Source organism: Cryomorphaceae bacterium 1068, assembly GCA_027214385.1.
Lineage (GTDB): Bacteria > Bacteroidota > Bacteroidia > Flavobacteriales_D > Cryomorphaceae > JAKVAV01.
On sequence record JAPVXR010000006.1, the window covers coordinates 57,672 to 173,014 of the forward strand.

Annotated in this window: 84 protein-coding genes (2 of these 84 cut by a window edge); 41 read left to right on the forward strand and 43 right to left on the reverse strand. The window is 43.9% G+C overall.

Features of this window, described 5'->3' with window-relative positions:
- From thrA to O3Q51_09555, 5 genes are all read left to right on the forward strand, one after another.
- On the forward strand, nt 1–1,742 hold the 3' portion of the coding sequence (thrA, locus tag O3Q51_09535) for a bifunctional aspartate kinase/homoserine dehydrogenase I (GenBank protein MCZ4409050.1). 691 nt of this gene lie to the left of the window's left edge; 1,742 of the gene's 2,433 nt are visible here — the last part of the coding sequence; the start codon falls outside the window, past its left edge; the stop codon is at nt 1,740–1,742.
- 2 nt (nt 1,743–1,744) lie between these two features.
- Nucleotides 1,745–2,683 carry a homoserine kinase gene (locus O3Q51_09540; GenBank protein ID MCZ4409051.1) on the forward strand — a complete coding sequence of 313 codons (939 nt, stop codon included), beginning with the start codon at nt 1,745–1,747 and terminating at the stop codon, nt 2,681–2,683.
- A complete protein-coding gene (gene thrC / locus O3Q51_09545) occupies nt 2,680–3,966 on the forward strand; it encodes a threonine synthase (protein ID MCZ4409052.1) in 1,287 nt (428 codons plus the stop codon). Before O3Q51_09540 ends, thrC begins: the two co-directional genes overlap by 4 nt.
- A gap of 145 nt (nt 3,967–4,111) precedes the next feature.
- Nucleotides 4,112–4,564 carry a hypothetical protein gene (locus O3Q51_09550; GenBank protein ID MCZ4409053.1) on the forward strand — a complete coding sequence of 151 codons (453 nt, stop codon included), beginning with the start codon at nt 4,112–4,114 and terminating at the stop codon, nt 4,562–4,564.
- A 159-nt stretch (nt 4,565–4,723) separates the two neighbouring features.
- Complete coding sequence (locus O3Q51_09555; GenBank protein MCZ4409054.1) at nt 4,724–5,323, forward strand: hypothetical protein; 600 nt, start codon at nt 4,724–4,726, stop codon at nt 5,321–5,323.
- A gap of 41 nt (nt 5,324–5,364) precedes the next feature.
- Here O3Q51_09555 and dinB read toward each other — a convergent pair whose 3' ends face one another.
- The gene (dinB, locus tag O3Q51_09560) at nt 5,365–6,456 is read right to left on the reverse strand and encodes a DNA polymerase IV (GenBank protein MCZ4409055.1); all 1,092 of its coding nucleotides are present in this window, start codon (nt 6,454–6,456) and stop codon (nt 5,365–5,367) included.
- Between the two features lie 346 nt (nt 6,457–6,802).
- On the opposite strand from dinB, the gene O3Q51_09565 reads away from it, so the two are divergent.
- The 12 genes from O3Q51_09565 to O3Q51_09620 all read left to right on the forward strand — a co-directional run bounded on the left by O3Q51_09565 (nt 6,803) and on the right by O3Q51_09620 (nt 24,138).
- Nucleotides 6,803–10,963, forward strand: a complete 4,161-nt coding sequence (locus tag O3Q51_09565) for an ATP-binding protein (protein ID MCZ4409056.1) — start codon at nt 6,803–6,805, stop codon at nt 10,961–10,963.
- 166 nt (nt 10,964–11,129) lie between these two features.
- Nucleotides 11,130–13,400: a T9SS type A sorting domain-containing protein gene (locus O3Q51_09570; GenBank protein ID MCZ4409057.1), complete on the forward strand. Its 2,271-nt coding sequence runs from the start codon at nt 11,130–11,132 to the stop codon at nt 13,398–13,400.
- A gap of 381 nt (nt 13,401–13,781) precedes the next feature.
- Nucleotides 13,782–15,014, forward strand: a complete 1,233-nt coding sequence (locus O3Q51_09575) for a hypothetical protein (protein MCZ4409058.1) — start codon at nt 13,782–13,784, stop codon at nt 15,012–15,014.
- A 5-nt stretch (nt 15,015–15,019) separates the two neighbouring features.
- On the forward strand, nt 15,020–15,877 hold the full coding sequence (locus O3Q51_09580) for a pepsin/retropepsin-like aspartic protease family protein (GenBank protein MCZ4409059.1): 858 nt from the start codon (nt 15,020–15,022) through the stop codon (nt 15,875–15,877).
- A gap of 120 nt (nt 15,878–15,997) precedes the next feature.
- Complete coding sequence (locus tag O3Q51_09585) at nt 15,998–16,837, forward strand: penicillin-binding transpeptidase domain-containing protein (GenBank protein ID MCZ4409060.1); 840 nt, start codon at nt 15,998–16,000, stop codon at nt 16,835–16,837.
- A gap of 104 nt (nt 16,838–16,941) precedes the next feature.
- Nucleotides 16,942–17,868, forward strand: coding sequence for a PIG-L family deacetylase (locus O3Q51_09590; GenBank protein ID MCZ4409061.1), 927 nt, complete (start codon nt 16,942–16,944; stop codon nt 17,866–17,868).
- 33 nt (nt 17,869–17,901) lie between these two features.
- Nucleotides 17,902–18,054: a hypothetical protein gene (locus O3Q51_09595; protein MCZ4409062.1), complete on the forward strand. Its 153-nt coding sequence runs from the start codon at nt 17,902–17,904 to the stop codon at nt 18,052–18,054.
- A gap of 157 nt (nt 18,055–18,211) precedes the next feature.
- Nucleotides 18,212–18,865, forward strand: coding sequence for a DinB family protein (locus O3Q51_09600; protein MCZ4409063.1), 654 nt, complete (start codon nt 18,212–18,214; stop codon nt 18,863–18,865).
- A gap of 116 nt (nt 18,866–18,981) precedes the next feature.
- Nucleotides 18,982–21,144, forward strand: coding sequence for a CotH kinase family protein (locus tag O3Q51_09605; protein ID MCZ4409064.1), 2,163 nt, complete (start codon nt 18,982–18,984; stop codon nt 21,142–21,144).
- A 30-nt stretch (nt 21,145–21,174) separates the two neighbouring features.
- The gene (locus O3Q51_09610) at nt 21,175–21,711 is read left to right on the forward strand and encodes a GNAT family N-acetyltransferase (GenBank protein MCZ4409065.1); all 537 of its coding nucleotides are present in this window, start codon (nt 21,175–21,177) and stop codon (nt 21,709–21,711) included.
- Nucleotides 21,712–21,864: 153 nt separating this feature from the next.
- Nucleotides 21,865–22,983 carry a DUF1214 domain-containing protein gene (locus O3Q51_09615; GenBank protein MCZ4409066.1) on the forward strand — a complete coding sequence of 373 codons (1,119 nt, stop codon included), beginning with the start codon at nt 21,865–21,867 and terminating at the stop codon, nt 22,981–22,983.
- Between the two features lie 267 nt (nt 22,984–23,250).
- A complete protein-coding gene (locus O3Q51_09620; GenBank protein MCZ4409067.1) occupies nt 23,251–24,138 on the forward strand; it encodes a dienelactone hydrolase family protein in 888 nt (295 codons plus the stop codon).
- Between the two features lie 153 nt (nt 24,139–24,291).
- Here O3Q51_09620 and O3Q51_09625 read toward each other — a convergent pair whose 3' ends face one another.
- The 3 genes from O3Q51_09625 to ald form a co-directional block, all read right to left on the reverse strand.
- Nucleotides 24,292–24,846, reverse strand: coding sequence for a hypothetical protein (locus tag O3Q51_09625; protein MCZ4409068.1), 555 nt, complete (start codon nt 24,844–24,846; stop codon nt 24,292–24,294).
- 252 nt (nt 24,847–25,098) lie between these two features.
- A complete protein-coding gene (locus O3Q51_09630; protein MCZ4409069.1) occupies nt 25,099–26,664 on the reverse strand; it encodes a T9SS type A sorting domain-containing protein in 1,566 nt (521 codons plus the stop codon).
- Between the two features lie 317 nt (nt 26,665–26,981).
- Complete coding sequence (gene ald, locus O3Q51_09635; protein MCZ4409070.1) at nt 26,982–28,112, reverse strand: alanine dehydrogenase; 1,131 nt, start codon at nt 28,110–28,112, stop codon at nt 26,982–26,984.
- A gap of 371 nt (nt 28,113–28,483) precedes the next feature.
- Between ald and O3Q51_09640 the strand changes: the two genes are divergently transcribed.
- Together O3Q51_09640 and O3Q51_09645 are read left to right on the forward strand one after the other, a co-directional pair.
- The gene (locus tag O3Q51_09640) at nt 28,484–30,880 is read left to right on the forward strand and encodes a PAS domain S-box protein (GenBank protein ID MCZ4409071.1); all 2,397 of its coding nucleotides are present in this window, start codon (nt 28,484–28,486) and stop codon (nt 30,878–30,880) included.
- Nucleotides 30,881–31,056: 176 nt separating this feature from the next.
- Nucleotides 31,057–32,328 carry a DUF2130 domain-containing protein gene (locus O3Q51_09645; protein ID MCZ4409072.1) on the forward strand — a complete coding sequence of 424 codons (1,272 nt, stop codon included), beginning with the start codon at nt 31,057–31,059 and terminating at the stop codon, nt 32,326–32,328.
- 50 nt (nt 32,329–32,378) lie between these two features.
- Here the strand turns inward: O3Q51_09645 and O3Q51_09650 are convergent, their stop codons facing one another.
- Nucleotides 32,379–32,876: a mechanosensitive ion channel family protein gene (locus tag O3Q51_09650; protein MCZ4409073.1), complete on the reverse strand. Its 498-nt coding sequence runs from the start codon at nt 32,874–32,876 to the stop codon at nt 32,379–32,381.
- 192 nt (nt 32,877–33,068) lie between these two features.
- Between O3Q51_09650 and O3Q51_09655 the strand changes: the two genes are divergently transcribed.
- From O3Q51_09655 to O3Q51_09665, 3 genes are all read left to right on the forward strand, one after another.
- Entirely contained in the window at nt 33,069–33,740 is a 672-nt protein-coding gene (locus O3Q51_09655; protein MCZ4409074.1) for a hypothetical protein, read from the forward strand.
- Between the two features lie 333 nt (nt 33,741–34,073).
- Nucleotides 34,074–34,481, forward strand: a complete 408-nt coding sequence (locus O3Q51_09660) for a DUF2721 domain-containing protein (protein MCZ4409075.1) — start codon at nt 34,074–34,076, stop codon at nt 34,479–34,481.
- A 43-nt stretch (nt 34,482–34,524) separates the two neighbouring features.
- On the forward strand, nt 34,525–35,238 hold the full coding sequence (locus O3Q51_09665; GenBank protein MCZ4409076.1) for a CPBP family intramembrane metalloprotease: 714 nt from the start codon (nt 34,525–34,527) through the stop codon (nt 35,236–35,238).
- Between the two features lie 70 nt (nt 35,239–35,308).
- On the opposite strand, the gene O3Q51_09670 is transcribed toward O3Q51_09665, so the two are convergent.
- The 5 genes from O3Q51_09670 to O3Q51_09690 all read right to left on the reverse strand — a co-directional run bounded on the left by O3Q51_09670 (nt 35,309) and on the right by O3Q51_09690 (nt 52,107).
- Nucleotides 35,309–41,848 carry an FG-GAP-like repeat-containing protein gene (locus O3Q51_09670; GenBank protein ID MCZ4409077.1) on the reverse strand — a complete coding sequence of 2,180 codons (6,540 nt, stop codon included), beginning with the start codon at nt 41,846–41,848 and terminating at the stop codon, nt 35,309–35,311.
- A 255-nt stretch (nt 41,849–42,103) separates the two neighbouring features.
- Nucleotides 42,104–43,879, reverse strand: coding sequence for an FG-GAP-like repeat-containing protein (locus O3Q51_09675; GenBank protein MCZ4409078.1), 1,776 nt, complete (start codon nt 43,877–43,879; stop codon nt 42,104–42,106).
- Between the two features lie 324 nt (nt 43,880–44,203).
- On the reverse strand, nt 44,204–45,409 hold the full coding sequence (locus tag O3Q51_09680) for a T9SS type A sorting domain-containing protein (GenBank protein MCZ4409079.1): 1,206 nt from the start codon (nt 45,407–45,409) through the stop codon (nt 44,204–44,206).
- 109 nt (nt 45,410–45,518) lie between these two features.
- On the reverse strand, nt 45,519–47,870 hold the full coding sequence (locus tag O3Q51_09685) for a hypothetical protein (protein MCZ4409080.1): 2,352 nt from the start codon (nt 47,868–47,870) through the stop codon (nt 45,519–45,521).
- Nucleotides 47,871–48,030: 160 nt separating this feature from the next.
- On the reverse strand, nt 48,031–52,107 hold the full coding sequence (locus O3Q51_09690; protein ID MCZ4409081.1) for an ATP-binding protein: 4,077 nt from the start codon (nt 52,105–52,107) through the stop codon (nt 48,031–48,033).
- Between the two features lie 280 nt (nt 52,108–52,387).
- Between O3Q51_09690 and O3Q51_09695 the strand changes: the two genes are divergently transcribed.
- A complete protein-coding gene (locus tag O3Q51_09695; protein ID MCZ4409082.1) occupies nt 52,388–53,275 on the forward strand; it encodes an SDR family oxidoreductase in 888 nt (295 codons plus the stop codon).
- Between the two features lie 328 nt (nt 53,276–53,603).
- Nucleotides 53,604–54,023, forward strand: coding sequence for a CBS domain-containing protein (locus tag O3Q51_09700; protein ID MCZ4409083.1), 420 nt, complete (start codon nt 53,604–53,606; stop codon nt 54,021–54,023).
- A gap of 259 nt (nt 54,024–54,282) precedes the next feature.
- On the opposite strand, the gene O3Q51_09705 is transcribed toward O3Q51_09700, so the two are convergent.
- Together O3Q51_09705 and O3Q51_09710 are read right to left on the reverse strand one after the other, a co-directional pair.
- Nucleotides 54,283–55,443, reverse strand: a complete 1,161-nt coding sequence (locus O3Q51_09705; GenBank protein MCZ4409084.1) for an acyloxyacyl hydrolase — start codon at nt 55,441–55,443, stop codon at nt 54,283–54,285.
- Nucleotides 55,444–55,720: 277 nt separating this feature from the next.
- On the reverse strand, nt 55,721–56,626 hold the full coding sequence (locus O3Q51_09710; protein ID MCZ4409085.1) for a DNRLRE domain-containing protein: 906 nt from the start codon (nt 56,624–56,626) through the stop codon (nt 55,721–55,723).
- Between the two features lie 476 nt (nt 56,627–57,102).
- On the opposite strand from O3Q51_09710, the gene O3Q51_09715 reads away from it, so the two are divergent.
- Nucleotides 57,103–57,780 carry a DUF2461 domain-containing protein gene (locus O3Q51_09715; GenBank protein MCZ4409086.1) on the forward strand — a complete coding sequence of 226 codons (678 nt, stop codon included), beginning with the start codon at nt 57,103–57,105 and terminating at the stop codon, nt 57,778–57,780.
- A gap of 61 nt (nt 57,781–57,841) precedes the next feature.
- Here O3Q51_09715 and O3Q51_09720 read toward each other — a convergent pair whose 3' ends face one another.
- On the reverse strand, nt 57,842–58,279 hold the full coding sequence (locus tag O3Q51_09720; protein ID MCZ4409087.1) for a hypothetical protein: 438 nt from the start codon (nt 58,277–58,279) through the stop codon (nt 57,842–57,844).
- A gap of 681 nt (nt 58,280–58,960) precedes the next feature.
- On the opposite strand from O3Q51_09720, the gene O3Q51_09725 reads away from it, so the two are divergent.
- Nucleotides 58,961–59,953 carry an endonuclease/exonuclease/phosphatase family protein gene (locus O3Q51_09725; GenBank protein ID MCZ4409088.1) on the forward strand — a complete coding sequence of 331 codons (993 nt, stop codon included), beginning with the start codon at nt 58,961–58,963 and terminating at the stop codon, nt 59,951–59,953.
- Between the two features lie 55 nt (nt 59,954–60,008).
- Here O3Q51_09725 and O3Q51_09730 read toward each other — a convergent pair whose 3' ends face one another.
- From O3Q51_09730 to O3Q51_09745, 4 genes are all read right to left on the reverse strand, one after another.
- The gene (locus tag O3Q51_09730; GenBank protein MCZ4409089.1) at nt 60,009–61,382 is read right to left on the reverse strand and encodes a T9SS type A sorting domain-containing protein; all 1,374 of its coding nucleotides are present in this window, start codon (nt 61,380–61,382) and stop codon (nt 60,009–60,011) included.
- Between the two features lie 411 nt (nt 61,383–61,793).
- Entirely contained in the window at nt 61,794–64,814 is a 3,021-nt protein-coding gene (locus tag O3Q51_09735; protein MCZ4409090.1) for a T9SS type A sorting domain-containing protein, read from the reverse strand.
- A 600-nt stretch (nt 64,815–65,414) separates the two neighbouring features.
- Nucleotides 65,415–66,023 (reverse strand): Crp/Fnr family transcriptional regulator, encoded by a 609-nt coding sequence (locus O3Q51_09740; protein MCZ4409091.1) that lies wholly within the window; start codon nt 66,021–66,023, stop codon nt 65,415–65,417.
- A gap of 109 nt (nt 66,024–66,132) precedes the next feature.
- On the reverse strand, nt 66,133–66,348 hold the full coding sequence (locus tag O3Q51_09745) for a DUF2892 domain-containing protein (GenBank protein ID MCZ4409092.1): 216 nt from the start codon (nt 66,346–66,348) through the stop codon (nt 66,133–66,135).
- 852 nt (nt 66,349–67,200) lie between these two features.
- On the opposite strand from O3Q51_09745, the gene O3Q51_09750 reads away from it, so the two are divergent.
- The 4 genes from O3Q51_09750 to O3Q51_09765 are packed head-to-tail and all read left to right on the forward strand — an operon-like array spanning nt 67,201 to nt 71,914.
- Complete coding sequence (locus O3Q51_09750; GenBank protein MCZ4409093.1) at nt 67,201–68,985, forward strand: DEAD/DEAH box helicase family protein; 1,785 nt, start codon at nt 67,201–67,203, stop codon at nt 68,983–68,985.
- Between the two features lie 7 nt (nt 68,986–68,992).
- Nucleotides 68,993–69,223 (forward strand): hypothetical protein, encoded by a 231-nt coding sequence (locus tag O3Q51_09755; GenBank protein ID MCZ4409094.1) that lies wholly within the window; start codon nt 68,993–68,995, stop codon nt 69,221–69,223.
- The gene (locus O3Q51_09760; protein ID MCZ4409095.1) at nt 69,220–71,391 is read left to right on the forward strand and encodes an AAA family ATPase; all 2,172 of its coding nucleotides are present in this window, start codon (nt 69,220–69,222) and stop codon (nt 71,389–71,391) included. Before O3Q51_09755 ends, O3Q51_09760 begins: the two co-directional genes overlap by 4 nt.
- Before the next feature lies 1 nt (nt 71,392).
- Nucleotides 71,393–71,914: a hypothetical protein gene (locus tag O3Q51_09765; protein ID MCZ4409096.1), complete on the forward strand. Its 522-nt coding sequence runs from the start codon at nt 71,393–71,395 to the stop codon at nt 71,912–71,914.
- Nucleotides 71,915–72,154: 240 nt separating this feature from the next.
- Here the strand turns inward: O3Q51_09765 and O3Q51_09770 are convergent, their stop codons facing one another.
- The 6 genes from O3Q51_09770 to O3Q51_09795 form a co-directional block, all read right to left on the reverse strand.
- On the reverse strand, nt 72,155–72,754 hold the full coding sequence (locus tag O3Q51_09770; protein MCZ4409097.1) for a hypothetical protein: 600 nt from the start codon (nt 72,752–72,754) through the stop codon (nt 72,155–72,157).
- The gene (locus tag O3Q51_09775; GenBank protein MCZ4409098.1) at nt 72,711–73,106 is read right to left on the reverse strand and encodes a hypothetical protein; all 396 of its coding nucleotides are present in this window, start codon (nt 73,104–73,106) and stop codon (nt 72,711–72,713) included. Before O3Q51_09775 ends, O3Q51_09770 begins: the two co-directional genes overlap by 44 nt.
- 3 nt (nt 73,107–73,109) lie before the next feature.
- Nucleotides 73,110–74,249, reverse strand: a complete 1,140-nt coding sequence (locus O3Q51_09780) for a phosphoadenosine phosphosulfate reductase family protein (protein ID MCZ4409099.1) — start codon at nt 74,247–74,249, stop codon at nt 73,110–73,112.
- 4 nt (nt 74,250–74,253) lie between these two features.
- Complete coding sequence (locus O3Q51_09785) at nt 74,254–77,409, reverse strand: hypothetical protein (protein ID MCZ4409100.1); 3,156 nt, start codon at nt 77,407–77,409, stop codon at nt 74,254–74,256.
- Nucleotides 77,399–78,274: a DUF4007 family protein gene (locus O3Q51_09790; protein MCZ4409101.1), complete on the reverse strand. Its 876-nt coding sequence runs from the start codon at nt 78,272–78,274 to the stop codon at nt 77,399–77,401. Before O3Q51_09790 ends, O3Q51_09785 begins: the two co-directional genes overlap by 11 nt.
- A gap of 266 nt (nt 78,275–78,540) precedes the next feature.
- Nucleotides 78,541–78,969 carry a hypothetical protein gene (locus tag O3Q51_09795; GenBank protein MCZ4409102.1) on the reverse strand — a complete coding sequence of 143 codons (429 nt, stop codon included), beginning with the start codon at nt 78,967–78,969 and terminating at the stop codon, nt 78,541–78,543.
- A 1,685-nt stretch (nt 78,970–80,654) separates the two neighbouring features.
- Here O3Q51_09795 and O3Q51_09800 point away from each other — a divergent pair.
- Nucleotides 80,655–81,275 carry a fibronectin type III domain-containing protein gene (locus tag O3Q51_09800; GenBank protein MCZ4409103.1) on the forward strand — a complete coding sequence of 207 codons (621 nt, stop codon included), beginning with the start codon at nt 80,655–80,657 and terminating at the stop codon, nt 81,273–81,275.
- A 641-nt stretch (nt 81,276–81,916) separates the two neighbouring features.
- Here the strand turns inward: O3Q51_09800 and O3Q51_09805 are convergent.
- Nucleotides 81,917–82,249: a YegP family protein gene (locus tag O3Q51_09805; protein MCZ4409104.1), complete on the reverse strand. Its 333-nt coding sequence runs from the start codon at nt 82,247–82,249 to the stop codon at nt 81,917–81,919.
- Between the two features lie 305 nt (nt 82,250–82,554).
- Between O3Q51_09805 and O3Q51_09810 the strand changes: the two genes are divergently transcribed.
- Entirely contained in the window at nt 82,555–82,815 is a 261-nt protein-coding gene (locus O3Q51_09810; protein ID MCZ4409105.1) for a hypothetical protein, read from the forward strand.
- Nucleotides 82,816–82,865: 50 nt separating this feature from the next.
- On the opposite strand, the gene O3Q51_09815 is transcribed toward O3Q51_09810, so the two are convergent.
- The gene (locus O3Q51_09815; protein MCZ4409106.1) at nt 82,866–83,651 is read right to left on the reverse strand and encodes a GldM family protein; all 786 of its coding nucleotides are present in this window, start codon (nt 83,649–83,651) and stop codon (nt 82,866–82,868) included.
- A gap of 360 nt (nt 83,652–84,011) precedes the next feature.
- Here O3Q51_09815 and O3Q51_09820 point away from each other — a divergent pair, with 360 nt between their 5' ends.
- Nucleotides 84,012–87,548 carry a prolyl oligopeptidase family serine peptidase gene (locus O3Q51_09820; protein MCZ4409107.1) on the forward strand — a complete coding sequence of 1,179 codons (3,537 nt, stop codon included), beginning with the start codon at nt 84,012–84,014 and terminating at the stop codon, nt 87,546–87,548.
- 177 nt (nt 87,549–87,725) lie between these two features.
- Here the strand turns inward: O3Q51_09820 and O3Q51_09825 are convergent, their stop codons facing one another.
- The 4 genes from O3Q51_09825 to O3Q51_09840 all read right to left on the reverse strand — a co-directional run bounded on the left by O3Q51_09825 (nt 87,726) and on the right by O3Q51_09840 (nt 94,873).
- On the reverse strand, nt 87,726–88,085 hold the full coding sequence (locus O3Q51_09825) for a hypothetical protein (GenBank protein MCZ4409108.1): 360 nt from the start codon (nt 88,083–88,085) through the stop codon (nt 87,726–87,728).
- Between the two features lie 425 nt (nt 88,086–88,510).
- Nucleotides 88,511–92,752: a hypothetical protein gene (locus O3Q51_09830; GenBank protein ID MCZ4409109.1), complete on the reverse strand. Its 4,242-nt coding sequence runs from the start codon at nt 92,750–92,752 to the stop codon at nt 88,511–88,513.
- A 53-nt stretch (nt 92,753–92,805) separates the two neighbouring features.
- On the reverse strand, nt 92,806–93,903 hold the full coding sequence (locus O3Q51_09835) for a patatin-like phospholipase family protein (protein ID MCZ4409110.1): 1,098 nt from the start codon (nt 93,901–93,903) through the stop codon (nt 92,806–92,808).
- A 4-nt stretch (nt 93,904–93,907) separates the two neighbouring features.
- Nucleotides 93,908–94,873: a ChbG/HpnK family deacetylase gene (locus O3Q51_09840; protein ID MCZ4409111.1), complete on the reverse strand. Its 966-nt coding sequence runs from the start codon at nt 94,871–94,873 to the stop codon at nt 93,908–93,910.
- Nucleotides 94,874–95,236: 363 nt separating this feature from the next.
- On the opposite strand from O3Q51_09840, the gene O3Q51_09845 reads away from it, so the two are divergent.
- From O3Q51_09845 to O3Q51_09865, 5 genes are all read left to right on the forward strand, one after another.
- Complete coding sequence (locus O3Q51_09845; protein MCZ4409112.1) at nt 95,237–95,605, forward strand: hypothetical protein; 369 nt, start codon at nt 95,237–95,239, stop codon at nt 95,603–95,605.
- A gap of 88 nt (nt 95,606–95,693) precedes the next feature.
- Nucleotides 95,694–96,368 (forward strand): hypothetical protein, encoded by a 675-nt coding sequence (locus tag O3Q51_09850; protein MCZ4409113.1) that lies wholly within the window; start codon nt 95,694–95,696, stop codon nt 96,366–96,368.
- 41 nt (nt 96,369–96,409) lie between these two features.
- On the forward strand, nt 96,410–97,045 hold the full coding sequence (locus tag O3Q51_09855; protein ID MCZ4409114.1) for a hypothetical protein: 636 nt from the start codon (nt 96,410–96,412) through the stop codon (nt 97,043–97,045).
- A 351-nt stretch (nt 97,046–97,396) separates the two neighbouring features.
- Nucleotides 97,397–98,236 carry a sensor histidine kinase gene (locus O3Q51_09860; GenBank protein ID MCZ4409115.1) on the forward strand — a complete coding sequence of 280 codons (840 nt, stop codon included), beginning with the start codon at nt 97,397–97,399 and terminating at the stop codon, nt 98,234–98,236.
- A complete protein-coding gene (locus O3Q51_09865; protein MCZ4409116.1) occupies nt 98,223–98,876 on the forward strand; it encodes a response regulator transcription factor in 654 nt (217 codons plus the stop codon). The genes O3Q51_09860 and O3Q51_09865 overlap by 14 nt, the downstream gene beginning before the upstream one ends.
- A gap of 106 nt (nt 98,877–98,982) precedes the next feature.
- Here the strand turns inward: O3Q51_09865 and O3Q51_09870 are convergent, their stop codons facing one another.
- Both O3Q51_09870 and O3Q51_09875 read right to left on the reverse strand, forming a co-directional pair.
- Nucleotides 98,983–99,360, reverse strand: coding sequence for a GtrA family protein (locus tag O3Q51_09870; protein ID MCZ4409117.1), 378 nt, complete (start codon nt 99,358–99,360; stop codon nt 98,983–98,985).
- A 10-nt stretch (nt 99,361–99,370) separates the two neighbouring features.
- Complete coding sequence (locus O3Q51_09875) at nt 99,371–100,717, reverse strand: dihydroorotase (protein ID MCZ4409118.1); 1,347 nt, start codon at nt 100,715–100,717, stop codon at nt 99,371–99,373.
- A 136-nt stretch (nt 100,718–100,853) separates the two neighbouring features.
- On the opposite strand from O3Q51_09875, the gene O3Q51_09880 reads away from it, so the two are divergent.
- Nucleotides 100,854–101,756 (forward strand): T9SS type A sorting domain-containing protein, encoded by a 903-nt coding sequence (locus O3Q51_09880; GenBank protein ID MCZ4409119.1) that lies wholly within the window; start codon nt 100,854–100,856, stop codon nt 101,754–101,756.
- A gap of 1 nt (nt 101,757) precedes the next feature.
- Here the strand turns inward: O3Q51_09880 and O3Q51_09885 are convergent, their stop codons facing one another.
- From O3Q51_09885 to O3Q51_09930, 10 genes are all read right to left on the reverse strand, one after another.
- Nucleotides 101,758–102,513, reverse strand: coding sequence for a carboxypeptidase-like regulatory domain-containing protein (locus O3Q51_09885; GenBank protein MCZ4409120.1), 756 nt, complete (start codon nt 102,511–102,513; stop codon nt 101,758–101,760).
- Between the two features lie 135 nt (nt 102,514–102,648).
- On the reverse strand, nt 102,649–102,999 hold the full coding sequence (locus O3Q51_09890; protein MCZ4409121.1) for a DUF1801 domain-containing protein: 351 nt from the start codon (nt 102,997–102,999) through the stop codon (nt 102,649–102,651).
- A gap of 117 nt (nt 103,000–103,116) precedes the next feature.
- Nucleotides 103,117–105,177 (reverse strand): T9SS type A sorting domain-containing protein, encoded by a 2,061-nt coding sequence (locus O3Q51_09895; protein MCZ4409122.1) that lies wholly within the window; start codon nt 105,175–105,177, stop codon nt 103,117–103,119.
- A 172-nt stretch (nt 105,178–105,349) separates the two neighbouring features.
- Nucleotides 105,350–105,631, reverse strand: a complete 282-nt coding sequence (locus tag O3Q51_09900; protein ID MCZ4409123.1) for a GNAT family N-acetyltransferase — start codon at nt 105,629–105,631, stop codon at nt 105,350–105,352.
- Nucleotides 105,631–105,939, reverse strand: coding sequence for a phosphoribosylpyrophosphate synthetase (locus O3Q51_09905; protein MCZ4409124.1), 309 nt, complete (start codon nt 105,937–105,939; stop codon nt 105,631–105,633). Before O3Q51_09905 ends, O3Q51_09900 begins: the two co-directional genes overlap by 1 nt.
- 75 nt (nt 105,940–106,014) lie before the next feature.
- Nucleotides 106,015–106,452, reverse strand: a complete 438-nt coding sequence (locus O3Q51_09910) for a DUF1801 domain-containing protein (protein MCZ4409125.1) — start codon at nt 106,450–106,452, stop codon at nt 106,015–106,017.
- Nucleotides 106,453–106,485: 33 nt separating this feature from the next.
- Nucleotides 106,486–108,090, reverse strand: a complete 1,605-nt coding sequence (locus O3Q51_09915) for a glutamate synthase-related protein (protein ID MCZ4409126.1) — start codon at nt 108,088–108,090, stop codon at nt 106,486–106,488.
- Between the two features lie 141 nt (nt 108,091–108,231).
- Entirely contained in the window at nt 108,232–110,334 is a 2,103-nt protein-coding gene (locus tag O3Q51_09920) for a hypothetical protein (protein ID MCZ4409127.1), read from the reverse strand.
- Nucleotides 110,331–110,978 carry a hypothetical protein gene (locus tag O3Q51_09925; protein ID MCZ4409128.1) on the reverse strand — a complete coding sequence of 216 codons (648 nt, stop codon included), beginning with the start codon at nt 110,976–110,978 and terminating at the stop codon, nt 110,331–110,333. The genes O3Q51_09920 and O3Q51_09925 overlap by 4 nt, the downstream gene beginning before the upstream one ends.
- Nucleotides 110,975–111,463, reverse strand: coding sequence for a T9SS type A sorting domain-containing protein (locus O3Q51_09930; protein MCZ4409129.1), 489 nt, complete (start codon nt 111,461–111,463; stop codon nt 110,975–110,977). Before O3Q51_09930 ends, O3Q51_09925 begins: the two co-directional genes overlap by 4 nt.
- 513 nt (nt 111,464–111,976) lie before the next feature.
- On the opposite strand from O3Q51_09930, the gene O3Q51_09935 reads away from it, so the two are divergent.
- Nucleotides 111,977–113,068 carry a T9SS type A sorting domain-containing protein gene (locus O3Q51_09935; GenBank protein MCZ4409130.1) on the forward strand — a complete coding sequence of 364 codons (1,092 nt, stop codon included), beginning with the start codon at nt 111,977–111,979 and terminating at the stop codon, nt 113,066–113,068.
- Nucleotides 113,069–113,181: 113 nt separating this feature from the next.
- On the opposite strand, the gene O3Q51_09940 is transcribed toward O3Q51_09935, so the two are convergent.
- Nucleotides 113,182–114,000 carry a CDP-alcohol phosphatidyltransferase family protein gene (locus O3Q51_09940; protein MCZ4409131.1) on the reverse strand — a complete coding sequence of 273 codons (819 nt, stop codon included), beginning with the start codon at nt 113,998–114,000 and terminating at the stop codon, nt 113,182–113,184.
- Between the two features lie 207 nt (nt 114,001–114,207).
- Nucleotides 114,208–114,732 carry a hypothetical protein gene (locus O3Q51_09945; GenBank protein ID MCZ4409132.1) on the reverse strand — a complete coding sequence of 175 codons (525 nt, stop codon included), beginning with the start codon at nt 114,730–114,732 and terminating at the stop codon, nt 114,208–114,210.
- A 214-nt stretch (nt 114,733–114,946) separates the two neighbouring features.
- Here O3Q51_09945 and O3Q51_09950 point away from each other — a divergent pair, with 214 nt between their 5' ends.
- Nucleotides 114,947–115,343, forward strand: the 5' end (the start) of a protein-coding gene (locus O3Q51_09950; protein ID MCZ4409133.1) for a DNRLRE domain-containing protein. 491 nt of this gene lie beyond the right edge of the window; only the first 397 of its 888 coding nucleotides appear in the window; it begins with the start codon at nt 114,947–114,949; its stop codon lies beyond the right edge, outside the window.

A 115,343-nucleotide genomic window follows, 5' to 3' on the forward strand; every position in this document is an offset into this window, starting at 1 on the left:
TCGTTGGTAACACTGTTTCTATAAAGAAGATCAGCTACGAAGAAGCGTTTGAAATGGCCTACTTCGGCGCTAAGGTATTGTACCCGTCCTCCATCCTACCCTTGATCAAAAAGGACATTCCGCTCTACTTGAAAAACACCCTCTCGCCAGAGGATGAAGGGACATTTATCAGCAATGAAAATAAGTCGGTCGAGCATAAAATCCACGGACTATCTTCTTTGGATCATATTGCTATGATCACCATTTCGGGTATCGGCTTAGCCAAAAAGAAAGGTAGCGCAAGAAGGGTTTTTCAAGCTTTGGAAGAAGTGCAAGTGAACATTGTCTTGATCACCCAAAGTTGCTCAGAACAAAGCATCGGGATGGGCATCGATCAAAAGAACATGGAGAAGGCCGAAGCGGCTATTAATCAAGAATTCAGTTACGAGATTGAAAAAGGATTGATCAATCCGGTCAGTAGCCAAACCGACAAATGTATTATCGCCCTGATCGGCGATAATATGCGTCACAAAGTCGGACTTTGTGGAAAAGTATTCGGTGCCATCGGCGAGAACGGCATCAACATCACGGCCATTGCCCAAGGTGCTTCCGAAAGAAACATTTCCATCGTGATCGATCGAAAAGACGAAGCAAAAGCCCTGAACGTGATTCACGAAAAGTTCTTCAGCAATGTGGTGAAAGACGTTCACCTCTTCATCGCGGGAGTAGGAAATGTGGGGAGCGAGTTTTTGAAGATCATCGCTGACCAGAAAGAAACACTCATCGAAGAATACGGCATTAATCTCAAGGTCGTTGGCGTGGCCAATAGCACCAGAATGCTCCTGATCGATGGAGATGAATTGAATCATGAAGACATATTAAGCATAAAAGAAAAAGGAAAGGAATACGGCACCCTGTCCAATTACCTCGACGAAATTATTGCCTTGAATTTGCGGAACAGTATTTTCATAGACAATACGGCCTCGGAAGTGGTGAGCAGTGGGTACGCGCAACTATTGGAGAATAGCATCTCAGTGGTGACGTGTAACAAAATCGCGTGTAGTAGCGAGTATGAATTGTATGCCCGATTGAAAAGTTTGGCCAAAGAACACAATTGCTCTTTCAAGTATGAAACCTCTGTAGGTGCTGCCCTCCCGATTATAAAAACTATTCACGACCTAAATATCAGTGGAGACAAAATTCACAAAATTGAAGCAGTGATTTCAGGGAGCTTAAACTTCATCTTCAACGAGTACAATGGCGAAAATAAATTTGCCGACGTGGTACTCAAGGCAAAAGAAGATGGCTACACTGAGCCCAACCCCCTGATTGACTTGAGTGGATTGGATGTAATGCGAAAGATCCTAATTCTGTCGAGAGAATCAGGATTAAACCGCGAATTATCAGACATTACTTTTAATGATTTTTTACCCAAAGAATGCTCCGACTCTGCAGATGTCCCAAGCTTCTTTAATAATTTGGAAAAGCACGAAGCACATTTCAAGGAGTTATATTCCAAAGCAACTTCCAATGAAAACAAATTGAAGGTCTTGGCTACGCTGGAAAATGGAAAGCTATCCGTTGCCTTGAATGAAATATCTTCTGACAGTCCTTTTTATAACTTAGAAGGAAAAGACAATGTGGTAGCCATCAATACCAATCGATATGCAGTAGAACCACTGGTGATTAAAGGAGCCGGTGCAGGAGCCAACATAACGGCGAGCGGCGTCTTTTCTGATTTAATGCAAATCATCAATAATTGAGCATGAAAAGTATAACCGCCTTCGCCCCCGCCACACTTGCCAACTTCAATGTGGGCTATGATATTCTGGGACTTTCTTTGAATAACATTGGCGATGAAGTAGAGCTGACCTTTAACAATACGGGGACAAATAAAATCATCGAAATCATCAACGGTGACGGCCTTCCTTATGAGGTCGAAAAAAATTGCTGTTCAGTTGTGATCCGAAAAATGCAGGAAGCACAAAACGACTTTCGCGGAGTTGATATTCGACTGAAGAAAGGATTTGCCGCAGGGAGCGGACTGGGCTCGAGTAGCGCCAGCAGCGCTGCAGCCGCCTATGGTTACAACCACCTGATTGACTCACCCTATACCAGTAAAGAATTGGTAGCTTTCGCTGCCGAGGGGGAAAGAGTGGCTTGTGGTACTGATCACGTTGACAATGTGGCTCCATCTCTCCTGGGAGGCATCATCTTGGCCAAGGGAAAGAATCCCGACGACCTGATCAAACTTCCTTTGATCGACAATCTTTATATCGTCACACTCTATCCCAACATTACCGTAAATACAGCTGATTCCCGAAAGCTCTTGGAAGACCAAGTTCCTCTAGACACGTATATCAAACAAGTGGCGTATATGGGAACATTTGTGGCAGGTCTTTATGAAAAAAACCTTCGTTTGGTTGCGGACTCTCTGCGCGATTTGGTCGTAGAACCCGCACGAAGTTTTCTCATTCCGCACTTTAAAGAAATGAAATCTATGGCTATGACCAATGACGCTATGTCTTTTGGTATTTCGGGATCAGGTCCGTCCATATTTGCACTTGCCGAAGGCGAAGAAAATGCCAAGCGCATTGAAGCGGCTCTGTTAAAAATATACGAAGATGGAAACATCGCAACTCAAACCTTTATCAACGCGTTGGTCGAAAACAGCGGCGCACGAATTCTAAACCCGAAGCCATGAAGTACATCAGCACTAGAAAAAATGAGGAGAAGGCCTCATTCGAAGAGGCGGTCATCAACGGGCTCAGCCAAAACGGCGGTTTGTATTTTCCGGAAAGCATTCCTCAGCTTCCCGTTTCTTTTTTTGATCAAATTGAAAATCACGAAGACCACGAAATTGCTTTCCGAGTTCTTAAACCATTTGTGGAAGAATCCCTAACGGATGAACAACTCAGGCAAGTCATTGCGACCACTATTACCTTTCCAACTCCCGTCGTTGAGGTAGAAAAGGACATCTACTCACTGGAACTGTTTCATGGACCCACACAGGCCTTCAAGGATGTCGGCGCTCGATTTATGTCGCGCTGCTTGTCGCATTTTTACAAGGATAAAAAAGAAGACGTCACCATTCTCGTGGCTACTTCCGGGGATACGGGAAGTGCAGTCGCTCATGGTTTTTTTGATCTGCCGGGCGTTGCCGTAACCATACTTTTCCCGAAAGGAAAAGTGAGTCCTTACCAAGAGTTTCAAATGACGAGCTTGGGAAAAAATATCCTTGTCGCCGAAGTAGAAGGGACTTTCGATGATTGCCAAAAACTGGTCAAAGAGGCTTTCAACGATAAGGAATTACGAAAGGAAATGACACTGAGCAGTGCCAACTCCATCAATATCGCACGCTTGCTTCCGCAAATGCTGTATTACTTTTTTGCCTACAAGCAGCTCAAGTCAAAGCTCGGCGATAAAAGACTCGTGGTATCCGTTCCTTCGGGAAACTTAGGTAATCTTACGGCGGGCTTATTGGCCAAAAAGATCGGGTTGCCCATCGATCAGTTCATTTCAGCGCACAATGCCAACGATACTTTTTACCAATACCTCTCCACAGGTGAATTTGTAAAGAAAGCTTCCGTGCTCACTTATTCTAACGCTATGGACGTGGGCAATCCGAGCAATTTTGAACGGATAGAGCACCTCTACAAAGGCAACATCACTCGAATGAAAGCCGATGTCAGTGCCAATCGATTCAGCGATTCTTCCACCGTTGAAGAAGTGGAGAAGTGCTATCGAGAAACCGAGTATATTTTAGATCCACACGGCGCAGTTGGGAAATTGGCCTTATCCGAGCAACTCCATGAAAATGAGATCGGGGTGTTTTTGGAAACGGCTCATCCACAAAAGTTCTCGAAGATCATCGTCAAAGCCATTCCCGACTATCGATCTGAGAAAGTGAACCTGGAAGGCTGCAGCAAAGTCAGTATGAAAAATGACTACTCCGATTTGAGAAAGCTTTTGATGAAGCGGAATTGAAGAAGTCGAACATCTCGATTCCTATTTGAATAGGGAGAATTCGATCTTGAATCTACCTCATTACCCAAAGTGTTCAATTCCATTCGAACCTCACAATCATCACCATCAATTCAAAACCAATGCCAAACCTCAATTTGAATAGACTGTGATCAAGCGATTCTTCAAATGGACATTCAGACTTATATTGGGATTAATTCTGCTGATTGTAGTAGCATATGGAGGTTTTCATCTGGCAGAATACGCCACGGGCGGGAAGTACCTCGACTATCTTATGGCAAATAGTGAGAGCGTGACTACCGAATCAAGTTTCACCTTCGAACTAATGGGTACCGATATCGAGAATAGTAAACTCATCCTTGTCGGAGAGATTCACGGATTTAAAACTCCACAACAGTTCGATCTCAACTTCTTTAAATACTTACATAGCGATCATGGCGTAAGCACTTATATAGCCGAGCTCGTCTTTGTTCAGGCTGAACTTATGAACGGATATATGGAGTCGGGAAGCGAAGATGAACTCTACCGATTTCTCGAAAACTGGGCTGTGGTTCAGGGGCAGAGAAACATAGACTATTACGATAAGTACCGGAAGCTTTAGGAGTACTACCAGTCGCTCCCTCCTGACGAGCGCTTCCAATTTATCGGTATCGATCAAATTCAGGATGAAGCGCTTTTTGCTGATTTTGTAAATAACTTAGTCCCCGATAGCCTTCTTCCTGAGTTTTCGACCATCAGTGATGCGACCCTTTCGGGGAAATTGAACCTGCTCAAAACAGCTTTTGCCAATAGCGCTGATACCTTAACCATGCTTGATCACCTTCAAGCAAACTTGGAATATGAAAAGATCGGCAGGGAAGAAATCCTCTTTCGAAATTTTCATGCGCTGTACGAGCAACATAATCTTAGAGCCGAAAAAGTATACGGATATTTCGAGCTGTTTCATGTATTCCAATACCGCGTCAATGGCAAACATCCATTGGCTTCGAAAATTAGAGAATCTGATTTAGGACTTTTAGAGAAAATTCTCTCCGTCAACTTTATGATGAATGAAAGCTATATGGTTATGCCTAGCCGAGGTTTGCCTGAGTTTATGCGCACGGGGTCGGTCAATAGCAAGATGCCTATTTCTGCGGACAACATGCTCTTCATGCACATCTATGGTGTGAAGGACTTTAAGCGCACGACTCCCGAAAACCACAAGTCGCTTATCAAGCTCGACGTTGAAGCTAGCCCCTACGAATGTTCGAGTCGGATGAATAGCACGATTCAAATACTTCCTGTGGCAGATAAAATGGAAATGACCGACGAGGGGGAGCCTTATGTTCAGTACACTGTATTCATTAGGAACTCAGATTGAGCAGAGCCGATGGATCAATAGATTTTTGGCTTAGAACCAAATTAAAAATCCAACGTCAACTGCCCTCCTTTACTTGGAGGCTCCGTATCGAGATTGCTCACCGAGATGCCAAAGAGTCGAAAGGACTGCTCACGTGGATGGGCTTCTAGTAGCTCCAAGGCGATGCTGTATATCTCCTCCTCGCGATCAGTAAAATGATCGATGGAACGGCTCCGCGTATGTGTGGTAAAATCGCTGTAGCGCAATTTGAGGGTGATCGTTTTGCCTCTGTACTTACCTTGTTTCATGCGTTGGCTTACCTCTTCGGATATGGGTTGTAACGCCGCTATTTGCTCCGTCAAATCTGAAATATCTTCGCTGTAAGTGCGCTCCGCTCCCACCGATTTGCGGATGCGATCGGGCCGCACGGGTCGCTCATCTAGTCCCCGGCAAATGTGAAAATAGTAGCTACCACTCTTACCAAAGAGCTGAACCAATTCAGGGCGAGTGTACTTCCGCAAGTCTGCACCGGTGTGAATACCCATCCCATTCAGTTTTTCGGCTGTGACCTTCCCGATACCGAAGAAGCGCTTGATCTCCAAATTGGCGGTAAACTCATCGATCTGTGTGGGATGAATCAATTTTTGCCCGTTGGGCTTGTTGATGTCCGAGGCTACTTTAGCCAGAAATTTATTGACCGAGATACCGGCACTGGCGGTAAGTTGGGTTTCATCCAAAATGCGTTGACGTATCTCGCGGGCTATTTCGGTAGCGCGGTTCATCCCGCGCTTGTTTTCGGTTACATCCAGAAAGGCCTCATCGAGCGAAAGTGGTTCCACCAAGTCGGTGTAGTCGTGAAAAATTTCGCGAATCTGTTGCGACACTTCTTTGTAGACTTCGAATCGCGATCTGGTAAATATCAACTCGGGACACTTTCGGGCGGCGATGGAGGAAGGCATCGCAGACCTAACGCCAAACTTTCGCGCTTCGTAACTTGCCGCAGCTACTACACCGCGTTCGCGGGAGCCGCCAACAGCTACGGGCTTCCCTCGCAATTCGGGATTATCGCGTTGCTCAACGGATGCAAAGAAGGCATCCATATCGATGTGCAGGATTTTGCGCAGTGTACTGGTTTTTCTAATTGCTAACTGCAAAAGTAGCAGACTTAGGGGTTGAAATACAATCAAAGCCCTCCTCCGTCATGCCTCTACTGCGTCGTGGCCTGCCAGCTCCTCCGAAGGAGCATAAAATCACGCCAATCAATTTTAACTGTTCTTACTCTACACTCTGTGCTGACCAAATAAAAAAAGGATAGCTCTGAAAACGTGTCCTCCGCTAGCGGAGTTGGATTGCGCAATCTGGCGGTACCACAAACCCGTTTTCTCATCGATCTCTTTCACCTTTTACCTCATCGAACTATATTCGCTTGAGCATTCTCCTTTAGAGAAAACTTACTGAATACATCGTCAAGTTACACGGTGCAAAACATGGAGGCATTAATTGAACTTAAAGGGAAGATACAAGCCGTCAGTACTATGGAGTAAGGCAAAGGCCTTTGCTACGCTTGCTTGTTTGGTCTTTGGTCTATCCGGTTTCGCCCAATCTCAAGCAATCGATCTCACCCTGCGTGAAGTCTCTACTTATGACTTGTCATCGGGGTTTTCAACCAACTGTTTCGAGAAATCATTCCAAGACCCGACTGGTCTTCTCTGGTTAAAATCTTGTCCATTCGTAGGATGGGAATACAACCACCATTTCACAACATTTGATGGGCACACACCCAGAATCCCTGATTTTGAAGGCGATGAATTCCCAAACGGGCTAATTGTTCAAGCTTTGGACATGACCCCTGAGGGCATAATATATGGCACCTATTCTGATGAAGTCCGAAAAAAAAATGGTCTCTTCTTCCTGAATACAATCGATAGAACGCTTCGGATTCGAGAAAGCAAAGTATTGGGCTCGGAAAGTCTCCCATTGGTTTCTTGTCAGCTAGACGGTGAATCGCTCATCCTTCTCTTTGCTGATACTACGGGATTTGACATTCGTAGGATGAACATGGCCGATGAAGTCACTGAATTGGTCCTGCGTAAGCGCTATGATTTCAACCCTAGACTGCGCCCTGAGAATAGACACAATCCCTTCATCGGTCGATTTGTTGACGCCTCGTACATTTATCACTATCAAGACAATTATTGGGTCCTTACCGGCGGTTTGCCCTTTTTCCGGTACGACGCACTCAAAGATTCATTGACTACCATTGGCGCAGAGCATTTGGGCAATGCCTATGAAGAATATCTCAGCAATCTCGACCAGCCTCCCATCTTCATACCACAAACAGATGGCCGTTTTATTTTGGCCCTGCCGAATACAGAAGCCGGGGTATTCCAATACGATGTTGAAAAAGATACTTACACCCCCTTCCCCGCACTTTTTGGAATGACGCAAAACGATCGTGCGGGAATTACTAAAAGTGCCAGCGCCCAACCGAACAAAGCAATCAGGTATCTGAAGAACGATCCCATTGAATATGAGAACGTGCTATTGAATAGCGATGGATCGGTGACCAAAGTTTTACTGCCCTCGGCTGTGCGCGAAGTGTTCTATTACCAGAAATCATCTTCGGGCCATATTCTGGTATGTACGGATGCAGGATTAATGGTCACGCAGAGCAAGGACAATACTCCGGCGCAGGCATTTTTAAACGAATTTCCTATGCGGAGCTTATTGCCCTTAAACGACTCCGTGGTTTTGATCAATGCGCGCGCCATAGGCAAACCTATCAGCACCTTCAATGTTTTGAATCCAAATGCGGAACTCAAGCCATTTTCCGACTATTTCCAAGGAAACGACGGCGGTCAATTGGTGCAAAGAACCGATGGAAAAATCTGGGTGCCTTCAGGAATTGAGGTTGCACTTATCGATGTCACGGCAAATCGCGTTTCTACATTCCCGAACCGTTTTGCAAATTTTGAACGATTCGACCTGATTGATGACACGACTTTGGCCGTTTTTTACGAAGGTGAGCTCTTTGAATGGAATCCCGTTACAGATGCTTACAAACTGCTGTTCAGCCATCCTGAGCTGATCGAACAATCCGGTTATTTACATGCCTTGCACATCCATTCCGATGGCGACTTCTATATTGCTATGAACAATGGCTTAATTCGCATTTCCAAGGATTTCAACAAACACGAAATTTTTGGAATTTCTTCTAAAGATCAACTATTGAAAATCCTTTCTATTACGGAAGATTCTGAAGGTCGGCTCTGGCTGGGCACTTATGCCCATGGCATTCAGGTTTTCAATCCGGAAGATGAATCTTTTCAACCCATTGACATTTCGAATGGATTGCTGAGCAATACGGTAGCCTCCATTGAGGCGGGTATCGATGGTATTATGTGGGCGGGGACGTTTAATGGTGTGTCCATTATCGATGCAAATACTTTCGAAGTAGTGACTACCCTCACCGAAGATGATGGCTTGGCAAACAATGAATCCAACCGATTTTCGTCAGGGAAGTTCTCAGATGGGCGCATCCTGATCGGTTCCATCACCGGGTTTTCGGTGATATCACCACATACTGTGGCTAAGGCGATGGAGCACCATACATTGCCGGAGATTTTTCTATCTGCTGCATCCTGGAAAGATGCCGATACGGGCGAAGAAAGGATAGCTTATACAAGCAGCGATGAAATCATTGAACTTCCGGCCAATAAACGCGACCTCACATTGGAACTTGCTTTGAATGTATATGGAGAGCCAAACACGCATAAATTCAAATACAAAATTGGAGAAGGCGCATGGCAATTCGCAGGTTCCAGTCAAAGGTTGTACCTAAATAGCTTGCCGACAGGCTCCTACTCCATTCAGGTAAAAGGTATCGATCATCTCGGTAACGAATCAGTCAATACTGCTGTGATCCCAATCAATGTATTGCCCTTTTTCTACCAGCAATGGTGGTTCTATTTGCTCTGTGCATTGCCTTTCTTGGTTTTTGGATTTGCGTGGGTACGTCGTCAGAAAAAAATCAAAAAGGAATTGATTACTGAGGTAGACTTGGCCACATCTAAGCTAAAAGAGGACAAGGTATTGATCGAAAGTCAAGCCAGGAAACTTCAAGAATTGGATGAACTTAAATCGCGGTTTTTCACCAATATCTCTCACGAGTTCCGAACGCCCCTTTCTGTGATATTGGGCATTGCCAATAGGCTGGAAAAGCATCCGGATGAAGGGGTAAACACAAATGTGGGGCTCATTCAGAAGAACACAAACATTCTGCTCAACCTCATCAATCAAATTCTAGACCTGGTAAAACTCGAAGCGGGTGAGCTGCAGATAGATTATGTGCAAGCCAATATGATTGCCTTCATTCATCGGATAGTAGATGGTATAAAACCACTTGCCGATAGTAAAGGTGTGAGTGTGCAATTGCACTGCACTCCCGAAGAATTGGTGATGGATCTTGACCAAAACAAAACCTTTAGGATTCTGGCAAACTTGCTGAGCAATGCGATTAAGTTCACTCCGGAAAATGGTGAAGTCAAGATCAATACCTTGGTTGAAAATGGAAAGCTCAAACTAACCGTTTCCGATACGGGGCGTGGTATACCTGCCGATAATCTGCCGTTGATATTCGACCGTTTTTACCAAGTAGATTCCTCAACCATTCGTGAAGGTGAGGGAACGGGTATCGGTCTGAACTTCACCAAAGAGCTGATAGAACTCCTTTCGGGAACCATCGAAGTACAAAGTACTGTGGGCCGAGGAACTACTTTTACCGTTTGGCTTCCCATAAAGCACAATGCTGCACTCACGAAGATCCAAGATTTGGAATCGACCGAGAGCATAATGATGCTGCCCGCGAGCGAGGAAATGACTGCAACGGAATTACCTCCTGATGATTTTCCCCTCCTATTGATCATTGAGGACAATGCCGACGTGGCAAAAGTGCTAAGGCTCATCTTGCAACCGACTTATCGTTTGAGCATAGCGGAGAATGGGCAAATTGGGATTGATCAGGCCAAAGCGCTGGTGCCCGATATGGTGCTCTCGGACGTGATGATGCCTGTGAAAGATGGTGTGCAAGTATTGAATGAATTGAAAAACGACCCCATTACTTCGCATATCCCGGTCATATTGCTCACTGCCAAAGCAGATATGAAATCGCGCCTGGAAGGGCTGCGCAGAGGTGCCGACGATTATTTGAGCAAGCCTTTTCACGAGGAAGAGCTCAAACTCAGAATTAAAAACAATCTGGAAGCCAAGCAACGCTTGCAGGCGCGCTACCAAAATGGAGCACCAACCAATCCGAGTAACCATCCGGAGGTTGAGCTGGAAGATGCGTTCATTCTGAGTTTACAAAAAATCCTCGAAGCGCATTTGGACAACAGTGAATTTGGTATCAAAGATTTTTGTGCCGAACTAGGCGTGAGCCGCATGCAACTCCACAACAAACTCAAAGCCCTTACAGGACTTTCTACTTCCAATTACATTCGATCCTTGCGCCTGAAAAAGGCCAAAGAATTGATGAAAAATGCTGAGTTAACCGTTTCAGAAATCGGATACATGGTAGGATTTGCATCCCATGCTTATTTCAGCAGAAGTTTCAGCGAACAATTTGGCCAATCGCCTTCCGAATACAGGGAAAAGCTGTCTTAGGCACCGCAGCTAAGCATGCGATAAGGAGCAAAAAACAGCTCCGTAAACCACTGTTTAACAGGATGATTTACAATAGTGCATAATGCAAATACAATGTTGCAAAGCGATGCTTGCATTGTGTCTCATATTTGGATTGAACAAAATGTGAACTGATAACACAAACACCATGAAACACTTCTACAAGTTTCTTTTTTTAGCGGCCATTTTACAAGCTCAATTTGTACATGCCCAAGATTTCACCACAACTTTTTTCGCTCCGAACATTGCAGACTGGAATGAAGTTGCACCAGAATCCGTCTCCGTTACATTCTCGTCTAATAATGTAGCATTGGGATGCACACCCGAAATGGTCATGGGTCAATCAATCCCTTTTTCTTGGTATCAAAACATACTAAACCAAGAGTACAAATGGAATACTGTAGCTCCCAATACGGCGGTCGAAATCACCATTGAATTTGAATTTGAAACTGGCGAAATATTTGAACCAGCTCTCTTTCCTTTTCACAACGAAATAAGTGTCGATTACAACGGAATTTCCCAAACAATTGCGCTAGAGGTAGACGATAATTTCGTGTCACCTTCCATGTCCTGTACCTTCACAATCGATACCGGCGACCCTATCTTTGAAGAACCATACAGCCGTGGGCTAGACATCGTATTCTGGGATCGCAACAATATTTTTGACGATGCCTTTACGATGGCTACTCAGTTTTTTATTCCGGGTGACCGAATGATAAACAATCCGCTATGGACGACTACTGCTCCATCTACCCCACAGCTCATTTTGCGCGACCCGCCCGGTGATGGTAGTTTTACAGAAATCATTCAAGGCGATGAGACCTGTCACGGACACGCCGTGTCGGTGGCGACTGATGAATCTACCGAAGTCTGGGCATCTGTTAAACTCGGTGTGAGTGGCGAAGTGGGACTCCTTTATTCATCAACTGTGGACACTTATTTGGAAGTATCCGGGGGGCTTGAAATGGGCTTGGTTCACACGACCGTGGACGAATCAAAAATGTGTATTAGTGTTGAAAATAATTATTCTACAAGTATCGAAGACCCAATTTTCGAAGCAAACAGTGGCGATCTGTACATCGGTTCGGCCATCACATACGCCTACGGGGTATTTGAATCAGTGTATCTCGAAAGCTGCAATTTATACCAGGATAGACAACTCGCTTTTCTACCCGTCAGTTCAAGCGATTTTTTCATCTACCCGGAGAGTTATATTCTCAATACCATCATTCCAGATTTAGAAGCAAACTTGGCTACCCTTACGCCGGATACGGATCCTTACATTCAGTCAGAAGACAATTTGGAAGTTTGGGAACAATACATCCAACTCAACGCAGAAATAAAAGCGGAAGCCTTTGCCAACCAAACACCCGTACCCAAATCTTGGACAGCACAATCTGCCGAAACAGAAACAGTGAGTACCCTGACATCTGAAATGCGGGAAGTGGAATATAATATGTACATCGACCAAAATGTGGCAATTGAGGTAGGAATATACGCCGGAAACAATGGCGGAAGTGCAGGTGCCCGCATTCGCTCCAAAACGAGTAAAGGCAGTACGAACTCCTCTTCAAACCAGCACGAAACAACCATCAGCTATACCTTTGCAGATGACGATGTGATTTCATCAGAAAATCTAGATTCCGATGTATTCTCGGTAGACATCTATAAAGATCCCACTTTTGGCACGCCCATTTTCAAACTCAATGAAGAAAACACTGCCACTAGCTGTCCTTACGAAGGCGGTTACCAAATGCACAATCCGGAAATCACCTTCGAATCCAACAATTCAGATGACTTGACCATCTCAGATATTCCCAATGGAGATTCGTATACATTCGAGGTAGATATTTGCAATGACAGTGATTTTGCTCGAGAGTACTTCATCAAGGTACCATTGGAGAGTAATTTGAATGGATTACAAGTATCACTTGCCGGTACTCCGATTAATGTAAGCGATGGGATTACGACCAATATAATTCCAGCAAATACCTGCCTGGAAGATGCAGATGTGACAATAACACAAACCAATGGCAGTGAAGTATTGGACTATGAAGACATTCAAATTGTGATGTTTACGCCATGTCAACCGAGCTTTACCCCTACCACTTCTATCGTCACATTTGATGCTTATTTCACTAACAATACTACCGGACTCAATGAGTTGGAAGACAAGAACAATCTGCTCTCAGTATTTCCAAATCCAAACAAGGGGCAGTTCTCAGTAAAAGCGGAAGATCTTAAAGAAGTTAGCACTTTAGAAGTGAGAGACATTACGGGTAGAATGATCTATGAAACTCAAGTACTGCCAAATACCGAAAATCTCAACATCAACTTAGATAATGCTTCGAAAGGAATCTATATTCTCACCGTTTTCAATAGCGAAGTGCGTATGACGCAGAAAGTGGTCGTTGACTAAGCTTTGTATGAATCAGTTCGCGAGAAACCCTATTCCGATTGTCTTTCGGGATGGGGGTTTTTTGATTGTGGGAAAAGGTTGATACACTGTCTACAACTCCTCTTGCAATCTCAAAAACAATAGATTGGAAAGTCTAAGGTTTTAATAATGACATGCTCATCAAAACGAAATCTATGAAAAACTTCAGTCATTCGCGGATTCAGAGATATACCCAGCTGACACCTATTTGTGGACTCTAAAGCGTGGCTTCACAAATTGGAGGTCCTGATATTTCCTCGCGGTAAGAGAAGAAGGCATGGCCGAGAAGGCAAACCAATCTCGATTGATATATTTACCTCTTTAAGAAAATCATTTAACACACGGATATTCCAACCAAAAGCCATGATAAAACGATTTTTTAAGTGGACAGCTAAAATTATTCTTGGATTGATCTTGCTCATCGCCTTGGCCTACGGAGGCTTTCACCTAATAGAATACGCTACTGGTGGAAAATACGTGGAGTACCTTTCGGCAAATAGCGAGACCATTGGCACAGAAGAGGCTTTCACATTTGACCTTATGAGTGCTGATATCGAGAACAGTAAACTCATCCTTGCGGGAGAAATTCACGGCTTTAAAACGCCGCAACAGTTCGATCTCAACTTCTTTAAATACCTACACCGAGATCACGGAGTGCGCACATATGTGGCCGAGCTCGACTTTGTTCAGGCCGAGCTTATGAATCGATACATGAAATCAGGTAGCGAAGAAGAACTCTACCGAATTCTCGAAAACTGGACCGTGGTGCAAGGACGCAGAAACATGGACTACTACGATAAGTACCGCAAGCTTCAGGTTTATTACGACTCCCTTCCGTCAGAAGAGCGTTTCCAATTTATCGGCATTGATCAAATTCAGGATGAAACACTCTTTGCCGAATTTGTCAATGACCTGGTACCCGATAGCCTTCTTTCTGAAGTCTCGACCATCAGTGACACCACACTTTCGGGGAAGATCAATTGGCTTGAAACGGCTTTCGCCAATAGCGCTGACACCTTGGCCATGCTGGCTCATATTCAAGCAAACTTGGACTACGGAAAGATCGGAAGGGAAGAAATCCTCTTTCAAAATTTTCACGCATTGTACCAACAGCATAATCTTGGCGAAGAAAAAGTATATGGATATTTTGGTCTGTTTCATGTATTTCAATACCGCGTCAATGGCAATCATCCACTGGCGTCAAAAATCAGAGAATCCGATTTGGGACTGGAAGGAAACATTCTCTCCATCAATTTTATGATGAACGAAAGCTATATGGTAATGCCCAGCAATGGCCTGCCTGAGTTTATGCGCACCGGGCCCGTGAATAGTAAGATGCCCATTTCGGCGGACAACATGCTCTTCATGTACATCTACGGCGTAAAGGATTTTAAGCGCATGACTCCCGAAAACAGCAAATCGTTGATCAAGCTAGATGGAGAAGGAAGTCCTTACGAAAACTCATCGCGAATGAACACGACCATTCAGATACTTCCTGTGGCAGATAAAATGGAAATGACCGACGAGGGTAAGCCTTATGTTCAATACACGGTATTCGTGAGAAACTCTGATTGGGCAGAGCCAATGGAAGAATAGAGAACATGAGAATCCCTTGGCCTATTTGTTTCCTCCTCTTCGTTTGTTTTGGCTGTACGGCCAATAAGCAACTAACAAAAGGAAGCGTCGAACCAAAGGAGTTTAATGCTAAAGTATCCTTTACCACAGCCAAGTCATTGGTCCTGATCCCTTGCGAAATAGAAGGAAATACCAAGAATTTTATTTTCGATACAGGCGCGCAAGTCACCACTATCCAACGGGATTCAATCTTTGGCGAGATCATTACGGTTAGAGGTGGCTCAAATCGAACCGTGGAAAATGGCAGCGAAACGGTAGCCTCCTTAAAAATTGGAGAAGTAGATTTCATCAACACTTTCGCCACCAATGAAAATGAGGTGGAGTTGAGCAAAAGAATCCCTAATTATGGCGGCATCCTTGGAAGAACGGTGATTGACAAAGCCAATTGGCTGATCAACTACCCTGAGAAAACAATCGAGCTATCGAATGAGAACATCTGCACGGATGGCTTTACGGACATTCCTCTGCTCGAATCATCGACCACCCCTTACACCTTCGTGGAAATAGATGGCGTGTCTTATCAAGCCATTCTCGATTTGGGATCGACTTCCGTTTTCAACGTACCGGAAGACACCGAGCTCGCCAAATTACTCTTGAGTAAATACAATTTTGAGAAAAACACCAGAGAAAGGTATACTGTGGGTGGCACACAGAATGTGACGGAACTCATCGGTTCCGTTCCTGCCATGTCTATTGGCGACCTCACGTTTACGGACGTGCGCGTCAACATCAACCAATCCAGTCAGATCAGGCTCGGGATGCCATTCTTCGCAGCCTACGAGATTTGCATTGACAATGAAAACCATCGGTACCGCATTCGGTAAGGTTTGGCTCGAACCTCCTATCATTTGAAACTTTAACACCTCGCCTTGAGTCTCCTATATGATAGGTTCCATATCTTGGCATATAGCACGCGAAGCTTGCGACAAATCATGAAACTCGATATGAAAAACATTTGTCCTCTCATCTTCATACTTCTTTTTAACTCTTGCGACTGGAACAGATCAAGTGAGATAAGCGAAACTACCGCAATCCCGCCACAAGAAATCCTTGTCCCCGCCTTTCAAGCACTGATTGATTCAGCGGATGTAGAAGGAGCCATTCTGATCTACGATTTGGAGAAAGATCAATACCATTCCAATGACTTTGGATGGTCGCGAAAAGGTCAATTGCCCGCCTCCACATTCAAAATCACCAATTCAATGATTGCGCTGGAAACCGGTGTAATCGAAGACGACAGTACCCTTATCAAATGGGACGGAGAAGACAGGAGAATGAAAGTTTGGGAACAGGATCTGGTTTTTAGAGATGCCTTCCACTTTTCTTGCGTTCCGTGCTATCAGGAAATCGCTAGAGAAATCGGAGTGGAAAGAATGAACGGTTTTTTAAGTAAACTCAACTATGGCTCCATGGTGGTCGACTCAGCATCGATCGATCTCTTTTGGCTAGTGGGTGATTCCAAGATCACTCCTTTTGAACAGATCCATTTCCTAGAGCGGTTTTACCACTCCGAAATGCCCATCTCCGAACAAACGGAAACGACCATGAAAAGACTCATGATTATTGAGGAGACGGAAGCTTATACAATCAGTGGGAAGACCGGGTGGTCTATTCGAAACGGAAAAGACAATGGATGGTTTGTCGGATATCTCGAAGTACCCGAAAACACCTATTTCTTTGCCACAAATGTAGAACCTAAGGCAAATTTTGAAATGGATAGATTTCAGATGATCAGAAAGGACCTCTCGTATAAAGCTTTCAAAGAAATGAGGCTTATTGAATGAGCCTGAGTTTCGTCTCATCACATCACTATATTCAGTGATAGAGCACAATAAGCAACTGCATCTTGCTGTTTACTAATTACCTGCTCATTAAAAAATTGAAATGAATGAAATCAATCTTGCTCGGACTACTGGTCTTGACTATGGCTGCGTGCAGTCATAAACCTACCGTAAAGGAACTTAAAGCATTTGCCGCAATCGAATCCTACCCCTTCGACACTTACTTGGATACCGTTTCCAATAAAAAAGCATTAATTATAGTAGCACACGATGACGATGACTGTGCTATGTCGGGAACGATAGCCGGCTTAACACAAAAAGGATGGACCATCAAACAATTGAGTTTGGTGAGCCACATCAACCCCGAAACAAGTACGAATTCAGCCCACATCATCTGTGATGGCAATGAATTGATCTTAGACGATGGCCTCTATCGCTTGGGGCTGGACACCTCGACTAGCCCATATGTGCCGATACCACACGAAGCATTTGATCGTTTATTTCTTCGAGAAAAAGTTGCCGCGGCTTTGGTCGAAAAGATCAATGCTTTCAATCCCTCGGTGCTCTTTACATTGGACAATGAAAAAGGTGGATACGGCCACCCCGACCATGTCTTCATCAGTCAGTTGGTAGTTGATTTATTAAGCGAGAATAAAATAAATGCGCAAAGAATTTATCAATCCGTCTACACCGATCACATGGAAGAAGTAATCGTAGATACCTGGCTCAAGGCCAAAATGGAAGAATGGGGATATCCACATGCGAGCACTATAGCCAATGAAATGTATGGAATCGACGGAATGCCAGAACCCGACGTGCAAGTCGACATATTCCCTTATGCCGAAACGAAAATGAACTACCTGCGAGACTATCCTGAAAGTGCGAAAAGAAATCTACGGAAGTTCATCCCGTACTACGAAGAGTTTGACGCCAAGACGTACTTTGCCATTTTTAATCGAGAGTTTTTTAGAGTGGTTGGAAGTGAATCCTTTTCCCTCTCGCCCGTCAGGAAAGCGCAAGTGCACACGAACTAGAATCCTCACATGCGAAATAAATAAAGGCAACAAATGGACCATATTGAAGAAGTATTTATCCGATCGAAATTCACCTTGAAGTATCCCGAATGTTGGACTCCGCTTGACTGGAACGACGAGATCAAATACCTCTCCATGGTGGAAATTGAAAGCAAGGTGATTTTTCATGAGCCCGAGCGTCAATAAGTGGCACTTATTCCATTTCATTTAATTAAATATAGAACTGTATCTTTCAGGGCAATTCCTTTGGGTAAGTGATTTTACCATCCCAAACCCAAAGGTCCAAAACAATTACACACTGCCAGCTTCAAGTAACGAGCTACTAGCGACCAAAAACAAGAAAATGGAAATCGACCGTAAAGGCTTTATTAAAAAATCTTCACTTTTAACCTTAGGCGCAGGAAGCCTAATTGCCATGCCCATTACCACAGTAGCGGCTCCCCATCTGATGCAAAAAGAAGAGGGTATCAACATCATTGGTCCCAAAAAGGGATACTCATCGCAAATCGGTACACTTGTATCGATGATGGATTGGATGAGAATGATCATTCTCAATCCCGTAAAAGATATGAGCGTTGAAGATCTTGATTACCTCGTAGATGAAAATGCCAACTCCATCGGCGCTATGCTTTGGCACTTGGCGGCTACAGAACGCTTTTACCAGCTCCACACCTTTGAAGGCTACAAGTGGGGCGAGTGGCCTGAATCAGAAAACGAGGAATGGGGTACAGCCTCCGGACTGGGTGATGAAGCCCGCGAGAAAATAAAAGGAAACGATCTCGATTTCTATTTAGAAAAACTCGAAGATGTGCGCAGCGCTACTTTGAAAGAATTCAAAAAACGGGACGACGATTGGCTCATGTCGGTTGACGAAGATTGGTTCTGGGGCCCCACTAATAATTACTGCAAATGGTTCCACGTGTGCGAGCACGAATCCAACCACAACGGTCAGTTTAAGTTTATCAAAAGTCGACTGCCTTCGGCGAAGAAGGACTAGCTGCAGTCAGAGTAGTTCCGGGCTGTTATAAGAATGATCGTCGAGCAGACTCCTTCTGATCAACATACATCTCATTAACAGAAAAATACTTTCATCTCATCTTCGTATTTTTGCGCATGACCGAGACAAACAGGCTCTGCATCTTATTCAGCTTACTCTTTGCTTGCTTTGGTTCCTATGGTCAAACTGAAATTGACCATTGGGAGACCGCCGTATATTCTGATGATGTTTGGTCATTTCGCTTGGGTACTTCGGCGCCGCCACAGGATTGGATGATGCCCGACTTTGACGACAGTTCTTGGCTATCGGGACAAGGAGGAATTGGTTATGGCGATGGCGATGACAATACCGAAATTGACCCCGTCCATTCACTCTTTTTAAGAATAGACTTCGATCTGATCGATACTTCCTTGATCACCATGGCTATCTTTCATGCCGATTACGACGATGCCTTCGTAGCTTATCTCAACGGAACCGAAATAGGGAGGGGAAACATCGGCGACCCAACCGCAATTTTGGAATACAACGAATCACCTCCAACAGATCAAGAGGCAGTTTTATACACGGGAGGCCTGCCCGAAGCGTTTCCACTTTATCCATTTACATTTGATCAACTCGTTCAGGAAGGGCAAAATACCTTGGCCATTCAAGTCAATAATTTCCTGATCACCTCTTCTGATCTTTCAGGCAATTTCTTCTTTTCCCTGGGAATAACCGATTCCTCTTTTAATTATGGCCCCACTCCCGAATGGTTTTTTGAACCCTTCTTAGCGACAGAGCTACCGCTGATTCAAATCTTGACTAATGGACAGGAAATTCTAAACGATCCCAGAATCGTGGCCCAAATGAAAATAATCGATAACGGACCTGGCGAATTGAATTACATCGATAATCATCCAACTGACTACGACGGGCAAGTCGCAATTGAAATAAGAGGCGAATCTTCTCAATTTTTTGAGAAGAAGAATTACGCCTTTGAAACTCAAACAGAAGACGGTGAGAACAGCAATGTTTCCCTATTGGGAATGCCCTCAGAAAACGACTGGATTCTTCACGGACCCTATTCTGACAAGAGCTTGATCAGAAATGCGCTCACTTTCGAAATGGGGAATGACATCATGGAGTATGCCTCCAGAACCCGCTTTTGCGAACTGATCATCAACGATGATTACCGCGGAGTTTACCTGCTTATGGAGAAGATCAAGCAGGACGATTCGAGGGTGGATATCGCTACCCTCCTACCCGAAGACATCGAAGGTGATGAGCTGACAGGCGGATATATTTTGGAGATCGACAGGGACAATTTCGAAATAGAAGAGGACGGCTTTTACTCCTCCTTTCCATTGTATGCCTTTTATACTTTTCACGATCCTGACTTCGATCAATTAATGCCCGAGCAGAAAGCATACATCCAAGAATGGATTTACGATTTCGAATTGGCCTTGTACCTATCCGGTTACGAATCGACTTATCAAAACTACCTCGATATTGAATCGTTCATAGACTACTTTCTGATCAATGAATTGACAAAGCAGATTGATGCGTTCAAGCTTAGCTTTTACATGTATAAGCAAAAAGACAGCAATGGAGGGAAGCTTCACATGGGGCCTATTTGGGATTTCAATCTAGGGTATAGCAATTTCGATTTTGCCTGCGACCCCAATCCCGAAGGTTGGATTTACCCCTGCACGGCGTGGCCGTTTTGGGTAGAGAGGTTAATGACTATTGACGAGGTGCAGGATCAAATGTATTGCCGCTGGCAGCAATTGAGAGAAGATAAATTGGAAACTGCATTTTTGATGAATCGAATTGATTCGCTGGTCAATCACATTGGCCCTGCCGCCGATCGAAATTTCGAGCGATACGATGTGCTCGGAAACTATGTTTGGCCCAATGTCTTTATCGGTGAGACCTATGATGAAGAGGTAGAGTATATGCGCGATTGGCTCCTCCAAAGACTCCTTTGGATGGATCAAAACATGTTTGGTAGTACGAGCGCAAACTGCAGCGAAATTCTCAGCTTGAATGTGGAACAATCCAATACACCTTTGAAGGTTTACCCCAATCCTTTTACCGACAAGGTGACATTCTCTTTCAGTGATGAAGCGAATACGAGAGGTGAAGTCTTGATCTATACGGTCACGGGAGAAGTAGTCTTAAGGTTCAGTCCTTCAGAAGGTCTATCCGACGGATTCTCTCAACTCAACAGTGGCATCTATTTTTTTGAATATCGAATAGAAAATCAACCCGTTCAACAGGGTAAACTTGTGAAACAATAGTGCTTAGAGCCAACACTTGACTTAATTCCCTTGAAAATCATCGCAGAAACCAAGCGTTTAACCTTACGCGAACTGACCGTCGAAGATGCCGCGGACTTTTACCGTCTCAATGAGAGTCTCGAAGTCTTGAAATACACTGGCGATTCTCCTTTCGCCTCTCTTAGGGAGGCAGAAAGTTTTCTTGAAAACTACTCCGACTACGAGCAAAATGGTTTTGGTCGCTGGGCAGTGCTCGAAAAGGACAGCGGCAGATTCTTAGGCTGGTGCGGCTTGAAGATCAACGAGGAAAACCAAGTCGATTTGGGCTTTCGATTTTTTGAAGAATATTGGGGAAAGGGCTATGCCACCGAAGCAGCCCGGGCTTGCTTGAAGGTAGGCTTTGAGCGCTTCAATCTTGAAGAAATCATCGGAAGAGCCAACAAGGAGAATACCGCTTCCATCCGAGTTCTTGAGAAAATTGGTATGCATTTTTGGAAAGTTGCCGAGGCCCATGGGATCGACTGTGCGTTTTACTATCGGTTGAATCAGGAGAGCTGGAGTCACCTTAAGAGGTCACCTTCACTATAGTCCTTCAGCCATTCATAAATAAAAAGCTCAAATCCGAACCTAAATCCAGCCTTTGGATTGACTAATGTATATTGCACCACTTTCACGGATATAGCCCTCTCCTGTACAAATAATAAACTGAGAATTACCTATCCAACAAATCAATCTTAAACCATGAAAAAGCCAATTTTCGCAGTAGCATTGCTTATTGCAATAGCCAGCTGTAACTCACCCAATCCTGAAGAAACAAAAACAGAGGAATCAGGAACAGCAGAACAGGCCGTTACCAAAGCCGTTTCTACAGAAGCCGACTTCTTTGCTGCCGACGGAATTATTGTGACCCCCGAAATGTATCCCACTTTTGAAACATCACGCCAAATTTTGAAAAGCCAAGACTTGGTGGGAGTGAACAAGTTTAACCACAAGCCACAGCTCACGCCTACAGATCAACAACCGGTAGTGCGTATGAATAGAGATACCTACTATTCAATGGCAGTTGTTGATGTTTCTGAAGGCGCGACAATTACGATGCCCGAAATCCCCGAGGGGAAATACATGTCGATTCAGCCGGTTACCCAAGATCACCGAATTCAAGCCATGCAATATGGTCCCGGCACGTATGATTTAACGACTCATTTTGGCACGCACCTTTACGTTGTTGTTCGTCTTGATGCCACTTTCACCGAAGCTGAGGCGAAAGAAATTCACGATAAAATGAGCATCGATGCAAAATCAGCCAACACTTTTACCGCAATGCCGGTGAACGAGGAGTCATTCACGGAAGTTGAAGACGCCTTAAAAGCTAAAATGCCTTCTGTCATACGACGTGATGGTGTCGATGCCTTAAAGGGAATGTTCACCGACCCGCGCGATGATTCGAATCAATTGTTCACCGAAGAGAAATACGAATTAGGTGCAGCGCTCGGCTGGGGTGGAGCCCAAATGGTAGATAATATTTATGAATTATCAGGCAATTACTCCACGGACAGTTGCTACCAAATGACTTTTGAAGATCCCATGAACCTGGCTTTCTGGTCTATTACCGTTTACAACAAGAAGGGTTTTATGTTTAACGACCTGGCCAATTACAGTTCCAACACAGCCACGGCCAATGAAGATGGAACGTACACGGTAAGTTTTGGCTGCGGAATGGATGCCCCTAACAATATGGAGATTGACAACCCGTCAGGCGTATTTAACATTGCCGTGCGTCACTACCAACCGTCCAAAAGAGTCCTTGAGGATGATTACCGTTTGGTACCGTTGATGAAAACAGTCTCTGTCGCAAAGTGAGAGCTGACTTCATCAGTTGACAGCGGAAAAGTCAAATCGATTAAAAGAAAGACGCTCCCTTTGAGGGTGCGTCTTTTTATTGACGCCAAGCGACTCATAGCGAGGAAATGCAGCCATTCCCCTCATGGACTTTTCAACAATTCTCCACAACCGCTTTTACCCAAGGCGGCTTCTTATTTTGACGATCGATTGGCGAGAGTAGGATGTGTCTAGATAAGTCTTAGAAATGACTTGAGCAAGGTGGATAGAATTGCCTAATTTCAGAACATGAAAAAACTAAAGAAAGAAGACATTAATCAGGAGGTTTTCGACTTATACGATGATTACGCTCACAACAAAATCGATAGAAAAGTATTCGTCGAAAAACTGGGACTGTATGCAGTAGGTGGTATAACCGTTTCATCGCTACTCAGCTTCATCGTACCTGATTACATTAATTCAGTTTTGATCAAGCAGGATGACCCAAGACTAGATTCTACCTCTATTACCTACTCCTCTCTAAAAGGAGGTGGAGATATTCGTGGTCTGCTTTCGAAACCAAAAAAGGAAAAGAAGAAGTTGCCGGGTATTATCGTTGTTCATGAAAACCGAGGTCTCAATCCCTATATTGAAGATGTAGGACGAAGAGCTGCACTGGCAGGGTTTATCACTTTAGCGCCCGATGCGCTTACACCGCTTGGTGGCTATCCGGGCAATGACGATGACGGAAGAGCTTTGCAAAAACAGCGCGACCGCAATGATATGCTCGAAGACTTTATTGCAGCCTATGAGTACCTTAAGGCTCATAATGATTGCAACGGTAAAGTAGGTGTAGTTGGTTTTTGTTTTGGAGGCTGGGCATCTAACATGATGGCGGTTAAAGTTCCTACCCTATCGGCTGCTGTGCCTTATTACGGAGGTCAACCCTCTGACGAAGAAGCGGCCCAGATCAATGCGCCGCTGATGCTTCACTTTGCAGGATTGGACACAAGAGTCAATGAAGGTTGGCCCGATTATGAAAAAGCGCTAAAGGCGAACGACAAAGATTACGAAGCGTTTATGTATCCCGAAGTCAACCACGGATTTCACAACAACACTACCCCCCGATACGACGAAGAAGCTGCCTTGCTATCGTGGAACCGCACCCTCGCTTTTTTCAAAGACAAGCTGGTTTAGGACAATCTATTCCGGGACATAGCGCAAAGCGGAATGGAATGAGAAAGGGGTAAAAACTTTCTTAAAATGATGTTGAGTTATTGAACCGCTGAGGCTATGCGAATAATCACTCCGAGCTTTACTAGCATATGTAGCCATTTCATTTCCAGCCTATCAGTCCATGATCTTTCTTAATTCCAATGTATCAGAATTCAGTCTCACGGTCAGCACTACTTCTACTGGAGCATACCCCTCTTCTTTCTTATAAGACTCCCGAACAAAAGTTCCATCAAACGCATAGTTCCATATTATCTTTTCGCTGAATCGTCTACCCATAAGATCTGATAAAATCCTTAACTCATCAACCTTCTTGAAGTTATCCGAAGCTTGGATGTCATTGATAATCCTTTCTATGTCCTCAGAAGATAAGAGAAAGCGCGTTGTTTGGTGGTAATCTGCTACCCCTACGATGTCATTTTCCAGAATCTCAAAATCATCTGCCAACTCAAATCCCAAAGTGGCCAGATCCTCTTTGGCATCTAATTTCATATATAGTTGAGACTCAAAAAGCAATGAAAATGAGGGTAATAGAACCACCATGTATAATATTGCGGCCACTACGATTCCCGACTTTTTGTATCCCGCTTTATTAAGCAGATAGTATGCAAAAGGTGCCAGAATGAGCAGAATCAAACCAATCAAGCATAAGACAATAATGCCAACTCCCATCTTCTAATAGTTAATAAATAGTCATGAAAGTACGCCATCTCTTCAAGCATTTAAAAAATGATCCTTTGCCCTGATTTCTTCTCTCACTGGTTGAGCCTTTCTTATTCGGCAAGTTAAAATCATTCTTTTTGAAAAATACTTTCCGATAAAAACGGATATAAAAAAGAGCTTATGCAAAAAGCGGGGAGTTAGAAATCTAAATCCCCGCTTCTATTCACTAATAGTAAAGAAGCTAACTTACTGATATTTCGACTACAACTTTATCAGCTTTCCGCTGGCCCTATAAACGTTGCCATTTGGCTGACCTTTTCCAAGTACTTCAATGATGTACGTTCCTGAATCCAGGTAGTCAAGATTCATCTGGATTTGACTCTTTCCTGCAGCACCCTGAATATTTTTATTCATTATCATTTTTCCTTGCAAAGTGAATACTCTTATATCCAATTCTCCGGGTGAACGAAGTGTGTAGCTAACCGTCACCATACTAGTAAAAGGGTTGGGATAAAAAGATAGATCATCCGTAAAGCCTTCCGTGTCGGTGACACTCAATGTACCGGTATTGATCTGTTCCACATGAACGTAGAAAAGCGAATCCGGCCCATACGGTTCAACACCGGACACACGCGAAACTCGAATAAACTCAAGGTCCACTCCTTGATCAGAAAATTGATCCGTGACGGGTAAAACGCCCGGAGCCTCGCTTCTATCCATGTATATCGGTTCGCCCCATGTAGAGCCATAGTCCTCGCTAGCGTAGAGCACGACCGTATCCGTATTCACCGGATAAACCAATAGATCGAGAATACCATCATCGGTGATGTGAATCTTTGCAGATTGAATGGTGTCTACCACACTTAAATCAGCACCTACTTCGAATGATTCTTCGAAATCGGTGTACATGTTTATATGAGGAGTCGGTTCATTGCTGTAATGGATCAGATACATCTCCTCATCAGAGCTGATGGAGATATCCCACGATGCATGATTGATCATATCCATAGTTAATACTGCAGGAGCAGACCAAACACCTTCCGAGTAACTCATGTAAGCCAATTCGGTCATTCCACTTGAATTATACGGACGCGTATAAATCAAGTCGCGTTCGCCGGAGTCTTTTAATAAGACTCTGCTCACTTCGGTAGCATGATCTACAGGCGTATCACTGAAAGTGTGAATTATGGAAGCTTCAGACCATCCTCCAGCGACATCTCGGGTATACTCCAAAAACTCCCCTCCATAGGTGTACCAACCGTAACGCGAAGCGATCAATACCATTTGACCCTCCATATCTTGATACAGTTCATTCACTCGGTAACCATAATTACCTTGGAATCCTGTAGTTAAGGTACTGTTGAATACCTCTTCTTCTACCCAATTACCTTGATCTTTGTAGTAATAGTAGACACTGTACCGAAATTCATCTCCATAACTAACCCCGGTCGGATTTCCAAAATCAAAGTAGGGATTCACCGTTACGGCGATGTATGGATCCCCATTAGCATCTGCATAGATTACAGCTTCTTTAAAATCGCCATCGTAGAGGCTCGATATCTGTTCGGTAGTCCAATTCAAACCATCATCAGAATAGCAGTAATAAAGCTGATAATTTGACAAAAACGCCACGTGTAAGCCTCCGTTTTCATCTTTAAAGAAACTTCGGTTGGTATACACAGAGTACCATGTAAAATAGTCGGTATACCAAGTATCTCCCAGCGTGACAAACGTACTGGTAACGTTTACGGAATCTATTCCTTGCGCTTCTACTTTATGCGTCGAAACGAATAGAAAAACGAAAATTATAAATGCAAGTTTTCTCATGTTTATAGGTTTAGAGTGGTTGTTAAATCTTCACTAAAAAGGTACGAATCACAAGACCTAAAATCAGTGACTTTCGTCACGTCGAGACTGACTAAATCAAGAAAAATTCTACTTATCTTCGGATGAACAGATCACTCCGTTTTACGAGCTTTCAACTGCACGTCAAAAGGTACTGACAGGAGGAATATATTGACATTACTGAATCACCGACCCGACTCTATAAAAGTTCAAATCAGATCTGCTTAATTGGAATAAACGAGGCCTCGGGAAGGTGGGCTGTCTCCTGCGCTTGTTTCGGGATTAATTTGGCCTTTATCTTAAACCAAAACCCCTTCAGACAAAATCTCTTCTACAGGAGTAAACGGAAGGTCAAATGCATTTGAAACACCTGCGTAAACAACTTTCCCATGTACCACATTCAGTCCTTTCTTCAACTCTTCGCTATGGGCGCAAGCCTTCTTCCAGCCCTTGTCGGCCAGTTGAAGCGCATAGGGCAAGGTAGAGTTGGTAAGTGCAATGGTAGATGTACACGGAACTGCGCCCGGCATATTGGCTACGCAGTAGTGCACCACATCATCTACAATGAAAGCGGGGTTTTCGTGTGAGGTCGGCTTACAGGTCTCCACACATCCTCCTTGGTCTACTGCTACATCTACGATTACCGTTCCGGGCCGCATCAGCTTTAGCATATCTCGGGTGATCAACTTGGGGGCTTTTGCTCCGGGGATAAGAATGGCACCGATGATCAAATCGTGGGTTTGAATGAGTTTACGGATGTTGTACTCACTGCTGAATTCCGTGACTACATGATGGGGCATAATGTCATTGATGTAGCGCAGTCGCTGAAGATTTACATCCAGTATAGTGACATGCGCACCAAGCCCTGCAGCCATCTTAGCCGCCTGAACTCCTACTATTCCACCTCCCAAGATCAACACTTTACCAGGTGCTACGCCCGGCACTCCACCAAGCAGTACACCTCTCCCCTTGTCGGGTTTTTGGAGGTATCGCGCCCCTTCTTGAACAGCCATTCTTCCCGCCACTTCAGACATCGGCACCAAAAGTGGCAGCGAACGATCTACTTGCTCCACCGTTTCGTAGGCCAAGCATACGGCTCCACTTTGGATCATGGCATGAGTCAGAGGTTCGCTCGAGGCAAAATGAAAATAGGTAAAGACCAATTGTCCTTCGCGGCATCTGGAATACTCTTCTTGAACAGGCTCCTTCACCTTCATGATCATTTCGGCTGTAGCCCAAACTTCTTCGGCTGTAGCCAAAACAGTAGCACCGATGGCTCGATAATCTTCATCAGGGAAACCGCTTCCGTCACCTGCCATGGTTTCAATAACCACTTCATGGCCCCTTCTGATAAATTCGTGCGCACCCGAAGGTGTCAAAGCCACTCGACTTTCGTTATTCTTTATTTCTCTTGGGACCCCTATTATCATTCTGACCTAATCTAGTTATTTTCTCTTTTATTTAACCTAACACCCCCATTTTCATAGGGGTCATATACAAATAAAGCAATTTTTTATATGAACCACCCCAATTTTTTAGGGGTATTTCTTTTTTTTATCTTTTCACCATGTTCGCATCAATAGATCTTCGAGAAACCTTCCGGAACATTGACATTTGTTCAAATCAGTGTCTGTAGACATGATTTCATTGATCTATCTGTAGGTTAACCTATCAATCCATTTTAGGCAGCGCTTAATCAAAATCGAATGCGAAAAAATCCTATATTGTAATAGGGCTCTGCTAATCTCAAAAAGAGGCAACGGAGAAGCAGACATACCGTGAATAGAAGAAGTGAATCGACATGGAAAAGGAAGGGGATACTCGGTCAGATTTTTTGAAGAATGCCTTTGACTCTATTGGTGCCCCTCTATTTGTCAAAGACCAACAAAGCCGATTGATTTATATCAATGACGCATTTTGTGATCTTTTCGCGCTCTCGCGTGAAGAAATAATCGGTAAGACCCTAGCCGAAGATGTATCACCAAAAGAAATGGAAATCTTCCTCAAAATAGATCAGCAAGTACTGACTACGGGGGTAGAAAACATTAATGAGGAAACACTAACCGTTCGCGGAGGAGAAGTGCTTCACATTTCCACCCGGAAAACACGGCTCACAGATGCGGATGGAAATCGATTTCTGGTAGGACTCATTCATGACATTACCAAGCGATTCAAAGCAGAACAAGAGCTGAAAAAGGCCTATGAACAGTCAGAAGGTTATCAAGAGCGATTTAGGTTACTGACACTCAACATGGATGCGGGCGTGGTTATCCACTCACCGGATACTTCGATTGTCCAAAACAATTTGAGAGCCTCGGAAATACTTGGCTTGAGCGACGACCAGATGAGGGGAAAGACAGCCATCGATCCCGATTGGAAATTTGTATACCCTGATAAGTCACCTCTCCCTTTTGAAGACTACCCTGTAAATCAAATTGTAGCGGGAAAGACTTCAATAAAGGATCTACAAGTAGGGATATACAAGCCTGGTCAAGATGATATTTCATGGCTCACCGTGAATGGATTTGCCGTGCTAAACGGTACAGGAGATCTAACGGAGATAGTAACTGTTTTCGTAGATATAACAGAGCAGAAAAAGCAGGAAGAAGAAAAGCTTGCCAACCAATTGAAGTTGGAAAAAACAAAAAAAGAACTGAACCAAGCGCAGAAGCTGGCACATGTGGGAAATTGGATTTTCAATCCGGGCATGGCCAAACCTGATTGGTCTGAAGAAATGTTTCGCATTTGGGGCTTTGACCCAAAAGAAGCTGCTCCTGATTATGACCCTGATATAATCAGTCGAGTCCACCCCGATGACCAACAACTATTTAATAGTGCATTTAGGAAGGCTGTAAACCCCGGTACTCCTTACGACATAGAATTCAGGATATGTATTCCCGGTAAGGAGGAAAAAATAGTACGCTCCATTTTTGAACCGGCTCAAGACGAAAATGGAGAGAAGATAATATCCGGCACGAATCAAGACATCACCGAGCAGAAAAAGTTTGAAAAGGATCAAGTGAGGCACCAAAGGCTTAAAGCCATTGGTGAGATGTCTTCTTCCATTGCACACGATTTCAACAATGCCTTGCAAGAAATGATGGGCAATCTGGAAGTGATCAATTTGGAAAGCGGCTTATCCAAAAATGCCCTCGAGCGATTGAATACTGTTAAGGCCATCATTAATGACACTGCAGGCAGGGTAAGTGCACTTCAAAAATTTGGTGATCCGAAAAGTGATGAGAACAATTCCAGACACATCAATCTCAACACACTCATCCAAGAAAGCTTAAATCAGTCCCGACCACTTTGGAAAGACGAAATGGAGAAAAAAGGACAACGGATAAAAGTGAAAACAAATTTTCAAGAAATTCCAAAAATCTACTGCCCCGAAGGAGAGTTAAAGACAGTGGTTTTTAACTTGATTAAAAATGGAATAGAGGCTATGCCCGATGGTGGTGAAATAATTATTGAAACCGGCACGAGAAATGATTTGGTCTACACCACGTTTACAGATACGGGCGTGGGTATGGATGCTGAGGCTAAAATGAAATTGTTTGAGCCGTTCTTTACCACCAAAGGTTTCAACCCGGGGAGAGGTTTGGGAATGAGCGGTGCTTACAGTATAGTTAAGAATTGCAATGGTGATATAGAGGTTAGTCACTCTGAGATAGGCAAAGGAACAACTATTGAGATGACCATACCCATAAGCCAACAGGCTGAGCTAAAAGTATTAAAAGAAAAAGTGTCGAAAGAAAAAGTGTCGAAAGAAAAAGTATCGAAAGAAAAAATATCGAAAGCTCATGAATCCTATCGCGCATTATGGGTAGATGATGATTTTATTATCACGAAATCTTCAAGTAAAATGCTGGAGTCGCTCGGTCATACTTGCGCTACGGCAAATAGCGGAAAGAAGGCCTTAAACTACATGGAGCAAAACCCTTGTGACATTGTATTTACCGACATTGGAATGCCAAAAATGAATGGTTGGGAATTGGCAGAAGCCATTCGAGAAAGGTACGGAGACAACATAAAGATCATCGCCGTGACCGGATGGAATATGAGAGAAAAAGTGGAAGAAGAAAGTACCATTGATCACTTTCTACAAAAACCATTTACCCTCAACGACCTCAAAATAATGCTTGGAAAAATTGTGCAGGATTTTGAAGCCACAAAAACCTCCCTGAGGCAAATTTAATTGAGAAGCTCCCTAAAGTTGCAGTTACGATTCTGCAATTTTAATAGAATAGGCTAATTCGAACTCCCTACTTATATTTGAAGAAGACCAAAACCACCGTGACCGTATCACCAATATTTAGAGAGAGTACTCCGGAACATTCTTAGGCTACCATTACCAATTAAAACAGAAGAACCATGAACGAGATCATTTGTCCCAATTGCAAAAAAGCCTTCAAAGTGGATGAGGCGGGCTTTGCCGACATCCTAAAGCAAGTCAGAGACCACCAATTCGAGGAGGAATTGCAAAACCGATTGGATCTGGCTGAACGAGAAAAAGTCAATGCAGTACAACTGGCTGAGGCCAATCTAAAAAATGCCTTGAAAGACGACCTCGCTAAAAAAGACAGTGAGATCAGTGAACTCCGCGCGAAGAATGATCGCGCTATGGCAGATTTATTGGCACAGAAGGAAGCTGAGATTGCCAAGATGCAAGCGGAAATTCAAAATGCCGAAATGAAAGAAAAACTCACCGTTTCGGAGGCCATCAAAGCCATCGAAAAGGAGCGCGACACACTGGCGAGTGACTTGAGACAAAAAGAAACCGAAAAAGAATTGCTCGAAAAATCACTGAAGGAAGAGTTTTCTACCAAGCTCAAAACCAAGGATGATTTCATTAAGATAAAAGACGAGGAGATTGCCTTCTACAAAGACATGAAGCAAAAACTATCTACCAAGATGTTGGGAGAAACGCTGGAACAGCATTGTGAAGCTGAATTCAACAAGCTGCGGGCAACGGGATTTCAGAATGCCTATTTCGAAAAGGACAACGATTCTCGAGGAGGTAGTAAAGGCGACTTCATCTACCGCGAGACCGATGAAGCGGGAAATGAAGTCATCTCCATCATGTTTGAAATGAAGAATGAAGGCGATGAAACGGCCACTAAAAAGAAAAATGAGGATTTCTTTAAGGAATTGGACAAGGACCGCAACGAGAAGAAATGTGAATACGCCGTTCTGGTAACCTTACTAGAAGCTGACAGCGAACTATATAACGCGGGAATAGTCGACGTCTCTCACAAGTATTCCAAAATGTACGTTGTTCGCCCACAGTTTTTTATTCCCATTATTACACTGCTGCGAAATGCGGCTTTGAACTCGATGAAATACAAAGCAGAGCTCAGTCTAATGAGAAACCAAAACGTGGACATCACCAATTTTGAGGAGAAAATAAATAAATTCAGGGAAGGCTTTGCTTACAATTACGACCTCGCCAGCCGCAAATTCAAGACTGCTATTGACGAAATTGACAAGACCATCAGCCACCTTCAAAAAACCAAAGCTGCTCTGTTGTCATCAGAGAACAATCTGCGCTTGGCTAACAACAAAGCCGATGACCTTACCATCAAAAAACTAACGCATGGAAATCCTACGATGAAGGCGAAGTTTGATGAGCTGAGGGAGGATTAGAGCGTATTTCAGAGAAAAAGTCGAGAGAGAAGAAGGGTCTTAGAATTCCTTTAGCCATTGGGCTTATGCCTGATCATCTTCTGTATAAACACATTATTAGGGACAGAGACCTTTTCTCCATTCTCTGTTTTTAAAATCACGAAAAAGAGGCCGATATCACTTACCCGTCCTTCTACATTGAAATCCTTATCGATGATGGCAATGGTATCATCCAGCTTAACGGAATGATTAAAAAAGAGGATGATGCCCGCAGTGATATTTGACAAGATCGACCATTGAGCGAATAGTGCTATCCCGATTACCGTGAGAACCGAGCCGATAAAGATCGCCAATTCGCCCTGATCAACCCCCCAGAGGATAGAAACAATGGTAAATAAAAGGAGGAGCAAGACCAGATTGACAGCCTTCTTCACTATTTTTCCTCTGGTCTTTTGCATTGACCCTGTGGCTACCGTTTTATCGATAAACTTAGCAGCTACAGCGCGCAGTATGACATAGACCACTAAGGTAACTACAGTTCCAATGATTTGTATTTCGGGTAGATCCATTTATATCCAATAATCATTGCAAGGTACGTTTTCCGCCAGTTGCAATACGAAAAGTACTAAGATTTGAAATGGTTACGGAAGGATACAAGCAGTTAAAGCCGCCATTGAAGAATTAAAACAGATGGCTATATTTGGAGGAGGTCGTATTATGAAAAGACTGATCGTTTTTCAAAAACTAAAAACACTTTACCTATGAAACATCTGATTCTATTGTTTTCTTTTTGCCTGACACTTTCAAGCTTTGCACAAGAAGCTCCTTATGACTTCTTCTCAAAGACTGCTGAGGGATCCAATGTAAAGACCATAACTCAATTTCAGCATTCAGAGGAATCCTCAGAAAAAGTAAAGACTTCCGAATTGAAGTTAAACGAAGAGGGACAATTGGTTTCTGTAGAAGATTACCAATACCCTGTAGGGTCTGACAAACCGATCATATTAAGACAAGAAATGAAGTACGATCAAGAAGGAAGAAGGGTAGCTACTTATGTTGAAGTGGTAAACTTGGGAACATTCATTGACTCTATGATCTACAATGACCAAAACGAATTGATCAAAAAACAAATCATTGAAGATGGAGAAGTTCTACAAACTCTGGACTATAGCGAGAAACTTGAGAAAAAAGAATTTGACGAAAACGGCAATCTGGTAAAATTCACCAATAAAAATAGGGACTACACCACTTATACCTACAACTCGGATGACCAACTTACCGAGGAGTTTCATTTCAAAGACGGTAAAGAGTTGATGAAACACAGTTATCGTTACGATGAAAAGGGATTTTTGGCTAGCATGGAGACTCTTCTCTATAATGAAAAAGCGACGAAGGACCTCTTCACTTATTCTTTCGCGTATGAGGAGTTTTAATAGCAGAACGTTGTGGTTCGAGATTCTCAGTTAGTCCGTGATCATAGTCATTACATTTGTGGCTGAGCTAGAGAGTCCATTAGCAAGGCGCAGGCAGTTTTAAAAACCAAGGAATTGACCAATGTCAATGACTGTTTTTAAAACAAGTGTAACGCAGATAATAGGCTATTTAGACTGATCATATTCAGAGTCAGTAAATTTGTCTGTGGCTGAGCTAAAGAGTCCATTAGCAAGGCGCAGGCAGTTTTAGAAACCAAGGAATTGACCAATGTCAATGACTGCTTTTAAAACAAGTGTAACGCAGATAATGGGCTATATAGACAGCCACAGACAATGGAAGAACTCACACTAACAACCCCGGCCCTACTCTTCTCCGCCATCTCCCTGATCATGTTGGCTTACACCAATCGATTTTTGGCCTACGCTGCCGTGATCAGAAACTTGCACGATAAGTACCTGGACAATAAGGACAAGAACCTCATCGAACAGATCAAAAACTTAAAGTTGCGACTCAACCTCACGCGGTACATGCAAATCTTTGGCATTACCAGTCTACTACTTTGCGTGCTTACGATGTTCTTAATCTATATCGACTACCACGTCTTAGCGGTGTGGGTATTTGGAACAGCCTTGCTTTTACTCATCCTTTCCTTGGCACTTTTGATTCGCGAAATCCAAATATCCATTTACGCCTTGAGCCTTCACATAAGCGATATTGAGGAGCACTTGAAGAAAAAGTAACAAAACCATTGGCCAATCGTCGTTTCGGTAATAAGGAAAAGACATGATTACCACCACCAACCCCAGCAAAGCCAAAACTATTTTCATTTTTTGTGCTACCATCATTCTGGGATATGCACTCTTTATAATTCCAGATGTTTTTTTCGGTGTTACCAAAAACAACGGCGGGAAGGCAGGAATTAACCTGCTCTTTATCGGCTTGTTTCAGTTCTTCTCCATTACCGCTCTGCTTTATGGCTCGCTCAAAATCCTGAAGAAGGACTTTGCCTTTATCGGATTGCGTTTTGAGCACCTTAAAGGAGATGTACTGTTGGGCATTCTTTTCGGAGCAATTTGGACATTACTGCAATTCTTAGTTCTCATTCCCAACACAGGCGGATTAAACCGCCTCGACATACAAGGTATGGTTGAGCTCTACGACGGCACTTTTATAGGGACAATTTCTTTTATTGCACTGGGCGTAATAGGAGGAGGAATAACTGAAGAGCTCTTCAATCGAGGCTACTTTATCAATGTGCTTACAGACGTATTCAAAAATCCAAAAATAGGTCTATGGTTTTCCGTTGTATTGTCCATTCTGCTCTTCGCACTCGGTCATATGCCTAGTACAGCTCTTGACTGGTTCGATATCTTAGTACCCACCTTAATGTACACTATTCTATTTATCGGAACGAAACGATTGACTGCTTCCATCGTGGCGCACGGAATCTACAATATGTCGGCAATCATCTGGGTGTACATGCTCTACTACCAATAGAATGAACCAAAAAAGCCGCCCGCATATCGCAGACGGCTTTTTAAGATTTGATTATTCGAAAATTAACACCTTACCGCGCTATCATAAATTTCTCATTTATTATTTCGCGTGGTGTCGACAAACGGTAAATGTAAATTCCATTTGGAAGTGCCGAACCATCGAAAGTGAAACGGTAATCGCTGTTAGCTTGTGCAACTCCATTGAAGAGGGCATCTACCATTCGACCACTCAGATCGAAGACCTCAAGCGTGGTGAGTCCTTCTTCTGCCACAGTGAAAGTAACATTGGACTGACCTTCCGTAGGATTAGGACTGGAAGCCAAAGCTGCACCACCTGGTGTAGAGAACGGTTGCCAAGAACTAAATGGCCCTGCAATAAGTGGAGTTTGCGAACAACCGCAACGAACTCGCCACTCATAGTCAGTTCCCGGTTGCAAAGCACCGAATGGAATATTGAACGTATAGGCATCATCTCCACCTATAATTTTTGCACCCAAAATGGAGCCTCCTGCTTCCCTAACCTGAATCTGACATCCGATTTGACCGGGAACGGGATCCCAAAGGGTGGTGAAAACGTTACTATATTGAATAGTCAAGAGACTCTCTTCATCAACAGCTGGAAACGGATTCTCGCATGGCTCAGGGGCAGAACAACCGAAGTATGATACTGCTTTGGCAAAAGCATCTTGACCGATTATGATACCATTCTTCCTCCCGGGAATGTCATCACATGGTGGGTGAATACCTCCCCAGATTCGCGATAAACCCGATTCATCTGCAGCATCCTGATAAGTGGCCCATTGTAGTTCAATGGTTACACTAGGTCCATCTTCGAATACCAAGAATTCGTCTTGCTCGGCAGTAAATGTTCCTATCCCTCCGGGGAAATAGGCATCTCCCGTCAATGACGTCATAACTTCTGCAGCTGCTCTGGAGAATGTCGAGTGCCCTGAAATATACCCGGCAAAAGGAGGCGTAACAAAGGAAGGTCTTTGGTATGGTTCCCACTCTGATGCATGAATCCAACCTACTCCGGCTTCATCCACATCTACATTGTTTATGGCGCTATGCCCTTTCCAAGCTTTTACTTTTATATCTCCAACAAATTCATCACTGTCACCTGCAAGAGGATCTCCTACTTCTATCACTTCTATATAGTCCGGAATCAACGGAACACCCGCAGGGTGATACGAAGGACCTCCGGGGTTGGTGCTCTGACCCTTGCCTGCCATTGCTCTGATCGCAGAAATCGGTCTCAAGTAATCATGCCACCCTTTTATTCCCCAAGTAGATACAGCAGCATCATGCATTGCTCCACCCATCATGAGGTAAGACTTTACATCCCATTCAAGATCATCAAGTTCCGGACCTTCTCCCATGAATTTCTTTTCTAACTCAGGATGGTCAGATACATAATTGAGCAAAGTGAACCAATGACCCGGAGGTGTTTCGCTATCAGGACCATCTGCCCAGAATTCTGCCAGCACACGCGCATAATCAGCTCTTGGGACCATGTTAGGGGCGTACGGCAATCCTGTAGCAGGATTGATGGCATGACCGGGACTTGTCGTTCCACCATCCATTTGATTGTAGAAACCAGGATAGTCGGCAACTGTGGCCGGCAGCACATCTCTTTTACCAATTGAAGCCGGTGAAATATCCCACATCACCCCATCGGTTGGATCCAGATGTGAACTCCATAGCATCGTGGTCATAAATCCCCAACGGTAATCTTCCGAATCGAGCACTCCCGTAGTGTCCATCAAAGGTGGTGTTCCCGGATCGTGATAAATTTCATAATCAAAGTCATCTCGATTGAAGGTCACTTTATCTGCATCATCCAAGGCAAATGGACTTACTTGGCCCCACTCCGGGCTCAAGAATTCAGGCGTACTTCCCGGTATTTGATTACCACTCTGGTCAATAAAAAGATCCAAGGACAGCGGCTGCCATCTGTTCCAGTCCGCGAGCTGACTATTGCCGGGCACCTTCACAATCATCGGAGGATTTACGGGTTCATACCTCTGATTCACATATCCATTCTGCTCATTGGATCCATCTTGGAGTCCAAAGTTGATAATACATTGAGCTATATAATTACCCATAGCAGCCGGGTCTCCGTTGCTATAATCTTGAGAGGTCATATTGATGTCATAGCCGAGTGTGACCATATGTGCGTCATAGGCCATTTGCAGTAGTGCGCTATTGGTCGAAGCGGCAAATCTATGAGAGAGTAATCTGTAGGCCATATAGCTAAGTGCCTCATCACGTGCCGCAGGAATATCGGTTGGCAAGGGGACAATAGGATCATAAGCACACGAAAATCCATCTACTGTTTTTCCTAGTAAATACGTGCAAGCATCTTGATCATACACAGCCCAGGCATCCCACATTCCTACTGATGTGTGGAAGAGGTTTCTTGCGTGAACGGTAGGTCGAGCAAAATCCTTTCGAATGGACTCAAGCAGGAGCTCATTCCACTGTCTGGCAACAGAACCATCTGTGCTAACGGTAGGAAAATCCACATCAGGCTCACAATTGGGATCAGGATTCGTAGGACAGGCATCACATGCATCCGCTAATCCGTCCAAGTCGAAATCTGCTGAACTCGTCACGAGGGCGCAGTTATCACTCATGAAAACATTGTATCCCGCGCAGCCTCCTGTTATGATGTCTTGAAGGCCGTCACCATTGATATCGGCAAATCCAAGATCATAGCTGTTCACTTCCCATTCCAATACATCCATTGTATGATGATCCACAAAGATGCCACCCTGATTTTCTAAAAGCGCGAGTTTGCGCTCTGAATCACATGGAGGGACATCTACCACAACATCTGATACAGCGATATCTAAATCACCATCTAAATCTAAATCCACAGCGTGTACATTTCCTCCGAAACCGGAGAGCCCGTTCACCACATTCGTAGTCGTGAAATTGAGACTGTTGTCAGCTACAACCGAGTTGACGGTCACCAAATAGTCTGCTCCATCATCTACTACGAAAACATCTAAGAGTCCATCCGCATTGAAGTCAGCAACCTCGAAAGTATATGGTGCTCCCGGTGCTAGATTCTGCCAATTTGCAAATGTACCCGCACCCTCATTGAAGAGTACGAAGAGCCCCACATCTCCCCATGGAAGTATGGGGAATAATGTCGATACTTTCAGAATATCCTCATCGCCATCATTGTCCATATCATGAATCTGAACAGTTGTACCAAAGGCCGAATTTCTGAGATTACCCAATCGGGAATCACTTTGATCCGTGAATACTCCGTTTCCATCATTTATGAGAAGATAGTCTTGAGCGACTCCCTGACCGGAAGTCTGCTTATAGCTGACAAAGTAGATGTCTTGATCGTTATCCCCATCAATGTCTCCTCCGGTTACTCCACAAATCCTGAGAATGTCTGCTCCCGTAAGGGTTGGGAATCTTGTGGAACTTTCGTCAATCAGCCCTAACCATGTTCCGTTTCCATCATCTCCTTGGTTGGCATAGTAGCGGGGTTGTTGACCAAACGTATTTGCTACGATAACATCTTTCCAGCCATCGCCATCAAAGTCACCTATGTACAGGTCTCTCGCGAATGTTTCAGAAGTAATAAATTCAGGTGCATAGAGTGTAGTTCTATCGGTAAGTACCCCATCTTCATTCATCAAGAGCAGATCGGATTTAGCTCCTTCTGAAGTAAGAGAGAATGGCTCTTTACGACAAACAATCACGTCATCAAAGCCGTCATTATCAAGGTCAGCTACAGCAATATCTTTTTCTTCATCATCACTATTGGCTACCGAAGTAAGGGCCAGTCTTGATGGAGTTGCATCACTAAACTCAAGCCATAAATTACCGGGGTATGAAGTGATGAGTGTCACCTCGAGGGGACCAACCCATGCACTAAATCCTCCCAATCCACAATCTGATCTTACATATATATCAAATGACTCGCCTGCTGAACCTGTCAATGCGAAAGAAGCAGCGCTAACCGAATTCGTTGGTACTCCTGAAGGTGTGAATCCCGCACTTCCAATCTCCAGATCCCAGTTCGAAGCCGTTCCATTTTCGGTCCAAGTGATGTCAGCACCAGTACTTGTATAGTTCGAACCTTGCAGCTCGCTCGGCTCTGCACAGATGAAGGCCGGTGTAAATGTCACGGTAAAATCGGAAGCGTTTGGAGTCCATCCATCCCCCCACATAATGTAGTAATCGGTGCCGGCGGTAACTTCGAATTCAACTTCAGATTCGTATGGAGAAGAACCGGTGAAATCATCGTCACAAGCTATTTCCGTCAGGGACCCACAGGTTCCGACCCCAACTGATACTTCCGTATCTACTCCACCTATGCCTACTGATGAAATATTTAAGGTTCCCGGCACAGTAGCCGAATAAACAAACCAGTTCGCATTCTGAGGATTGCTACCCATACACGACTCAAAGTCTTCATAAATTCCATCAATAAAGCCGGTATTGAAAGTCCCTCCTACACTTACATCTATGGCTACATCGCAAAAGCTTACCGGTAAAGGAATGGTGAATCTGAACGGTCCTGCCCAGTCGCTTTCGCCTATTCCTCCGGAAGCAGCGCAATTTGACCGGACAAAAAAGTCATAAACCGTTCCCTGAGTACCCGAAAAAGCATAAGGAATGGTAACGCCCGCGTTAGTCGGAGTTCCTGTAGGTGTAAAGTCAGCCAATCCAATTTCCAAGTCCCAGCTCGTTGCCGAGCCATTTTCGGTCCATGAAAGATCAGCGCCCGTTATGGACAAATTAGAAGCTATCCCATCCGTTGGAATCGGACAGAACTCTGATTCTTGCCAGTAGGATACACCATCCTGAAATCCTGATCCCGTATAAGCATATTCGAAACCAAGCGGCACGAAATCTCCCGTACCCCAGATGCCTTTGGCTACCGCCACAAACTCACTTCCATTTCCTCCGCTGCCCCATTGGGTAAAGTCTAACATGACGGCAGGATTACCCAAATTACCTGTCGGTAGAAAAAGACTCATGTCAGCACCGGCAATCGTAAATCCTGAACCGGTAGTCCAAGCTACGGTAACCTGCTCACCTGTTCCCAGGTTAAAGTCACCATTTACAATGGTCAAGTCGCTAAGGTTGCTTGTGCACGAAAACTCTGAGCAGAGTCTGTAGGCACTAATATCTGCAGGCTCTCCACCAAAATTTTTGATGGTTACCTCTTGAGAATAAGGGTTGACCTCGGTCAATCTGATCACCGCAGGCAGAAGGCCTTCTAAAATGCTAATGCGCGTATTTATAGCTGGTGAGACAACCACGTCTACCTGACCCGAAGGCCACCGAACGATAACGCTGTCTACCTCAGTATCGGTTCCTAATCCAAAGAACAAATCAAGAGAACTCATGGGCTTGAAGTTTTCTCCTGAACGGCTCTCTCGGATTTGCATTCCTAAATCACTGTAGCACTCTACTCTGGCACCTATTCCGTCAAGATTGGAATTCGTACCCGTTAGATCTACCTTCAAGTAATTATTGCTTCCTCCGTCGTTCATCCAGAGAGTACCACCGGTAAATACATCGATATAACCGTCGTTGTTGAGGTCTCCAAGGCCTCCCTTGTCAAAGGGAAGAGAACCACCGGTGAAGGTAAAATCACCATCGTTGTGCCAGTATTCCAAGTCCGCGGCAGAAGAAGCCTCCATTAGCATATCTACATACCCGTCGTTATCGAAATCCGCTCCAATTAATGCCCATGCACCAATATCAGAGAGATCCAGACCACTACCTGAACTTACATCGGTATAATTTCCTGTACCGTCATTCGCTCTCAAGTAATTTTGATTGGTATGGTTCACCGTGTAGGTATCCATATCCCCGTCATTGTCAAAATCTTCGAATATGGTCACCCATGATTGCTCATTGTCAAAGAGGCCGTAGTCTGCTATGACATTTCCAGAGTAGTTGTTGTTCCCGTCATTCACATACAAAGCATTCTCTCTTTCCACGTCTCCGGGAGAAGAGCCCAGTCTGCATTTTGCAATGTACAGATCTATGTCTCCGTCATTATCAAAGTCCGTCCATACACTGGCGTAGTTTCCGGCAAGTGGAACCGTAGCAATCAAACTCTGGTCTTCCGTCATGAAGCCTGTACCATCATTGCGGTAAGGATGACTCAGATCAACATCGTGACAAGCAAAGGCATCCAGATCACCATCATTGTCGATATCTACGATGTTGGTTCGCTGACTGAAAATGTAATCATCAATGAACTGCTCAGTAAATGCTGTGCCCGTGGAATTGGAAAGATAAAAGGACACTCTCGAGCCTCCCCCGAACATAAGGTCCAAATAACCATCTGAATTAAGGTCTCCCGCCGCGATGCTCCATGAAGGACTGTTTTGGGCGTTCACGTCGTAAATCACTTGGTCAAACGTGCCGTCAGCCTGTTGGTAGTCTATAGAAATATCATTACCTGATAAGGTGACTACATCGTCAAGGCCATCACCATCCATATCGGCTACACACGGAGAACCGCCTCCCGTGTTATTCAATAGGCTGGTCATATTTGTGAAAGACTGTCCGATGAGACAGTTCGAGAGTAGGATCGTGCAGAGCACGAGAAATCTGGTTTTCATATGATTGGGTTAGTGTTCCTGCGCGAAGCACGGAAAGTAGTAAGCAAGTTGGAAAAGTAGGTAATTAATTGAATAGAATCAATTTAACTTAAGCAGTAAATTGATTTCCAGGGGATCATGTTTTAAACAAAAAACAAATCGTCTCACATCATTGAGCGGAAGCTTGTCTGGAAGCATGCGTCTCGTTCAACTAAAAAAAGCCGTCGCGCAGGGCGCGACGGCTTCTCGTCAATTGGTTATTCAAAACTTGACAGCTTATCGCGCTATCATGAATTTCTCATTTATGATTTCTCTTTCTGTTGTTAAGCGATAAATGTAGACGCCATTAGGAAGTGAAGAGCCATCAAACATGAAACGGTAATCGTTATTTGGCATGGCAATCCCATTGAAGAGACCATCGATCAGGCGTCCGCTCAAATCAAAGACCTCTAGAGTGGTGGTTCCTTCTTCTACCACGGTGAAAGTAACGTTTGATGGACCCGCTGTTGGGTTGGGACTAGAAGCAATAGCTGCTCCAGCTGGAGTCGTAAAAACCTGCCAAGTGCTAAATGGACCAGCAATGAGTGGATCAACAGAACAACCGCAACGAACCCTCCACGCGTAGGTGGTACCATACTCCAAGAGAGAACCTGGTATAACTGCACTGCTCACACTGTTTTCAAAAAAAGTAATTATTTTGATCTGCTCTCCGTTAATATTTAACAACTGTCCTTGGCAAGCAATTTGACCTGGTACAGGATCCCATTCGACCAAGTAAGAATTGCCTTGAAAGGTAGTGCTCAAGCTAGACTCGTAAACTGCAGGGAAGAGGGAGTCACATTGACCAGTGATATTTAGGTAGAGCTTAGCAGTGCGGTAACCGTTATATACAAATCCCGTAATCAGCACATCCTCATCACCGTCTTCATCCACATCGGAAAAGGCGATGGAGCCGCTATATACGCCTGAAAAAGGCGTGTCTTCCACCAAAGTGAAATTGCCTCCACCATCATTGGCGTAGAGATTGGAAATAACGGAGGGATTGGAAATAATACCTGCTGTACTGTTCCCTGTAATGAGCACATCTTCATCTCCGTCTCCGTCTACATCGGAGAAGGCAATAGAACTCCAAAATACTCCGATAAAAGGCGTGTCTTCCAATAAGGTGAAATTGCCTCCACCATCATTGGCGTAGAGATTTGAAGTAGGTTGAGCCAATGTATTCACCCCCGTAATCAACACATCTTCATCACCGTCTCCATCCACATCAGAAAAAGCAATGGAGCTCTCCACAACATCTTCGAATGGCGTATCTTCCACTAAGGTGAAATTTCCCCCATCATTGGTGTAGAGATTTGAAATACGGTCTAATGACGAATTTTGCCCCGTAATCAGAACATCTTCATCGCCATCTCCATCTACATCGGAGAAGGCAATGGAACTATTCCGAACTTCATCAAAAGGAGTGTCTTCCACTAAGGTGAAAGTGCCGCCATCATTGGTGTAGAGATTAGCACTCGGGTCTAAAAACGCATTTTGCCCCGTAATCAGCACATCTTCATCCCCATCTCCATCCACATCCGAGAAGGCAGTGGAACTGTAGCGTACACCTTCGAAAGGCGTATCTTCTACCAAAGTAAAGTTGCCCCCGTCATTGGCGTAGAGATTGGAATAAATGAAAAATGGGTTACCACTATTCCGCCCTGTAATCAGCACATCCTCATCCCCGTCACCATCCACATCCGAGAAGGCAATAGAGCCAACATTTACTCCTGTAAAAGGGGTATCTTCAACCAAGGTGAAATTGCCTCCATCATTGGTGTAGAGATTAGAAATAGGGGTGCCGGACGAATTTAGCCCTGTAATCAGGACATCTTCATCCCCATCTCCGTCCACATCGGAGAAAGCAATGGAGCTAGCACCCACTCCTTCATAATTAGCGTCTAGTACTTCTATAAATGAAATTTGGCTGTTGGCATTGAGCCCGAGGCCTACTATCAAGATTCCGCTTAACAGAAAGCGGCGGATTGCAATTGTTTTTAAGGGTTTCATACGGTTGTTTTTAATTGAGTGAGTAGATCGTTTGCGGCAGTCAGCCATAGGGGTGCCATCACCAAAAAAGAACCAGGTTGGAACTACACCTCTAAGCCGGAAAGCCAGCACTCTGAAGTTAACCATTCTAAGAACAAGAATGGCCATTTTAAAGACATATTTTGAGGGTTGTTCTTTGGCCCATTCACCTGATAAGGATGAGCTGCCGGCAGATGGGCTCGTGACAAATAAGTAGCATCACTATCGAAGTCGTCGCAATAGCAAAAAAAGCCGTCTACAAAATGCAGATGGCTTCTTATCAATTCTTATTCAAAACCCGATAGTTTATCGCGCAATCATAAACTTCTCATTGATAATCTCGCTTTCCGTCGTTAGGCGATAAATGTACACTCCATTAGGAAGTGAAGAGCCATCAAACATGAAACGGTAATCGCTATTTGGCATGGCAATCCCATTGAAGAGACCATCGATCAGGCGTCCGCTCAAATCAAAGACCTCAAGGGTGGTGTAGCTTTCCTCTGCCAGAGTGAACGTCACATTCGACTGTCCCGATGTAGGGTTGGGGTTGGAAGCCAAAGCTGCACTGCTCGGAGTGGAGAATGGCTGCCAAGAACTAAAGGATCCGGCTACCAATGGGGATTGCGAACAACCACATCTTACCCTCCACTCGTAGTCCGTGCCGGGTTGAAGAACATTCAAAGGAATGTTGAAGCCATCAGCGCTCGCACCACCAACGATCTGAGCTCCAAGGATAGACCCTCCCGCAAATCTAACCTGGACCTGACATCCGATTTGACCAGAAACGGGTGCCCATCCCGTAGCAAAGGCATTGCCAAGTTGGGTTGTAGAAAGACTGGCTTCACTTACGGCAGGAAAGGGGTTTTCGCAACCACCTGAACAAGTCAAGCTGACTACAAATGGCGACTCAGCAAAATAGCTGATCACCCTCACGTAGTAAAAACCTGCCGCAGCGGCATCAAGCGTGATGGACTCTCCTGTAAAAGTTGGGCCGAAGTTTTCGTCCGCACAAGCTACTTCTGTCAAATTTCCACAAGTACCCGAATAGATAAAGAGCACCGCGTCCATCAGCGAGGCGGAAGTCGCCGAATTGGTATCGATGGTTATCGTGTAATCTGTGGCTCCATCAGCTTGGAAGAAATACCAAACATCGTTGGGTGAGGCAGAATTGAATGTAGCGCACTCGGCGCTTAGTCCTGCAGTCTGCGTAGCACTAACCGTGGTGCCTTCAATCTCTGAACCACATTCCAGAAAGTAGTCTGCCGACTCAGCTGAGATGGGCAAACAGTTATCGTTTGCAGGCGTTTCGCCAAAGTACTCAAAAGGTATTTGAACACCTTGGATAAGATTTTCTCCGCCGACGTCTTCGACGGCGGTATAGCTCACCTGTCCTACGGAGAAACTAGCCGAGCCTTGGCCCGTAGCCTCTCCGCCGGCGGTGTTGATCGATTGCTGGGCAAAAGAGCCGAGCGATGCGATCAGAGCCGATAATAGAAAGATTAGGTTTTTCATAATCTGTGAGATTTATCTGTGAGAAAAATTGTTGATTTCACCATATCCATATCGCCGTGCGTAATCATTCGGTGGCTGAGGCCAAGATGGAATCGATAATAGCAAACAATCATTCTTCAGGTGCTACTATTTTCTCCTGAGCTACATATGGAGCATTAGAATTACGAAGGCATTCCATGAAATAGTCTGCCTGAAAATGTTTTGCTATAAGTGGATCATTCACGTCCATACCTCGGTCAATACATATCGCTCTCGCTTGGTCCAATATTTCTAATAAGAAGTCCTGATTATTTAAAACAACTTTCTCTATTTCAAGGAAATCAATTTTCTGAGAAGACTCCTTAACCATCTTTCGCGGAGCGGTACTCACACTCCAGTCCGTTCTAACGTTATTGGGTTCTCCCACAATTGAAGTTGACATCTCAAAACTCGGGTCTTGTTGTGAGATATACCTTTCGATCTTGGAAACTGACGCTTTCAACGCTGCTATTTCTTCTTGCTGTGCTTTCAAGCTTGCCACCAGGTCATTGGTACTTAAACCTACGGCAGTATTAATCAGGCTAACTCCTGTCTCCCTTATACTTGATGACCATGCTACTCCAACCACATTATCATAATCATCCAAGGTCATTTGATCCCTTGATTTTGCTATAGCCATACCATCATTCAATCCAGTCGCCAAAATAAAATCTCCCTCTAGTACTTTCCCTATTACCTTTACAGGAACTTGCCCCATAAATGCAATTTTCTCGAACAAATGCTCCTTGCCTTCTTCGGGCATGTTACCCAAAACCAGAGGAGCCATCGACACAACCATCACTTCACGCGCATCCGCAGTATTTAGGGATACTTTCCCTCCTGCTACACCAACAACAGTTCCCGGTGCCAAATCTTGAACCCCCGATTCACGCTCCAACCATTCTGCATAATCAGCTGATCCAGACTGAAAGACTACTCCAGCACTCGTTTGCATATAATTCGTCCATTCAGCCCACTCAGCAACAGCAGTAGCTCCTGCTGCAGCCATGACTGCGACTTCTCCTAAATCAAGTTGAGGACCACACGCAATTCCTTCAGCAACAGCCCAAGCCGTATTGAGCGTATTCATTGATACGTACCACTCAAATCGAAAACTGCTCGTTACATCATCTAAGGTCTGGGCTCCAATGCTGCCGCGAGTTCCGCCATTGTCTCTGAAATACATATAGTTGCTTTCTCCTTCTTCAGCCTCGGTTTCATCAAGTCTGATGGCGATTCCTTGTGCTGCACCCGTTACATACAAAGGATATGACAGAGCGCTGTTTTGTGCTCCACCACTTGCAGGACCGGTAATCCTTACATTTCCTGTACCGACATCGAAACGAGCATCTCCATCAACATGTAACTTTGTCAGGGGGTCAGAAGTGCCTACACCTAAACTTCCATTGCCACTTATGCGTAGCGTTTCATCAAAGTCAGTTCCGTCCCAAGTTCCAAATTGCAAAGCACTTCCCGGCTGATATGCTATATCTTCTGATCCACCTTCCATGAAAATGGTAGGAAGTACACCGGCTGGTGCTTTCAAATGAAGCAATCCTTCAGGGGCTTCTTCTCCAATACCTATTCGGCCGTTATCAGCCATAGTTATTCGAGTCACTCCGTCGTCTGTTCTAAACTTGATGCCTTCTCCATCAAAAGCCCTAATAGTATTCCGAACTCTAAGCGCCCCATCCACATTCAATTTGGCTAATGAACTTGTTGGTCCACCGATCCCTACTCTTCGATTAAAAATAGTAATGTCAGGATCTTCAGAAGTTACATCCGAAATAGTCAAGCTTCCGTTGCTTTCAAGTGATAATTTATATTCAGTATTCTCGTGTTTTATATCAATCGAAGCCGGATAAGGCTTCGGTGATCCCGGACCGCTGCCAAACGGCGTCAAACCAGTAGTCTCAACCTTTAGCGAAACTTCTTCATCATCAGCTTTAACGTGCAAGGCTGAATTCGGTGAATCGGTGCCTATTCCCACCCATTTATCGGTAGAAAGGGTATCGGCAGAAATAGTCCAACTTCCATCTCCACCAGCATTGGCCGCATACAGCGCATATGGAACCGACAGCAACTCCGTGGTTCCGGATAAGGTATAATTTGTACCACCGGAAGGGTCGGTTTCACTTGTTATGTAGTAAGGACCGTTGCCCCAATCAACTCCATCTAAAGTTCCGTTGATCGGAATTCCTCCGCCGATTTCCAAAGAAGCCAATCCGTTAGTATTGGTTGTAGGTGCGTGGGTTTCTACAAATACGGCCGTTCCCGCGGGAGAGCCTTGTAAAATCGATATTTGAATTCCTACTGCTGTTTCGGTTACGAGTTCATTTGATGCATCTCGAATAACGGATTGATAGCTCATCTTCTGGGGAGCTTGGGCTAAAGAGATTTGTACAATGGCAAGGCCAAGTATAAGTCCGAATAACTTTTTCATGGGTTTTAAAAATTTGGTTAGAGTTTGTTTTCGTTATAGAGCACTTCCTTTTGAGTGATCTATGCCACCAAAACTATTCTACCCTCTAACATTTGACTTGGACTCTACTTGCAAATCCTAGGACTCAGCTTGCAATGCTTCTGAACACTCTAAAAAACAACTATTTATACTGACTCGGAGCAACATCAAATTTTTCCTTGAAGGCTCGTGTGAAGTAGCTGGGGTCGCTAAATCCTACCGTGTAGGCCAACTCAGAAATGATGAGTTCCCCCTTGCGAATAAGCTTGGATGCTTCTGTAAGGCGAAGGTCGCGCACCACCAAAGTCGGACTCATTCCCGTAAGGGCCTTTAGCTTTCGGTAGAGCTGCATCTTGCTCAACTTCATAGCTTTTTCGAGGTCTTCTACCTTGAATTCTGAATTGTCTAAATTCTCCAAAACGGCTTGCTTCACCTCAAACAAAAATCTGTTTTCCAGCTCATCCCCTTTTTCATCGGACTCTTCCAGACCCTTGAATTTGCTAATCAGCAAATTCCTCAACTCAATCAGTTTTCGCAGTCTGATCTGCAATTCCCCTTTGTCGAAAGGCTTGTGCAGATAAGCGTCGGCACCTTTCTCGAGACCGATATTGCGATCTTCTTGGGTCGATTTAGCCGTAAGTAAAATGATGGGAATATGGCTGGTGCGGATGTCGTTCTTGAGTGTCTCGGTTACTTCGTAGCCATTCTTCATCGGCATCATCACATCGCTGATGATGATATCGGGAATATTCGAAACGGCCACTTCGATTCCTATCGCTCCATTCTCGGCATGTACAATACTATAACTGTCGTCAAGGAGCAATTCTATAAATCTGACAATCTCATAATTGTCTTCGATCAGCAGCAGAAGTGGCTTCTCGGCAGTTTCCTTTTCCTTCGAGTTATTGGGGATCTCCCTGTCAGCGGGTTCGGGAATGGTTTGTAGAAATGGCTCGTAATCGCCCTGTGCATGCTCGGTGTGAATGGGAAGAGAGAAACTAAAAGTGCTGCCTACACCTTCTTCTGATTCTACTCCCATTTGCCCATCGAGCAGCTTTACCAGCTCGTAGCAAAGCGAAAGCCCGATGCCCGTTCCTTCAGCGGCTCTGGTCGATGAATCATCGGCCTGATAGAAGCGGTTGAAAATATGAGGAAGCTTACCCTTAGCGATACCGATCCCTGTGTCGCGGATCGTCACATAGAGTTTTTGGTCATCTGTCTGGCGAAGCGAAATATCAATCCGATCTCCCGCATTGGTGAATTTTAAGGCATTGGAAAGTAAGTTGTAAATAATGTGACGGATTTTGGCCTCATCGTAATCCATATTGATCTCCTCGGGATCTGAATGGAACACCAGCTTTTTCTCTTGTTGAATGGCAGTGCCACTGAGCGATTCGGTTAAGTACCTGATATACTCGACCAGGTTTCCGTACTTGTAACGTATCTCCAACTTATTGGCCTCAAGCTTCGACAAGTCGAGGATTTGATTGACCATCTGCAAGAGGTTGTCCGCATTCTTTCGGATGGTTTGGGTATACTCAGGCTGATCTTCAATCATGCTAGCCATGCCTGAAATCACGGTGATGGGCGTGCGAAACTCATGGGTAATGTTGGTGAAGAGTCTGGACTTAAACGTATCGAGTTCCAGCAGTCGTTGTGCTTCGCGTCTTTCGTTTGCGCTCTTTAGCTGAAAAAGATAGATGAAAACGACTATCGCAATTAGAAGAATGACGTAGAGCGAATAAGCCCACCACGTTTGCCACCAGGGTGCCAGAACAAACAGCCGAAGCTCCCTGACCTTATCACTCCATTTGCCCGATCGATTGGTCGATCTTATTTTAAGGGTATAATCTCCGTATGGAAGACTCGTAAAAGTGATGGTACGTTCGTTACCTATCGTATTCCAAGATTCATCGAAGTTGGCAAGTTGGTATTGGTAGTTTGTTCTTTCGGGAAAACTCATGTCCATTCCTGAAACGGAAAAGGAGACCATCTTCACATCGGGACCGAGGGTGATCTCTTGAGCTGATTCAATGGGTTCGGTGAGAAAGTCAGAATCGGGATCGAAACGAACCGGTTCGTTGTTGATTTTTACTGCCGTGATAGCTGTGGCCGGATGGTACTCCGACTCAAAAAGTCTATCGGGATAGAATCGATTGATTCCATAAATGCCGCCAAATAGCAGCTCGCCGTCGGGAGCTTGGTAAAATGATCGAGTATTGAACTCATTGTCTTGCAAGCCATCACTCGTGGTGAAAGTTTGGAAGGTTTCATCGTCAAGATCAAAAGAGCAGAGCCCCTTGTTGGTGCTTATCCATAGTTCATTATCTCCATTTGTAAGGATGCCGTATACCGTTTCGTCGGGAAGACCATCCTCTGTGGTATAATGAAAAAACTCTCCCGTTTTCGTGTCAAACCTATCGAGGCCATCTCCGAATGTCCCGACCCAGATCACACTTCCTTCAGAAGGATCAGGTGTTAAGCACTTGATGCTACTTGATGACAGGGAATTGCTATCGTCGGGATCGTGGTAGAAATACTCAAAGCTTCCCGTGGCATCGTCATAGCGAATCAATCCATTGATGGTTCCAATCCAAAAGGTGTTTGTGTCAGTTTGGATGACTCGGTTGGTTACTCGATTATCATCGTAGGTTTTGAAATCGACCTCGAAAGGTTTGCCCTCAAAAATCCCCGTTTCGGGATGGAACTTGCCAAACTCGCCCGCGGTGACAATCCATATTTGTCCGGAGGAATCGGCAATAAGATCGTAAACTCCCAACAGAAAATCGTTGTCGCCGTTTCGGCTCTTTTGGTCGATCTTATAAAACTCATGCTTCACCAGGTTGAGGCCATCTTTCCGAATTCGATGGAGTCCGTCGTAGTTCCCCAACCACATACCGCCTTCGCCATCACCTTTGATAAACTTCGCCGAGAAATTGAAGTTTTTGGGATCATTCCTTTTAAAATTATAGCCCGCAAGAGAAAAACTAAGTTGCTGCGAAGCATTCATACCATTGGGTATCAATTCAATATCGGTCAAGTCACTAAACCAGACATTCCCTTCTTCATCTTTGTATATCGGGTAGACGGTTCTTGTAGGTATTCTCTGGGATACAGGCGGACTATTAAATATTTGCTCGTGAGGAATAGCTTTATAAAGCCCGTTTCCGTTGGTGCCTAGCCACATCACGCCGTTTTCGGCTTGGGTTACCCGCATTACCCCAGCGGTGATAATATCAAATATGGACTTATTGCCATCCAGTACCGTGCACTTATTTAAGTCAATAGCCATATGAGCTCCGGCTGCCGAAGTGTGCATCCATAGCACATTTGACTTATCAACAAACCCCTTGTATCTAGTCTTGGCGTTATCGAATTGATCACCGTTTTTTAAGGTGCGGATGTCCATCGAGGTTACCTTATCTCCTGCTACAATGGTAAGGAACCACTCATCGTATATAAAAACACGGCCACCATCGTCCATAAACATTCCCTGAGCCAGACGGTCGCCGCTGAACAGTTCGGGGCGTAGGGCATCTGCCAACGAAAGAGTCTCTTTTTGTTTAAAAAGATCCCATTCTACAAATTGCACTAGCGGACTGCCTGATTCAAAACTCACCAAGGCCATGAAAATACCCGCATTCACCCATAATCGATCCTGAGCGTCCACAGCAATGGAGCGAACGATATCGTCTTTCTTGTTATTGTTTGGAAGCAGATCGCGGTATGACTTAACGTCAAAAGCAGAGCCTTCGCCGTAAGTGATGCGGTGGATCGTTCGCTTTCCATCCACCACCCATACCTCGTTGCCATTTCCATGAACCAAGTTCCGCACCGATGCTTCATACCCGAGCGGGACAGGAATAAAATGATTGGATTGAATATCGTAAACCTGCAACCCCTTAGCATGACCTACCCAAAGCGCTCCCCTTTTGTCTATGATCAACTTATGCGTGCTGTCATCTCCGAGGCTTAACGAATCCTTGGGATCGTTTTTGAACACCCTGTAGCCGTATCCGTCAAAGCGATTTAATCCACTTGGCGTAGCCACCCAGATGAAACCCGTAGAATCTTCTGCAATATCGCTGATAAAGTTTTGCGATAAGCCGAGTTCGGTAGGAACAGATTCAAACTTCAGGTTTTGGCCGTAAACGCAAAAGATGCACGAAAGAAAATAAAGGCATAGAAGAAGCGACCTTGACGCCTGCCATTTGGCCATGATTTTGCTCAAATCGCAATGAGGAACTCCCATACTTTTCTATGCAGCGAGGTTGTCGACTGTTTGGTTTTGTGATAGCCGTACGGTAAGTATATTGAATAAATCTCAGAGAGTAAAGGGAATAGATAGATTGGGTAGTGGGTATTGGTTATTCAGAGTGTGGTTTTACGACAATGGGTCAGAGCAACGACAATGGGATACCGGCTCTTTCCGGTACACCAACTTTTCTCATTAATAATGCCCACCTTTAGAAGAAATATTTCAATCTAAAACTATAACAATGAAGAAAATATTAATTACCGGCTGCAGTTCCGGTTTCGGACTCAATGCGGCCAAATACCTGTCTCAGCAAGGTCACCATGTGTATGCGTCGATGCGAAATGCCTCGGGAAAAAACGCCGACAAAGCAGCGGAGCTGAACGACTTTGCCAAATCCAATGATTTGCACATTGATGTGGTCGAGCTGGACGTGACTTCCGACGAGAGCGTAAAGACGGCAGCGTCAAAATTGCCTGCCATCGATGTCTTGATAAACAATGCGGGCAGTGGATACGGCGGAGCCGTGGAGGCTTATACCGCAGACGAATGTTTGTCGCAGTTGGACTTAAACATCGTGGGACCTTTGCGGGTAGCCAAAGCCGTCTTGCCCGGTATGCGAAAGCAGAAATCGGGATTAATCATTCAAGTGAGTTCAACGGCAGGCAGAGCCGCCTTCCCTGGCTTTGGTATTTATCACGCCAGCAAGTGGGGTCTCGAAGGCATGAGCGAAGCCATGCGCTACGAATTAGCGCCCCTGGGCATTGATGTGGTATTGGTTGAGCCCGGTCCCTTTGCTACCAACTTCTTTGGAAATATGGTGAATCCGAAAGATCCTGAAATAGCCGCCGACTACAGCCACGTTGGTGAATTCTTCGAAGGATTTGAAAACCAAGTAAAAGGTCTCTTTGAAGACGAAAATGCACCGACCGATCCCATGGTGGTGGTGCATATTTTTGATAAACTGATCAATACTCCTCCGGGCCAGCGCCCGTTGCGCACCATCGCCGGGCTGGACTTTGGCTTCCAAGCCCTCAACGATGCTACCGAGCCCATCCGCAAGGCAGGCCTCGAAGGAATGGGAATCGGCGAATGGGACGGACCAAAACCAAAAGAACCGGCAATGAACTAGTGAATCGCTTGGTCATGATATTACAAAAGCCCGCAATTGCGGGCTTTATTTTTTAAATCGGTCTTCGCTCTACTCGCTCGCTTTATGTCTGATTGTGCTCGCGCTACAGATCATCAAAACTTCCATTTCAACCACCTTATTCTTACTATGAAGAAAATGCTAAAAGCCGGCAGCAGCGGCTGGCCGCCGACAGCTCACATTTTTCCCCTCAAAAAACAACAAAACCTCACCACTCGAGCCCCATTATTTCGTACCTTACAGTGGCGACCTAACAAGCCAAATAACTCTACTCAAAAGTGGGTCAACTCAACTTTTTAAACCACAACTCATGAATATCAAAGTCAAAGATCTGATGGTAGAATCCGTCGTAACCACCATGCCGCACAAATCAATCGGACATGTGCAATCCATCATGACGAAAAACAAGATCAAATCCGTTCCCGTCGTGAACGGCGACATGGAAATCAAAGGAATCGTCACCTCAACCGACCTTTTGGACGACCACTCTGAAGCCTCTCCCGTCAGCACGGTTATGAGCACCCGGGTCTACACCATCCCTTCTTATTCTGACGTTACGATTGCCGCGCGAATGATGCGCAATCACGGGATCAATCACCTCGTGGTTTCCGACGAGCACAAAATCGTTGGCGTATTGAGCGCACACGATCTCCTCAAACTGGTAGAAGATCACCGCTTTGTGATGAAGAATCCGCCTACGCCTTCGAAGAAGGCGAATAAGCGGGATTGATTTGAAAACAAATTTCGATCTCAACTGATCTGTCAAAAAGAAACGGATCCCTGTCCTCCGCCTCAGGCGGAAGGGGGTGGATTCTGTGAGGAATGAGCAGAAGACGGGGGTGGGCTTCCGCGAAAAAGTTCAAACTCCTGGCTTCCTCTTCTTCGTAGAAAAGAAATGACCATATGGGATGTAATCTGTAATGAATCGGGAAGTGTATTTTTCTTTGAATCGACTATCGTTCAGCATCCTTTTTGATGGTGCGGATGACCTACCTCAAGCTCATCGCGTTGGGATTTCTCCCAAACGTGTAGCCCAAAGTCCATTCAAAGATATCAGCCGCTCCTCCATGAGCCTTAATGGTTCCCCCGAAAAAGATATTGTTGTCAAAACGGTAGCGCATTCCCGCTCGGAGGTAATACGGAGCTTTATCGCCATTCGCTTCGTTGCGGTGCAAATAGACGCCCACCGCAAGGGGAACATAGAGATTCTTGTTCAGCATCCACTCCCATGATCCGTTTACGGCAAAGGCGGTAGACTTCGATAAAGCCGAGGCATCGGAAGAATCTCGGGCTTCATACCCATCGGCATAATAAATGTCGATACCTGCACCCAAGCGGTATTTATAATGAACCTCATACAAGTAATTGATCCCGACTCCTCCTTTGAAATAGTTTCTTCCGCCGATATCGTAGTTCTTCGAACCCATAATAAAGCCAACGTTCAAAATGCCGAATTTCTGATGTTGAGGAATCTCCAGTTTCCTATTGTAAACCTCTTCATCCTTATCGCCTAGTTTGTATTGTAAACCAACGGTAACAGGCGTTAGATTAATTCCTGCATTGGGTAAACTAAAAGCCCCGTTCGAAAAATGCTTGAAACCAACACCTCCTTCGAGCAAAAACCGCTTGCTTAAATGAAACTGCGCCGTGAATTCCGCATGGAAGTAAAAATTGCGGTAAGAACCAATGAAAATATTGGTTGGGTTATCCACCTCATCAAAGGGACTGAAATTGTACGAAAATCCGAAGGCTCCGCCATAGGTGAAGTTCCATCTGCTATTTTCTCGAAATGAGTAAGGCATCTTGAAAAAATAATAGAGAGCATTTGGGTTTCCTACATCCTCATTATGAAAAGTAGAAGCATACCAACCCAGACCCATAATCGGTCTTCTGTATAAATTGCTGTATACGGAATAAGCATTTGTATTCTGAAATCCCAATCTTACATCTACCGCATTGTAGTAACTGCTGTTCACAATCTCATCCCCAAAATCAGTTCCGTTGCTGAGCATTGCTCCGTTTTCGAGCCGCAATTCCAAATACTTGATGTACTTCTTGGACGGAACAGGAATATCGAGGCTTTCCTGAGCAAAGCTTGGTGAAGAGATGCAACAACAAATGATCAAAACCAAAATCCAACGAGAACGCATGGCCACACTTTTTTGGGCGTCTAAACTAACGAATCATCAAATAAGTATTTTCATAAAATCCGAGATTCTATTTGCTGATTTCTCCCTGTTCTATGCAGCGGAGGGTATCCAACCAACTCAATTTTGGTGTAGAGTAGACTGTACAAACAGTGAATAATAAATGAACGCGATCCCTGTCCTCCGCCTTAGGCGGAAGGGGGTGCCGACGAAGGAGGCGGGGGTGGAATTTCGTGCAACGCTTCCACCTCCGCCTTTTTCTCATCTCTGCGAAATCCTTCTATTCTCCTTTGATCACTTTTACGGTGTGAGTCTCACTTCCTTTCTCCAAGTGCAATATGTACAATCCCGTACTTAACTGATCGGTATGAAATCCTCCCAAACCTTCATCGTAAGTCACGTCGACCACTTTACCGTACAAATCCGTCAAGTAATAACGATCGAATTCGGCTGCGTCAAAAATCAATTGATCCTTAAACGGATTGGGGTACACGGTCACCGCATCCCTTTCTGCAGCATCGTTTACACCCGTCGGTCCACCATAGTAGATTTTCAAATAAGGTCTGAAGGTTTCCTCAGCTTCATCAGAACTGTATACGCTGAAGGTCACAGCGGCATTGTTGCAGCCCACCGTGGGCGAATAGGTCACAAAACCAAAGTTGTTTCCCTCGGGCGACTTCCAGTAGTTGTACGCATCGGTAATGTTGTATTCCCTGTTTCCAAAGTCATTTGGAAAAGTGATATTAATCGGTCCGTAAAACGGTGTCGGATCTTCCGATGGCAAGTTGGATTGAATCAAGGCCATCTCATCCCAAGGCTCGGTGAGATGATAGAAGTAAAAGTCGGCGTCGCAGTTGGCGTAGCAATACGTGGTATGTGGTAAATGCGTAACTCCGAAAAACACAGAATCCACCTCATCAGGTAAACTGAAAACATCAAAGCGGAAGTACGACTTGTAGTCCGATGTATTGCAATTGCTTCTTGGCGAAGACGCTGAGGCGTAAGAATCTCCGTAATTGTCTCCCGGTGCAAATCGGTTTACCCATGTGTCCTTACCGGCATCGGGTGTACCATTGTCCGTTCCATCATTCAAGCCGGGACCCGGTTGTATAATTAATACATTTTGCTGGCCGTTTGATAGTTGGAATGCAAAGAATAAGGCGAGTAATAATGTGAGCTTCTTCATGGTTTTTTTCTTAAAATTAGTGCCGTCCTCGGACGAGTTCCATGACTTCAGTCACACTAAAAAAGGCTACTTCGGATTAACTTTAGAAGTTCTTTTGTGCCATCATTTCAGCCTTACCCGCCGTAGGCAGGGGGTGTACTTTCGTGTACAACCTCCACCTCTAAGGGAAGAATATTCCTCGCATCCCTTGTTCCCAATCTCATCAAGATTCAAAAGTGTGTGGGCCCGAATCGAAAAGCTGGCCAGCGAAGGCCGTAATTGAAAGATTTGGTAAAAATCCATTGAAGGGGCTTGTCCTGTTGACTCCACTTTTTATCAACCGAGGGCCCGCAGGGAACGAGCTCACGAATTCCGCTGAGAGTTAACATAGGATGATTAACAGAAAGTGGAATATTATTCTCTCCTCACCGAAAGGTGCCGCCAACTTGCCACACCCATAAAAAACCCTGAAATTCGCTTCCTTCTAAAAAAATCGAATGACGCACCTCGACCCTTCCGTTTTTGCCTTCCTCAAGAAGCTGGAGAAAAACAACAACCGTGACTGGTTTGCCGAAAACAAGTCAGAATATGTCGCCGCTCACGAAAACTTCAAGGCCTTTGCCGAAACACTCAATCAGGCCATGCAGAAGCAAGACCACATCGAGAAGATGAAGCTCTTCCGCATTTACCGCGACGTGCGCTTCTCCAAAAACAAGGCTCCTTACAAGAATAGTTTCTCGGGAGGCTTTAGCCGGGCTACGAAGGCACTACGCGGAGGATATTACTTTCATTTGGAACCCGGTGGACGATCAATGGTGGGCGCTGGATTTTGGCAACCCGAGTCGGCCGACCTCAAGCGCATTCGCGAAGAGATAGCAGCCGATGCCACCCCCTTGCGCAAAATCATCAATTCCGCCTCGTTTAAAAAACACTTCGGAACCTTAGAAGGTGCCCAAGTCAAGACCGCCCCAAAAGGATACCCCAAAGACCATCCCGATATTGACCTTTTGCGGTACAAGTCTTTTATCGTCTCCCACCACTTCACCGACAAGGAAGTTACTACGCCCGGCTTTGCCAACGAAATCTTGAAATACTTCAAAGCCACTCGCCCCTTCTTCGACTATATGAGCGAAGTATTGACAACGGATGTCAATGGAGTGTCGCTAATAGACTAATTTTTCCATCCCAAGCCTCAGAAAAACGAACAACGGCTGCAGCGAGTGAAGCGCCATAAGCTCAGGCCGAAATTCGTTCTCGGATTGGATCACAGTCGGAGTGCTCTTCCAATGGAGCTCGTGCTTCCAGGTATACCTGATTGATCTCTTCCCACAATTCCAGAAGCTCGGTGACGAATACAGCGCGCTCAGCAGTACTCAACCGGGTAATCCCGTAAGCCATGGCGATCGAATCGTCTGTGGAAAGCCGCAAGGTAGTATCGCCCGATAGGTCGGTATATTTTGTTGAAGCCACATACCAATCAAAACTAAAGTCCTCCGGACAACCTATCCCAAACTGAACATAGTCGATGGTACTCTCAATAGCGTCCTGCACAGCTTCCAGGGCACTGTGCCAATACAGCAAGTTTTCAAAAGCCATGCCTTTCGGTAAATCAACAGCCTCAGGTTCCTTTAAGATGTCTTTGATCAGCAATGCTAAACCTTTATGATTTTCCATACTGGTTTCGTTTGATTTGATTCAAAATTAAGGAGTATGTGTGTTGTGTATCCTACGCAGGAGTTATGGTTCCATTAGGGGATGGTTGGCCTGTATTAATACGACAATCGGTAAGGGGTAAAAACAAACAAACCCGTTCTCGTTTGAAAGGGTTTGTTTCCATTTTAACCAATATTCTTATAAAGATGCCTTCAATGAAAGATGTCAGAGCAACAATGCATCCTATTCCTACCTTGATTGCAATGCAAAAGTAGAACGATACATGCGGCCTCCAACGCTGCAGGAGAACCTTAACTTAATGATAGCCATAAGGACTGACTGACCTAAGAATAAGGAAACACAGTGGAAACATACGTTTCTTCATGCCCTATCTCATCAAGCTCCAAGAGTGAGTAACAGACACCCCACTGATTGCCCTCAAGCCAAACTGAAGATGCTCGTCGCCTCGCCACACCCTTTATCCCTAAAGGGAGCTACCCACACAAAAGACGAAAATCTACCTTTAAGAAAACACAGCTAACAGCTAACAGCTAGCGACTAGTAGCTAAACCCCCTTAATCTGTACCTTGCGACCCTCAAGCCAAACTGAAGATGCTCACCGCTATCATCATCTGCACCTCCTTACTACTCCTGGCGACGGTTTTACCACTATCGCGGCACCCCCACTGGGTGGTCCGCGCTATGGACTTCCCGCGCTTCCAAATCTTGTTTTTTGCAGCCATCCTACTCGTGGTCACCGCCATTTTTCTCGACCTCGAGTCGATTCTATCGATTCTCTTGCTCGGTCTTACGGTTCTTTGCCTGCTCTATCAGCTCTGGTGGATTATACCGTATACCCCTCTTTGGCCGCGAGAAGTAAAGCCCAGCACCGACCGTGCGATCGACCGAAAGCTCAGCATTCTAACCTCAAACGTCCTCGCTCCCAATAGAAACGCAGCCGCGCTGATCGATCTGGTAAACGAGTACCAACCCGATATTCTCGTCACCTTGGAATCGGACCAATGGTGGCAAGACCAGCTCAAAGTGCTTGAAGATGAGATGCCCCACACCATCCAATGTCCGCTGGACAATCTCTACGGGATGCACCTCTACTCCCGATTGCCCTTGCACGACGGAGAGATCTCCTTTTTGGTAGAAGAAGGCGTCCCGTCTATCCACGTGTCGGTAGAATTGCGATCAGGCGATCGAGTGCGGGCGCATTTTTTGCACCCCGCTCCTCCCAGTCCCACAGAAAACGAAGAATCGACCGAGCGCGACGCTGAGCTCATCATTGTAGCCCGCAGCATCTCAGACAGCTCGCAGCCCGTCGTGATCGCAGGCGATTTGAACGATGTAGCCTGGTCATTCACCACCCGACTGTTTCGCAAGATCAGCGGATTACTCGACCCGCGCATTGGCCGAGGCATGTTCAATACCTTCCACGCGGGCTACCCCCTTATGCGGTGGCCGCTCGATCACCTCTTCCACAGCCATCACTTTACCGTGCGAACCATTAAGCGCTTGCCATCCATTGGCTCCGACCACTTCCCGCTTTTTGCTTCGCTCACCTTCACTCCCGACCAAAAAAGCCACGAGGAAGGCCTCACTGCTGAAACGGAAGACAAGGAGCGCGCCGTGGAAATAACCCGAAAGAAACAGGTGAGTAAGGAAGATGTACCCGAGCCGGGTGAGTGAAAGTTCTTTCATTTTAACTTGATACACTTTCCTGAGTAGTCTCAACTAAAACGATTCATCGCGCGACTACAACCTTCTTCTCATTTAAACAGTCACCATGTGCCACACGTACAATGTATGTGCCTGAGGCCAAGTGTTGCATTTCGTCTATTCGAACCTCAGCACTATGGTAAGTCGTCTCCGGCATCACAACCCTGCCGGTAATATCATAGACCTCTACGAATGAAATTTCATCTCCAAAAGATTCCAGAATTAATGCTCCCTTGGTTGGGTTAGGTTTTGCTAGAAGGGCTTCACAATCATATTCCGGTTCTACCTCAATCGGAGGTTCATCCGTTTCCGGGTCGTCCAAAATATATGCCGGAGTTTGGTCGTAAAATAGGTTACCGAAGTTTGGCAAACCACCTTCACAGCTCCCTGTACCCTCTAGCGATACCGCATCTTGGACGTAATCGCAATTCGTACCCAAGGCGTTGGGCTCATTTATAACCGCCAACCAATTGGTTTCGTATCGGGCCAAATAAATTTTACCATTCGGGGCGAGTTGCAGGGCTGCAGCTGATCCTAGGTAATCGATAAAGGGGGTGGACGTGATCTGAACACGCGAAGCTTGAATTAAATCAGGTTCTCTCTGGCTCAGGTCGAATTGATAAAGATGATTCGGAGAACCTGACGTAACATAGAGCTTAGAATTATCGGGCGAAAAACAAATCCCGTAAGGCCTATTGGGCATTTGCAGTACAAATGATTCCGAAATATTTCCTTCCGTTGGATCAAACCGCGAAATCTCAACAAAACCATCCGAGTGAAAACCCGTCCGTACTGCCGCCGCCAGCATAGAACCGTCAGGGCTAGGCTGCAAATAACCGTATCTCTCTGTATGAATGATACCCGTCGCGTAGGTTGTACACTCACCGATGCCTGATTCTGAAATCGGAAATACGATGTACTCATCAGCGTTAAAGTCGTGAACGATCAACCAAACATTGGGACTATCGGTCTGTTGGACAAAAGTCATCTTTTCTGTAATCCCGTCGCGTAGAAAATTTCCTCGCTGGATCACCTCGCCTCGATTAAAGTCACGTATCATATCTACGATGGCGTAGTCCAGGCCATACATTTCACCAATGTATCGCATCGAAAATACGTAGTACTTATCAGGATCACCGGGCATCGGTGCGATTCCCGTTCCTTGGGTTGCATTTCGGCTATAGCCGTGCAGATTACCATTTAGCATTTCATCGTGATTTCGATTGAATACCTTATTGCCTTGGGAGTAGAACAGCAAATTCCCCTCGCTATCGGAGATCGATGCGCAAGCTTCAATAGAATTTATGGAACTCTCGGCTATGACCTCAGGAGTGCCAGAAGAGAAATTGAGACCCGCCTGAATTCCAAAAAACCAATTGTCCATCTCGCCCTGTGCCATACTGCGACCTGATACTAGCAAGAGTATAAAGAAGAAAACACTCCTCAACTGAATGTGGCTTATATATTTTACTATTTGAGTCACGTTTGCTTCACCATTGGAGCTTACAGAAATCAATTTTTATACCACACTGTTTTTTTAGCCGCACGATGGACACACAGCGGTTTAGCACGGGTCTACAGTCCTGCAGTTTGCACTAAATAGTGAATCCTCTGTGGGTTTGTTTGGGTATTAGAACAATAAGTGGCCGAAGGTTGACATAACCAGCGGAATGGATAGCAAATAGTTTTCATTCCAATAATTGTGACGAAACCGATCTGCCTAACCAAATCCAAAGAAAGGACACTTCGTTGTGTGATGTCCTCCGTGAAAACATCTCCACTCTATTTTATCACGTAGACATCGCTTGCTCTATTCCTTTAAGAAGTGCCCTACTGAGAGTCCGTTCTTTCCGATTGTTTTGATCGTATAAACACCCGACACCAGCGATGAAACATCAACAGTTTTAGACAAATCGGAGCCACCATTCTGAACTTCTAAAACCAGGCGACCTTGCAGATCGTATATTTCGATGACGGAAGTTCCCGAAAGATTATCGACGATGGTAATTCTATCGTTTGCCGGATTTGGATAAATCAATGACTCAGTCACCCCACCTTGCAATTCCACTATACTTGAGCATCCCTCATCTTCAGGAGATAGTACTTCATAGATTCGAGGCGTCTCGGTCTGAGCACAAATCGAACCCAAAGGATCATTCGGATCGCTGAACACAAAACCATAAACCAGATATGTTCCTTCTATTCCCGGATTTGCGATCCCGTTCAGGGTATTGTCAAATTTGTAAACGCGTTGATTAATTATTGTGAAGTAGTCCGGATCCAATGGATTGGTTGGGAAAAATCGCAAGGCATATCCACCCCCCGGAGGGATAACAACCGTATTGGGGAATCTTATAAGAACGGCCGTCGTGTCTCCGGGACAAACCGGATCCTGAAGCCACAAGGTATCGAGGGTTAAAACGTTAATAATAGAGGCATTACAGCAATTACCACCTAGAACAATAACCTGTTGAGTTTGGGTGGTTTCATTCCCGGACTCGTCTTGATACGACCACACGATCTCGTATTCGCCTTCTTCAAAGAAAACTGTTTCATTCTCCGTTTGACCTTGAATAACGCCGGAACAGTTATCGACCGCTGAAGGTATGTTTAAGACTGCTTCACCACAACCAAGAGTTAAGGTCTCCAAACTATCTGCGTCAGGTAGAGGTGGAGATAAATCTACCACCACATAATCCAATGCCACAAATCCCGAATTACCCAATCCATCGAATACATCCAATGTTATCGTTCCTTCCAACTCAGCTACAGAGCCGGGCACCGGGTTTTGGAAAGTGGTAAATCCACTTGATGAAATCGGACAATTGTCTGTTGCGATAACAATACCATCGTCAATCAAATTGGGTATCAAACCATTTTCACAGTTCAATCCTGATTCAAAAACCAATGGAATGTCAGCAGTTACGGTAAGTTGTGGAGCTATATTGTCCAAGGAAAGCGCTGCCGGCTCTGTGAATTCCGTGCTAAATCCATTGCTCACTCTGCAGCGGTAGAACGTCCCACTGTCAAAGAAATCTACCGATGCAATGGTATAGGAGGGCTCATTTGCTTCAAAAAGGTCAAACCACTCTCCATCGAGATTGCTTGATCGTTGCCATTGATATTCTTCAATATTCTCCCCTTCTACACTGAAGGTCACAGAAGAGTTGATGCAGGCATTTTCTTCCGACTCCGGTTGCGAAGTGATGACTATAGGGGCGTTAAAAGCAGGATCAAAACCACACCTGATGGCGGGATTGTCATCACCGAAAACGAACCATCCTTGAGGCCCTCCGGAGAACTCATCAAAATCGAAGAAGGTACCCGAGGTGAATTCAGCATTGCGAACAAGCGGAATAGTGCCGTTTGTCAAAGGTTCAAAAGGAACCAAAACCTCAACTTGATGCAGACCCGAACTCAATTGAACCGAATTGGGCAAATAAACGCGAATCAAATTCAAACTATCTTCAGTAAGATCAGCCTCCTGAACGATGTAATTCACTTCTTCCAAGCCAAAATAGAGTGAGTCAGTTTCACTTGGATCACCGAGCACGTTCGCCCTGCGGATATTTAAGAAAACCTCATTCTCGTTGAATAGTATGTTCACATTTCCATAGGCAAACTCAATATAATTGACCGAATCCGGATTCACTAAATAAAACACCGACCCGTATATTTGATCATCACTGAAGAAGGCCGAAGAGAGATAGGATAAATCGCTGGCTGTGGCCTGATCAAAAAAATTCCCTAAAAACTCATCATTCACTTGAAATTGTTTGGTCTCTGACTGATTATCGACAAGGATTACCTCGTCTTGATCGCAGCTCACCTCGGCGACAACTGAATAGCTTCCGATCAACCCACCTGAGAGAAAAGCCTCGGGTAATACATCTTCTATTTGAAGTGTATCTTCTGCAAGCGTAGGTAAAACAGCTATCGGATCTGACGTAAATTCTTCGATACCGGCAGGAGTGGTTAGGGTGACTGTCATTACAACATTCGTGAGAGGCTCCGCCCCAACATTTTCAATGAAACCCAGGAATGTGAGTGGTCTCACCTGGCTCGTTTTATAATCGGTGTACTCATAATTCTCAGCGGCCAATTCTCCATCATCTCCGGTAACAAAGTCTTCGAAAAGGAGATATGAATCATAGTAGAAATCATTGATGGCCAAATTGAAATCTGCCGTCTCAGTAACTACCAAATCATCTAACATCCAAGCATAGTCGCATGCGCCGTCATATCTGAATCGGAAAAGTACTTCATCAAAACCTCCGGGTAGCGCATTTGGAATCGTCAGGAACAATGGATTCGGCGTTGCTACATTCACATCCAAATCGGTAAACAAAAAGGTCGTTGTCCAGTTTTGGCCGCCATTCGTAGAGTACTGAAAACTGCAGGTACCCTGAAACTGCCTGTAATATGTTTGCACCGTAATATCTGCAAATTCTACATCTGAAAGATCAAGTGGCTGGGCATACTGAATGGTTGCAGTGACATCAAAATCAGCACAGATGGTGTTGGAATCATAAAGTGCAAAACCATTGTCAGCTGTAGTAGATTCTATAGGCCCAATGCTAAACTGGCCCTGAGGCCCATCAAAAGACTGAACCCAAGTTCCTCCGAAGTCGCTGTCCACTATCCATTCAGATACATCCGAAAAGTCAGATTCGAGAAGGACATTCGCCTCGGACTTAGGAATAGCCTGTGATTTAATTTTTTCTGAAACAGCAGGTAAGCTGTTCTTCTCAGGATTTGTTGATGAAATAGTAGTTTGGGCGGAAAGGTCGCTCAGCATTAACGCCATAGCGAAGAAAAGTAAAGATCTCATAGTTGGTTAAATTGATCGTCTGTTAACACTCGAATAACTGAAGGGGAAAGACATTGAAATAGGCTATACCAATCAAATAATAGGCTCACATATTGAAACGGATTTACTCGAAAATACTTTTCTTTTTTCACCTTTCATTTCCATTTTCCTCGCCTTATTCCAATTTTACCTTCGCGTAAGAAACCAGCAGATTTATTCCATCTATGTATCCTGAGACGTTCTGAATAAAATACCCTTTGCCTTATTCAAACTCAGTCTTTCCGACTTTAAGCTGAAACGGAAGACAAGGAGCGCGCCTTGGAGATAGCCCGAGAAAAAGAGGTGAGTAAGGCGGATGTGCCGATGTGACGGTTGTCTACCTAATAGCAGGACCGAGCTAAAAGCTAGTAGCTAAAGGCTAACAGCTAATAGCTAATAGCTAAAGGCTAAAAAAAGGTCCTGCCCTCCAACCAAATGCAATAAACCCAAACACAATTGTCAATTAAACCGCCCTATCCCTCATTAGAGGATCAAGCCGATAGCTCTAACAAAAAGAAGAATGCCCCATACGAAGGAAATGAAGGTTTTCGCGATGGGTGGTTTTTTTGATGATTGAATGGATTAATGGACCTGAATGCTGTTTCCGATTTGATGTATATGCCCCTCTTTTTCCAGTTTGCGCATCAGTCGGCTGATCACTTCGCGCACCGTTCCCAGATCGGAGGCAATCTCCCGATGGCTTATCTTCAGCGGATTCTCATTTTTTAGTTCCACTTCTTTTTTCAGGTAACTGAGCAGACGGGCGTCCAAATTTCTGAACACGTATTGATGCAGCGTGTCGATCAATTCCGTATAGCGCAAGCTGTATTGATCGAGAAACAGCCGATTCATTTCGGGATAGCGCAAAGCCCATTTTGTCACCTTATCGGCGGGCATCAAGAGCAGTTTTGAATCCTCCTCGGCCACGGCCGTTCCGAAAGCCACCTCATCCTTAATGACACAGGTGAAGGACATAACACAACTTTCGGCGGGCCTGATGTAATAGAGCAAGAGGTCTCGCTCTTCAAAATGTGAGGACACTTTGAGCATGCCCGATAGCACCAAAGGAATGAGCTTGACGTATTGCCCGTCGCGGAGAAGTTCCGTGCCTGCCGGTACCTCTTTCTCTATGGAATGCATCAGCACTTCCTTTTTGAGCTCAGGATGAAACGGAAGGTGTATGTCGTTCATAATTGCCTCGAATTTCAAGCAAGATAAATTTCTTCCAGTTAAAATTCAGAACAATCCTTACGGGCCAGGCCCTCTTCCTGCCAAGCCCGGAAAGCATCCCTCAAGATCGTCAGGCCTTACGGCTCTTTACCGAGCAAGTGCTAATGCCAAAAGGCGCATAAAGCGGGCAAAAGCTCACGAGGCTGGTCAGCACAAAGACTGCTCCTAAGATCAATAAGACGAGCCCCACTGTTCCACTGATTACATTGGTAAAATAGAGGGTGGCGATAATGGCTGCAATCGCGATGCGGATCACTTTGTCTGCGGTTCCCATATTCTTTTTCATGACGTTTGGTTTTTAAATTCAATTCAAAGCTAAAGGAGTCCCTTTTGCTATGCAGTAACAATTGTTACCACTCGAAAAATTAATGGCTAACCAGCCCTCAAGAGCCTGTACCGAGCTCGACGAGGTAGGCGGCAATTATTCAGCTTGGAGTGCCGATGAAAACGGGATGTAAAAGAGTGTATAGGGGTGGTGAGGTTTGAGCGAGCTGCTATGGTGGGGTTTGGTTGAGCGCAGAATGGTGTTTGAGTTTATCACGAAATGTGAGTTGGATTTTTGAGGGGGGAAGTCTATATTTGGAGGGAACCAAAACTGATTAAGAAGTGAGATTCGAAATAAAGTTCAGGAATGAAATGAGAAAGGGGTGTTTGACGCCACGTCTTTCAAATATCCTCGCGAGTAACTTATCTGCTAGCAGAGTTGAATAATTTATTCACGGACATAGAATTTCCCGATACACTTAAGTATAGCTCCGACTCGGACAATATCCCATTGGCTTTTTATGAGGAAGCTTTCCCAAAGGCAAAACACATCGATTTACTACTGGGATATTTTAGCACCAACGCGTTTAAAACATTAGCATCCTCATTTGCCGAGTTTATCTACAATGGTGGCACTATGAGAATAGTGACCAACCACTACTTTGCTTTACGCGACAAGGAAGAGCTTTTCGAAAGAGTGGATCTCGAATTTGAAGATCGAGTAATTCCATTGAACGACATAGAGCACCTTCAGCGCACCTTCAGTAAAATTGACCAGCATTTTTTTGACTGCTTACGGTACCTTCAAAAAAAGAACAGGCTTCAAATCAAACCTGTAAAGTTCAACAACGTTGATTTAGCTCACGCCAAGGAAATGATTCTTTCAGATGGCAAAAACTGGATATCAACGGATGGAAGCATAAACTTCACTACCGCTGCCATTTTGAGAAATTCCGAAAGCTTTGAAGTCAATGTATCATGGACGGGAAATACAACTTTCAATGCGCGTATTGATGAAGCTAAACAAAAGTTTGAAGACATCTTCAACGGTAAGCATGGGCAATACAGGCATTTAAGTTCCGATGAACTGGAAGTTGTCATTCAAAAAACAGGTCAGAATAAAGAGTTGGACGAGTTACTTGAGGATTCGATCGAGCTCAATCAGAACTCAAGTTACGGAGCAAAGGTGGCCGCTCTTGTTGAAAAGAAGAAAAAACGGTTTGACTACTATGTGGCGGATATCAAAGGTTTACCCCGCTTTCCTTTTAAAGATGGCCCCCGAGATTATCAGGCTGAAGCTTATGAAGCTTGGAAAAAGAACGGCTACTCCGGTGTCTTTGCTATGGCCACGGGTACTGGAAAGACGATTACTTCGCTGAATTGTTTGTTGGAAGAATATCAAAAAACGAAAGTATATAGGGCAATTATAACGGTCCCGACAACTGCATTAGTTGAACAGTGGAAACAAGAATGTGCGAAGTTTAACTTCAAAAACGTAATTTCAGTTAGTTCGAAAGTGAAATGGGATAACAATCTTGCCTTTTTTAACACTGCTTCAAAGCTAATTGAACCCTCATATATTGTAATTGTAACCTATGCGTCATTAACACGGCGCAAATTTCAAAGCTTCTTTAAGAAACTTCCAAATGACACTATTCTAATTGCGGATGAAACTCATAATCTCGGGTCAAAAGGAATCTTGAAAATTCTGCCAAAAATCCATCTTAAGAAACGTATAGGGTTATCCGCCACCCCACACAGGAAGTTTGATGAAACAGGAAATAAGGCCATTGAAGAATTCTTCAGTGATGAGCCTCCGTACATTTTATCGTATTCTATGGAAGAAGCGCTCAATATTGGATGGCTCTGTAGGTACACATATCATCCGCATATAGTTAGGCTTACAGTTCAAGAAATGAAGAAGTACAAGGATTTATCTCTACAGTTACTCAGGATGGGCATGTTTGACAAATCAACAGGTGCTTTCAGAAGTACTCCCGAGATTGAGAAAAAACTTTTAGAAAGAAAACGCATCATTCATAAAGCACTAAACAAATTAGATTCATTTAGGTCCATTTTAAAATTTGAGTTCGAAAAGCGAAAGAACTTGAAGTATACCTTAGTATATGTACCAGAGGGTGTTGAGTCTGATTTTGCCGAAATGGATTTTACAGTTGAAACTGAGGATGAAAAAAGACTGATTAACGAATATACAAAGGCTGTCAGCAGCACTGATGATTCCGTGATGGTGAAACAATTTACATCCAACTCGACAAATAGAGACGATATCTTGAAGGACTATGAAAATGGGAGAATCCACGTTTTGACTTCAATGAAATGCCTGGACGAAGGTGTTGATGTACCGCGATCAGAGTTGGCAATTTTTTGCGCAAGTACGGGTAATCCAAGACAGTTCATTCAAAGAAGGGGAAGGGTTTTAAGGCTCCACGATGATAAGATACATGCTACCATCCATGATTTAGTAGTCGTTCCCGAAATAAGCTCTGAAGAAAACACATTTGAAATGGAAAGAGGGTTAGTTCGAAAAGAACTTGAAAGGGTTGTTGATTTTGCACATTTGGCGATGAACAAGACTGAGACATACGAAACGTTTAAGAAAACTCTCGATTACTACAGCTTAAATTTGAACGATATATAACATTCCTATGGCAAGAAAAGACAATATATTTAAAAGCTTTTTAGAGCACGAGCTTATTTATACCAAGTATAATCTACAGGACACTGAATTACCAAATACGGTTAGAGAAGCCTTAAACTCTGATACACCAATAGTTAAAGCTATTGCTCTAATAGTCGATAGTTTAGAAAAATCTCCATCATCAACGGATAATGAACTAAGAAACATTATTCTTCAGTATTTAAACACCGCGATATGATAATTAAAAAGATCCAAATTGAAAACTATCTCTGCTACTACGGTTTAAATTCTTGCCAGTTCGAAGATGGTCTCAATATTGTCTTAGGAGAAAATAATGAAGGAAAGACTAAATTCTTCGAAGCTATCGATTGGTTGTTCACAGGACAAAACGAAGATTTAGGCACATTGGCATCTGCAAAAAAAATAAAAGAAATATCTCCAGGTGATGGTTTTAGAGTTAGCGTCTCAATGATTGTTCATCAATTTGACTCCGAATTTAAAATTACACGAAGTTTCGCTGTTCAGAAACAATCCGAAAATAAAATTGAAACATCAAACTTGATCTTTGAAGGGGAAGAAACTGATTTTAATACGGGTCAGAGAGAACCCAAAAATGCTCAAATCTTGCTAAATAGAGTCTTCCCTCATCAAATTCGAAGATATTCAATGTTCAAAGGGGAAACTCAATTAAATATTTTCGAAAATGATGAAGCATTATCAAACCTAATCAATCTCTTTTCTGAGGCTAGACACTTTGATAAATACACAGAGAAAATAAGCTTTTTAAGAGAGAAAGCCGAAAAGGCTGTAGACACTTCAACGAAACAAAATCAAAAAAATCAACGAGAATATCAAAATCTAGAGAGAGATATCCAAATACTTCAAAAAGAGAAAAAAGAGAAGTTGATTTTTCGAGATTCAACGGAAGAGGAGATTTCAAATCTTGAAAAGAATATATCAGAGGCAGAAAAATACGTTGATAATGCAAAAGATCTTAAAATAATTAATGAAAGGATTCAAAAAACAAAAGAGAAAATATCCTCCCTTAACTCTATTATTGATGAGAACTTCACCCAATCACTCTTCGACGAAAGTTGGATATTAGTCAATTTTGAACCTTTTCAAAAAGAGTTTAGCAAAAAAATCACCACACATAGTCAGGAGAGGAGAAAGCTTCAATCTGAATTTGATAGGCTCAAGGGAATAAAAGAAGGTGAGAAAAAAGCTAAGGAAGAGTTATTGAATAATGCTGTTCCTCTCCCCATTGGCGTTCCATCTAAAGATCACATGGAAGAAATGCTTAAAGATAAAGTCTGTAAAGTGTGTAATACACCTGCACCAAAAGGATCAAAGCCTTATAAATTTATGGCTGAAAGACTCAAAGACTATTTGTCTAGCCAAGATATTACAACAGATAATTCCGAGACCCAAGAGGATCTATTCAAATACGATTATACGAATAGACTTGACAATTTAAAAATAAGTCATGAAGACAACTTGAAAAACTATAGGTTAATTAAATCAAAAATTGGTGAGCATTTTGAATTCAACTATAAACGAAAAAAAGAAATTGAAAAGTATGAAAATCAGCTAAATAAGGAAAAAACAGAAAGAGAAAGAATCCTGGGTAACTCTAAAATAGGTGATGAAGAAACTCTAATAGGCGTTTTTAAAAACTATACTTCTTGGCAATCTGATTTAAATTCTGCAAAAAAAGATCAGATAGAAATTCAGGGAGCACTCGCAGACATTTCAGAAAAACTGAATGCTAAAGAAGAAGAGAAAAATAAAATAGATTTAGACTCGGCCAGCTCATTTCTCATAAACACCAGAAATATACTTCGGGACATAGAGACAATAATAATCGAAACGAAGAATAGAAAGTTCGACGAGTTTATAATTAGTTTAGAAACTAAATCAAATAAGTTTCTCAATAATATTAACGTCGAAGCTTTTACTGGTCAGATTAAGTTTACAAAACGAAAGCTTGGTGAGACTAAATTCAAAATAGACGTCTCGCTTATTGAAGAAGGAGGTAGATACTTTGTACCTGGTACCGCTGTGAGAACCTCCATGAATATTTCAATCCTGCTGGCAATTTCTGAATTGGCGCATGAGGTCAGAGATGAGACATACCCGATGATTTTTGATGCTCCAACTTCATCATTTGGTGAAACCAAAACTGGTGACTTTCTAAATTTAATCTACAAAACTACCAACCAGAAAATCATCTTTTTGAAAGACTTTATTGGCTCAATCAGAAATCCCGATGGCACTGTTAAAGACCTGTACATAAAGGGAGAGTTTAATTCTATTCAAAGAGAAAAAGCTTTTTGGGTTAAACTTGAGCGGCCGTTCAATAAAAAAGACCTATCAACTTTAAACACAGAAATAATTCCGTTATAAAATGAATAATCTATTTGATAAATGGAAAACTAGAATTCCAAAATATAGCGAGATTCACAAGGAATTATTTAATTCTTTATCTCAAAAAGGTGGAGCTGAAGGTGAAAAGAAAATAAATCTTGGAAAGCACTTTAGCACAAACTACGAACTTTACACATATGCCTTTTTCTTAGGTCTATATAACAGCGAATTTGCTCCCATTCCTAAGACAGAAAAGAAAACTGATTTCAGCCATCATATTCAGCACTGGGGCAGCAAAACAACTATTTCAACTCGTAAGGATTTTACGAACCTTCAAGAGAATATGTTTATTGCTGTTATGGCAAAAACAGACATTGATTTAATCGCCCTAGAAAAAGGTGAATTGGATGAAGATGATGCAGTAAAGTCTTTAATAGCAACTATGGAGGCTTATACCAATGGTGGCCTCATCTTGATCACGGAAAAAATAGAAGATAATCCAAACTATTTTCTTCAATCGACATCATTTTTGGATATGATTTTAGAATCGAAACATGTGTAAAACAGTTTGAGGGAATCTATTATTAATTGACGGATGCAGCCTTATTCTCTTTTCAAAATCGGATATTAACTTTACTGCATTAGAGAAAATTAAAAACGACGACGTCAAAAAAAAACTCACCAAACTACGTGGATTATTAGAAGCATATGCAAACGGAGGTTTTGATCTAATTCGATCTAAGAAAGAAGATGATCCAGCTTTCTTTAGTGAGAATGAGAATTGTTTTTTGGATATGTTGGATTAGCCCTTACTCAGACGGGCAATATCGGATTCTAATTCCTTAATTCTATTCTCTAAATGCTCATCAATTTTGCTCGGAAAAGTATACTTTCCTATTGTATCAATATCTCCGCTAAGTTTACCTTCTGTCGCAAGTCTAAGAAGCCTATAATGCGTTGTAAGTCTTGGCAACAAGTCATTTCTGATAGATTCGTCATCTATTAGACCCGCATTCCTGTGAATGAACGATTCACATTCCTCTCCGATGCGGATGATCTCATCCAATAGAACCGCTGTATTTCCCGTAAAGGACTTTCCCTCAAGCAAATATTTCAAGGTTGATGTAAATTCAGAATCCTCCTTCAAACAATTCTTTCTGAACTCTACATAAAGTGCATAGCTCTTTTTCCTTAATTGATAGAAGGGAGCATAGAATTCATTCAGCTTTTTTGAGACAGACCTTAACTCTCTTTCGTTTTTCGCCGCTTTTAGCGGCTTAGAGATTTGCATGTATGCTAATACATAACCTCCAATTCCAATAAGGAATGTAACCAGAGCCGGGAGAAGCCCAACCCAATCAAATGACTCCTCTGGATAAGGAGCGCAGCATACCAATACCATCTTCTATTTTGTTAAAGTAAATATCTGCAACAGACTGAATGAACTTATAATTTCTTTCAAACGCCTGATCTTTAGGTGATCTTTCATCAACTAGTATTACAGTTTTTCCAAGAGCTTTAGCGAATCCAACTTCAAGCGAAAGTCCATAACCAGAAGGATTTGATTCTTCCATGTACCCGAACAGTATGTCGCAATTCTTTACATAGTGCATATCCCATATTGTGTATTCATCCACTGAATCCAATAGGTGACTGCGAGGATCAAAAAAGGTAAACTCACCATTAAATTTCGAGACAACATCGTCTTGCCAACCTGTTGTCATTCCGCCTGCTAGATATACTTTATTCTTCATGACTTAAACAAAACAAGCCACACAACTTTCCCCTTCCGTATCATCTAAAATATCGATCAGGTAGTTGGAGTCTTTGGATTTATTTTTATTGCTACGTTTGATGTGATCCATTTTGATTTGTTCCAATCGTCTTGGCTGGATCAAATCTTCTAAAGATTCATCTTGATTCCACGTGAATCCTTCATCAATTTTCTCGTAGTGCTGCGCCTGTACAAACAGATCGGGATGTTGCTCGTAAAGCCAAACCCATTCGATCTTTTGCTGAAAGAAACAGAAGAAGCATCCTGAACGGCTTCGTGCATATTCCCCTTTTTCTCCATTTACCTCAAACTCCACTTTCTTGTAATATGCAGGAACACCAACCCCTGAATCTTCCAGTAATTGAAAAATATCTGCTCTGTTAAGATTGTCCTCGTTTTCCAGAAGCGGAAAGTCAGACTCTTTAGCCAGCGGATAGCTTGTAGACTTCAGCCAGTCAAATGTCACACGGTTAAATAAGGCCGTACCTCTATCCAATAAGAGATTCTGTTTCTCACCAAATGCACGCTTATTCTGTTGGTGGTTCTTGGCTTCCAGTAAAAGCTCATTTTCTACGAGCTTGACAATTCTGTCTAGCTCCTTCCCTGAAGTATGGTTAGCGTAGATTTCTTTAACCAAATCCCGATTTCCATTAGCCAAAAGTTTGCGTACTACATCCTCTGACCAAATATTTCTGCGAAATGGGAATATCGACTGGATATTGTTCTTTTTGGAAATGTAGCCTTCTCGGTCTTCGTCCCCTCGAATTCCTACGTAGGAAACAACCGGATCATTGCCAACAAATTTTTCAAAGGGGTCAAGTTTCATTTGCTTGGTGCACCAACGTGCTACGGACGAAGGAAGGTAACCGCGGTAGGCCTTGTAGTAATGGTCAAAAGGATTCTCATCGGTTTTCTCAGCATCTTCTGATTTCAGATGCGTTACCTTCTTTCCCAGATAGATTTCAAGGTTCTCTATAAGCTGATAGGTCTCATCAAGTTCTTTTCCCGTATCACAGAAGTAGTAGACCAAATCAAGCTGTGGATATAGCTTATTCAAATATATGGCTAGGGCGGCGCTGTCCTTCCCTCCCGAAATACCTATAACATGTTTCAAATTACTCATCGATTCACGTTTTACTCAATAGACGGCTCAATATAGCCAATCTTAAGTTTTTATTCTTTCCGAGTATCTTCTCTATTTCAGCTGCTTCTGAATCCACCTTTTGAATTTTGTCTTTTGGAATGCGCACGTTGGTACTCACCAGACCTGCTTCATTAGTGATGTCCAATTTGATCAACTGATCGCCATCTTCTGCTTTGAGTTTATGCAAAGTTTGAAGATTGTCCAGTTCTTTTACCATATGCGACAACTTGTCCAGCAATATGCCTTCTTCACTGTCATCAATGGTATTGAGCGGCTTTGATAGTAAGGCCTGGCCAATGGAAGCAAGCCAACTGTCACGATCATTCAATGGCGAATTTATTCTCGCTGCAAAGACTTTTTGCTTTGGCAAAAGCTTGTGCTCTTTTATCCCTGCATACCGTTTGACAAGAATCTTCTTGTAATCGGGAAATTCTGACTTTTTACCAATAACCTCTTTGGTCAAGTAAATCTCAATGCGGTTCAATAGTTCAGCATAGGCATTCTTGATCTCGTCTATTGCTTCGTTGAGCTTTACCGCAAATGATGCAAGCGCATCATCCGAATTGCCCAACTCATTCAAATTCATTTGAAGCGCATTGGGAATGTCTTGAAAAAACGTTTGTTCAGGATCTTGAGCTTTCACAATTGCACCTCTTAAATCGAGTGCTTCTTTAGAAAGACGCATTGTCTTTTTCGCATAGCTATCAAGGTTTTTGTAAAACACCAGAAACGGTCGAACACTTTCGATAAACCCTGAATTATCCAGCTTTTGCAAATTATCTTGTTGCAAGAACTCCCTGTATCGATTGAATACTTTTAATCTGATACCGGAAATCGCAAATGCTTTAACTTCAAAAAGCTTTGGTTGACGCGTGATGATGTAGAGCACAGCATCATTTATTTGTGGCGTAAATCGACCATCTTCATAGAGCGCAAAATCACCTCGCTTTGCAAAAAGAAAAAGAGGTACCCAAAAATCTATCAAGCCTTGTTTCAGCTTGAACGGTTTATTTTGAAGAATTTCATACAAGTCCAGAATACTTCGTTTTTCCTCTGAAGCACTAGCCAGAAATTCTTCGCATACCTTCCAAATCTGATCAAAGCCGTTTCTTGCAGATGGTGGTACAAGTTCCCAACTCCCATTCTCAAGGACGTGCATCCCATTATCAGCAATAAGACTCTTGTAAATGGTTTTTTCCGGAGGGAACTTATCCTGTTCAAAACCAAAATCTTCTTCCTGCCAATTCTCGGTCAGGTGTTTGAAAAAGTTTTTACGAGCGGTATGTATGGAAGTAGAAATCTTGTGCTTGTTCAGCAACTCATTATTGAACACAGGCGCTGCATTGTACTTTGAGTCGCAGATTTCAGAAAGTACTGCATTCAGCTCTTTGGCACTTTTAATGGAATCTCTCTCCGATCCGGCATAAAACCATCTAACCTTTTCTGAATAAAGAGAACCAATTACTTCATGACTCAATAGCTTTTCGTTCGCTTGAATGATTCGTTCAAATTCTCGTTTGGCAACATGGTCGTCTTGGTTGTCATTCAGAACTTTTTTGGTTTTTCTAATTTCATACAGATAATCCTTGATCGCCTTAGAATTCGAGAAGTAACCATACAGAACAGCTTCCTCTGAATTTGATGAAATCTCTTTGAGCTCATCAATATTTAGATCATCAGAAAAAATGAGATTGATATAACCGTCAATAGCTCCCGTTGGAACTAAGGCTTCATTGGGAGTATTGGAAATTTCAAAGGCAAACAACCTTGGAGTTCCCCTCTTGTAGCTCACAGCTTTCGCCTGTAGAACGGGGAAGTCGAAATGTTCTTTCAGATTGGAAACGACATCGAAATTTCTGTCGACTGCTTCTTCTGCTTGAGTTAACTCTAGGTCAAAATCAACATCAGTGCCCTGAAGGATTTTAAATGATTGATCAAATTTGGTAAACTTGATAATCTTCTTCTGAATGAGTCCTTCAGTCGCTTTATCTATTTCGGCGCTCTTGTACGTTTTGCTCAAATATGTTCTTAGGAACTCTTGGTCTACCTGGCTGCTTTTGGCACTGAAAACTTGGAGTAAAGAGATCGTCTTCACTATCCTTTTCGCACACTCAATTTGTTTCGTGGGCATGAGTTCACAACGCTCTTCCGCATCTCGAAAAGCTTCCCAATTCTTGTAGTGCTTGTTGCTGTAAGGTGATTGTAAAAGAGAATAAAAAGAGTTGAGCAAGTAGTCATATACCGCAGCAACATCCACCCAATCCGTTTGTGTTAATTCACTTTCCAAAAAGGTGAAAAGGGATCGTTCATTCTGACCATAGTCTTGTAATGCCTTGGTCAATACAGCTGCTGAAATGATGTCAAGTGGAGACAGAGAAGCCTCGACTTTTTCAACTTCCTCCATATCAAAAGGCAGAATATGCTTTGCCTTTGCCAGTTTTGAAAAGTTATGATTACCCTTTGATTTCCCACCTAGCTTTTGCGAAGCGAGATAAAGCAATTGCTCAACAGGCTCATTGAAAGTAAGCTCCTGAAATCTACCTTTCACCTTGCGCCACTCTCGTTTCTGAACGTCGTTCGCTATTTGAGCCGAATAGCCTTCAAAACTCTGATGAAGCGTAGTGAGGAGTAGAATATTTTGGCTGTCGGTACTTACGAATTCCGCGAGTTGCTGAAGAAAGTATAGTTCCTTGTCAGGGTTATTCTTTGAAGCGTACTCTAAGAATTTCCCGAACTCATCTATATAGATCAAAAGCAAATCGGATGATCCCGCTAACTCAAAGAGAGCATCAAATATTTTTTGATTCCCTTCAAAATCCTCTTTGATATCCAATAAGTCATGCATGTATTGGATCAGCGATTGGTACTGTCCGACAATGCGTAAGGTTTGCACCTTTTTTGGCTTAAAGCCGAGATCAATTGGAAGCTTTCCTTTACCACGAATGCTTTTATCCAGTTCCAAGACGAAAGATGACTTTCCCGTTCCATAGGAACCAATCATAGTAAACGCATGCATTCCCTTCTTGAAATCATGCCCGATTTGACCGGCAATCTTTTCCGAGTTTGGCGTAAGGATGTAATTAAAATCCTTGTTCTCGTCGCGAATTATATTGATCGAGGGGCTAAACTTATTTGCCATAATAATCCTCCAATATTTTTTCTTGTTTCAAAACCTTCTTGAACTGCAACTCGCGCACTCCTGCCTCGTTGCTAAAAATTACGCCGTATTTAAGCTCACTCGAAATTCTTTCCAATGCTTCGGTCAGGCCTTCTCGACTTAATGCGAACACAGACCCAATTCCGTTAGGCTCGTTATATAGTTTATCAAAAGAAATGGACACCTCTCCCGGGTTTTGCGCTATGATACCATACAACAGAATATGCAATGGTATTTCATTTCTTGACTGTCGCTCAATCAGCAAAACATCCTTGGCTCTTGCTTTGCCTTCACTGTCAAGAAAGGTTTTCTTTAATTGCTTGATCAGATTGAGTTCGGTTAAAATACCAGTGAAACTATCTTCAATATCACTTGATTTAAAATCAGCATAGTATGTTTTGTAGAAGACAGTGAAATCCTTCTTGAGCGTATTCTCGTTGTAATCCCCTTTTCTTGTAGATATAAATTTGGTGTAAGTATCAGCATCGAATTCAGGTCTCTCTCTAATCAGTTCATTAAAGATTATCGAAAAAGTCGGCGCTCTTTCACCCGTCACCAGTTCATGATGTAGTAGCCAAAGGCTTCCAAAATCTTCTAAATAAGGATCCCAGCCATTGTCTGAAAGCAATTTCTCAGCTATGCCGGTCGGGCTGTTGTCTTTGTCAATTACACCAAAACATTTGGCCCAATAGCGAATGGCTGTGACCATGTTCTTTCCAACTCCTAGTTCAAGAACTGCCTCATCATTGTTAAAGTCATGTCCATTCTTCGTGAAATCATACGCCTTCTTTAGCCAGAACTGCCTGCAATGGAAGGTATCATGGCCAGAAAATATAAGTGTCTCCATTATCCAATATTAGTAATTCTATTCGCTTCTCTTACTCAAAGTTTTCACTCTATTCTCACAGAGTAGTTAACAACTTGAGTTAGTGAAAAACAATGGATGCGAAAGAACGACTGATGAACGTAATCTATTTACGTCTCCTCATCATGTAGCAAAAATGCTAGTAACAACAACAGTTTTTACGGGGCTTTTCCCTTATCGCGACGTAGTTTAAAGAGGGCTTCGATCACCGGTCGAATATAAACCAAAATAGATTTGGTTCAGAGTCATTATTGCTTTCCGCCGTGTTTGTTTTTAAACTCCATCTGTCTCAACCTCACCTTCACCACATTGGTAGTTCTTTCCAGCACAGCGGCTATTTCCTCGAATGATTTCCCTTTTTGGTGGAGATTCCACATCGCTTTTAATTCTGCTTCCTCCCAAGGGCTTCCTGATCTGACGGGGTTAACGTCCACTCTCGGTGCAACCTCTTCCTGAATCGGGAGCGGATGCAGTTCGCGGTATACAAGGGTTAACTCGTCAATAAATTTACCGAGTACTGTTTCATCCAAGCTTATTTGGCTTTGCGCAAATTCATTGCCTTCTCTCCTGCTTTCGGTAATGGTCAATTTTCCCTCTCTGCCTTTCTTGCTTTCAAAATCAAAATAGTAGGTGCAGTTGGGCGCCATCAGCTGTGAGTTGATCTTTTTGTCTGCCATGGGTTGTAGCGTTTTGGTTCAACTCAAATATGGCGAAAAAAAATGTGACGAGATGAATCACTATTTCGGTAAGCCGCTAACCGTTGATCAGCGCTTGCAAATGACCCATTGATTTTGAAAAAGAAAGAGATGGGGTTGGGTATTTCGTAGTGCGTAGTTCGGAGTGCGGAGTTCTTAATGGTATTGGGATGATCCACCTCCGTGTTCAGCTCCGCAGGCTCCGCTGAATCCACCTGAGTTACTTGCTTCGCTGCGTGAGAACGCTTCGCTTAGTTCTCCATGGGAGGAGGACATTCATTGACTCAAATTTTGGTATTAGATTCACTCTGCAGCATTAGGTTAAAAGCCGCGATGGATATCCTGCTCCCATCGAGGGTAATGTCCCACAATAAGGCAAAACGACTTTTTACGTCATCCATAAGCCTCCTTTTTCGACTTGCGCTTCACAGTATTTACCGTAATAATACCGCCAGGCACACTTCGGGAAGGAAGATTTATCATTGATGGAATATTGATTTGATTCCAGGATATATAAGTGCGCGGGCCCGAACCGAAACGCGGGCGTGTGACAGCTGTGAACTGAGAATTGCGTAAAAATCTAGCGAAGGGGCTTGTCCTTTCGGTTACAAACCGACTACTTCGATTAGATTTTAGCCATTCTCAGGAGCGGGAGGAAGCATTTTTCGGTTCTTGATCTTTTACTCGCTTAAATTAGTTTTTAATTGTGCTCGTGAGACCGCTCTGCTTAGTTGTTCCTTTTATATCAAGGTAAAAGGAAAGGAAAATTTGAATCTTAAAATCGATTTGAATATTTGCCACAATGTGGGTCATCACATCATGACAGGTGGACAGTCAAGGACTCAAATTTTGGTGGTGGTTTCAGTAATTCGTCCCAATAAGAATGAATGGTTTTACTTTCCTCCAAAACGCCTTCTTCTTCAACCCAAAAAATCCTTCCCCCACCCAAAACGAACTTTTTTTGGTCAAAACAAAGCTTGTTTTAGTCAAAGTCATCCTTTTTATAGTCAAAACCAATCCTCTTTTGGGTAAAAAAATGGTGTTTTTAGTCAAAGCAGACTTTCTTTTAGTCAAAACGAAGTCTGTTTTGGTCAAGAAAATTCTCTTTTTAGTCAAAAACAGATTGTTTTTGGTCAAAGTGAACCTTTTTTTAGTCAAAATCAAGATCGTTTTAGTCAAAACCAACCCGTTTTTGCTCAAGCACGAGCCTGTTTTGTGTGAAAAATGGGTGATTTTGGTCAAAATTGACCCGAAATAAGAACCAAAAACAGCCGTTTTGGGGTCAAATAAGGGGGGAGATCTCCCTTCTTTGACGGTACCATTCAATACCGTTTCAAAAAAGTTTGATTTTTTTTCTCCACCGTCCCAGGTTAAATCGGCTTTTTGAAAAGGGGGAGTATTTGCCTAAAAAACCCTGGGCAACGAATGGCTATTTAACCTGAGCCTTTCCCGAAAGCCGCTTGTTTCCCTTTTTGCCGAAAGGCCCTTTACACGATCTCAACTCAGGTTAAAATCAGCGCTTCATTTTAACCTAAGTCGGAGTCATGTAAATCAATAATCCGCAACACCCTGACTGACTGCAACTTGTGTAACCATCTGAAAATCCATCCCGTTTCATTAAGCAACTTGCAGCGGCAACGAAGCCAATGCTCAAAAACCATATTGTTATGGCAATTATCAAAGCAGGTGTTGCGAGCCTAAGCACAAAATCGCTGGTATTATTTACACGGAAGTTGATTAACCGCATGACGGGAAACACCAACTTCCCGACACCGACACCGGACCTCGCAGACATTCAAACCAAACTGGATGAATTCGTGGTCTTGGCAACCGAAGCAGAAGATGGAACGAAGCGAGACCGCGTAGCGCGGGATACCGTGGGAAAAGAACTGAAAGAGATGTTGCGCGTCTTGGCCAATTATGTGGCTATGGTGGCAGCAGGTGATGAGAACATCATTCTCTCTTCAGGATTTGATGTACGGAATGAAGCGGAGCCTGCTCCTCCCCTCACCATTCCCGCGGCACTCAAGGCACTACGCTCATCGCATAGCGGTGTGGTAGAACTGGACTGGGATCCTGTACCCAATGCCTTGACGTACCGAATCATGATGACGACCAGTGATCCCAATTTGGTGGAAGCCGAATGGACCACGGGAGCCCTCACCTCGAAGAGTAAAGCGGAAATCAACAACCTTACTGCTGGCCAGTACTACTGGTTCAAAGTGCAAGCTGTCGGTCGCTCGGGCATGAGTGGGTATAGCGACCCCGCCACGGTTATGGCCGCGTAAATGAATGCAGTCCCCCTTTGACCAGGGCTATGGTTAGTAAAGAAACCCCTGATTTGCGAACAGCGAATTGGGGGTTTTTGGGATTTTATGATTTAAATTAATCCGAACAATTGAACTAAACCCAAATTGGACTCGGACACGTGTCCCCCGCTGGCGGGGGTGGCGCAGCTTGACGAAGGAGAGATGTGACGGAGGTGGGAAATCGATTCCCTTATCATTCTGGATTTTTTCCTCCCTCGTCTTCTCCTCCGCAAGCTCCGTCGAATCCACTCCCTCCGAAGGGAGACACACAATCGCGTACGATTTATACTTCTTTAATTAGCTTAATTATAACCATTGAACTAGAACCCAAAATAGACTAGTACACGTGTCCCCCGCTGGCGGGGGTGGCATTCTGCGACAAAGGAGAAGAATGACGGGGGTGGGAAGTGAATTCAGAAGGCGAAGTCTGCCCTCCCCCGCCTCGTACCTCGGCACCCCCTCCAAAGGGAGATAGCATCGCGTACATTTTTAAGCCTTGATTTAGTTCATTAGTCCACTTTTTACCAAACCAAAAAATAGACTAGTACACGTGTCCCCCGCTGGCGGGGGTGGCATTCTGCGACAAAGGAGAAGAATGACGGGGGTGGGAAATCGACTCCCTACTCCCGAAACTTATTCTCTTTCGTCCGCGCGTTGTGCATCCCTCGAATGAAGAACTTCACTCCATCTTCTGCCTTTTGCTTGGAAGAATACCCATGGCTAAAGCAAATCCTGGCCTCGGTTGAATCCAAGAGGTAAAACCGCCACTCACCGTTTTTAAAATCGTAGCGGTAGCTATTGAAGTTGCGGTAGCGCTTGAGTTTTTTAATGCAGCGATCTGCCGTTTCTACATCGGGAAATTTTTTCCACTCCAAAAGAGTTTTCCCTTTACTCTTTATAAAATTCACCTCTACCCCCTCCTCCAAATGGTTGATAATGAAATGCGGTTCCATAGTACTGTAGTTTTGGTTAATGGCTAACCAACCTACTTCATGATGCGATGGAATGGCGACGCTCGTCTGTGGTCGTGCAGGGCTGTGCCCTGAGAAATCGATCAATGCGAGGTGAGTTGGTTATTGCCTGATGAAGATAGGAAAAAATGTTTTTTCCCGATGGAATGAAGAATGGCTTTTTGACTTCTGCGATCGCATGAATCTATACTCGCCCTGAATCCACTTTCTAATTAAGCCTATCTTATTTTAAACCGAAACTTAGTACCTTGGAAGCAACCAATTTATACACCACTAAACCAATAAAAATGGGATACTACAAAACAATTGACGGAAAGAAGTACGACGGCGAACTGATTGAACTAGCTGAAAAACTAACTGCCGGAAGCGGCGATGGCCGCATTTCACAAGCTGATGCCGAGAAGCTTTACGACGCTGTAAAAGACGGAGATACGTACACCGACATCGAAAAAGACACCGTAGCCTATCTGCGCGATAACTTTAAGTGGACCGACGCTGCCGATGAATGGTTTCGCGGTGAGGTGCGAAAGTGGGCTGCTACCAAGTAAGACCGTGCACCAAACATGGATTGTGAGCTAGGGTATTTTGTTCAGAGCATCTACCTGATCTTAAAAACCATGGAGTTAATTTTTCGCGATGCCTGATCGCCGGGGCATTTGGCGCGAATATTTTCGAAGTAATATATATCACCGGGTTTTGCATTTCGAATCAACCTTCTGCTGTTTTCGTTGTAGCGGGCACCCTGATTTATGGACTCTATCGGGTCTTGTCTCTTAGCCACGTATACCAAGGTAAAACCCGAGACGCCACAAACTGCGTCAAAATCGAAATGGTCGAGAAAAGCACCCACGCCTCCTTGCGCTTTAAACTCGCCGCTTCCCATAGATCCGCCGCTCTTATTGCTCAAGCGTGCGATGGGATCGGGAGTGCGCTTAACCCTGAAGGTTTGAGAAGCTTGTACAGGGCCTGAGACGCTGACGGTCGCTATGCCGGGTGTCGAAGCATTCACCCTGTAATTGGCACCCCCCGCATGGGCAATTGTGATTCCACCGCTCCCCGTCACCGATAGCAGCGAAGGATCAACACCACCCGTGTTTACAACAATGGGGTTGTCAACTCCAATGTAAAATACATTCATTTTAGCCGCAGAAATGGAGGCAAAGGGCGCAAAAGCCGGTGCAGGCGAAGTGAGTGAGTCTCCGGTATTGTCAGGTGGAGTTGGAGAAACCGGTCGATCGACGTAAACGGTGTCAACCACGTAGACTGTATCGACTTGTCCGGCCGTTTCAGAACTGCTTGTTTCGGGCTGGTTTTTGTTGCAGGCGGTGGCCGCCATTAGGCATACCGTACCCAATAGCAGGTTTAAGGAGGAAGTTTGGCTCATGTCTTTGATTTAAATTCTCCGTACGGCAAATCAAAAGTGTGACTGAAGGACAGAAACAATGCCTTACGAGGTGGTTTTTGGTTGTTTGGTTTAGAACTTTTTAATGGTTGTTGAGAACATATCTCGCCCTACAAGTTAAGGTATATTTACTTACTACCGTCGTGTTCTCCAATGCACACGCAGTAAACGCGCAACTTCCCAAAAAACTGAGCAGGTTCCCCAAACAATCAATCGCCCCTCAGCCCGTTAAAGAAAAAACCAAAATTAAAACCTGATCCCGTGTAACTTTTTTCTACACTTATGGGTCATATCTTTGGGCTATTGCCAATCATTGATGAAACAAAAACCACAACCAATCCTATGAGACTCCTCTTTCTACTGCTGATTCAGCTCGGTTTTTCCATTACGGTATTTTCTCAATCGCAAATCAAGCTGGAAGGAAAGGTACTGGATGGCGTAAGCAAAAAGCCGCTTTCATTTGCCTACGTTACGCTAAACGGGGTAGCATTGGGTACCGTGACCAATGGTGAAGGGACCTTTAAATTGAACATCCCTCAAGTGCACAGCGACAAGAGCATTGTATTCTCTTACCTCGGTTACGAGCGTCAGATCATTGCCATCGATGCCTTAAAAAAGATGAGCCCACTGGTGGTAAGCTTGGAAAAAGATGTGACCCTGATTGAGGAGGTGGTCATTAAGCCCGACAAAAGCATATCGGCGAAGCAGTTGCTTAAAAAGGTGATAAAGAACATCGAGGAAAACTATTCGCAAGAACCCGTCATATTGGAGGGTTATTATAGAGAAACAGTTGCCGAAAATGGTGCATTTATTTCCTATGCAGATGCTGCCGCAGAAATACACTACGCACCCTATCAGGAGAAATCATACAAGTGGAGTGACTACCGAATGGAAGCGCAAAGCTCCATCTCTTCTTTGAGCAACTCCAATATGTACAACGGAAAGAGCTTGCACCGAGCGCATTTTCACTTTCAGACCGTAAAGGACGATCAGGCAAAAGTGATTGATTCGCGATCGAGTAAAAACCTCACCACTACCGATATGTTTGCCAATGTGCAATGCGGGCCGATGGGGGTTTTTAGTAAAGATTATTTAAAGTATAAGGCCGCATTTTTTAGCGACAAGAAGTTCAAGAAATTCAATTACGAATTGGGAGAAGTCCTAATTGACGGAGTGGGATACGTCTATGTATTGTCTTTCAGAACGGCACTAACCAAAGAATTGATGGAGGAGCTGGAGGCAAAAAACAGTTATAAGCCTTATGCCAAGGCGCATCGAAATAAGGTATTGCAAGGGAAGATTTACATCGACAAAGAGAGTTTTGCCGTCCTGAAATTTGAGAGTTCTGTACCGGATGAATTCAAGGAGTACTTCTGCAGTTACACCACGATGAACTACAAGCACTTTGACTACAAGCTGAACATTGAATACCAAAAAATCGGCGATAAGTATTACCTGAAAAGCCTTCGGCACGAGGACGAGTTTATCCTAAACGATACCATTACCAATAACATCACTCCCTACTATGCAGTGAGTCAGTTTTGGGTAGATGAAGTGAAGACCGAAGAGGTGAAGCCGTTTGACATGACTGAGGTATTTGCCAACCTTACCACCAATCAACTCTTTGACCTTCCGCTGGAATACCATGAAGACTTCTGGAAAGACTACACGGCGAAATACCCGATAGCCATTATTCCCGATAGCATCAGAAAAGATATGGAGGGCAAGACGCCCTTGGAAAAGCAATTTGCCGATAAGCACAAGCGAAACGATAGCCTCCCCGCCCCCATTGCCAAAAAGATTCCGACAGAAACGAAGATTCATAAAACTACCTTAACCGATGACTATGCCTGGTTAAAGCAACCAAAGGATCCCCTCCGTAACCCCGACATCAAGGAATACCTGGTGGCGGAGAATGAGTACATGGACAATTACTTCATTCCGCTCAGGAAAAGCCAGCGAGAGCTGTTTGCGGAGCTCACCGCCCGACTGGATAAAGAGGATGAATCCATCCCCGCTGAAAAGGATGGCTATTGGTACCAAACCAAATGGACGGAAGACGATGAATACCCCATTTACCTGCGCCGAAAAGAGGGGCGCGAAGAATGGGATACCCTGATGAATGTCAATGTGATGGCGAAAGATTACGACTACTACTCAGCGGGAGGAATTACGGTAAGTCCGAATACCAAATTGATGTCGTACTACGAGAATACCACGGGTAGCGATAAGGTGATGGTTAAGTTCAAGAACCTTGAAACGGGGCTTCCTATCAAGGACTCCCTGACGGATGTATCAGGTATCCTTTGGCTCAATGACCACCAATTGCTCTACACCATGCAGGAGCCCAAAACCAACCGCACCTACCGCCTGAAGCTCCACGAATTGAATACGCCTCAGAATGGCGACTCTTTGCTCTACGAGGAAGGAGATTACCGATTTCAGATCTCGATCTCGAAATCTAAATCGAAGGATTACATCTACATGAGCGCAGGCAGCAGCAATACGAGTGAAGTACACTTCATGAATGTAGAGGCCGTAGAGGAAGGGTTTCACCTGATGGCTCCGCGAGAGGGAACCCACGAGTATATGGTGACGGATTACGCCCACGAATTTTACATTATTAGCAATAAAGACAACCCGAATTTTGAAGTCTTCAAGTGTGATGAAAGTGCTTACAACAAAAGCGATTGGAAGAGCTTCCTGCAACCCAAGAAAGGAACGCGTTTAACCGAATTTGCCATCTTCGATGACTTCCTCGTGCTCGGAGAAACGGAAAACATGGAAAACCGCTTGAAAGTCATTGAGAAGGAAAGCGGCAAATCCCGCTACCTGAAAATCAAGGAAGACCTCCATATGGTTTCGCTCGGTTACAACCCGAAGTTTGATACGGACACCCTGCAGTACTCCATTTCTTCCATGAAAATGCCTGGAGAAGCATGGAATTACAACATGCGAACGGACGAGAAGCGATTGGTTAAGAAGCAAGAAGTCAAATACCACTACAGCGGAAGATGGATCAAGAACAAGAGGGTCTGGGCCGAGGCGCGCGATGGTACGAAGATTCCGATTACTCTGCTCTACAGAAATTGGGATGTAAACAAGAAGAACAGCTACAAGCGCATGTACATGACTTCTTACGGGAGTTATGGAGCGGGCAGTGAATCGGGATTTAATAGTTCCATCTATAGCTTGATCAACCGTGGTTTTGTTTATGCCATCGCTCACGTGAGAGGCGGAGGAGAACTGGGACAAGCCTGGCACGACGGTGGCAAGATGATGAACAAAAAAAACACCTTTACCGACTTTATAGATTGCGCCGAGTTTTTGATTGAAGAGGGTTATGCCCGAAAAGGAAATATCGTGGCACAAGGTGGAAGTGCCGGTGGCTTACTAATGGGAAGCGTAGTGAATATGCGCCCTGACCTTTTCAAGTTCGTTATTCTGGATGTTCCCTTTGTAGATGTGATCAACACCATGCTGGACGACAAGCTTCCGCTTACCACCATTGAGTACGAGGAATGGGGAAACCCCAATGACAAAAAGGCTTTTGAATACATGTTGAGCTATAGCCCTTACGATAACGTGTCGGCTCAAGACTATCCGCATATGCTCTTTACCACGGGCGTAAACGATACCAGAGTGGGCTATTGGGAGCCGGCAAAAATGGTAGCTAAATTACGTGACGTGAAAACGGACGACAATCTACTGCTCCTGAAAACGAACTTGAGTGCCGGTCACGGTGGTGGCTCAGGCAGATACGATCGGTACAAAGACATGGCTTATGAATTTGCCGTGATCTTCGACATTTTCTCTAGCGATATACTCGAAGAAGCGGCAGAAAAGGCCGCCGCCGAAAAAGCAGACGCAAAGAAATAGACGAGATCCTGTCATCCGCCTTCGGCACAAGGATTCGGAGAGAAACGAACAGAAAACAAGCAAGAGCAATTAGTACCCCGTATTCAGTGCTTAATGGCAAGCATACTGCAAACTGATCACTGAAAACTGATCACTGAAAACTGACCACTGATAACTGAAAACTGAACTCTGAATACGCTACCGCATCAAAATCCTCGTCTGCGACTCTTTGGCACTTTGCCCTTCCTGCTCGCTGTCATCAAAAAACTTTCTGAATGTTCTCATGATGACCAAAAAGGATCCAAAGCCCATAAAAAGAAAGGCTTGGAATAAGGTATAAATCTTTAATTCTTGAGTCCAAGGTTCGGTATATAATCTGAACGCCGTCGTTCCAAAAAGGTATAGGAGCAATAAAGTCATGAAGGTGTTAATTCCCGTTCTCTTGATGTTGATATTTTCCCTTCTGAACTCGGGAAGATAAATCTCCAAAAGAAACTTCGCTACCACGCCAATTAGCACTACAACGGTGGATATCATCCAACTCTGCCAATTTTCCATACTGTTGGTATTTAGTTAGTAAGACAAACTCACTACCGTAAAGTTCAGCAGATACGAGGTAAGATCCACCTGTGTTTCTTCATGTTGTGAACACCACAATACCTCTCAACCTCTGAAGGACCCGTGGTGATTGACATTCAGGCCTATTTTCGAAGGGGCCTTCAGGGCAATCCTTGATGTAATGATAACATTGGCTTTTTGTGTTCGGCGTACACTTAAAAGGACTGTAAATCAGCGCAAAAAGGAGTCAAGACAGGCACGAAAAAAGCCATCGCTGAAGCGTTGGCTTTTTACTTTAGAAGTTCACTCCGCCAGTTGGATGGATCCATTGAATACATACGATCCTTTTTGAGAAAACAATGGTGGCCGTTACGAGATAATCAAGCCAACGGCCACCGTACTATAGAAGCTAGACCTTACACTCTTTACGCTACGCCTGAGCCCTTATTGCCGCCAAAAAGTTTGCCGAATTGCGGCAGGCTGACCTTGCCCGACAATTGGCTAACAGCACCTGAGAAACTTGCGATGACACCGATAGCTCCCGCCAATGCGTTGAACATATTTGGCATCAACTCATAGATAAACAGCAGCATGGCAAGGATTAGCAAAAGCAGCGCCAGACGGATCTGACCCCAGCTTCCGTTCTTTTTAGAAAAGCGCTCGATGTTCATGATTTCCGTGGTGGAAACTCCGTTTTTCACAAAGAGGTTGAAACTGCGGTGAAACAACTCCATGCGATAGTTATTTCGGTTGTAGCTCAGGATACCTTTTCGTTTCAACTTCATCAGCATAAAGCTGTCACGGGCATTCATTAGTCCGTCTTCGGCCAGATCGTAAACGATAAATCGCTCTTTGACCGAAAGGGAATGCCATACGCTGAAGTAGATGGGCGAGTAATAACTCTTGTTGAGGTAATCATCGTAGGCATCGTCAAAGCCTATCTGCCCGTTGATGGCGGCACTATCACCAAAGCGTTCCTTCTCTAGCGGTAGCAAGAATTCGCGGTAGCTCCTAAACCACTCCTTGAGGTAGAGCATAACCTCACGAGACGATGCAGCGGCTTGAGCTCCGGTATTCATCTCGTACCATTTTTCCTCTATTTGAGTGATGGTTAGATCAGAAAGAATCACGCTACCCTTATTATAGAGAACTGTTTCTTCCATATATCGTGTAAGCTTTCTCAAGCGATTGAGGTATTCGTCAGTTACATCTTCGGGAAACCAGAAGCGGATGACGATGGCTTTGGCATTTACCAATTCAGGTGGAATATGGACTATGTCGTATTCCTCATCGAGGAAGGAAGTATTTCTACCAAAATCGATAAATCCCAAATCAGCACGAGTTAGTTGGAGGGATTTTAGAATGGTAGTTCGGCGCGACCTGGGAATACCCACCAGAAATAGGCGCATTGGCAAATTGGTTTCTAATTTATGGGCCTGGTATTTTTCCAAGCTGTCGATTACGCTATAGGCGCGCACTCTACCGCCTTGTAACTCGGGGGAGATATTGAATACGATACGGTTTAAGAAAAGGCGCACCAAGGCATAAAGTAAGAGTAGGCTGAAAATGAAAAACAGCGTGTTTCGACCAAATGTACCTGAACCGGCTTCATTGCTTTCCGCCGTATGGGATTTCTCAGGCCTTTTTTCACTTTTACCCGAAAGGCTATCAGCCGGGTTCGGGTCAGGTGCGAACTCTTTCTTCTTTTTACAATATCCATGTCCTTTTGCGGAAACATAGAGCGGATCATACGAATAGCGATTTGCAAAGAGCGAGAAAATGGGCTGGAAATAATGAGCGTATTCATAGGTCTTAACCTTTTGGCTAATGTCTGTACCGAAATAAAGCTCATCGGTCATAAAGGTCTCCCATTCTTCGTCGAGATGAAGTTGGTTAATTTTGGTCGTGATGCTATTGTACTCTCCGTACAGCTGCAAGAGATCAGCATTTTCATCTTCGAGTTGTTGGTTAATTTGATTTCCCGAAAGGGCCTGAAACGAGTTGGCAACAATTTCTTCGCACTTATCAGATATGAGGAAAAATGGGAAGACCAGAATGGCGAGAATCCAAGCATACATGCTGAAGATGTATACGTTTTTCACCGTTTTGCTCTGCAAGATAAATTTGAGCTTGTGAAAGAGGCTGCTCCTTTTGAGGGCAAAAGGTTTTCCTTTGGACTTCAGCATTTGTTTGTGTACCAACAATCCAAGCGAAATGGCGATCAACGTGTAAGCTGTCAGAATAATTTTGTCAGGTGCACCGCCGGGAATGCCACCCGGTAAAAACAGAATGGCACTGAAAAGGATTATAAACGTGGTAAAAAAGTAGCCCCTCCGTCGGAATAGTCCTTTTGGGGAATCGTTGTAAGAAAGTAAGAGTGGCCTCAACAATCCAAAGAGCAAGACTTGAACGACACCATACCTGATGAGGGCGCTCAGCCCGTATCGGTATAAGAATACACCGATAATCACTCCCAGCAAAGAGATGATGCTGAGAAAAAGATAGGTCAACCCATCCTGACGCTCGGGAAAGATAGTGTCGTAAAAATTGGATTGACGAAAAAACCTGGATTCCTTTTGATTGATGGAAAAGAGTGATTGAAGAATCAGCAACAGAAAGGAAGCCATCAGGATTCCAAAGCTAGCCAGCGCTGAGAGCAGTGAGGTAAGACCTGTATGCCACTCTACTAAATCGTGATTGGCAAAGGTGATGAGAAAGAAGGCAGGGTCTTTTCCTCTTTGAGTGACAATACCATCAATGGGGGTAACCTGCCCTATGAATTTATCGCGGCCAAAATCAAAATGACCCTGCAGTGGCTTACCGTATGTGATGGATTGGTCAATGAATTCCATCCCGACGAGATCGGTCCTGAGGTTTTTGAAGTTGTTCTTGGCCTTTTTGGAGCTAAAGAGCACATTCATATCCCGATCGATCAAGGCATAACCAAAACCCTCGGGCGGTATGCTCCACATCAGCGATTTGAGGTCTACACTAATACCGTTTATTTTATCTCCCTTCGGATAGGAAATAACTGCCTCCTTTTGAGCGCGGGAATAAGAGAAAACCGATTCGAGGTATAACTCTTGGAAATCATGATTGGGATGCACAAGAAGATAGGCGTCACTGCTTTTAACCTTCTTGATGTAATCGCGACCTGAGAGGTTGACGTATTTTCGAAAAAACTTCCCAATATCACTTACGGTATCCCAATTGCAACCAAACTCGTCGTAGGGAAGAATGATGCGCTCTATGGTGCCATCGGTGGTTTCGAAAAATTCATGAAAAAGGATGTCATCGCTATTTTTCCAATACCCCATGGAATCGAAATCGAAGTCTTTAGTATGCGTTACGAGCGAATCAATCTCATTGACAAAATTCCCCTTCATCCGATTGCCATAGTGTTCGATGTCATGCTCCAACTGATGCTCCACCTCGCTGTAATGGTGAACGGTAAAGAATATGAGTGAACCAAGAAAAACCACAAAAAGCAAGGAGAGTGCTGAGAGGAGAACATCCCGATCGCGCAATCGTTCCCATTCGTTAATCACGAAAACCTTGATCAAGGGTACTGCCCCGATGAGCGTAAAGGTGAGCAGCAAAACCAAGATCAAAACGAAATAGTCAATCTCCCGCAGGTATTCGTTGTAATCATCTTTACTGATAAATCCTGATAAGTAAAGACTTTTATCACCCAATTGAATGTATCTCCGAAACTCAACGTAGGGCTTGGAGTTAACTTGCGTTTCAAATATATTGACTCCGAAGCGGGTGGCTATTGAATCGCTCTTGTCACCATCAAACTTTCGCATTGGGTTAATGACTCTAGGGTCGCTGCTGTAAAACACATCTTCTGAATCAGCCGAATGAAGAACTAAGCATTGGAAAATCTCATTTTCCATGACATCGCTCAAAAGAGTGTCTAAAGTTACTCTGGCGGTAAATTTCTCATTGGTGAGCACATCTTCTGCTTCGACCTGAGTGCGGCTTGGTTGGACAGAGCCATATGGAGTTTGATATAAATAATTCTTCGTATAGTCGCTGCTCTCACCCCCCATTATCAAGAAAGCTTCTTTTTGCATTCTCATTAGGTTCCTTAAATCCTTTTCAATCGCCACTCGTTGAAGGGAATCTTTGTTTGCTTTCTCCCTTAGTTGATCGCGGAGTGCATTGGTCAGCGAGTCGTTCCTTACTTCGTGAATGTGTTTGAGCTCCAAGTATGCCGGCTCCCCATCACGACTGTGGTGAAAAGTTATATCCGGTTTTAACTCTTCCCATTCTCCCGTGTAGATAGGTAAGGGTTTGATATGATTGGAAATGATGGTTTTTTGAGCATCAAGCCACCATAGCCTGATGTCGCAACTATCTCCTCCCGGATTTATAATTGTATCAAAATTGAATCGATTGATATTGACTGAAACGTCCTGAGAAGGATAGTCGGCCATGTATGAAAGCTGGGTATTGGCATCGACCCGCTGCCCCATAAAAGACTTTAAAAAATCTTGTTTATTTGAAATCCCTTCATCTATGCTGGCTAGGGTTCTTACTCCTTTATTAATTAGGATATCCTCCTTGTGCGGAATGTAATACTGAGAATAGTAAAGATAACTCCCAACCACTAAGGCTAAGATGACGTAAATTACCATTGCGGGCGTAGATACCTTCTTCATTTCGATCGATTTAATTCAATTCTTATACTGGCAAATCCAGGTTAAACGAGTTCTTAACCCGCCTCCATCAATAGGTCGACGTAGGCATCTAAGGTGTGTGCTTTCTCAGAAGATTCATTGGCGTTCTTAATCGTGACGAGCCCACTCGACACCAGTCTTTCTATATTTCCTCGGTCAGCATTAGACATATCAGAATCGTATGGCGGCTTTTGGCCAGGCGGCAATTTGGGGTAATCGACACGCTTGAAATTCTTGCGATCATTCTCTGTACTTAGCGAATCGAAAAGCAATGCTACCTGGTGATTGACCATATCCAGGCCTCCGTCCATCATGATCTCGGGAGTCTTCTTGGCCCAGTCCAGCATTCCCCATTTGTGTGCATCAGAGGTAAATCCTAATTCGGGCCGCCCACCACCTGTTCCCAGCGATAGCAGGAGCATATTCTTGGCCGTGGGAAATTTCTTGTTGGGATCATCCTTGTCTTGCCAATCGGGGAAACGAGTTTTCCGCCCTTCTGCGTAGGCACACATAGAAGGATTGTTGGCAAAAACGCCTCCATCTACATTCACCATTTTGTCCTTTCTCGCACCACCAATCGAGAATATATGAGCGGGGTCAAAATAGGTTGGTGCAGCAGAGGTGGAGCGAAGAACATCTTTTACCAAAAAATCTCCTGCACCCTCGTCATCCTCTCTACTGTTAAAAAACAGAGCGTCGCGGTAGGTGAGATTGTAAGACGTGATGATGCAGGGCTTCAGCAATTCACTTAATTTCAAAGAGCCCAATTTCTCATCAAAGAGTTTCTCCAGATTTTTCGCTCCAAACTTTGACGCCTTGAATAGCCTCTTGAACATAGATTTTCGCTTGATGGATTTATTGAAGATCGTTTCGCCGTGTTTCACGTAGAAATCAAGGGCATCTTGTGCGGTGTACTTAGGTCTGCCATTCTCATCCGGCACCAAAAGGAGTGCACCGAGAATAGCTCCCGTACTTGTTCCGACAATCATATCGACATAGTCTGCCAGCCTGGCATCAGGACCCTTGACAGCTTGAATTCTCTGCTCCATATAAACGAGAACTTGTGCGGGTATCACTCCTCTGATTCCTCCACCATCGATGGAAAGAATCCTTACTTTATTTCGCGTTTCCATATTTTTATTTTAAATTTTTCCATGATTCAAATTCAACTCCGTTGGGTCTTTGCAGAGACATCAGTGATCTCATCTCCGTCATGCGGCCGTCTACATATTTGTGATTCACGCCTGAATACCAACCCTTCTTCAGCAGTCCTTTCAGCTTTTTGCGCTTGGCTATATTGTTTTCGATGATATGAAATACCACTTCCACATGGTTGTGCTCTTTCACGTGTTTATCAAATACTTCGGTCATCGCCTTCTTCTTGCGGACCAACTCTCCGGCCAGATCGCCTTCGCTTAACGAAAGGATCGGTGGGGGCCCGTAATGATCTGAAAAGAGAATAGAGGGATGGGCAACCCCATGTACCTTAATGAGCTTAGGATACTTCTTCCGATACGTCTCTCGCCAGCTTTTATAAGACAAGCGTGTTCTTTTCTTTCCCGTAAGTTGGTAGTTGAGAAGCCCCATGGCTTTTTGGTAGCGGTCAAATTGATCTTCGGGAACGAAAAACGGCGATCGAATGGGAAGACCTTGCTCCTTGGCTACCTTGAGGTATACCTCAAAGTAATCTTCAAACCACGATAAGGTATTGTTGTGGCAAGTGAGGTGCCTGATCTCGGTAATTCCTTTTAGGGCTTCTATTTGAGCATGAAGCTCTCGGTAAAGGCTATCGAGCTCGCGCGTCTTTTCTGCTTTGCTCGCTCTTCGCACCTTGTTGTATGGTTTGAAAACTTTTCCATTTACAAAATTCTTGGTGACTTGTGTCAATGGACTGCCCGAACAGGTGGTGAGGTGGCAACCTATCTCCAGGTTCACTCCTCCTCTCTTGGCAGCGGCTTTCAGCCGCTCTATTTTCTTACTCAATCCGAATCCATTCGGAAAAACAGCCACACTATTGATTTTTCCTGCCTCGGCGGCTTGGATCACCGCATTATCGATTTGGTCATAAACGCCAAAATCGTCAGCTGTAAAGATGACTTTCATAGTATAAAGGGTATTTTGAAATGAAAAATGGAAGCTTGAACTCAAGAAGAATGAAATCCACCTGAAAAGATGAATACGTCTAAAAAACTTGAATTAACGGCTTGACAAATGCTCGCCTAAATGTTCTGGGCGAAGGGTATTTGTTCAGGTTTGGAAGGTCATAGTTAAAGGGAGGTTAGGTTAAAAATCAATTGGTTGAGGTCACAATGTAATTATTATTCGACAAAGGGCTACAGGAAATTTCCTGACCGAAAGGGGGGTAAAACCCTGTAAGAATTCAGGAAATTCCCTGAATTTAATCAAGAGGTCGGGGCCATTCAGAAAAAATGTATTACTTCGGATGAAACTTTTAAACCTTAAACTATGCCGAATACAAATCCTCATAGTATTGCCTACAGTGATGCGAAACAAATGATCGATGAATACCGTCGTTACCCACGTCCTATAGTTGGTTCAGAAGACAGCCAGGGACAATTGATTCAATTGGATGAGCTGAGTTTTTCGAAGTCGGCACTTCAAGTTTTTGTTGGAGTTCCATGTGATTCGATTCGTATCTTTTTTGCTGTCGATGCCACGGGGAGAGATAGCAGCGGTAATTTAACTTTCCCCCAAGATCCGGCTAAGCAGACTTATACCGCGATTATAGCCGGGGTTAAAGATGGAGCGATTGTTCACAGTACGGCATTGGATAAATTGATTAAGGGACCGCCTCACCCGATTGTAAATCCTTAACTACCGAAAGACTCTAAAAATGAATTGAAAGGGCAAATGGTTGAAGTCATTTGCCCGCTCATTTTTTTACTCCCGGAATTAGCACAGAATGACCGCCGAAGATTTTTTGAACACCTTCGTCCGCTATGGGTACGGCCCTTATTTCCTCATCCTGATGAGCGGATTCCTATTTGGCATCATTCGTTGGAATCAACTATCAAAAGCAGGAATAGGCGTATGGTCTATTGTAGCCATTAGCTTTCTCATAGAGTCAGTGGGATCTTACCTTTTGATCGATACCGTTCCATCCAACAATCCTTCATTTCACCTTATCAATTGTTTGCACTTTGTAGCCTACGGATGGACATTTTCAAAATTTGCAATCAACCCTCTACTTGCCCGAATTTTCCTCTATGGGGGAGTTCTGCTAGCGGCATACTCCGTTGCCAGTACTTTCTTAATTGAAGGAGTATATAACTATCCTACCCGGGCGATTACCGTTTTTAACGGGGCAATGGTTTTGGGAGCGCTATTCATTTTTCGAGATATGCTTAAGCAACCTAGTCCGGTTTCTTTGCCAAGGCAAAGCGTCTTTTGGTTTGCTACCGCTACACTTATCTTCTATTCTTGTACATTCTTCACCTATGCTCTGCTTAGTTATTATGGAGAACACGGCGAATATTTACCAACGTGGGCTAGGTATCTAAACCATGGGATGAACTATTACCTCTACATTTCATATATCATTGCTTTGTGGTTTGATTCCAAAAGAAGCAGTCATTAAATCTTCAAGCAGATAAAGCATGCCGCTAACTCAATGTACAGATGACCACTGAAGATTTTTTAAATTTTTTCGTCTTTAGAGGTTATGCTGTCTACTATTTGATTCTGATCAGTGGTTTTCTTTTTGGTTTAATACAATTCAAGCGCCTTTCACTTGCTGCCAGGGGAGTTTGGATGATTATTACCGTAAGCCTTTTTCTGGAATTGATTGGGAGTTACCTATCCATGGTGATTAGAAACTCTAGTCCGAGTACCCATTTCGTAAATATCTTTCACTTGTTAGCTTACGCATATGCCTTTTCAAAATATGCTACAAACAAAAAGCTGGAGCGCGGTTTTATTATTGCCGGTATACTGTTGGCATGCTTCGCTGTGATCAATCTGGTGTGGATTCAAGGACTCTACCAAAGCCCGACGAAATCTACAATGATGCTGAATGTAGCCGTGGTCTTGGGCTCGCTGATCACCTTTTACACCATGATAAAGAAGCCCAGTCAAACACCTCTGTTGAAGCAAGAATTATTCTGGTTTAATACCGCTACCCTCGTTTTCTATTCGAGTACTTTTTTTCTCTTTTGCCTTGTACGATTATTATCTGAAACGATACTATTCAACAGGAGAGTACATGCCCGCGTGGGCCACAAATCTGGTTATAGGTATGAACTACTATATGTATAGTTCGTATTTCGCGGTGTTATGGATTGATTCAAAACGGGCTACCAAGAACATAGTTGGAAAGCCCTGAAGGAGATTGGAAAGCTCAATAATTTCTAAATCAATAAAAAATCCCCTGCCAATGCATTGGCGGGGGATTTAGAGCTTGGTCTTACAAAAGCTCATGTCTCATAGCCCGGGACAAGGTGTGGTTAGCGAATGAATAGCTTATTCTTTCTGTCTTACTCTGAGACAAAGGTAAAGCCATGTTTCGGATCACTCTACAGGAAAAACCCTATTTTTTTTCAGGAAAATACCCCCCTTTCGGTTGGGGAAATCACCCCATGAGTCTTTTTTTCCAAATGTCAATTTCCTTTGGGTAAGAATAGAGTCACTCCACTCATACTTCTTATCTTCGACCTATCGCAACTGATAATAGGAAGAATGCAAAGCGAAGAGTTTGTACTCATATTCGGAACTTCACTTTTTTTGATTTTAGCAGGATTCATCGTGCTTTTTGCGGTTCAATACAGGAAAGAACAGTTGAAGTTCACTATTGAAAAGCAACGCTTCAAGCAAGAGATTCTACAAGCTGAAGTGGAGATCAGAGAGAAGACTTTAGAAGATGTGGGCAAGGAGCTTCACGATAATCTGGGACAAATCGCCTCTTTAACGCGAATCAACTTGGCAGGAATGCGATCAGGACACAGCAATCCCGAGAAGGTAGATCAATCCATTACCTTAATGGATAAGCTCATCGAGGAAATGCGCAATCTTTCACATCAATTGAATGATGGCGTTCAGATGCGACTCAGCCTTTCTGAACAGATAGAACAGGACGTAAGAAGATTGAATAATTTAGAAGGTCTAGAGGTATGTTTTTCAATGAATGCACCCGCCTTGCACATGTCTGGAGATAAAGCCGTACTGATTTACCGCATTTTTCAAGAAGCACTAAGCAATGTTCTCAAGCATTCTCAGGCAAACGAACTCAGTATACGTGTAGAAGAGGAAGAAAAAAATATTAAATTAACCGTCGAAGACAATGGGATAGGACTCCCTGTAGAGAATTTAAAGCAAGACGGTATTGGTATGAAAAACATGCGATCGAGGGCCGCATTGTTGGGAGCTGAATTTTCAGTATCCAATCGAAATCCCAAGGGAACTGCTTTATCCTTAAAGCTGAACAAAGAAAAATTGAATGAGCAAAATTAGAATTGGCGTTGTAGACGATCACAGGCTTTTCAGAGAAGGTATTGCAAATATGATTGAGGACTGGGAAGGACCTTATGAAGTTATTCTTCAAGCCGACAATGGAGTCGACCTAATGAAAAAACTGGAAGAGAACGAAAGCGACCCACATATCCTCATTATGGATTCAGAAATGCCCTTGATGAATGGAGCTCAAACCACCTTTAAGGTCAAAGATGAATATCCCGAAATTATGATTCTTGCTTTGACGATGCTCGATGGAAGAACGGACTTTATGCGATTGGTTAAAGCGGGAATAGATGGCTTTTTGAATAAAAATACGAGTCCCGAAGAGGTAAGAGAAGCCTTGGACCGACTAATCGATTCAGGCCATTATTTCAAAGGAGGGCAGCTAGATCAAATGCTTCTTCTTCTTCGGACCAACGATAGTCCGTTTAAAGAAGTTCAATCATTGACGGATAAAGAGTTGATGTTCATCCAATATGCCACATCCGAACTAACGTATAAAACAATAGCTGAGAGGATGTCGGTGAGCGAGAAAACCATTGATGGCTACCGTACAAAGGTTTTTGAAAAGCTGGACGTCAAGACGCGTGTAGGTATGGTCATTCGCGCCGTGCAAGAAAAACTGGTGAAGCTTTGATGCCTCAATCTTTTAGCTTCACAACTATCAATTCTAATTTATTGTCGAAATAGTTAAGCAGGATCGATTCCATTTCAATCTCTCCTTTGCATACCAAATACGCCCTTCAAAAAATAAAGTAATAGCTCATACCGAAATTCCAAATCGTCGTTACGGCAATGGCCAATAATTTGGCCATGTAGAAGTTCAGCCCTACTTTTTCGTTAATGAACCAAAGGACGCTGTTATTGATCAGCAAGCCAACGAGTCCAACCCCTATAAAGCTGAGGCACTCCGTGGAGATGTCGGAGTTAACGCTTTCAAAACTCCAAATTCGATTGAGCCAATAATTGGAGGTCGCCGCAGTGATAAACCCAATACTATTGGATACATATTTATTCAAGTGAAGTTTTTCTTTGCAGAGATAGGTAAGCAAGAAATCTACAAATACACCGCTCACACCAACTATACCGAATTTGATGAACTTGCGGATTACTTCTGACATTGCCTTCAGTTTAACTATCCCTATTTTTTTCCAACCTCATACCTCTGTGACTTTCGTCAAAAGATCCTTCATCGTACACCATATGACCGTTCACCCAAGTATTGGTAACTTGTGAGTGAAAGGTGGTTCCTTCCAAAGGAGACCAACCGCATTTGTAGAGAATGTTCTCTTTGCTCACCGTCCACGGTCGATTCATGTCTACCAGGGTAAGGTCGGCGTAGTAGCCCTCTCGAATGAAACCGCGTTTTTTAATGCTGTATAGAATCGCGGGATTGTGGCACATCTTCTCGGCCAAAAGCTCCAATGTGACTTTTCCTTGCTTCACAAACTCGAGCATCGCGACCAAAGCGTGCTGGACCAACGGAGCTCCAGACATGGATTGGAAATATGGCTTATCCTTTTCCTCCCATGCATGTGGGGCATGATCGGTTGTGATAAGATCTATCCTTCCGTCTATCAAGGCTTCGAGCAATCCTTCTCGATTTTCCTTGGACTTGATCGCAGGGTTCCACTTGATCTTCTTGCCCAATCTTTCATAGTCTTCATCAGAAAACCAGAGGTGGTGCACACATACTTCTGTGGTAATACGCTTTTCCTCTAAGGGAATATCGTTGCGAAAAAGATCTGTCTCTTTGGCGGTGCTCAAGTGAAGAATGTGGAGGCGGGTATTGTGCTTTTTGGCAATGTCCAATGCGCGCACCGTACTGGAATAGCAAGCTTCCACACTCCGAATGATCGGGTGAAACTTCACCGGCACATCGTCACCGTATTCCGCGCGGTATTTCTCTTCGTTCTTTTCGATGATCTCTTCTCGCTCTGAATGGATCGTGATGATAGCCGGACAGTTGGCGAAAAGCTTCTCCATAATCTCGGGGCTATCGGCTAGCAGGTTGCCCTTTTTGGTAAAGTACAGTCCATCGTCCGAAACAGCCAGTAATTCCGAAACATCAGTTGCCAGCACCTCATCGAGGTTATCGGCATTGACGCCGAGCCAGAAGCCGTAATTGGCCAATGACTTTCCTTTGGCAATCTCGTATTTCTCTTCGAGCAGCTCCATGTTGAGCACGTTGGGAACGGTATTGGGCATATCAATAAACGAAGTGGTTCCACCTGCTATTGCCGCTTTACTTTCGGTATAGAGATCGGCCTTATGCGTAAGTCCGGGATCGCGAAAATGCACCTGCCCGTCGATCACTCCCGGAAAGAGTACCTTACCTGTAACATCAATCTCTTTGGCGTCTTCCACCTCACCTACCTCACCTACTTTGGCGATCAATTCACCTTCGATAAGGACGTCGGCCTTGATTACTTTTCCTTCGTTTACAATATGGGCGTTGCGGATGATGGTCTTTGACATGTATGTTATTTCAAGTTTCCTCAAAGGTAAAGTTGTCATTGAAATGAGAATTCAATATTCAGAAAAAACACGTTGTAAGCTTCAGTGTTAACCGAATCAATTCAGTACTTTTAAAATGAACCAAATAATCCAAGCTATGAAACACACTATCATCACTGCCTTTTTTCTCCTTTTTATTGGCACGCTCCATTCCTTCTCCCAATCTTGGATGACGGATAGTTTGAAATGGAAAGAGACCCGAGAACTAAATTTCGGAGATACCTACACGACGAGTTTTGTGGTTTGGGCAACAGAGTCAATCAATGATACTATTTATCGACGTATCCATCTAACTCAGTGCTCTGTTGCACCAGTTGCAGACCTTTTCACATGTCACTTAAGAGCTGAAGGTAATCAGGTATTTGTGCGTGTTGAAGGCCAAGAGTATCTACTCTACGATTTTGATTTAGAAATTGGTGATGTTTATACCCCTCAGATCTGTGAAATGGCTGGTGAAATCCAAGTATTGGATGGAAGCTTCGCAAATTATGAAGTTACTGAAGTCTCAACCACGATAATCAACGGTGAGGAGCGAAGAGTAATTTCATTTGACACGTTTGGCTCAGGAGCGTATGATTTGCAGTGGATAGAAGGGGTCGGTTCGAATAAAGGCTTATTTCACGGTACGGAGGTCTGCGCCATTGATGTCATATCCAGGCTTACTTGCTTCGAGCGCAATACGGTAGATGAATACATGAACCCTGAATTTGACACCTGTTGCGTTTTTGCATTAAGCGATGAGCTAAGTGATATGGGTTCGGCAAATGGTCTGGTGGCATACCCAAACCCCATCTCCTCATCTGAGGCCCTGAAGTGGTCTGAAGGATTTGAAAGTGGCCATCTAAGTGTTTTTACCCAAGAAGGTAAATTGATATACAGTGAAGAAATCTCCAAGCATTCTAAATTAACTCCGAGTGATATGGGTTTATCCCCCGGACTTTACCACATAAATCTAGAAGTGGAAGGCGAGCTGCTTCATCAGAAAATGGTTGTCTATTGATTTATCGAAAGACCGAAGTCATTTTCCGCCATACCCGCTTATGCAGGGGAGCCTTTACTACTGCTACTGAGAAAGCAACCATATTGTCCTCAGTGACAGCATCAAAATTCACATTGGTCATCGCTCGATTTGGAACCAACATTTCCTGTCTGGTAGTACCGATGTAATTAAAAACCAAGGTAATTTCAGCCAATGAATCAGACACCTCAGAAATGTCAAGTGCATAGTTACCGTCAAAATCTGTGGTTGTCCCTATTTCCGTTCCCTTTACCATTATGGTTGCAAACGGAATGGGCTCCCCGTCACCTTGGTCACTAAAGTATGTTGCTTTGCCGCTGATGATAATGGAATCTTGTTGAGAGGTAGTTGGTACGGTAGAAGCTTCCGTTTCTTTTAACTCATTACCGGATACTTCCGGAGTCTGTTCCACGGGAGTTTTGATCTCGACGCTTTGACCTTGAATGACGCTTGGCGAAAGCAAGCTTAACAAACTCGCGAAGGAAGCAATGGGTATCAAAGACCTTTTGGCGGTTCTCGAACTGCCGTTGCCCAATTGATCGGGACTGTACAATCCGCAAACTGCCGTTTCGCTTTTGGCGTGCGCAAGCGCTATTTCACGACTCGACAGTTTACGAAAATCAGTGATGTGCTTCTCGCATTTCTGGCAAAGTCGCTTCTCTCCCACCCGCTTCATATCCGACCAGTGCTGATCGCATGGACGGAGGTTGGAAAGATTGACTTTATCGACTTCGTGCATAAACGGTTTTCAATATTCATGACAATCTATACAAATGAAGTAGTCTTGCCTAACAGCTTAACAAAGATTCGAAACTTGATTTGAGGAAAGGGAAAGACAGAGAAGGAAGGGTTGAGTTAAAATGATACGTTAACGCTACATTCCCAAGAGCGGCAAGTGCTTTACTTTGTGGTAAGTCAAGGCCGTTTTGACACAATGCTTTAAAGCCTCTACCGGTAGTTTCTCATCAAGCGAAAAGACGAGTGCACGATTGCCCTCGTAGTTGAATTCAGAGGGATAGATTTCCCGAAAGGTGGGCACCAACTTACTCGTACACTTAAAGTAGATGGCGTATTGATCGGGAGTTTTTGACTTCCAATCCATCCTAACGGTGCTCCCGTGCTTGGCGAGGTAACTCGGCTCTCCCCATTTGAGGGTTTCCTCCAGCTTTTGAAGTCCGTCGATTTCAGAGGCAGCTTCGAGCACCAATTCCCGAAGCTGTTTCATTTGGGTTTTGACATTGACAGGATAGCCAATAAAAACTTTATTTACAACAGGGTTGGAATCGACTTTAATACTTCTCTTTAGCACCATTTTTAGTGTTGTAGAATAAGCTCAAGCACATTAATTGATCAGAAGTTTCTTTGCACTAACTCCCTTCGCAGAAGCAACTTGAAACAGGTATACTCCTGCGGTTTGGTGGGGTAAGCTGATGCTGGTTCTATTCTTTAAGTGGACATTATTTCGTTCAAATACAATTCTGCCTGATGTATCGTAAAGCCGTATGTCAGAAATATCCAAATCCTTTGATTCGACAATGAGATTTCCATTAAAATCGATCCAAGCATTGAATGAAGCAAATTCTGCATCCTCTGATCCTAAAACAGTGCAAGCAGAAACCACCGCATTCTCATCGTTACAGCCTTCCCCATTATTAATTAGAGACAAGCTATTTGCTGCTAGAATGATCCTACAAAGCGAAGGTGTAGTATCACATGCCATCAAAGACGGGTTACCACCAAAAGACAATTCATCAATATCGTCGACTTGAGGAAGGTCAATCGAAATCAGAAGAGGATTGAGTCCCACATTCAGTTCTTCAATATGTGTTAAGCTTGGTAGCCCGCTTAACACCTCGATAGTAGAGTTCTGAAATATTTTGAATTCTCCAATAGAACTAACATTAGGGAATTGTGGAACTGTCGTCAAATCCGTATTGTAGATTCTCAATTCGGTTAACTCAGTCGTATTTTCAAATACTAATTCTTGTTCAAAAGATCCTGCATCTGTTAGTTTAAAATGCCTCAACCCCTCAGTTTGCTGTAAGGAAGACATGTCCAATTCTCCGCTGACATTGGAAATATGAATTCCTCCCAGATACTCTAGAGAAGGAAAGTGATTCAAACTGCTTACTGTAGTTGAATTTTGACCAGAACTGTATCCCAATCCTCCTCCAATATGGTTAAGCAACGGAAAGCTCGTTGGAGTTAGTAATGAAAACTCATCAGGCCAATTATAAATAAAATTCAATGCACCCTTGATATATTTCAAGTTGGTGAAGGCAGGCATTTCTTGAAGCTGAACAATCCAAATCCGCAGACTTTCACTAAGCCCCGGACCAGACAACGAAAGAGGGCCAACAATACTGTCAAGTTCCGTAAAACCTAAAATAACATCTACCTCATCAGCACGAATATTGAGAGAAGATAGTATTGGAGTGTTTGCCGGAAAATCAAAAGTTCCCACCTGATCAAGCCTTATATTAAGTCCGTACTCCGTAATTTTCAATTCGTCCGAATTCATTCCAATGGGCACTGTCAATTCATCTATGTATTGGGGTTCGAAATACTCATTCACTTCAAGGTGAATTTTTTCGGCTTCTTCTAAATTGTGAAAACCGTTAAAAGCGCCTGCATTGTTGGCAGAGATGTGTATTTGCTCAACTTTGGTAACATTCTCAAATGCCGATAGATTTACCAAGTTTGGACTATACTGCAATGTAAAACGGCCCAAGTTCGTTAATTCACCGTCACCAAGAATGGATTCCAAATATTCAAGACCAGATATTGTGATGTAAAGTTCCTCACTATTTAAAACTGGAGTCGGAATATGTATAACTCTGAGGGAATCTTGAATCCAATAAGCACCATTATAATAAAATTCCATAGGGCCTATTGACTGAAGGCCCGAAAAACGAGGTGACTCAGTGACAAAAGAGCAGTGATCCCAAGCAAATGATCCGATTTCGGATACTTCAGCAAAATCGGGACATGGCCCAATCATTTGCATCCCATTGAAATACATAAAACCGATCTCGCCCGAAATATTCGTGAGTGGCTCAAGACTGAAATATGAACCGCTGAGAATTAAGTCACCAACACTCGATATATTTTCTAAACCTGTTAAAGACCCGGGAGGTAATGAGTCAATATCTTGGACAATCGCCTCAGTTAATCCTCCTATTCTCAATTCTCCCTCTACAACTTCCAAATTAGATAGAAGGGATAGATCCAGATTTTCACTTGTCGTGCTTATTCCTAAATCTCCCGCAATCTGACTACAGTCGGGATAGTCCGTTACGAAATCTATTATTTCTTGTTGAGATGTGAGTAGAACATCTCCTTCGGGGCATTGGGAAAAGAGAGGGGCGCTAATCAGGACAATGAATAAGGTGAGAAGTCTCATAGTTTTGGTTTTCACTTTTCAAGGTAAACAAATCATTCAGTCCAAACATGCTCATACCCAACAAAAAAGAGTAAATACTTGGCTTCCCACCATGTGTAGTACTCTTTTTCATATCAACCCTAAGTCTATCCGGAACTTTATGCAGCTCTCAGAGACAAATTTGAAAATGCTTTCACATCTCCTTCCAGTCGGGATGCCTCGCAACAAACAACCGTACATAAGGACAGTAGATAACGGTTTCCAACCCTTCGGAATCAGCATATTTTAGAGCGTGGAGAGCCAATGCTGCTGCTACCCCTTTTCCGCCGATCTCCTCAGGAACCCATGTATGCATCAAGTAAATCTTATCACCGCGAAGACGATAGACCAACTCTCCTTTGTGTCCGTCTACCAAAGTTTCGAATTGGTGAGTATCCGTGTTGTTCGAAATCGAAATACCGGAGTTGGGTTTCATCACTTTCGGGACTGAAGTTTTGAAATCATTTCGGAATTTAAGGGATCGGCATAGGCGCCATACGCATCTACCATCGTCCCTTTGATAGTTCCGTCAATTGATGATATGGCGTAGACAATAGAAGAGTCGTCCGGATTAGTCATACCCTCAAATCGAAAAACGTGATCGATTTCAAAATCCTTTGGGGAAAGAATCAAATCGTCAGCTAAACAATGAATGCAATCTGGTTTTAGATTGAAGTCTTTGGTATAGCCCATTTCGGTCAAACCATTTACTGCTTGTGAGAGCGTATCGTATGATAAATTCATGTTTCAAAGCTTTTGAGAATAAACATGTATTAAAAATATGAATAATCCCTCATCAACCAAGCATGCCGAGTAAGGCTATTTCTTAATCTTCGAAATGGTCATACCAATTGACTTAGAAGGTTTGTCTAAATCTTCATACGCAAGGGCAAGTGCTTCCAGTATCAAATCCCTTACATTTTCATTTCTGTAGTCGGACGGTTCATTGACAGGGATGTGCCTGATTAGTTTTCCCGTGCCCTTCAATAACGCTTGAGGATCTTTCAAAATGGCGCCTCTGTTGAAGCCTAAATTGACATGGCTCGTGTAAATCGGTAACATCACAAAGCCATCAGACATCTTTTCTGAAACGGTGTAAAGTGAAGTCAAGGCATGAGTATGATACAACAATTCATTGCTGTCTGGGGCCAGTTCTAAAATATAGTTCCGCAGATCGACGTAGAGGTCGATCAAGTCCTGGCTTTTAAGATTGAGTGGGCTCTTAAAGTCGGAGTGGATAGGTCTTCGTTCGTTCATGAAAAGAGAGACGACTAAAATTTGGTAAAACGTCTAATGTTCTATGCCTGCGAAGGCAATTCCCGTTAGGCGGTGCATACCGTAGTTTAAGGTAGAAAGATCATTGAAGTTGAATTTTGAGACATTGTCGTGACCACAAGAGCGGGCAATCACTTTCATCAAATCGGCGCTGGCTTCGAAGAAATTCTTCAATTGTTTGGCGGATTGATCGATGATGATTCGCTGCCTCAAACTCTCTTTCTGGGTGGCAATTCCCACAGGGCAATTGTTGGAACTACAAGCCCGCATACCCAAGCATCCGATAGCTTGAAGAGCTGAATTGGAAACGGCTATGGCATCTGCGCCGAGCATCATGGCTTTGGCAAAATCTTCGGCCACGCGAAGCCCTCCGGTTATCACAAGGGTTACCTCTGTTGCACCAACTTTGTCCAGATGCTTTCTGGCTCTTGCCAAAGCGGGTATAGTCGGTACGTTGATATTATTTCTGAGAATAGTCGGTGCGGAACCTGTTCCACCGCCTCGGCCATCAAGAATAATGTAGTCTACTCCCACTGCAAGGGCAAAATCGATGTCGGCCTCAATATGACTGGCGGCGATCTTAAAACCTACGGGAATTCCATCCGTCTTTTCACGCACTTCTTCTGCCACTCGTTTAAAATCTTCTGCCGTTTTCAAATCGGGAAAAGCCGCAGGCGAAATGGCCGTTTCACCCTCTTTCAATCCGCGCACCTCAGCAATCTCAGCAGTCACTTTATGACCTGGCAAATGGCCTCCTGTTCCCGTTTTGGCTCCTTGGCCTCCTTTGAAATGAAATGCTTGGGCCTTCTTGACTTTATCCCAAGAGAAACCAAATTTACCCGAAGCCAATTCGTAAAAGTACCTTGAGTTACTTTCTTGCTCTTTGGGTAGCATACCGCCTTCCCCACTGCAAATCCCAGTGCCTGCCATCTCTGCTCCTTTCGAAAGAGAAATCTTGGCTTCGCGAGATAAGGAGCCAAAACTCATATCAGATACAAATACGGGAATTTCAAGTTTCAGGGGCCTCTTGGCTCTTGGGCCGATTACCACAGAAGTCTCGACAGAGTCTTCATCCAATAACGGACGACTCGCTAACTGAGCAGGTAAGAATTGAATGTCTTCCCATTTTGGAAGTGTATTGCGATCCACTCCCATTGCCTCTGATGGTCCATGATGCCCAAAATTCTTCAACCCATTTTTGGCTAACTGTTGAATAAAACCTGTGTATGGCTCAGTATTCTCAGGGTGGGTATCCGCATACTGACCTAAGTATTCATCGCGGTTAAAGGGCTGAGGATGCTCAACCAAGTAATCATCAATTTCTTGCTCGTCAACCCAAACGAAACCATCCTTGATCTCTGATTTGAACTTGTGAAGCACTTCGCTATCATTGTACTCCGAGACACCCGTATCGTAACGGTAATCCCAGCCGTGTAATCCGCAGATTAGGTTGTGGCCTTCAACATGTCCGTCAGCCATTAGCGCCCCTCGGTGAAGACACCTACCATACAACACGGAAACGTTGTCATCGTATTTAAGTACTACCAGGTCTAACCCTTTTATCAGGGCATGGTGCGGTTCGCGGTCTTTTAGCTCTTGAAACTGGATCAATTCAATCATATAATGATGGATGTTTTTTGTAATGTACCAGAAGGCCCATTTTATTGCAATTGCCAAGGTACTAAAATGACCCTGAGGCAAAATAAAAAAGACTCCCGTGGGGAGTCTTTGTAAAGTACCGGATACTCTCTTTACCTAAATCTATTGATTGGCTTTGATTCTTTCCTCGAAATTATCCCAAAGCGTTGGCAAGAAAGAGCTGTCATGCATTTGGCGGAGTGCATCCAGAGGTGAGTCAACGACTAAAGCGATTTCTTCGAAACGTTTGTAATCAATGCCTCGCTCTTCAAAGTTAGCGCGGATGGCGGCCATTTGCTCTTCGAAGATGTAGCCAAATTCATCGAGCCATGCTTCAAACTCTTGATCGCTTAGCTTGGTAGTTTCAGCAAACGGCAGTGATGCACCGAGAGCTTTAGCAGTAGACGTTTCCGCTTCAGTAGTTGTATTTGCCGTTTTTTCAAAAGGAACATTTTCAGCCTCACCGGAAAGCATGGCCATGATTTGGGCCATTTGATCTTTCAGTTGTTCCATCTCATTTTCCAATGAGGAAACGCGATCTGATAAATCGTTCTTATTCAGGCCCAAGGCTACATTCACCAGAGCGGGAGCTTCGTTATCTGAGGACTCCCATGCTACTCCTATTATCTCATTGAAGCGTTGAGTAGGAAGATCAGTACCACTGACTGCAATAGCCATTCCGTCGTTATTACCCGAAGGTAAAATGTAATCGCCGGCCTCTACTCTACCCACCACGCGGATGGGCACCTGACCGAGAAAAGCGATTTTCGCGAAACCATCTTCCTTTCCTTCGGGAGGCATATTTCCCAAAACAATGGGATTGGTACTCACAGCGAGGTAATGATCTACGTCAGCAGTGCTTTTGGATACCTTACCGTTTTTGACGCCTACCACTTCTCCCGGACTCAGGCGCTCACTCTGGTTCTCTTTCTCCAACCACTCGGCATAGTCAGCACCTCCTGAGAGGAAAGCCACACCTACGTTGAGTTCATAATTAGCGGTGAGCTCTACCCACTGGGCTCCGAGCAGAGCCGTATTGGCTACCATTACCCCGGCTTCAAAGCCATCAAGCTGAAAACCACAAGCCACTCCCTCGGCAGCGACAAAAGCTTGCTCCAAACCGCCCATGGTTACATCCCAAATAAACCGAAAGCTGGACTGCAATTGACCAAGTGTTTGCCCTTCAATTCTTCCTTTAATTACTCCCGACCCGTTAAAGAAGCTCATGAAATTCTTTGACTGGGACTCTCCTCCGTCTACCCGCACAGCTATACCTTGGGAGGCGCCTTGAACACGCAAGGGATATGAATTGTAACTGGTTTGTGCACCATCCAGATCAGCATTAATGGTTACCTGACCATTCAGTGCAGAAGCTGCATTGACGCTTATCGAGCTGTTCATCGTAGTACTCCCCTCAACAGTCAAGTTTCCCGTGAGCGCTGTAGGGCTTTCGTTGAGCACGGATACCGGGCCATTTAGCACAGTGGTATTGGCGACTTCGATGTCTTCAAACTCTACCTTACCCGCAAAGCTTGCATCACCCAGAACATCCAGAGTCCCCGTAAGCAGAGTCGGTGACTCATTGTTCACATTCAGACCATTGTTGAGATTGGTCACATCGTCTACCTCTAATGTACCCGTTAATACGGTTGGCGCCATATTCGCAACGGTCAAATCACTGCCTAAGGTTGTTGTTCCTTCCACCTCTAAAGAGCCTGTGAGTCTGGTTGGAGCTCCATTTTCTACAATCAGGTCGGCATTGAGTGTTGAGACGCCGTCCACATCCAGTGTACCCGTAGCCGTAATGTTTCGGTGGAAGGCATAAGGAAGAAACAGCAAGCCTTGTCGCGACAACTCTTCAAAACCATTGTTGTCGTATGCCACTTCTACCCCAAGATCTTTTGGAAGTCCGTCCCAATCTATTTCCCTAAAGAGTTGATTGCTTTCGGCAGTCATATCTCCCTGACCGATAACTAGATTTACCATTCCATAAGCGTCGGTGGTGGCATCGTGTACCTCTTGGTAGAGCACATCGCCTGTGTTTTGGTAGATGGTAAAGCGCAATTGCACCTGACCATTGGAGAGGTAAAGCCCTTCAATATCGGAGCCCGGAAGCTCAAGCGGATTATTGTCAATAATCACGGCTTGGTAGCTCAAACCATCGGTTTGGGCATTTAGCGCAAGCGCGAAAAGAACAGTGAAGAAGGTAATTATCAGCTTTTTCATTTGATCGATTTTGATTTGAGGCAGTAGGTACAGCGTTTGAAATTGAGCAAGATGCCCAAGCTTATAGTGCCAGTTCGATAGCGTAGCGTCTCATCGCTTTGGTTGAGCGGAAAGCCCATTCCATAATCGTAGCGCAAAGTGATCGCGAAGTTTTTATCGGCGCAGTAATTGGCTCCTAATCCCCCTTTGGCAAAGAGAAACGGAGAATCAAACTCTTCGGCACCTTTTAAGTCCTCAACGTCGTTGTTGATGGTTCGTGAGCCATTGAGCATAAATTGAGGTTCGACAGCCAAACGAGCGAAAAAAGTGAAACCCGCTTTCTTAAAAAACTCTCCCTCCGCTCCCAAGTTGAGGCCGAGGTAATCTGTGCGGTAATTGTAAGCCAGATCAAAGACCTCGTAGCTCCCGAAAGTTTCGTAACGATTGTAGGTCACAGAACCTACTGCAAAAATGCGATCGCTGAGTTGCATTCGGTAGCCAACGGCTGCAGCGAGGTTTGACTCAGGGTACTCGTTTTCTAAACTTTCTCCCGTCGAGGATTCATAATCGAATCGTGAAGAGACCCGACCGAGCTCAAAAAAGACTTGCTGCGCAGAGGCGAAGCCACTCAAGGTTATGCAAAGAATCAGTAGAGATTTCTTCATAGTTTTTGAATTTTAGTAGCATATTGACCTCCATCGGTATCTACTTGGAGGATGTAAAGGCCTTGGGCAAAACCTGATAAATCGAGCCGAATGATACCGTCCCTTCTTTTTTCAAAAGTTCTAAGGAGAGCACCGTCGGCAGAGAAAACCCTGATTTGCATCAGCCCTTCCCCGGCTTTGGTGAATTGTACTTGAATCGATTCGCTAAACGGATTAGGAAAGACTTCCAATTCTACTGCTTTGTTTTCGGCACTGCGATATGTGAGAACAGCAGGCTGCAGAAACCCCTGTCGAAGAGTGATCTTATTAGATTTAAAATTTCCGATGACGCTTCCCTGACCAATGGACTGTTGAACCATTAGACCCGATGCTGAGCCGCTGGTGATAGCTCCTGAGTTGGTTAAGCAATCACGCTGAACTTGGGCTTGGCACGAAAGCCCGAAGAGAAGGCAGGATGAAACAAAAGCGAGTAAGAATTTTGGCATGGATCAAACCTAGCCTACAATTCTACCTCTCGCAAAAATACAGAGTGGACAAAAGGTGGACAGGATTATAAACTACTGATTACCTGACCTATTCGCTCTCTATAGGTCGCAGTAGACCGCCCATTTATACTCAACATAATTGCAAACTCTCACAGCACTCGACCCGAAAGCAACGTCGAATTCTACTCTCATTCCACAATAAAATGCCTAAGCCCCTTCTCGTTTGAAGGGGGCTTAGGCTAACCAAATTCTTCTTATGAAGATGTACTAAGTGAAAGGCGCAACGCAAAAAGCGACCCACACTCTTTTAAGATGTGGTGCGAAAATAGCGGCATTGATGAGTTTTAATCACTTCACGCAAAGCCTTAACAATAGCATATCAATCGGGAAGTATTGAGTTGAGGTTATGCTAACATTAAAAATTGCATTATTCAGAGTTTACGCTGAACAGTTCATCAAACTTGGTAGACATTTCAATTCGGAATAGTGTACTTTTATACAAAACCAATCAAAATGAAAAAACCTTTACTTGTTTTAGCTGCGTCTGTTCTATTTGGCAGCCAACTAGCCAATGCCCAGTCTTGTGCAGATGTATGTCCTGCCGTAGGCCTCAGTTCATCATTTGAATGGATTGCAGGAGTAGACATCGGACCTCTTTTTAATATTTCAGGAAACAATGACGGATACCAAGACTTTGGCGACGTCAGTGCCACGTTTGCTGCAGGTACTACTTATTCATACCAAGTAGGCGTAGGCTATGGAGACGGTCCTTTTTCCGAAACATTCTCTGCTTGGATGGACTTCAACCAAGACGGAGATTTCGAAGATCCGGGTGAGGAGATTTTCACCGATTTTGGGCAGTTCCAAGTATCGGGAAGTTTCTCAGTTCCATCTAATGCGGTAAATGGAAAAGTGAAGCTACGCATCGCGATGGGGTTTGCACAGGCCAACCTTTGCCAGAATGTTCCGGAAGGAGAGATAGAAGATTACTGTGTGAACATGGTTGGAGGAATTGATCCTCCCAACCCATGTGATGTAAGTGCACCTGTAACCGGATTGTCATCTACCATCAACCCTAACAATGTCCAATTGACTTGGGATCCTGTTCCAAATTCTGTAGGATGCCGTGTTCAAGGTGGACTCTTTGGAAGCTTTAACGTGAATAAGAACCTCATTGGAAACGAAGTAAGTTCACTTACTGTTCCACTTGCCAACCTAAGCCCAGGTACATACAACTGGAGGGTTACATGCGCCTGTGAACTTCCCCCCAACTTGACATTAACTCCTTTCTCAGCTGAAGCATTTTTTACCATTGAAGCAGGAATTGAAGTTCTCGGCAGTCAGACCCTTTCGCAAGAAATGAGCCTAAGCCCCAATCCTGCCGCAAGCAATTTAAACGTGGCAGTGACTTCAGAGAGCGATGCAGCCGAACAAATCATAGTAACCGATCTGCTAGGAAGAACGGTAATGCAAGAAAATGTAAACGTGATCGAAGGGATGAATAACTTTAACCTCGACGTAAGTTCGTTGACCACGGGCACCTACATCTTGATCCTTCGCGATGGAAACCAACAGATGACTTCCATGCGCTTTATCAGAGAGTAAAGGAACTGATTTAAACCCGAATCCCCCGTGCTGCGAAGTCGGGGGATTTTTAATGTTTTGGAGATACCGAGGTCGCAAAATCCAGAATAGTGCGACTCGGTAAAATGGAATTGTTATGTCTTCACGTAAAGCGGAGCCACCTCTTTTACCCTCTTCGCTTTGACCTCTCGAAAGAAGAACTTCCGAATACCGATGAAAACGAAAACCATCGCGGTATAGCCGAAGAAGAAAGGCAGAATAAAGGCTTCCAATCCCGTGACCAACATCACGGCTATGACCAGGAGCTGAAATCCCAAACCGAACGTAGATAGGATGGTCATAAACCATTTTGGTAATGCAATACCCTTTTCTGCATGGGGATCCAACGCGTATATGGTCTTATCAAATGCGCCATAGAGCAGTTTGTACAAAGCAAAAAGAACATTGACATGCTGCTGTTTTTCGCCTTTTAAGGCAATGGGCGTCTTGGTCTCAAACACGCGACTGGTAGTATCGCCATCAAATTTATTTCTCAATATCACATAGTAGTAATTGTAGAGCGTACCCTGCAATTGCAAACCAATGAATGCCCCAACAGCTATCCATATTTTGGTATCGGTGGTGTGCCAAATCGTAATGAAAATGAGGGCGTTCAAAAGGATATCAGCTACAGAATCGAGATAGCGCCCTGTATATGAAGGCTTTTTCTTTACCCTTGCCAACTCCCCATCGGCGGCATCGAGGATGGACTTGAAGATTAGAAAGAAAGCAGCTGGCCAATAATACCCCTGGAGTATACAGTAGATAGCCAAAAGGCCTGAGATGATAAACCAGAGAGTGACGTGAATAGGCGTGAAAGAAGTGTTCTTTAATCCGTTTGCGATCAGTTTCGCTACAGGTCTTCCATAGTCTGAAAGATCAGTGAATTTATGCGCTTTGGGTAATTTGGACATGTACTAGCATAGCAACCGTATTGTGGAATATACCAAATAGTAAGGCGACGAAGGTACGCTTAAATCGAATGATGTGATTTGATCTCTCGATGCTACTCCACAATCGGATGAAGCCTATTCAGGATTTTCAGTTTATGGATGGGTAGGAAAGCACTATCAATTTAAGAGAAGACGGCAAAGAATCTTGCACCTCCGCAATAATATCTACTACTCACACATCGATTGAGTTTGCTTGTTTTTCCATTGTATCCAGTACTCCTGCAATCCCTCGCTTGTGGTTTTCAGATCGCTGATATCCAGTTCGTGATTGTCCATCAAAACGCCACTGAGCTGCTTCTTTCTGGCTTCCAATGCAGGTGCATGATTCCATCCGCCCACATGATCAAATGATGTATATGCTTCACAGTCGGTACCCACACGTTTGAAAGGAATTTTCAGATAGTAGATCACATTTCCGCTTCCCATACCCTTTGTGGTCATTTCGATCTGGTCGAAGTCTACTTTCGAATACTCTCCCGCTTTAAATAGCTCCTTCAGCTTGACGCCAACCGCTGCTGACATCTTGTTAGAGAATTGATGGGCTACGTCTGAGCCATTGATAAATTCAGCTCCTTTATACTGCCCGTAGCATTCGCTATTGGAGCATTCGATTTCATCATTGTTATTCATGAAGCTGCTGAAGCACAGGAAGAACAGCAGAGCTGAAATAAAAATTGTCAAATGCTTCACCATTGAATTCATCCGTTGCTAGTAATATAAACCACATAAAATGGTATTCCACCAAAACTAATGGAAACTATTCAAGATTGCCTCAAATTCCTGAGTGTACATGATTCTGTAAAAACGACGTATATTTTCTGTAGAATACTATTTATAAGGACATTAATTTTATTCGTTCGAATCGTATTAGGCACAAAATTTCTATCTTTAAAAAAATGCCTTTCCAATGAGACAATGCTACACACTTCTCTTTATTTTCCTCTGCTTTGAACTAAGCGCGCAAGAAACCATCATTTATCAACCCGGACCTGAAGATGGTAAGGACGCCTTTATCTACACGTTGGAGCCTGAGTTAAATGTCGGCGATCATCAAAATTTCATGGCGTCAGCTTGGACGAATGGCCTAACCCCTCTTGCAGTCAGGTGCCTTATTGATGTGATTCCTCCCGATCTACCACCTGATGTGAATATTCTGGAAGCCAAGCTCTCATTGTACTCCTACGACTCCTCTTCGAACGGACCACACTCTACTCTTTCAGGATCCAACAATGCCGTATTGAGAAAAATCATCGAACCATGGGAAGAAGAAACCGTGACGTGGGCTAACAGACCTGCAATGACCA

Bases quoted from the DNA above. Each gene is read 5' to 3' on its own strand.
- O3Q51_09540 (MCZ4409051.1), top strand. From the start codon at position 1,745: ATGAAAAGTATAACCGCCTTCGCCCCCGCCACACTTGCCAACTTCAAT.
- thrC (MCZ4409052.1), top strand. From the start codon at position 2,680: ATGAAGTACATCAGCACTAGAAAAAATGAGGAGAAGGCCTCATTCGAA.
- O3Q51_09570 (MCZ4409057.1), top strand. From the start codon at position 11,130: ATGAAACACTTCTACAAGTTTCTTTTTTTAGCGGCCATTTTACAAGCT.
- O3Q51_09575 (MCZ4409058.1), top strand. From the start codon at position 13,782: ATGATAAAACGATTTTTTAAGTGGACAGCTAAAATTATTCTTGGATTG.
- O3Q51_09580 (MCZ4409059.1), top strand. From the start codon at position 15,020: ATGAGAATCCCTTGGCCTATTTGTTTCCTCCTCTTCGTTTGTTTTGGC.
- O3Q51_09585 (MCZ4409060.1), top strand. From the start codon at position 15,998: ATGAAAAACATTTGTCCTCTCATCTTCATACTTCTTTTTAACTCTTGC.
- O3Q51_09590 (MCZ4409061.1), top strand. From the start codon at position 16,942: ATGAAATCAATCTTGCTCGGACTACTGGTCTTGACTATGGCTGCGTGC.
- O3Q51_09595 (MCZ4409062.1), top strand. From the start codon at position 17,902: ATGGACCATATTGAAGAAGTATTTATCCGATCGAAATTCACCTTGAAG.
- O3Q51_09600 (MCZ4409063.1), top strand. From the start codon at position 18,212: ATGGAAATCGACCGTAAAGGCTTTATTAAAAAATCTTCACTTTTAACC.
- O3Q51_09605 (MCZ4409064.1), top strand. From the start codon at position 18,982: ATGACCGAGACAAACAGGCTCTGCATCTTATTCAGCTTACTCTTTGCT.
- O3Q51_09615 (MCZ4409066.1), top strand. From the start codon at position 21,865: ATGAAAAAGCCAATTTTCGCAGTAGCATTGCTTATTGCAATAGCCAGC.
- O3Q51_09620 (MCZ4409067.1), top strand. From the start codon at position 23,251: ATGAAAAAACTAAAGAAAGAAGACATTAATCAGGAGGTTTTCGACTTA.
- O3Q51_09625 (MCZ4409068.1), bottom strand. From the start codon at position 24,846: ATGGGAGTTGGCATTATTGTCTTATGCTTGATTGGTTTGATTCTGCTC.
- O3Q51_09630 (MCZ4409069.1), bottom strand. From the start codon at position 26,664: ATGAGAAAACTTGCATTTATAATTTTCGTTTTTCTATTCGTTTCGACG.
- ald (MCZ4409070.1), bottom strand. From the start codon at position 28,112: ATGATAATAGGGGTCCCAAGAGAAATAAAGAATAACGAAAGTCGAGTG.
- O3Q51_09640 (MCZ4409071.1), top strand. From the start codon at position 28,484: ATGGAAAAGGAAGGGGATACTCGGTCAGATTTTTTGAAGAATGCCTTT.
- O3Q51_09645 (MCZ4409072.1), top strand. From the start codon at position 31,057: ATGAACGAGATCATTTGTCCCAATTGCAAAAAAGCCTTCAAAGTGGAT.
- O3Q51_09650 (MCZ4409073.1), bottom strand. From the start codon at position 32,876: ATGGATCTACCCGAAATACAAATCATTGGAACTGTAGTTACCTTAGTG.
- O3Q51_09655 (MCZ4409074.1), top strand. From the start codon at position 33,069: ATGAAACATCTGATTCTATTGTTTTCTTTTTGCCTGACACTTTCAAGC.
- O3Q51_09660 (MCZ4409075.1), top strand. From the start codon at position 34,074: ATGGAAGAACTCACACTAACAACCCCGGCCCTACTCTTCTCCGCCATC.
- O3Q51_09665 (MCZ4409076.1), top strand. From the start codon at position 34,525: ATGATTACCACCACCAACCCCAGCAAAGCCAAAACTATTTTCATTTTT.
- O3Q51_09670 (MCZ4409077.1), bottom strand. From the start codon at position 41,848: ATGAAAACCAGATTTCTCGTGCTCTGCACGATCCTACTCTCGAACTGT.
- O3Q51_09675 (MCZ4409078.1), bottom strand. From the start codon at position 43,879: ATGAAACCCTTAAAAACAATTGCAATCCGCCGCTTTCTGTTAAGCGGA.
- O3Q51_09680 (MCZ4409079.1), bottom strand. From the start codon at position 45,409: ATGAAAAACCTAATCTTTCTATTATCGGCTCTGATCGCATCGCTCGGC.
- O3Q51_09685 (MCZ4409080.1), bottom strand. From the start codon at position 47,870: ATGAAAAAGTTATTCGGACTTATACTTGGCCTTGCCATTGTACAAATC.
- O3Q51_09690 (MCZ4409081.1), bottom strand. From the start codon at position 52,107: ATGGCCAAATGGCAGGCGTCAAGGTCGCTTCTTCTATGCCTTTATTTT.
- O3Q51_09695 (MCZ4409082.1), top strand. From the start codon at position 52,388: ATGAAGAAAATATTAATTACCGGCTGCAGTTCCGGTTTCGGACTCAAT.
- O3Q51_09700 (MCZ4409083.1), top strand. From the start codon at position 53,604: ATGAATATCAAAGTCAAAGATCTGATGGTAGAATCCGTCGTAACCACC.
- O3Q51_09705 (MCZ4409084.1), bottom strand. From the start codon at position 55,443: ATGCGTTCTCGTTGGATTTTGGTTTTGATCATTTGTTGTTGCATCTCT.
- O3Q51_09710 (MCZ4409085.1), bottom strand. From the start codon at position 56,626: ATGAAGAAGCTCACATTATTACTCGCCTTATTCTTTGCATTCCAACTA.
- O3Q51_09715 (MCZ4409086.1), top strand. From the start codon at position 57,103: ATGACGCACCTCGACCCTTCCGTTTTTGCCTTCCTCAAGAAGCTGGAG.
- O3Q51_09720 (MCZ4409087.1), bottom strand. From the start codon at position 58,279: ATGGAAAATCATAAAGGTTTAGCATTGCTGATCAAAGACATCTTAAAG.
- O3Q51_09725 (MCZ4409088.1), top strand. From the start codon at position 58,961: ATGGACTTCCCGCGCTTCCAAATCTTGTTTTTTGCAGCCATCCTACTC.
- O3Q51_09730 (MCZ4409089.1), bottom strand. From the start codon at position 61,382: ATGGCACAGGGCGAGATGGACAATTGGTTTTTTGGAATTCAGGCGGGT.
- O3Q51_09735 (MCZ4409090.1), bottom strand. From the start codon at position 64,814: ATGAGATCTTTACTTTTCTTCGCTATGGCGTTAATGCTGAGCGACCTT.
- O3Q51_09740 (MCZ4409091.1), bottom strand. From the start codon at position 66,023: ATGAACGACATACACCTTCCGTTTCATCCTGAGCTCAAAAAGGAAGTG.
- O3Q51_09745 (MCZ4409092.1), bottom strand. From the start codon at position 66,348: ATGAAAAAGAATATGGGAACCGCAGACAAAGTGATCCGCATCGCGATT.
- O3Q51_09750 (MCZ4409093.1), top strand. From the start codon at position 67,201: ATGATTCTTTCAGATGGCAAAAACTGGATATCAACGGATGGAAGCATA.
- O3Q51_09755 (MCZ4409094.1), top strand. From the start codon at position 68,993: ATGGCAAGAAAAGACAATATATTTAAAAGCTTTTTAGAGCACGAGCTT.
- O3Q51_09760 (MCZ4409095.1), top strand. From the start codon at position 69,220: ATGATAATTAAAAAGATCCAAATTGAAAACTATCTCTGCTACTACGGT.
- O3Q51_09765 (MCZ4409096.1), top strand. From the start codon at position 71,393: ATGAATAATCTATTTGATAAATGGAAAACTAGAATTCCAAAATATAGC.
- O3Q51_09770 (MCZ4409097.1), bottom strand. From the start codon at position 72,754: ATGGTATTGGTATGCTGCGCTCCTTATCCAGAGGAGTCATTTGATTGG.
- O3Q51_09775 (MCZ4409098.1), bottom strand. From the start codon at position 73,106: ATGAAGAATAAAGTATATCTAGCAGGCGGAATGACAACAGGTTGGCAA.
- O3Q51_09780 (MCZ4409099.1), bottom strand. From the start codon at position 74,249: ATGAGTAATTTGAAACATGTTATAGGTATTTCGGGAGGGAAGGACAGC.
- O3Q51_09785 (MCZ4409100.1), bottom strand. From the start codon at position 77,409: ATGGCAAATAAGTTTAGCCCCTCGATCAATATAATTCGCGACGAGAAC.
- O3Q51_09790 (MCZ4409101.1), bottom strand. From the start codon at position 78,274: ATGGAGACACTTATATTTTCTGGCCATGATACCTTCCATTGCAGGCAG.
- O3Q51_09795 (MCZ4409102.1), bottom strand. From the start codon at position 78,969: ATGGCAGACAAAAAGATCAACTCACAGCTGATGGCGCCCAACTGCACC.
- O3Q51_09800 (MCZ4409103.1), top strand. From the start codon at position 80,655: ATGGCAATTATCAAAGCAGGTGTTGCGAGCCTAAGCACAAAATCGCTG.
- O3Q51_09805 (MCZ4409104.1), bottom strand. From the start codon at position 82,249: ATGGAACCGCATTTCATTATCAACCATTTGGAGGAGGGGGTAGAGGTG.
- O3Q51_09810 (MCZ4409105.1), top strand. From the start codon at position 82,555: ATGGGATACTACAAAACAATTGACGGAAAGAAGTACGACGGCGAACTG.
- O3Q51_09815 (MCZ4409106.1), bottom strand. From the start codon at position 83,651: ATGAGCCAAACTTCCTCCTTAAACCTGCTATTGGGTACGGTATGCCTA.
- O3Q51_09820 (MCZ4409107.1), top strand. From the start codon at position 84,012: ATGAGACTCCTCTTTCTACTGCTGATTCAGCTCGGTTTTTCCATTACG.
- O3Q51_09825 (MCZ4409108.1), bottom strand. From the start codon at position 88,085: ATGGAAAATTGGCAGAGTTGGATGATATCCACCGTTGTAGTGCTAATT.
- O3Q51_09830 (MCZ4409109.1), bottom strand. From the start codon at position 92,752: ATGAAGAAGGTATCTACGCCCGCAATGGTAATTTACGTCATCTTAGCC.
- O3Q51_09835 (MCZ4409110.1), bottom strand. From the start codon at position 93,903: ATGGAAACGCGAAATAAAGTAAGGATTCTTTCCATCGATGGTGGAGGA.
- O3Q51_09840 (MCZ4409111.1), bottom strand. From the start codon at position 94,873: ATGAAAGTCATCTTTACAGCTGACGATTTTGGCGTTTATGACCAAATC.
- O3Q51_09845 (MCZ4409112.1), top strand. From the start codon at position 95,237: ATGCCGAATACAAATCCTCATAGTATTGCCTACAGTGATGCGAAACAA.
- O3Q51_09850 (MCZ4409113.1), top strand. From the start codon at position 95,694: ATGACCGCCGAAGATTTTTTGAACACCTTCGTCCGCTATGGGTACGGC.
- O3Q51_09855 (MCZ4409114.1), top strand. From the start codon at position 96,410: ATGACCACTGAAGATTTTTTAAATTTTTTCGTCTTTAGAGGTTATGCT.
- O3Q51_09865 (MCZ4409116.1), top strand. From the start codon at position 98,223: ATGAGCAAAATTAGAATTGGCGTTGTAGACGATCACAGGCTTTTCAGA.
- O3Q51_09870 (MCZ4409117.1), bottom strand. From the start codon at position 99,360: ATGTCAGAAGTAATCCGCAAGTTCATCAAATTCGGTATAGTTGGTGTG.
- O3Q51_09875 (MCZ4409118.1), bottom strand. From the start codon at position 100,717: ATGTCAAAGACCATCATCCGCAACGCCCATATTGTAAACGAAGGAAAA.
- O3Q51_09880 (MCZ4409119.1), top strand. From the start codon at position 100,854: ATGAAACACACTATCATCACTGCCTTTTTTCTCCTTTTTATTGGCACG.
- O3Q51_09885 (MCZ4409120.1), bottom strand. From the start codon at position 102,513: ATGCACGAAGTCGATAAAGTCAATCTTTCCAACCTCCGTCCATGCGAT.
- O3Q51_09890 (MCZ4409121.1), bottom strand. From the start codon at position 102,999: ATGAAACAGCTTCGGGAATTGGTGCTCGAAGCTGCCTCTGAAATCGAC.
- O3Q51_09895 (MCZ4409122.1), bottom strand. From the start codon at position 105,177: ATGAGACTTCTCACCTTATTCATTGTCCTGATTAGCGCCCCTCTCTTT.
- O3Q51_09900 (MCZ4409123.1), bottom strand. From the start codon at position 105,631: ATGAAACCCAACTCCGGTATTTCGATTTCGAACAACACGGATACTCAC.
- O3Q51_09905 (MCZ4409124.1), bottom strand. From the start codon at position 105,939: ATGAATTTATCATACGATACGCTCTCACAAGCAGTAAATGGTTTGACC.
- O3Q51_09910 (MCZ4409125.1), bottom strand. From the start codon at position 106,452: ATGAACGAACGAAGACCTATCCACTCCGACTTTAAGAGCCCACTCAAT.
- O3Q51_09915 (MCZ4409126.1), bottom strand. From the start codon at position 108,090: ATGATTGAATTGATCCAGTTTCAAGAGCTAAAAGACCGCGAACCGCAC.
- O3Q51_09920 (MCZ4409127.1), bottom strand. From the start codon at position 110,334: ATGAAAAAGCTGATAATTACCTTCTTCACTGTTCTTTTCGCGCTTGCG.
- O3Q51_09925 (MCZ4409128.1), bottom strand. From the start codon at position 110,978: ATGAAGAAATCTCTACTGATTCTTTGCATAACCTTGAGTGGCTTCGCC.
- O3Q51_09930 (MCZ4409129.1), bottom strand. From the start codon at position 111,463: ATGCCAAAATTCTTACTCGCTTTTGTTTCATCCTGCCTTCTCTTCGGG.
- O3Q51_09935 (MCZ4409130.1), top strand. From the start codon at position 111,977: ATGAAAAAACCTTTACTTGTTTTAGCTGCGTCTGTTCTATTTGGCAGC.
- O3Q51_09940 (MCZ4409131.1), bottom strand. From the start codon at position 114,000: ATGTCCAAATTACCCAAAGCGCATAAATTCACTGATCTTTCAGACTAT.
- O3Q51_09945 (MCZ4409132.1), bottom strand. From the start codon at position 114,732: ATGGTGAAGCATTTGACAATTTTTATTTCAGCTCTGCTGTTCTTCCTG.